General features: G+C 42.3%; 113 protein-coding genes and 27 pseudogenes (1 of these 140 running past the window's edge). 40 read left to right on the top strand and 100 right to left on the bottom strand.

Features of this window, described 5'->3' with window-relative positions; all coding sequences use genetic code 11:
* From JCM10519_RS18790 to JCM10519_RS18755, 9 genes are all read right to left on the bottom strand, one after another.
* A protein-coding gene (locus JCM10519_RS18790; RefSeq protein WP_054741081.1) for an ATP-binding cassette domain-containing protein crosses the window boundary here: on the bottom strand, positions 1 to 571 show its 5' end (the start). It extends 941 nt beyond the left edge of the window; the window shows 571 of its 1,512 coding nt (coding positions 1-571); the start codon lies at positions 569 to 571; its stop codon lies off the left edge, out of view.
* Between the two features lie 98 nt (positions 572 to 669).
* Entirely contained in the window at positions 670 to 1,851 is a 1,182-nt protein-coding gene (locus JCM10519_RS18785; protein ID WP_347844735.1) for a sugar ABC transporter substrate-binding protein, read from the bottom strand.
* A 481-nt stretch (positions 1,852 to 2,332) separates the two neighbouring features.
* Positions 2,333 to 3,079 carry an HAD-IIB family hydrolase gene (locus JCM10519_RS18775; protein ID WP_054741075.1) on the bottom strand — a complete coding sequence of 249 codons (747 nt, stop codon included), beginning with the start codon at positions 3,077 to 3,079 and terminating at the stop codon, positions 2,333 to 2,335.
* The gene (locus JCM10519_RS31795; RefSeq protein WP_347844753.1) at positions 3,060 to 3,821 is read right to left on the bottom strand and encodes an amidohydrolase family protein; all 762 of its coding nucleotides are present in this window, start codon (positions 3,819 to 3,821) and stop codon (positions 3,060 to 3,062) included. Before JCM10519_RS31795 ends, JCM10519_RS18775 begins: the two co-directional genes overlap by 20 nt.
* 4 nt (positions 3,822 to 3,825) lie before the next feature.
* A complete protein-coding gene (locus JCM10519_RS31790) occupies positions 3,826 to 4,263 on the bottom strand; it encodes an amidohydrolase family protein (protein ID WP_347844734.1) in 438 nt (145 codons plus the stop codon).
* A 7-nt stretch (positions 4,264 to 4,270) separates the two neighbouring features.
* Entirely contained in the window at positions 4,271 to 5,593 is a 1,323-nt protein-coding gene (locus JCM10519_RS18765) for a 6-phospho-alpha-glucosidase (RefSeq protein WP_054741073.1), read from the bottom strand.
* An 83-nt stretch (positions 5,594 to 5,676) separates the two neighbouring features.
* A complete protein-coding gene (locus JCM10519_RS31785; protein WP_347844733.1) occupies positions 5,677 to 5,970 on the bottom strand; it encodes a hypothetical protein in 294 nt (97 codons plus the stop codon).
* 87 nt (positions 5,971 to 6,057) lie between these two features.
* Complete coding sequence (locus JCM10519_RS18760; RefSeq protein WP_347844732.1) at positions 6,058 to 7,080, bottom strand: lyase family protein; 1,023 nt, start codon at positions 7,078 to 7,080, stop codon at positions 6,058 to 6,060.
* 10 nt (positions 7,081 to 7,090) lie between these two features.
* Positions 7,091 to 8,665 (bottom strand): PTS transporter subunit EIIC, encoded by a 1,575-nt coding sequence (locus tag JCM10519_RS18755; RefSeq protein WP_054741071.1) that lies wholly within the window; start codon positions 8,663 to 8,665, stop codon positions 7,091 to 7,093.
* 181 nt (positions 8,666 to 8,846) lie between these two features.
* On the opposite strand from JCM10519_RS18755, the gene JCM10519_RS18750 reads away from it, so the two are divergent.
* Positions 8,847 to 9,857: a helix-turn-helix domain-containing protein gene (locus JCM10519_RS18750; protein WP_054741069.1), complete on the top strand. Its 1,011-nt coding sequence runs from the start codon at positions 8,847 to 8,849 to the stop codon at positions 9,855 to 9,857.
* Entirely contained in the window at positions 9,842 to 10,396 is a 555-nt protein-coding gene (locus JCM10519_RS18745) for a hypothetical protein (protein ID WP_054741067.1), read from the top strand. Before JCM10519_RS18750 ends, JCM10519_RS18745 begins: the two co-directional genes overlap by 16 nt.
* A 111-nt stretch (positions 10,397 to 10,507) precedes the next feature.
* Here JCM10519_RS18745 and JCM10519_RS18740 read toward each other — a convergent pair whose 3' ends face one another.
* Positions 10,508 to 11,695, bottom strand: coding sequence for a phosphopentomutase (locus tag JCM10519_RS18740; protein ID WP_054741110.1), 1,188 nt, complete (start codon positions 11,693 to 11,695; stop codon positions 10,508 to 10,510).
* Positions 11,696 to 12,304: 609 nt separating this feature from the next.
* Here JCM10519_RS18740 and JCM10519_RS18730 point away from each other — a divergent pair.
* Positions 12,305 to 12,664 (top strand): winged helix-turn-helix transcriptional regulator, encoded by a 360-nt coding sequence (locus JCM10519_RS18730; protein WP_054741063.1) that lies wholly within the window; start codon positions 12,305 to 12,307, stop codon positions 12,662 to 12,664.
* A gap of 85 nt (positions 12,665 to 12,749) precedes the next feature.
* The gene (locus JCM10519_RS18725; protein ID WP_347844731.1) at positions 12,750 to 13,169 is read left to right on the top strand and encodes a pyridoxamine 5'-phosphate oxidase family protein; all 420 of its coding nucleotides are present in this window, start codon (positions 12,750 to 12,752) and stop codon (positions 13,167 to 13,169) included.
* Between the two features lie 9 nt (positions 13,170 to 13,178).
* Here JCM10519_RS18725 and JCM10519_RS18720 read toward each other — a convergent pair whose 3' ends face one another.
* The 16 genes and pseudogenes from JCM10519_RS18720 to nirJ2 all read right to left on the bottom strand — a co-directional run bounded on the left by JCM10519_RS18720 (position 13,179) and on the right by nirJ2 (position 26,401).
* Complete coding sequence (locus tag JCM10519_RS18720; RefSeq protein WP_347844752.1) at positions 13,179 to 13,712, bottom strand: hypothetical protein; 534 nt, start codon at positions 13,710 to 13,712, stop codon at positions 13,179 to 13,181.
* 69 nt (positions 13,713 to 13,781) lie between these two features.
* Positions 13,782 to 14,025, bottom strand: a pseudogene (locus tag JCM10519_RS31780) (RNA polymerase sigma-54 factor); the annotation flags it as partial.
* Positions 14,012 to 14,548 carry a hypothetical protein gene (locus JCM10519_RS18715; protein WP_054741059.1) on the bottom strand — a complete coding sequence of 179 codons (537 nt, stop codon included), beginning with the start codon at positions 14,546 to 14,548 and terminating at the stop codon, positions 14,012 to 14,014. The pseudogene JCM10519_RS31780 and the gene JCM10519_RS18715, both read right to left, overlap by 14 nt.
* Positions 14,549 to 14,770: 222 nt before the next feature.
* Entirely contained in the window at positions 14,771 to 15,433 is a 663-nt protein-coding gene (locus JCM10519_RS31775; RefSeq protein WP_347844730.1) for a pyridoxal-phosphate dependent enzyme, read from the bottom strand.
* Positions 15,415 to 15,801, bottom strand: a complete 387-nt coding sequence (locus JCM10519_RS31770; RefSeq protein WP_347844729.1) for a pyridoxal-phosphate dependent enzyme — start codon at positions 15,799 to 15,801, stop codon at positions 15,415 to 15,417. The genes JCM10519_RS31775 and JCM10519_RS31770 overlap by 19 nt, the downstream gene beginning before the upstream one ends.
* Positions 15,802 to 15,919: 118 nt before the next feature.
* Positions 15,920 to 17,237 (bottom strand): annotated as a pseudogene (locus JCM10519_RS18705) (L-serine ammonia-lyase, iron-sulfur-dependent, subunit alpha).
* Between the two features lie 150 nt (positions 17,238 to 17,387).
* Positions 17,388 to 17,645, bottom strand: coding sequence for a hypothetical protein (locus JCM10519_RS18700; protein WP_054741057.1), 258 nt, complete (start codon positions 17,643 to 17,645; stop codon positions 17,388 to 17,390).
* A 36-nt stretch (positions 17,646 to 17,681) separates the two neighbouring features.
* Positions 17,682 to 18,935: pseudogene (locus JCM10519_RS18695) on the bottom strand (dicarboxylate/amino acid:cation symporter).
* 98 nt (positions 18,936 to 19,033) lie between these two features.
* Entirely contained in the window at positions 19,034 to 19,522 is a 489-nt protein-coding gene (locus tag JCM10519_RS31765; protein WP_347844728.1) for an aminotransferase class I/II-fold pyridoxal phosphate-dependent enzyme, read from the bottom strand.
* Positions 19,461 to 20,177: an aminotransferase class I/II-fold pyridoxal phosphate-dependent enzyme gene (locus JCM10519_RS31760; protein WP_347844727.1), complete on the bottom strand. Its 717-nt coding sequence runs from the start codon at positions 20,175 to 20,177 to the stop codon at positions 19,461 to 19,463. Before JCM10519_RS31760 ends, JCM10519_RS31765 begins: the two co-directional genes overlap by 62 nt.
* Positions 20,178 to 20,436: 259 nt before the next feature.
* A pseudogene (locus JCM10519_RS31755) lies at positions 20,437 to 21,442 on the bottom strand (sigma 54-interacting transcriptional regulator).
* Between the two features lie 1,253 nt (positions 21,443 to 22,695).
* Positions 22,696 to 23,472 carry an ATP-binding cassette domain-containing protein gene (locus JCM10519_RS18680; RefSeq protein ID WP_054741055.1) on the bottom strand — a complete coding sequence of 259 codons (777 nt, stop codon included), beginning with the start codon at positions 23,470 to 23,472 and terminating at the stop codon, positions 22,696 to 22,698.
* Between the two features lie 139 nt (positions 23,473 to 23,611).
* Positions 23,612 to 24,282 (bottom strand): annotated as a pseudogene (locus JCM10519_RS18675) (iron ABC transporter permease).
* 162 nt (positions 24,283 to 24,444) lie between these two features.
* Entirely contained in the window at positions 24,445 to 25,044 is a 600-nt protein-coding gene (locus JCM10519_RS18665; RefSeq protein WP_347844726.1) for an ABC transporter substrate-binding protein, read from the bottom strand.
* Between the two features lie 23 nt (positions 25,045 to 25,067).
* Positions 25,068 to 25,391 carry a hypothetical protein gene (locus JCM10519_RS18660; RefSeq protein ID WP_054741047.1) on the bottom strand — a complete coding sequence of 108 codons (324 nt, stop codon included), beginning with the start codon at positions 25,389 to 25,391 and terminating at the stop codon, positions 25,068 to 25,070.
* Positions 25,388 to 26,401, bottom strand: a pseudogene (gene nirJ2 / locus JCM10519_RS18655) (putative heme d1 biosynthesis radical SAM protein NirJ2). The gene JCM10519_RS18660 and the pseudogene nirJ2 overlap by 4 nt, the downstream one beginning before the upstream one ends.
* A 380-nt stretch (positions 26,402 to 26,781) precedes the next feature.
* Between nirJ2 and JCM10519_RS18650 the strand changes: the two are divergent.
* The 5 genes and pseudogenes from JCM10519_RS18650 to JCM10519_RS31745 all read left to right on the top strand — a co-directional run bounded on the left by JCM10519_RS18650 (position 26,782) and on the right by JCM10519_RS31745 (position 29,742).
* Positions 26,782 to 27,675 (top strand): ABC transporter substrate-binding protein, encoded by an 894-nt coding sequence (locus JCM10519_RS18650; protein ID WP_347844725.1) that lies wholly within the window; start codon positions 26,782 to 26,784, stop codon positions 27,673 to 27,675.
* Positions 27,676 to 27,825: 150 nt separating this feature from the next.
* Complete coding sequence (locus tag JCM10519_RS31750; RefSeq protein WP_347844724.1) at positions 27,826 to 28,035, top strand: ABC transporter substrate-binding protein; 210 nt, start codon at positions 27,826 to 27,828, stop codon at positions 28,033 to 28,035.
* Positions 28,032 to 28,733, top strand: a pseudogene (locus tag JCM10519_RS18645) (GTP-binding protein). Before JCM10519_RS31750 ends, JCM10519_RS18645 begins: the two are co-directional and overlap by 4 nt.
* Positions 28,730 to 29,410, top strand: coding sequence for an ATP-binding cassette domain-containing protein (locus JCM10519_RS18640; protein WP_347844723.1), 681 nt, complete (start codon positions 28,730 to 28,732; stop codon positions 29,408 to 29,410). The pseudogene JCM10519_RS18645 and the gene JCM10519_RS18640 overlap by 4 nt, the downstream one beginning before the upstream one ends.
* A complete protein-coding gene (locus JCM10519_RS31745) occupies positions 29,410 to 29,742 on the top strand; it encodes a hypothetical protein (protein WP_347844722.1) in 333 nt (110 codons plus the stop codon). Before JCM10519_RS18640 ends, JCM10519_RS31745 begins: the two co-directional genes overlap by 1 nt.
* An 89-nt stretch (positions 29,743 to 29,831) precedes the next feature.
* Here the strand turns inward: JCM10519_RS31745 and JCM10519_RS18635 are convergent.
* The 10 genes and pseudogenes from JCM10519_RS18635 to JCM10519_RS18595 form a co-directional block, all read right to left on the bottom strand.
* Positions 29,832 to 30,790, bottom strand: a pseudogene (locus tag JCM10519_RS18635) (D-2-hydroxyacid dehydrogenase).
* Positions 30,791 to 31,479: 689 nt separating this feature from the next.
* Positions 31,480 to 32,196: a PTS transporter subunit EIIC gene (locus JCM10519_RS18630; protein WP_054741045.1), complete on the bottom strand. Its 717-nt coding sequence runs from the start codon at positions 32,194 to 32,196 to the stop codon at positions 31,480 to 31,482.
* A 457-nt stretch (positions 32,197 to 32,653) separates the two neighbouring features.
* A complete protein-coding gene (locus JCM10519_RS18625; protein WP_347844721.1) occupies positions 32,654 to 32,968 on the bottom strand; it encodes a substrate-binding domain-containing protein in 315 nt (104 codons plus the stop codon).
* Complete coding sequence (locus JCM10519_RS18620) at positions 32,965 to 33,570, bottom strand: LacI family DNA-binding transcriptional regulator (protein ID WP_054741041.1); 606 nt, start codon at positions 33,568 to 33,570, stop codon at positions 32,965 to 32,967. The genes JCM10519_RS18625 and JCM10519_RS18620 overlap by 4 nt, the downstream gene beginning before the upstream one ends.
* A 100-nt stretch (positions 33,571 to 33,670) precedes the next feature.
* Positions 33,671 to 34,958, bottom strand: a pseudogene (locus JCM10519_RS18615) (alpha-L-fucosidase).
* A complete protein-coding gene (locus JCM10519_RS18610; RefSeq protein ID WP_054741040.1) occupies positions 34,951 to 35,988 on the bottom strand; it encodes a glycosyl hydrolase family 18 protein in 1,038 nt (345 codons plus the stop codon). The pseudogene JCM10519_RS18615 and the gene JCM10519_RS18610 overlap by 8 nt, the downstream one beginning before the upstream one ends.
* 23 nt (positions 35,989 to 36,011) lie before the next feature.
* A complete protein-coding gene (locus JCM10519_RS31740) occupies positions 36,012 to 36,176 on the bottom strand; it encodes a hypothetical protein (protein ID WP_347844720.1) in 165 nt (54 codons plus the stop codon).
* Positions 36,177 to 36,246: 70 nt separating this feature from the next.
* Positions 36,247 to 37,563, bottom strand: coding sequence for an extracellular solute-binding protein (locus tag JCM10519_RS18605; protein ID WP_347844719.1), 1,317 nt, complete (start codon positions 37,561 to 37,563; stop codon positions 36,247 to 36,249).
* 40 nt (positions 37,564 to 37,603) lie between these two features.
* On the bottom strand, positions 37,604 to 38,518 hold the full coding sequence (locus JCM10519_RS18600) for an ABC transporter permease subunit (RefSeq protein ID WP_054741037.1): 915 nt from the start codon (positions 38,516 to 38,518) through the stop codon (positions 37,604 to 37,606).
* Positions 38,519 to 38,527: 9 nt separating this feature from the next.
* Positions 38,528 to 39,217, bottom strand: coding sequence for an ABC transporter permease subunit (locus tag JCM10519_RS18595; RefSeq protein ID WP_347844718.1), 690 nt, complete (start codon positions 39,215 to 39,217; stop codon positions 38,528 to 38,530).
* Positions 39,218 to 39,797: 580 nt separating this feature from the next.
* Here JCM10519_RS18595 and JCM10519_RS31735 point away from each other — a divergent pair.
* Together JCM10519_RS31735 and JCM10519_RS18590 are read left to right on the top strand one after the other, a co-directional pair.
* Positions 39,798 to 40,094: pseudogene (locus JCM10519_RS31735) on the top strand (amino acid permease); the annotation flags it as partial.
* Positions 40,042 to 40,974 carry an amino acid permease gene (locus tag JCM10519_RS18590; RefSeq protein ID WP_347844717.1) on the top strand — a complete coding sequence of 311 codons (933 nt, stop codon included), beginning with the start codon at positions 40,042 to 40,044 and terminating at the stop codon, positions 40,972 to 40,974. The pseudogene JCM10519_RS31735 and the gene JCM10519_RS18590, both read left to right, overlap by 53 nt.
* Before the next feature lie 358 nt (positions 40,975 to 41,332).
* Here JCM10519_RS18590 and JCM10519_RS18585 read toward each other — a convergent pair whose 3' ends face one another.
* The 19 genes and pseudogenes from JCM10519_RS18585 to JCM10519_RS31725 form a co-directional block, all read right to left on the bottom strand.
* Positions 41,333 to 42,244: a YARHG domain-containing protein gene (locus tag JCM10519_RS18585; protein ID WP_054741035.1), complete on the bottom strand. Its 912-nt coding sequence runs from the start codon at positions 42,242 to 42,244 to the stop codon at positions 41,333 to 41,335.
* A 43-nt stretch (positions 42,245 to 42,287) separates the two neighbouring features.
* On the bottom strand, positions 42,288 to 43,505 hold the full coding sequence (locus JCM10519_RS18580) for a hypothetical protein (protein ID WP_054741033.1): 1,218 nt from the start codon (positions 43,503 to 43,505) through the stop codon (positions 42,288 to 42,290).
* Between the two features lie 548 nt (positions 43,506 to 44,053).
* Positions 44,054 to 44,440, bottom strand: a complete 387-nt coding sequence (locus JCM10519_RS18575) for a VOC family protein (protein WP_054741031.1) — start codon at positions 44,438 to 44,440, stop codon at positions 44,054 to 44,056.
* 345 nt (positions 44,441 to 44,785) lie between these two features.
* On the bottom strand, positions 44,786 to 45,073 hold the full coding sequence (locus JCM10519_RS18570; protein ID WP_347844751.1) for an OmpA family protein: 288 nt from the start codon (positions 45,071 to 45,073) through the stop codon (positions 44,786 to 44,788).
* Positions 45,058 to 45,462: a flagellar motor protein MotB gene (locus JCM10519_RS18565; protein WP_054741027.1), complete on the bottom strand. Its 405-nt coding sequence runs from the start codon at positions 45,460 to 45,462 to the stop codon at positions 45,058 to 45,060. The genes JCM10519_RS18570 and JCM10519_RS18565 overlap by 16 nt, the downstream gene beginning before the upstream one ends.
* Positions 45,463 to 45,472: 10 nt before the next feature.
* The gene (locus JCM10519_RS18560) at positions 45,473 to 45,736 is read right to left on the bottom strand and encodes a hypothetical protein (RefSeq protein ID WP_054741025.1); all 264 of its coding nucleotides are present in this window, start codon (positions 45,734 to 45,736) and stop codon (positions 45,473 to 45,475) included.
* Complete coding sequence (locus tag JCM10519_RS18555) at positions 45,733 to 45,999, bottom strand: MotA/TolQ/ExbB proton channel family protein (protein WP_347844750.1); 267 nt, start codon at positions 45,997 to 45,999, stop codon at positions 45,733 to 45,735. The genes JCM10519_RS18560 and JCM10519_RS18555 overlap by 4 nt, the downstream gene beginning before the upstream one ends.
* A 22-nt stretch (positions 46,000 to 46,021) precedes the next feature.
* A complete protein-coding gene (locus JCM10519_RS18550) occupies positions 46,022 to 46,285 on the bottom strand; it encodes a motility-associated protein (RefSeq protein WP_054741021.1) in 264 nt (87 codons plus the stop codon).
* Between the two features lie 1,063 nt (positions 46,286 to 47,348).
* A complete protein-coding gene (locus JCM10519_RS18545; RefSeq protein ID WP_054741019.1) occupies positions 47,349 to 47,708 on the bottom strand; it encodes a NifB/NifX family molybdenum-iron cluster-binding protein in 360 nt (119 codons plus the stop codon).
* Positions 47,705 to 48,550 carry a P-loop NTPase gene (locus JCM10519_RS18540; protein WP_054741016.1) on the bottom strand — a complete coding sequence of 282 codons (846 nt, stop codon included), beginning with the start codon at positions 48,548 to 48,550 and terminating at the stop codon, positions 47,705 to 47,707. The genes JCM10519_RS18545 and JCM10519_RS18540 overlap by 4 nt, the downstream gene beginning before the upstream one ends.
* A gap of 83 nt (positions 48,551 to 48,633) precedes the next feature.
* Positions 48,634 to 49,216: pseudogene (locus tag JCM10519_RS18535) on the bottom strand (ATPase); the annotation flags it as partial.
* A 61-nt stretch (positions 49,217 to 49,277) separates the two neighbouring features.
* Positions 49,278 to 49,655, bottom strand: coding sequence for a DUF134 domain-containing protein (locus JCM10519_RS31730; RefSeq protein WP_347844716.1), 378 nt, complete (start codon positions 49,653 to 49,655; stop codon positions 49,278 to 49,280).
* Between the two features lie 1,386 nt (positions 49,656 to 51,041).
* Positions 51,042 to 51,425: a YdcF family protein gene (locus JCM10519_RS18530; protein WP_347844715.1), complete on the bottom strand. Its 384-nt coding sequence runs from the start codon at positions 51,423 to 51,425 to the stop codon at positions 51,042 to 51,044.
* 93 nt (positions 51,426 to 51,518) lie between these two features.
* Positions 51,519 to 52,040: a hypothetical protein gene (locus JCM10519_RS18525; RefSeq protein WP_347844714.1), complete on the bottom strand. Its 522-nt coding sequence runs from the start codon at positions 52,038 to 52,040 to the stop codon at positions 51,519 to 51,521.
* A 608-nt stretch (positions 52,041 to 52,648) separates the two neighbouring features.
* Entirely contained in the window at positions 52,649 to 52,885 is a 237-nt protein-coding gene (locus JCM10519_RS18520) for a hypothetical protein (RefSeq protein WP_054741012.1), read from the bottom strand.
* A 462-nt stretch (positions 52,886 to 53,347) separates the two neighbouring features.
* Positions 53,348 to 54,055 (bottom strand): nucleotidyltransferase domain-containing protein, encoded by a 708-nt coding sequence (locus tag JCM10519_RS18515; protein ID WP_347844713.1) that lies wholly within the window; start codon positions 54,053 to 54,055, stop codon positions 53,348 to 53,350.
* Positions 54,055 to 55,077 (bottom strand): nucleotidyltransferase domain-containing protein, encoded by a 1,023-nt coding sequence (locus tag JCM10519_RS18510; RefSeq protein ID WP_054741010.1) that lies wholly within the window; start codon positions 55,075 to 55,077, stop codon positions 54,055 to 54,057. The genes JCM10519_RS18515 and JCM10519_RS18510 overlap by 1 nt, the downstream gene beginning before the upstream one ends.
* 267 nt (positions 55,078 to 55,344) lie before the next feature.
* Positions 55,345 to 55,845 (bottom strand): hypothetical protein, encoded by a 501-nt coding sequence (locus JCM10519_RS18505; protein ID WP_054741008.1) that lies wholly within the window; start codon positions 55,843 to 55,845, stop codon positions 55,345 to 55,347.
* 346 nt (positions 55,846 to 56,191) lie between these two features.
* Positions 56,192 to 56,338 (bottom strand): hypothetical protein, encoded by a 147-nt coding sequence (locus JCM10519_RS31725; RefSeq protein ID WP_347844712.1) that lies wholly within the window; start codon positions 56,336 to 56,338, stop codon positions 56,192 to 56,194.
* Positions 56,339 to 56,950: 612 nt separating this feature from the next.
* Between JCM10519_RS31725 and JCM10519_RS31720 the strand changes: the two are divergent.
* Positions 56,951 to 57,102: pseudogene (locus JCM10519_RS31720) on the top strand (DNA-binding protein).
* Positions 57,103 to 57,205: 103 nt separating this feature from the next.
* Positions 57,206 to 58,168: pseudogene (locus tag JCM10519_RS18500) on the top strand (helix-turn-helix transcriptional regulator).
* A gap of 366 nt (positions 58,169 to 58,534) precedes the next feature.
* On the opposite strand, the gene JCM10519_RS18495 reads toward JCM10519_RS18500, so the two are convergent.
* From JCM10519_RS18495 to JCM10519_RS18480, 3 genes are all read right to left on the bottom strand, one after another.
* The gene (locus JCM10519_RS18495) at positions 58,535 to 59,044 is read right to left on the bottom strand and encodes a DUF4489 domain-containing protein (protein ID WP_054741006.1); all 510 of its coding nucleotides are present in this window, start codon (positions 59,042 to 59,044) and stop codon (positions 58,535 to 58,537) included.
* Positions 59,045 to 59,977: 933 nt separating this feature from the next.
* A complete protein-coding gene (locus tag JCM10519_RS18490) occupies positions 59,978 to 61,189 on the bottom strand; it encodes an MFS transporter (protein ID WP_054741005.1) in 1,212 nt (403 codons plus the stop codon).
* Positions 61,190 to 61,990: 801 nt separating this feature from the next.
* Positions 61,991 to 62,743 (bottom strand): hypothetical protein, encoded by a 753-nt coding sequence (locus tag JCM10519_RS18480; protein WP_054741001.1) that lies wholly within the window; start codon positions 62,741 to 62,743, stop codon positions 61,991 to 61,993.
* A 465-nt stretch (positions 62,744 to 63,208) separates the two neighbouring features.
* Here JCM10519_RS18480 and JCM10519_RS18475 point away from each other — a divergent pair, with 465 nt between their 5' ends.
* From JCM10519_RS18475 to JCM10519_RS31715, 8 genes and pseudogenes are all read left to right on the top strand, one after another.
* Positions 63,209 to 63,661, top strand: a complete 453-nt coding sequence (locus JCM10519_RS18475; RefSeq protein ID WP_054740999.1) for a hypothetical protein — start codon at positions 63,209 to 63,211, stop codon at positions 63,659 to 63,661.
* Positions 63,661 to 64,041, top strand: a complete 381-nt coding sequence (locus JCM10519_RS18470; protein ID WP_054740997.1) for a hypothetical protein — start codon at positions 63,661 to 63,663, stop codon at positions 64,039 to 64,041. Before JCM10519_RS18475 ends, JCM10519_RS18470 begins: the two co-directional genes overlap by 1 nt.
* Positions 64,042 to 64,232: 191 nt before the next feature.
* On the top strand, positions 64,233 to 64,880 hold the full coding sequence (locus JCM10519_RS18465; protein WP_347844711.1) for a restriction endonuclease: 648 nt from the start codon (positions 64,233 to 64,235) through the stop codon (positions 64,878 to 64,880).
* A 421-nt stretch (positions 64,881 to 65,301) separates the two neighbouring features.
* Positions 65,302 to 66,609 (top strand): annotated as a pseudogene (locus JCM10519_RS18460) (VirB4-like conjugal transfer ATPase, CD1110 family); the annotation flags it as partial.
* A pseudogene (locus tag JCM10519_RS18455) lies at positions 66,602 to 67,528 on the top strand (helicase); the annotation flags it as partial. The pseudogenes JCM10519_RS18460 and JCM10519_RS18455, both read left to right, overlap by 8 nt.
* Positions 67,529 to 67,557: 29 nt before the next feature.
* Complete coding sequence (locus JCM10519_RS18450; RefSeq protein WP_054740993.1) at positions 67,558 to 67,839, top strand: CD1845 family protein; 282 nt, start codon at positions 67,558 to 67,560, stop codon at positions 67,837 to 67,839.
* A gap of 221 nt (positions 67,840 to 68,060) precedes the next feature.
* Complete coding sequence (locus tag JCM10519_RS18445; RefSeq protein ID WP_347844710.1) at positions 68,061 to 68,864, top strand: DUF2971 domain-containing protein; 804 nt, start codon at positions 68,061 to 68,063, stop codon at positions 68,862 to 68,864.
* A 57-nt stretch (positions 68,865 to 68,921) separates the two neighbouring features.
* Positions 68,922 to 69,359: pseudogene (locus JCM10519_RS31715) on the top strand (relaxase/mobilization nuclease domain-containing protein); the annotation flags it as partial.
* A gap of 15 nt (positions 69,360 to 69,374) precedes the next feature.
* Here JCM10519_RS31715 and JCM10519_RS31710 read toward each other — a convergent pair.
* Positions 69,375 to 69,719, bottom strand: a pseudogene (locus tag JCM10519_RS31710) (helix-turn-helix domain-containing protein); the annotation flags it as partial.
* Positions 69,720 to 70,135: 416 nt separating this feature from the next.
* Here JCM10519_RS31710 and JCM10519_RS18435 point away from each other — a divergent pair.
* The 6 genes and pseudogenes from JCM10519_RS18435 to JCM10519_RS18415 all read left to right on the top strand — a co-directional run bounded on the left by JCM10519_RS18435 (position 70,136) and on the right by JCM10519_RS18415 (position 75,750).
* Complete coding sequence (locus tag JCM10519_RS18435) at positions 70,136 to 70,483, top strand: MerR family DNA-binding transcriptional regulator (protein WP_054740986.1); 348 nt, start codon at positions 70,136 to 70,138, stop codon at positions 70,481 to 70,483.
* A gap of 145 nt (positions 70,484 to 70,628) precedes the next feature.
* Positions 70,629 to 70,925 (top strand): GyrI-like domain-containing protein, encoded by a 297-nt coding sequence (locus tag JCM10519_RS18430; RefSeq protein ID WP_054740983.1) that lies wholly within the window; start codon positions 70,629 to 70,631, stop codon positions 70,923 to 70,925.
* A gap of 205 nt (positions 70,926 to 71,130) precedes the next feature.
* A pseudogene (locus JCM10519_RS18425) lies at positions 71,131 to 72,072 on the top strand (agmatine deiminase family protein).
* Positions 72,073 to 72,835: 763 nt separating this feature from the next.
* Positions 72,836 to 73,257: pseudogene (locus tag JCM10519_RS18420) on the top strand (sigma-70 family RNA polymerase sigma factor).
* A gap of 571 nt (positions 73,258 to 73,828) precedes the next feature.
* A complete protein-coding gene (locus JCM10519_RS31705; RefSeq protein ID WP_347844709.1) occupies positions 73,829 to 73,990 on the top strand; it encodes a hypothetical protein in 162 nt (53 codons plus the stop codon).
* A gap of 50 nt (positions 73,991 to 74,040) precedes the next feature.
* A complete protein-coding gene (locus JCM10519_RS18415) occupies positions 74,041 to 75,750 on the top strand; it encodes a recombinase family protein (protein WP_054740982.1) in 1,710 nt (569 codons plus the stop codon).
* Here the strand turns inward: JCM10519_RS18415 and JCM10519_RS31700 are convergent.
* From JCM10519_RS31700 to JCM10519_RS18285, 41 genes and pseudogenes are all read right to left on the bottom strand, one after another.
* On the bottom strand, positions 75,648 to 76,103 hold the full coding sequence (locus JCM10519_RS31700; protein WP_347844708.1) for a methyltransferase domain-containing protein: 456 nt from the start codon (positions 76,101 to 76,103) through the stop codon (positions 75,648 to 75,650). The genes JCM10519_RS18415 and JCM10519_RS31700 overlap by 103 nt on opposite strands.
* 43 nt (positions 76,104 to 76,146) lie before the next feature.
* Positions 76,147 to 76,833: a hypothetical protein gene (locus tag JCM10519_RS31695; protein WP_347844707.1), complete on the bottom strand. Its 687-nt coding sequence runs from the start codon at positions 76,831 to 76,833 to the stop codon at positions 76,147 to 76,149.
* A gap of 4 nt (positions 76,834 to 76,837) precedes the next feature.
* The gene (locus JCM10519_RS31690) at positions 76,838 to 77,011 is read right to left on the bottom strand and encodes a hypothetical protein (protein WP_347844706.1); all 174 of its coding nucleotides are present in this window, start codon (positions 77,009 to 77,011) and stop codon (positions 76,838 to 76,840) included.
* A 155-nt stretch (positions 77,012 to 77,166) separates the two neighbouring features.
* Positions 77,167 to 77,461: pseudogene (locus JCM10519_RS18405) on the bottom strand (DUF4366 domain-containing protein).
* A gap of 217 nt (positions 77,462 to 77,678) precedes the next feature.
* Positions 77,679 to 79,966 (bottom strand): annotated as a pseudogene (gene pcrA, locus JCM10519_RS18400) (DNA helicase PcrA).
* 285 nt (positions 79,967 to 80,251) lie between these two features.
* Positions 80,252 to 81,112, bottom strand: a complete 861-nt coding sequence (locus JCM10519_RS18395; RefSeq protein WP_054740980.1) for a DUF6363 domain-containing protein — start codon at positions 81,110 to 81,112, stop codon at positions 80,252 to 80,254.
* A 222-nt stretch (positions 81,113 to 81,334) separates the two neighbouring features.
* Positions 81,335 to 83,110 carry an ABC transporter transmembrane domain-containing protein gene (locus JCM10519_RS18390; protein ID WP_054740978.1) on the bottom strand — a complete coding sequence of 592 codons (1,776 nt, stop codon included), beginning with the start codon at positions 83,108 to 83,110 and terminating at the stop codon, positions 81,335 to 81,337.
* Positions 83,086 to 84,828, bottom strand: a complete 1,743-nt coding sequence (locus JCM10519_RS18385; RefSeq protein WP_054740976.1) for an ABC transporter transmembrane domain-containing protein — start codon at positions 84,826 to 84,828, stop codon at positions 83,086 to 83,088. Before JCM10519_RS18385 ends, JCM10519_RS18390 begins: the two co-directional genes overlap by 25 nt.
* A 487-nt stretch (positions 84,829 to 85,315) precedes the next feature.
* Positions 85,316 to 85,744, bottom strand: coding sequence for an aldehyde dehydrogenase family protein (locus JCM10519_RS31685; protein WP_347844705.1), 429 nt, complete (start codon positions 85,742 to 85,744; stop codon positions 85,316 to 85,318).
* Between the two features lie 34 nt (positions 85,745 to 85,778).
* A pseudogene (locus JCM10519_RS18380) lies at positions 85,779 to 86,803 on the bottom strand (aldehyde dehydrogenase family protein); the annotation flags it as partial.
* Positions 86,804 to 87,228: 425 nt separating this feature from the next.
* Positions 87,229 to 87,426, bottom strand: coding sequence for a hypothetical protein (locus JCM10519_RS18375; RefSeq protein WP_054740973.1), 198 nt, complete (start codon positions 87,424 to 87,426; stop codon positions 87,229 to 87,231).
* Positions 87,427 to 87,545: 119 nt separating this feature from the next.
* On the bottom strand, positions 87,546 to 87,908 hold the full coding sequence (locus JCM10519_RS18370; protein WP_054740971.1) for an MmcQ/YjbR family DNA-binding protein: 363 nt from the start codon (positions 87,906 to 87,908) through the stop codon (positions 87,546 to 87,548).
* A gap of 19 nt (positions 87,909 to 87,927) precedes the next feature.
* Positions 87,928 to 88,344, bottom strand: coding sequence for a DUF3788 family protein (locus JCM10519_RS18365; protein ID WP_054741105.1), 417 nt, complete (start codon positions 88,342 to 88,344; stop codon positions 87,928 to 87,930).
* A gap of 261 nt (positions 88,345 to 88,605) precedes the next feature.
* The gene (locus JCM10519_RS18360) at positions 88,606 to 88,935 is read right to left on the bottom strand and encodes a cupin domain-containing protein (protein ID WP_054741103.1); all 330 of its coding nucleotides are present in this window, start codon (positions 88,933 to 88,935) and stop codon (positions 88,606 to 88,608) included.
* Between the two features lie 23 nt (positions 88,936 to 88,958).
* Positions 88,959 to 89,426, bottom strand: coding sequence for an NUDIX domain-containing protein (locus JCM10519_RS18355; RefSeq protein WP_054740969.1), 468 nt, complete (start codon positions 89,424 to 89,426; stop codon positions 88,959 to 88,961).
* Between the two features lie 203 nt (positions 89,427 to 89,629).
* Positions 89,630 to 89,938 (bottom strand): heavy-metal-associated domain-containing protein, encoded by a 309-nt coding sequence (locus JCM10519_RS18350; RefSeq protein WP_347844704.1) that lies wholly within the window; start codon positions 89,936 to 89,938, stop codon positions 89,630 to 89,632.
* A gap of 225 nt (positions 89,939 to 90,163) precedes the next feature.
* Positions 90,164 to 90,526, bottom strand: a pseudogene (locus JCM10519_RS31680) (beta-galactosidase); the annotation flags it as partial.
* Between the two features lie 122 nt (positions 90,527 to 90,648).
* A pseudogene (locus JCM10519_RS31675) lies at positions 90,649 to 91,691 on the bottom strand (glycoside hydrolase family 2 TIM barrel-domain containing protein); the annotation flags it as partial.
* Between the two features lie 104 nt (positions 91,692 to 91,795).
* Positions 91,796 to 92,362: pseudogene (locus JCM10519_RS31670) on the bottom strand (glycoside hydrolase family 2 TIM barrel-domain containing protein); the annotation flags it as partial.
* The gene (locus JCM10519_RS31665) at positions 92,298 to 92,834 is read right to left on the bottom strand and encodes a sugar-binding domain-containing protein (protein WP_347844703.1); all 537 of its coding nucleotides are present in this window, start codon (positions 92,832 to 92,834) and stop codon (positions 92,298 to 92,300) included. The pseudogene JCM10519_RS31670 and the gene JCM10519_RS31665, both read right to left, overlap by 65 nt.
* Positions 92,792 to 93,193, bottom strand: coding sequence for a hypothetical protein (locus JCM10519_RS31660; protein ID WP_347844702.1), 402 nt, complete (start codon positions 93,191 to 93,193; stop codon positions 92,792 to 92,794). The genes JCM10519_RS31665 and JCM10519_RS31660 overlap by 43 nt, the downstream gene beginning before the upstream one ends.
* 93 nt (positions 93,194 to 93,286) lie before the next feature.
* A complete protein-coding gene (locus JCM10519_RS31655; protein ID WP_347844701.1) occupies positions 93,287 to 93,796 on the bottom strand; it encodes a carbohydrate ABC transporter permease in 510 nt (169 codons plus the stop codon).
* On the bottom strand, positions 93,735 to 94,121 hold the full coding sequence (locus tag JCM10519_RS31650; RefSeq protein ID WP_347844700.1) for a hypothetical protein: 387 nt from the start codon (positions 94,119 to 94,121) through the stop codon (positions 93,735 to 93,737). Before JCM10519_RS31650 ends, JCM10519_RS31655 begins: the two co-directional genes overlap by 62 nt.
* Before the next feature lies 1 nt (position 94,122).
* A complete protein-coding gene (locus tag JCM10519_RS31645) occupies positions 94,123 to 94,689 on the bottom strand; it encodes a sugar ABC transporter permease (RefSeq protein ID WP_347844699.1) in 567 nt (188 codons plus the stop codon).
* On the bottom strand, positions 94,602 to 95,015 hold the full coding sequence (locus tag JCM10519_RS31640; RefSeq protein WP_347844698.1) for a hypothetical protein: 414 nt from the start codon (positions 95,013 to 95,015) through the stop codon (positions 94,602 to 94,604). The genes JCM10519_RS31645 and JCM10519_RS31640 overlap by 88 nt, the downstream gene beginning before the upstream one ends.
* Positions 95,016 to 95,090: 75 nt before the next feature.
* Positions 95,091 to 95,501, bottom strand: a complete 411-nt coding sequence (locus JCM10519_RS31635) for a hypothetical protein (RefSeq protein WP_347844697.1) — start codon at positions 95,499 to 95,501, stop codon at positions 95,091 to 95,093.
* Between the two features lie 31 nt (positions 95,502 to 95,532).
* The gene (locus tag JCM10519_RS18330) at positions 95,533 to 96,465 is read right to left on the bottom strand and encodes an ABC transporter substrate-binding protein (protein ID WP_347844696.1); all 933 of its coding nucleotides are present in this window, start codon (positions 96,463 to 96,465) and stop codon (positions 95,533 to 95,535) included.
* A gap of 121 nt (positions 96,466 to 96,586) precedes the next feature.
* The gene (locus JCM10519_RS31630; protein WP_347844749.1) at positions 96,587 to 97,612 is read right to left on the bottom strand and encodes an AraC family transcriptional regulator; all 1,026 of its coding nucleotides are present in this window, start codon (positions 97,610 to 97,612) and stop codon (positions 96,587 to 96,589) included.
* Complete coding sequence (locus tag JCM10519_RS31625) at positions 97,602 to 98,120, bottom strand: response regulator (RefSeq protein WP_347844695.1); 519 nt, start codon at positions 98,118 to 98,120, stop codon at positions 97,602 to 97,604. The genes JCM10519_RS31630 and JCM10519_RS31625 overlap by 11 nt, the downstream gene beginning before the upstream one ends.
* Positions 98,117 to 99,229: a sensor histidine kinase gene (locus tag JCM10519_RS31620; protein ID WP_347844694.1), complete on the bottom strand. Its 1,113-nt coding sequence runs from the start codon at positions 99,227 to 99,229 to the stop codon at positions 98,117 to 98,119. The genes JCM10519_RS31625 and JCM10519_RS31620 overlap by 4 nt, the downstream gene beginning before the upstream one ends.
* A 133-nt stretch (positions 99,230 to 99,362) precedes the next feature.
* The gene (locus JCM10519_RS31615; RefSeq protein ID WP_347844693.1) at positions 99,363 to 99,896 is read right to left on the bottom strand and encodes a hypothetical protein; all 534 of its coding nucleotides are present in this window, start codon (positions 99,894 to 99,896) and stop codon (positions 99,363 to 99,365) included.
* A 77-nt stretch (positions 99,897 to 99,973) separates the two neighbouring features.
* Entirely contained in the window at positions 99,974 to 100,102 is a 129-nt protein-coding gene (locus JCM10519_RS31610) for a hypothetical protein (protein ID WP_347844692.1), read from the bottom strand.
* The gene (locus JCM10519_RS31605; protein WP_347844691.1) at positions 100,096 to 100,590 is read right to left on the bottom strand and encodes a hypothetical protein; all 495 of its coding nucleotides are present in this window, start codon (positions 100,588 to 100,590) and stop codon (positions 100,096 to 100,098) included. Before JCM10519_RS31605 ends, JCM10519_RS31610 begins: the two co-directional genes overlap by 7 nt.
* A 26-nt stretch (positions 100,591 to 100,616) precedes the next feature.
* Positions 100,617 to 101,672: a DUF2264 domain-containing protein gene (locus JCM10519_RS31600; protein WP_347844690.1), complete on the bottom strand. Its 1,056-nt coding sequence runs from the start codon at positions 101,670 to 101,672 to the stop codon at positions 100,617 to 100,619.
* Between the two features lie 33 nt (positions 101,673 to 101,705).
* Positions 101,706 to 102,110, bottom strand: a complete 405-nt coding sequence (locus JCM10519_RS18310; protein ID WP_347844689.1) for a hypothetical protein — start codon at positions 102,108 to 102,110, stop codon at positions 101,706 to 101,708.
* Positions 102,089 to 102,247 carry a hypothetical protein gene (locus tag JCM10519_RS31595; protein WP_347844688.1) on the bottom strand — a complete coding sequence of 53 codons (159 nt, stop codon included), beginning with the start codon at positions 102,245 to 102,247 and terminating at the stop codon, positions 102,089 to 102,091. Before JCM10519_RS31595 ends, JCM10519_RS18310 begins: the two co-directional genes overlap by 22 nt.
* A gap of 71 nt (positions 102,248 to 102,318) precedes the next feature.
* On the bottom strand, positions 102,319 to 102,681 hold the full coding sequence (locus JCM10519_RS18305) for a hypothetical protein (protein ID WP_347844748.1): 363 nt from the start codon (positions 102,679 to 102,681) through the stop codon (positions 102,319 to 102,321).
* Positions 102,682 to 102,742: 61 nt separating this feature from the next.
* Positions 102,743 to 102,886, bottom strand: a complete 144-nt coding sequence (locus JCM10519_RS31590; RefSeq protein ID WP_347844687.1) for a hypothetical protein — start codon at positions 102,884 to 102,886, stop codon at positions 102,743 to 102,745.
* Between the two features lie 165 nt (positions 102,887 to 103,051).
* A pseudogene (locus tag JCM10519_RS18295) lies at positions 103,052 to 103,888 on the bottom strand (carbohydrate ABC transporter permease).
* Positions 103,889 to 103,905: 17 nt separating this feature from the next.
* Positions 103,906 to 104,772: a sugar ABC transporter permease gene (locus JCM10519_RS18290; protein WP_347844747.1), complete on the bottom strand. Its 867-nt coding sequence runs from the start codon at positions 104,770 to 104,772 to the stop codon at positions 103,906 to 103,908.
* A gap of 435 nt (positions 104,773 to 105,207) precedes the next feature.
* Positions 105,208 to 106,518, bottom strand: coding sequence for an extracellular solute-binding protein (locus JCM10519_RS18285; protein ID WP_054740962.1), 1,311 nt, complete (start codon positions 106,516 to 106,518; stop codon positions 105,208 to 105,210).
* Between the two features lie 330 nt (positions 106,519 to 106,848).
* Between JCM10519_RS18285 and JCM10519_RS18280 the strand changes: the two genes are divergently transcribed.
* From JCM10519_RS18280 to JCM10519_RS31545, 13 genes and pseudogenes are all read left to right on the top strand, one after another.
* The gene (locus JCM10519_RS18280) at positions 106,849 to 108,315 is read left to right on the top strand and encodes a histidine kinase (protein WP_347844686.1); all 1,467 of its coding nucleotides are present in this window, start codon (positions 106,849 to 106,851) and stop codon (positions 108,313 to 108,315) included.
* Positions 108,251 to 108,733, top strand: a complete 483-nt coding sequence (locus tag JCM10519_RS31585; RefSeq protein ID WP_347844746.1) for an ATP-binding protein — start codon at positions 108,251 to 108,253, stop codon at positions 108,731 to 108,733. The genes JCM10519_RS18280 and JCM10519_RS31585 overlap by 65 nt, the downstream gene beginning before the upstream one ends.
* Positions 108,734 to 108,738: 5 nt before the next feature.
* Positions 108,739 to 109,050 carry a response regulator gene (locus JCM10519_RS31580; RefSeq protein WP_347844685.1) on the top strand — a complete coding sequence of 104 codons (312 nt, stop codon included), beginning with the start codon at positions 108,739 to 108,741 and terminating at the stop codon, positions 109,048 to 109,050.
* Positions 109,023 to 110,354, top strand: a complete 1,332-nt coding sequence (locus tag JCM10519_RS18275; protein ID WP_347844684.1) for a helix-turn-helix domain-containing protein — start codon at positions 109,023 to 109,025, stop codon at positions 110,352 to 110,354. The genes JCM10519_RS31580 and JCM10519_RS18275 overlap by 28 nt, the downstream gene beginning before the upstream one ends.
* A 14-nt stretch (positions 110,355 to 110,368) precedes the next feature.
* Entirely contained in the window at positions 110,369 to 111,076 is a 708-nt protein-coding gene (locus JCM10519_RS31575; protein WP_347844683.1) for a hypothetical protein, read from the top strand.
* Between the two features lie 101 nt (positions 111,077 to 111,177).
* On the top strand, positions 111,178 to 111,753 hold the full coding sequence (locus tag JCM10519_RS31570) for a heparinase II/III family protein (RefSeq protein WP_347844682.1): 576 nt from the start codon (positions 111,178 to 111,180) through the stop codon (positions 111,751 to 111,753).
* A 16-nt stretch (positions 111,754 to 111,769) separates the two neighbouring features.
* Complete coding sequence (locus tag JCM10519_RS31565; protein ID WP_347844681.1) at positions 111,770 to 112,177, top strand: hypothetical protein; 408 nt, start codon at positions 111,770 to 111,772, stop codon at positions 112,175 to 112,177.
* A gap of 144 nt (positions 112,178 to 112,321) precedes the next feature.
* Positions 112,322 to 112,552, top strand: a complete 231-nt coding sequence (locus tag JCM10519_RS31560) for a DUF4489 domain-containing protein (protein WP_347844680.1) — start codon at positions 112,322 to 112,324, stop codon at positions 112,550 to 112,552.
* On the top strand, positions 112,548 to 112,763 hold the full coding sequence (locus JCM10519_RS31555) for a DUF4489 domain-containing protein (protein ID WP_347844745.1): 216 nt from the start codon (positions 112,548 to 112,550) through the stop codon (positions 112,761 to 112,763). The genes JCM10519_RS31560 and JCM10519_RS31555 overlap by 5 nt, the downstream gene beginning before the upstream one ends.
* Complete coding sequence (locus JCM10519_RS31550) at positions 112,730 to 112,855, top strand: DUF4489 domain-containing protein (RefSeq protein WP_347844679.1); 126 nt, start codon at positions 112,730 to 112,732, stop codon at positions 112,853 to 112,855. The genes JCM10519_RS31555 and JCM10519_RS31550 overlap by 34 nt, the downstream gene beginning before the upstream one ends.
* 139 nt (positions 112,856 to 112,994) lie before the next feature.
* A complete protein-coding gene (locus tag JCM10519_RS18260) occupies positions 112,995 to 113,594 on the top strand; it encodes a DUF4489 domain-containing protein (RefSeq protein ID WP_054740960.1) in 600 nt (199 codons plus the stop codon).
* A 90-nt stretch (positions 113,595 to 113,684) separates the two neighbouring features.
* Positions 113,685 to 114,341 (top strand): hypothetical protein, encoded by a 657-nt coding sequence (locus JCM10519_RS18255; RefSeq protein WP_054740958.1) that lies wholly within the window; start codon positions 113,685 to 113,687, stop codon positions 114,339 to 114,341.
* 557 nt (positions 114,342 to 114,898) lie between these two features.
* Positions 114,899 to 115,343: pseudogene (locus JCM10519_RS31545) on the top strand (collagen-like protein); the annotation flags it as partial.

Genomic DNA, 115,343 nt, shown 5'->3' with positions numbered 1-115,343 from the left:
CACGCACCACCCGGAACAATTCCAGTGTCTCGGAATTGGAAAGAGGGGCCGTTGGCTCATCTAAAATAAGGAACCGGCACTTTTCCGCCACGCATCTGGCTATGAGAACCATCTGCTTTTGTGCCAGCGTAAGTCCTGATACCTGTTTGTTAATATCCACATCCACATTTAATTTCTTTAATACCGTTTCTGCTGCCTGCCTGATCTCTTTCCAGTGCACGATTTGTTTTCGCCCCATTTTATTGACCAGCGTGTTGAACATTACATTCTCAGCCACGGACAGATAGGGGATCAACGCGGTGTCAACTTCCTGAAATACGATTTCTATCCCAAGATTTTTTGCGTCTTTGGGGCACCGGATTTCCACCGGTTCCCCTCCAACGTAAATTTGTCCTGTGTAATGCGTATTGACACCGGCAAGCACTTTCATCAAGGTGGACTTACCTGCGCCATTAGCACCCACAAGCGCATGAATCGTACCACTTTTCAGACCAAAATCAACTCCATCCAAAGCCTTTACTCCAGGAAATTCGATGGATATATCTTTCATTTCAAGTTTTACTTCGGTCATGGCATCTCTTCCTTAATTATGTAATGAATACAGAGCGTTTCCTTGCTCTTTCCCATGTTTTCCGGGCATAATGGTGTGCCCGAAGAACGTTTCTTAATTTACATATTTGTTCTTGATTGCATCAGTATATAAAGCGCCCTTAGGATCTTCGGCATCGCCCCATCCATCAATGATGTTCCTAAATCATTCATGGTGGTCTGATCTGTGAGCTGGGTTGTTTCGATGTTGCATGCATTTAAGTTAAAGTAATCCGGTGTCTCTTCTCCCATAAATTTCAGGGCCAGAAGACGGGCATCTACAATCCCGATCAGTTTGGGATCAACGGCTGCAGTGGATTTCCAAACATCAGGATTCTTTACCATCAACTGAATGTCATCATTGGACACGTCAATGGTGTACATCGGGATATCGGTACGTCCTGCATCGTTTAATGCCTGTAATACACCCTTAGCCAGCTCATCGTAGCAGCCCCAGATGGCATCTACGGAACCTTCCGGATACTTTGGAAGAATAGCCGCTGTCTTGTTAGTCATATCGCCGCGGGCATTGGCTGAATCAGATGGTGCAATCACTTCCAGAGTCTGGATCTTGCCTTCTGCTTCCAGCTTGGTATAGATTTCGTTACGTCTGTCAAGCGGCGGGATTCCAGGGCCCATGAAGGTCTTTAAAACTTTCATCGGGTATTTTCCGCCTTTTGCTTCAAATTCTTTCATCATGTAGCCAAGAGAAAGTTCAGCAAGGGCCTGATCGTTCTGAGCGGTAGAAGTTACTCCTTCTAAAAGCTCGCCGCTTGCATCGCCGCCCTTAAATGGCATGGTATCAAAGGTGACAACCTCCATGCCTTTGTCTCTGGCAGGTTTTAACATATCGTAAGAATAAGAAAGCTGTCCATGAGATAGGATAATTCCCTGATAATCCTTTGCAATGACCTGAGCTACAGTCTCCTGAGCCTTTGCATCATCGCCGTCCGTTACAAAGGTGTCTACGGTCCAGCCAAACTTCTTCCCCTCGGATACACAGCCGTCTAAAAACTGCTGGGTATGATCTCCTGCTGCCAGGTTCCGCACAACGGCAATCTTCTTTCCTTCCAAAGAGCCTGTTGCCTGGGCGTTTTCTACCTTCTCCGCTGCAGTCGTCTGATCAGTCCCCGCAGCTTCCGTCTTTGCTTCTGTGGTTGCCGGAGCAGCTGTTGTTGCGGCTGTGCCGCTGCTGCCGCATGCGGTCATTGACATTACCATTGCCGCTGCCGCTGCAAGCACCATTGCTAACTTCTTTTTCATAAAGTAAACCTCCTTAAAAAAATATAAAATATAGTTTTCTATTCCGGACACACCCAACCTGTCCTTCCTGTAGAAATTGTAGCATATTGTATCCGGTTTTGCAATATTTTTATTTGTTTTTATTTATTTATTTTGTTTTATATTGTATTCGATTGTTATTTGTGTTGTTTTATGTCCTGTTTCAGTCGTTATTTTCACTATTATATATATCCTTCCATCTTTTTCCATCAAAAATAGCATTAACTTAATAAGAATCATTTGCAATCAAATAAATCCATGTTTTACTTATGTTTAAAGTGATGTATTCGTTGTTTTTTTTACCACACATGATTCTTTCACAGCTAATTGCAAGGAAAAGGGAAACGGCAGCCTGCAAGCCGGATCCAGTAAAAAACTGTTCCTAACCAGCAGGGTACCGTTTCCCCTTTCATCATTCTTTATGAAAACCTTCAGAAAAATACCAGCAGCCACACCGGCTGTCTTATTGCATTGATAAATATTCCGCCACATCTTCTACAATCATTGCGGCCGCCTCCCGGACTTTAAGATCCCCGCTCCGCATCGCTGCACCTCCATAGTCCTTTATCATTTCCAGGTCATTGAAGCTGTCGCCAATTACCCTGATTTCATCAAATCCGCCCCAATACTTGGAGATCCAATCCACAGCAGCCGACTTATTTACGCCCTTTGCCACAATATCCCCATTCCACACATTTGCATAAGCGGATATTAAGGGAAAGCGGTCATTCAGCCGGGCACACAATTTTCGGATCCACTGCACATCCTGCCTGCGCCTGTGAATCTGGACGATTTCCTTAAGGCAATGGATCTGATCTATGGAAAGCTGCCCGTCACATGGCTTTTGGGTAGTGGCGCCGGAACCTGAGAGCACATTCACCTTTCCGCTGCGCATGGATACGCCGCTTCCTTCATCGCCAAGACCATGAAGATACCAAAGTACCTCCATGGCCGTGTGATCGTCTATGGTCCTGCAATATAATTCCTTTCCTGCTCCGTCTAAGAGAAGGGCGCCGTTGTTAAGTATAAGGGCGTCAGGTTTTATCGAATACTTCTCCAAAAACACGCGGACAGAAGATTCATTGCGTCCTGTGGCAATGACAAACCGGTTTCCGGCCGCCTGCCAATTGCCAATTGCATTTAAGTTTTCAAGGCTGATGCAGCCGTCTATATACAGAGTCCTGTCAAAGTCACTTACAGCACATTTCATCCCTTTCCCGTATCTCCTTTCCGCGGCAAAATACGCTGACCAGATTTAAATCCGAATCCACTACCGTAAGGTCTGCATCCTTTCCGGGCGCTATGCTGCCTTTCCTGTGGTCTGCATGGATATAACGGGCAGGATTTAAGCTGGTCATCCTCATGATATCAAACCAATCCACAGAAGTATGTCTGGCCATGTTCTGAATGGAGCCTATGTAGCTTAGCTCGATTTCCCTGACCGCCTGGTAATTCTTAGGGTCCATCCATTCCTCCCTGCCGTCATAATGGGCGATCCGTACCCTGTCTCCCTCTTTTACAAATTTCATTTTCCTCACATAATGGTCAAATTCCGTCTGGGTCTGGGCAAGGCCGCTGCAATCCGTGGTCATGATGATGCGTTCACTGCCTTTGATCCGGTAAGCGATGTCAAAAGCCTCATGTGACACGGTCATACCTGTCTGCTTGGCAAATTCACACATCATATCGTCAAAATACAGGGCAGCTCCCGCCACTCCCGGCTCCCGGTGATGAAATCCCCTCATTCCGCTGAAGGTGTGGGTAAAACCGCCGACACCGGCATCCTTTATCTCTTTGATCTGGGAAAAGGTGGCCCCGCTGTGACCGACAGAGGTCTGTATTCCATGCTCTCTGCAGAATTCCAGCACCTCCCTTGCTCCCTCCTGTTCCACTGCAATGGTCATATACCGGCAAAGCTCTTTGTTCCGGAAGCTGTTATAAATATCCTCCATCACCTTAAGACTTGGCAGAATGCAGCACTCCTCGCTGCATGCCCCGGTAAAGAGGGTTGATAAAAGGTCCCTCTAAATGAACTCCCAGCATCTCGGACCCCGGGTAATCCGCCTCACAGGCATCGTCGGCAGCGTTGATGCAGCGCTTGATCTCCGGAATGGTATCCGCTCCCGAGGTGGCCAAATAGGAAGTAACTCCTGCGTAGGGAAGGGTGCGGCACATTTCTTTTAATGCGCCGGCACTTTTCTCAAACCAGAAAGAGCCGGTAGCCCAGCCGTGAATATGGATATCAATAAATCCAGGCAGGATGACAAAATCGGAAAAGTCCTCATATTGCCCTTTATAATCCTTATGCAGCGCCTTTATTTTCCCATGCTCCATTTCTAAAAATCCGTCAAATTCCTGGTTTTCAAGAATTATATGTTTTGAATAAAGTACCATAATCCACCTACCTTAACGTCCAATAATCTTTATTTGCAGCCATCAGGTCATCTAACACCGCTTTCGCCTTGGAAGGATCCACTACCGTCCGGTTCAGGGTCAGCGCCATTAATGCCTTTGTATAGTCTTTTTCTAAAAATGATTCCACAGTCAGCAGTTCATAGGCATACTGCCCTTCCATCAGTCCCTTGTAATAAGGCTTTATGGTACCAAATGGATAGCCTTTTGCCCCTTCCCTTCCAATGGTTCCCGCCACCTCTACAATTGCCTCCGGTTCAAAATTATCAATGATGCCCTGGTTTTTCACCATCACAATAAATTCATTGTTTAAGTCATAGGCAATGGATTCCGCAACCTCCACCATCAGGCTTCCAAACACGCTGTTGGTAAGCATCTCAAGCCCATCCATATGGTCTTTCCCAACAGCCCTGGCGCATAATTCAAATACTTCCTTTTCCCTGGAATCCCGGGATTCATCGGCACGGGTGTAATCCGGGTCGCTTTCCGCCACGATTTCATCCGGAAACATATAATACTGCATATAGGTGGTAGGGATGTATTCATCCATTAATCTCATGTATTTGTTCACCCTTACATAGGTATCCAGCCATGATTTTGAACGCTGCTCCGCATTAAAGGGCTTGAAGTCATGGTTTTTTAAATATAAACGCAAAGTATCAAAGTAGTCATTTCCCTGCGTGTCCTTAAGCTCCGTAAACCACCCAAAATGATTCAGTCCAAAGTAGCGTGCGCGAAGATTTTCCTGGGGAACTCCAAGAATTTTGGAGTAGCTCTTCATCAGGGAAAAAGGCTGGTCGCACAGGTTTAAAATACGCTTATCATCAGGGAACAGCTTATCAAGTCCCAATGCCACGATGGCGGCAGGATTGGTATAGTTTAAAATCCAGGTATCCTTAGAATAGGAACGGACCTTTTCCACCATCTGCTTCATAGCGCCCAGGGAACGCATCCCATAAGCAAATCCGCCAGGGCCGCAGGTCTCCTGTCCCACCAGTCCATAGCGCAGGGGAATCTTTTCATCCAAGGAACGCATCTCTGTCTTTCCCACCCGCATCTGGCAGAAGATAAAATCAACACCCCTGTATGCTTCATCTTCATCCGTAGTAAATACCACCTGGCATTCCGGGTAATAGGATTTTAATACCAGGCGGTCATAAGCCTCCATTAATCCCATACGCTCTTTATCTATATCAAAAAAGATAATTTTTGAAAGGGGAAAACGTTCCTTATAATTGACCAGGGTACCCACAAGCGCAGGAACGCGGGCGCTCCCGGCTCCGGAAATTGTAATCACATGTTGTTTTCTCATGTTACTCTCCTTGCATTCTTAATTATAAAAGGGAATGCCGCAAAACACCGCTGCATCCCCTTGTTTGAATAAATACTGCTCCTTTATTCGCCAGCCGCAGTTTCTGTAATGCCGTTTTTCTTTTCTGACTCCGGTCTTTCTTTCAGCCTTTTTGCTCCTTCCATCGCCTTCAGCGCCATTTCCTCTGCAAGTACGCTGCAAAGTCCTGTATAGTTTGCAGGGTCGATCATGGATTTTAATTCATCTGCCGTAAACATGGAAGCAAGTATTTCATCCTCTGTCAGCACCTGATAATAATCCTTTCCCTCCAGTTCTGCCTTCATGGCTTTCTCATACATCAGTGCATGAGCTGTCCTTGCCGATTTTTTCTGCCGCATTCATCATTACCAGCTCGCTGTTATCAAGTCCCTGATTTAAATTTACATTTTTAAGCATCTGCTCTTTATTGATCCTTAAGGTACGGCTCAGCTCTTCAGCCTGATAAGCACCTCGGTAGTCAGCTGGAGCCCTTCCTCCATAATGCCTTCAAACAGCATATAGGAGCTGCTGTCTCCTTCAAACATCCGCACAGCAGAATAAAGACCCACTGAGGGAAGGGAGTAAAGCTTCTGGGAATTGGCGATAATCCCCTTGGCCAGCTTGGGATTGATCTTCTGGGGCATGGTGGAGCTGCCGATGGTTCCGGGAGTAAAGGATTCGCTGACCTCTGAAAATTCTTCAACACCGGTATAATAAACCTCTTCCGCCATTTTGTGAAATGTATTACATAGAAGAGACAGGTTCATCAGATACTCCAGCTTCATCTGGCTCATGTTCCGGCTGGGCACCTCCATGGATCCCATGCCCAACTTACAGGCAACCCGTTTCTGGATCCTGCGGCCTGCAAGACCTGTGGTATGAAAGCCTCCTGCGGCTCCCCCCATCATTGCCACAAACACCCGCTTCTCGCTTTCCTCCAACCGTTCCAAAGTGTTCATCAGCTCGCTGATCCAGACAGATACCTTATAGCCATAGGTGATGGGTATGGCATGCCTGCCATGGGTTCTCCCGGCCATAACCGTATCTGCATGGTCATGGGCCAGCCTGCCTAAGTTTTCCAGGATATCTGCAAGAAAGCTTTTGAAAACAGAATTTACCTGCTTTGCGATATAAAGCTGGGAAGTCTGCTGGATATTCTGGGTCGTTACCCCGTAGTGGACATATTTTCCTCCCTCTTCACTGCAGGCCTTCACCAGCACCTTTACAAAGGGGACGAACCCATGGCCTACCTTTGCCTTGATTCGTTCCATTTCATCAAGATCCAGGTCCTCAAAGCGAACCGCACCAATATCTCTGGCAGCTTCCATTGGGATAAAGCCTTCCTCTGCCTGGGAAAGAGCCAGGGCAGCCTCCACCTTCAGCCACGTCTCATATTTGGATTTTTCACTTAACAGCCTTTTAATCCCTCTGTCATCCAGTCTACTTTTAGAATCATAGAAAGCTCTCATCGTACACCTCTTATTTTTTCATAGCATCGTCTACCGCATGACGGACAAATTCCACATGAGGTCCAAATACAACGTGAATGTGATCCGCTGATGGGAAGAAGATACCTGCACAGCCGGAATCCTTAATTTTAATCTGATCTACCTTTGCCGGGTCCTTTAAGTCCACACGCAGGCGGGAAATACAGTTTTCCACACTCAGGATATTGTCCTTACCGCCCAGTCCTTTAATAACAACTTCAGCGATTGCCGGCCAGTTCTTTTCTTTTAAAAGAATGCTTGCTGATTCTTCGATTTCAAACCCTTCCCGTCCCGGTGTTTCCAAATTGAATTTTACAATAAACCATTTGAATACAAAGTAGAACGCAATAAAGTTTCCAATACCTAACAGGATAAGGTTAAACCAATGAGTATTTTCATACAAAAGTCCAAAAATTCCAAAGTCAAAAATCGTACCGCGGATATAGCCAATAGAGATATGAAGCATCTGGTAAGGAATCGAACCAATACCGCTCATAATGCAGTACAGAATAAACAAAGGCGGTGAAATAAACAGGAATGAGAATTCCAGCGGCTCTGTGATATTACCTAAAAATGCGGTCAGACAGCAGGTAAGGATTACACCTTTTGCGATCTTTCTGTTTTTCAAATAAGAGGTGCGGTACATTGCCAGACCAACAGCCGGTACACGGAATAAGGTTGTCAGCATCTGGGCACCTCCCAGGTAACTGGTAAGGGTGGGCATGAGCTGGCCCCAGTATTCGCTGCTGGGCCCCAAGTTAAAAAGGACTTCATTGGTGGCATTCAGGATTCCCACATATTCAGTTCCGTTAATCATGTAGGTTCCTCCGGCCTCAGTAAAGCGGACCATTGAGGAGAGAACATGATGCAATCCAAAAGGAATCAGTGCACGGTTCAGCGCATAGTAAATGGCGTTTCCTATGTACGGTGTTGTAAAGATAAAGGAAATGCTGATAAGGAAATTGGTCAGCAGATTCCAGAACACCGGAATGATCAGTCCGATGGGGATGATCAATGCAAAGGTAATGATCGGAATGGATTTCTTCCCTCCAAAGAAGGCAAAGGCAAGAGGAAGCTCCAGCCGGTAAAACCGGTCCGCTACCTTGGCAGCCGCCAAACCTGCGATCAGGCCCCCCAGCGCCTCAATCTTTAAGGTCTGAATGCCAAGAACCGTCCCCTGCCCCACCTGAGCCGCGACCTCCGGGTCAGCCAGGGTTCCCGTCTGTTTCAGGTAAATGCTCATTACCACATTCAGCGTCAAATAGCCCACAACCGCTGAAAAGACCGCAATTCCTTTTTCATTCTTTGCCATGCCCTGAGCAACGCCCATGGCAAACAGCAATGGGATATTGTTAAAAATAATACTTGTAATGGTCTGTAAGCTGGATAAAAACAGCTTCAGTACCTGGTTTCCCAAAAACGGGAATTTCTCTATCATGTAGGACTGCCCTAACGCACTGCAGATACCCATAACCATACCAATAGGGGCCAGAAGCGCGATTGGCAGAAGGAGAGACCGCCCAAACGTTTGGATGCCGTCTTTCCAGCTTGACTTTTTATTGCTCATATTTTTTTCCCTTCCTTTGTTATGTCATTGTGGTTATAAAGGCGCCTTTGGAACTGTGTACATTATGGCAGATTCTATTAGTTGCTTCAAGGCAGAAAATTTACATTTTATTGTTGCGTTTAGTTGCCCTTAATTTTATAATGAAACCATTATTATCACAACAGTACAGGAGGAATGTATTATGGGATTAAGCTACAATGATTTAAGCCTGCTGCGGTTTATACAAAAAAGGCAGCGCATTTCCCTTTCAAAGGTTGCCCTGCAGTTTCAAAAAGATGAAATATCCATACGCCGGACGATTGAGCGGATCAACCTTTTCTCCCACAAGCCCCTGGTGGAAATACAAAAGGGCTTCTGCCTAAGCCCATTAAGCTATAAGGAGTTTGTGGATTTCATCCAGCAGATCACCATGACCGACTATACCAGTTCATACATCGAACGGATCCGGATTATGATCGTGACCATTTTTTTCCACGGTTATGTCAATGCCTCTTCCTTATACGAACACTGGGGGCTGTCCCTGACCACAAAAAAACAGGATACCGCCCATCTCAGGCAATTCCTGGCCGGTCACGGTCTGTTCCTTGTGACCTTAAAGAAAAAGGGGCTTACCATTGAAGGCGATGAATTACAGCTTCGGTTTCTCGTCATTGACATCCTTCATCCCCTGCTGGAGTTTACGTCGGAAAACCGGATCGAAGCCCGTTATGCCAACACTCCCCTGGAAAAACAAAGCTATGATCTGGCCAATGCCTACCTCCAGCCTGTCTCCAGTCAGGCAGTGGAACGGCTTAACTTCTTTTTGACAAAATTCAATCTGTCCATAAACTATCCTTCCAAAAAGTTTCTTTTGCTGTTTATCTGTATCATGGAGATCCGGCCTGTTGATGAATCCATGAATTTTTGTTACCGGCTGCCGCTGGCACCCTTAAATATCCGCTTTGTTGACGATATCCGGGAAAACAGGCTGTACAATGTGGCATTCAGCATGATGAACTTTTCCCGAAGCCTGTATTTCCCCTTTGACAAGCGTCTGTGGTATACCACTGAGCAGTTTACAGAGCAGGTGGTGAGTCATTTAAAAAAAACCCCTTTACCATCCAGGAAGAATTCATCAATGAGCTTTACAGCTATTTCTACCGGGAAATCACCCTGGACCACTTTCATTGCACCTTTGTGGACAAGACCGTAGAAAATACGAAAGAACAGTTTTCAGACCTATATGATACCATAGGGAAATACGAAGTGTATTTTAAAGCTTCCTATAATTTTTCTTTCATGGATGAACACCTTTCCACCCTGACCCTGCTGGTGCAAAAGCACATCCTCCGCAACCGCACCGTAAACCGCCAGTATAAGAAAATCGTTGTTATGACCAGCATCAACTTTGAACGGGTCAGCTTTTTTCTGGAACAGATAAAGGAATACGTGGAACTGCAGTGGATGGGCACCCTGAACATTAACGAAATCCATAAGCTGAAAGACCTGGATTATGACTATATCTTCTGTTTCTCATCCCGGATTTTTAATATCCTTCACGCTCATAGCCTTCCTGTCATCCGGATGAATTTCTTTGTGGACAGCAATGATATGAAAACTCTTCTGGCAAACGGCTTTTCCACACGGAAGCACCGCTTCCTGACCACCAGCTTTGTATCGGAAATCGGCGGGAAAAGCGAACCTGAGCTGGAAGCTTATTTGAAAGAAAATTACGGAGATTACTTTGTGTAGGAAAAATGGAACAAACATATTTCCTGATGAAGAGCATCTAAAAAAGCACCTGCTTTGTCTATGATAAATTATATGAAAATCATCATAGACAAAGCGGTGCTTTTAATAATCTTAAAGCAATTCCTCTATTGGCTCTCCAATCATATCCTGAGCTTTATTCAAACCGAAATTATCCAATACCGTTGCCCCGATCACTGCAAATGAATTCTGTTCCTTTAATTCTCCGCAGTGGCCATAAGAGGGCGAATAGGCCAGGAAAGGCACCTTTTCCTTTGTATGGTCGCTTCCCTTAAAGGTGGGATCATTGCCATGGTCCGCCGTAATGAGAAGCAGATCATCCTCTTTTAAAAGCGGTAAAAGCTCTCCCAGCTTTTCATCGAACCGTTCCAGCTCTGCTCCGTAGCCAATTGGATCCCGGCGGTGTCCCCACAGGGCGTCAAAATCTACCAGGTTCACAAAGCACAGCCCGTCAAATTCCCTTTTTGCAATCTCTATGGTCTGTTCCATGCCATGAACACTGCTTTGGGATTTATTGCCTTCGGTGAGCCCTTCGCCATCGAAAATATCAAAGATTTTGCCTACACTGATCACATCCAGGCCTGCATCCTTTAATATGTTGAGAGCAGTGGTTCCAAAAGGCTTTAAGGCATAATCATGGCGGTTTGGAGTTCTTTTAAACTCGCCTTTCTTCATGCCGACATAAGGTCTTGCAATGACCCTTCCCACCTTCCATTCATCCTTTAAGGTAAGCTCTCTTGCAATCTCACAGCAGCGGTAAAGTTCCTGCAAGCCAAAGGTATCTTCATTGGCACAGATTTGTAAAACCGAATCCGCAGAAGTGTAAACGATCATGTCCCCGGTAGCAATCTGATGCTCTCCCAGTTCATCCATGATTTCCGTACCGCTGGCGGATTTATTTCCTACAATCTTGTGTCCGGTGCGTTTTTCCAATTCATCTAACAATTCCTTTGGAAAACCTGTCTCCGTAAATGTCTGGAAAGGCTTTGTAATGTAAAGCCCCATCATTTCCCAATGGCCTGTCATGGTGTCTTTTCCAACACTGGCTTCATTAAGCTTTCCATAATACGCCATAGGCTCAGCCACAGGCTTTACATGGCTTAAGGAACGCAGATTCCCCAGACCAAGCTTTTCTAAATTAGGCAGATTAAGATGATCCACTGTGGCATCAATATGGCCCAGGGTATCACTGCCTTCATCGCCGTACTCGGCGGCATTATCCATAGCACCTATTCCTAAAGAATCAATTACAACTACAAAAACACGTTTAAATCGTTTCATATTCCCTCCCTGCACATTAATCGTTAATCGCAGCATAAGTTTTAATACAGTCCGCAAATAGTTACCTTCCAGGATCCCTTTATAAACAGGCTCCCGGAGCAATCTTAATGACATTATGGAAGCTCGTCTGTTGCTATTATTTTATTCAATCATTCCCTGTATGACTCATGATATTTAAAATTAGGATACAGATCATCTTCATACCATACAAAAACGCTTCTAAGGACGCTATTGCAGGCCCTGCTGCTAAAAATTCAGTCATATTTCCCATACCGCCGGCATTGCACCTGGCATAGGATCTTTTGAACATATCTTTCACCTTCATTATACAATTTTGTGGAATTTTTGCAATCTCTTTCTCTGTTTTCTATGAACTTTTCAAACAAATCTCCTTGATCGTTTTTCGCCTTCCTTTTGCAATATCTCTTGTGCTGACTTCTTCGTTGACAAAAAAACATAGGAAGAATTAAGATGTTTGTAATTGTGAGTGACCGGAATTCGTATGAACTGTGTAGCCGCTGCTCATCAAATCATTTGGCAGGAAGGTTTGGCACAGGAAAATAAGAAAACAGCGAGATACAAATAAATGAATATATAGCAGGTGAAGAGATGAAAATACGCGATGAGTACACTTGCCCTCTGGAATTGACACATGATATTACAAAAGGCAAATGGAAACCAATCATTTTATGGCAGCTGGGCAAGGGTGCTATGTCTTTGTCCCAGCTTGAAAAGGACATTAAAGGCATCAATCAAAAAATGCTTCTTGAACAGCTTAAAGAGCTGCTGGTTTATGGAATGATCGGCAAGCATTCTTTTGAAGGATATCCGCTGAAGGTTGAATATTATTTGACGGAACGCGGCAAAAGGTTATTGGATGCCGTTACAATTATGCAAAGCATAGGCATTGACATTATGAAGGAAAATAATATGACTGACTTTTTAAAGGAAAACGGTTTTATAGACTGAGCATACCCACAAAAATGTGAGTAATTTACTGCCCCCTTCTTTTGTGCTATAGTTTTTCCATAAACAGATTCAGGAGGAATTTAAAATGATGAGGGATGCAGAGAAAACCATCAGCAATTTAATTGACAAGCAGGGAGTCTCTTTTATAAGCTCATTGGATGATGAAGGGTTCCCCAATACGAAAGCAATGCTGCCGCCAAGAAAACGTGAGGGGATTAAGACCTTTTATTTTACTACAAATACATCCTCCATGCGTGTCAGGCAATTTCGCAGTAACCCAAAAGCATGTATCTACTTTTGCGACAAACGGTTTTTTCGGGGAGTTATGCTAAAAGGTACAATGGAGGTCTTAGAAGATCCGGAAAGCAAGGAAATGATCTGGCAGGATGGCGATACCTTGTATTATCCTCAAGGCGTTACGGATCCGGATTATTGTGTGCTGAAATTCACCGCTCAGACAGCTGTCAATGAAGCAGAGGAAATAACGCTAAAAAGAGTCAGCTAAAAACATTATTTAGTTGACTTTTTTGTTGATGTCATTTTTCATTTTCCTTTCAAAGCTGCCAGGGATCCCCATCTCTTCACGATATTTGGCGATCACTCTGCGAGAAAGGCCATACCCCTTCTTACTAAGTAATTCTGCAAGTTTTGAATCACTATACGGCTTTTCTTTATTCTCTTCATTCACCAGTTCACGTATTATTTGTTTGACGCCCTCCGAATTAATCAAGCAGCCGTCACCTGCAGGAACCGATGCAGAAAACAGGTTTTTCATCAGAATACAGCCTGAGGGATGCTGAAGATATTTGTCTTTTACAGCACGGCTTATGGTCGAGGTACTGACCGACAGCTTTTCTGACATTTGTGTCATGGTACATGGTTTTAGTTTGCCTGAATACCGAAAAAACTCATCCTGCTCTTCCAGTATTGCATTTGTTATTTGAATAATGGTCTTGCGCCTCTGTTCAACTGCATGAATGAGAAATCTTGCCCGCTCTAACTTTTTCTTAAAATATTCAAAAAGCTCTTGCTCTTTTACTTCTGCCATCATCTGGAGATAATAATCGTTTAACTGATAGTTTCCGCACCAATTGTCATTGATTTCTATATTCCATTTACCATCCGGGTCCATTGCAACGATAACATCCGGAATAATGTATTGCTTTTCGTTCTCTCCAAACTTGCAGGGGTCTTGGATTTAATGTACTGATAAGAGCAACATATCTCCTTGCCTGTGCCGATGAGATATCCAATGCACGGGTGATTGAACTTATCCTCCCCTGGGATATGTCCGTTAAATGATGGGAAATAATGTGTTTTAGATTTTCATCATCCAGTCCCAGTGTTTCAATCTGAAGCAATAAGCATTCTGCCAGATTTTTTGCAAAAATACCCTTTGGTTCCAGCTTTTTTTAAATCTAATAAACAGCTTTCAGTTACCCGCTCATCTACGCCGGTCAACTGGGCAATCTCTGGAATCTCCAAATCTATAAACCCATTACTGTCAAGGCTCTGAATTAAAAAATCAATAACCTTTAATTGTTTATCTGAGTAACGGTCTAACTCCAGCTGCTCATAAATATAGGTATAAATATTTTTCGTATTAGAAGTGCCAAGGGCCTGTTCGCTTCCCTCACTGCCTTCTTCATAAAACCCGGCGGTATTCTTTAAAGGTTTGCAGTAATTCGAATGATACCACGCTTGATAGTCTTCCTGAGTATAAGATTCAGCTCCGGTATTTGTCAGCTCCAGCAAAGGATTTTCCATATATTCATTTTCCATATACCGGTTCAGCTCACAATTACATAATGCAAGTAATTCCAGAGAAGATATCTGGTTTTGAGACAGTAACTGACGTTGTTCAACCGTTAATTTATGTTTCATAGCAACCTCCCTCCTTATTTACCCGATGTATCAAATTACATTCATTGCATTACAGATATGATACCGTCCGATTATATTATATAACAAAATCCATACCAGCATTAATATTTTTTTATTATTTTCTGCATTGTCCAGGCAAAAAGAGCGAAGCTGCATATGGCCCCGCTCATTTTTTTCACGGAGAACATTCTGCACAAAGGACTTTTTATAATGTCACTTTATTCATTCAAGAATTGTAACCCCATCAATTAATTCCTTTTCAAATTCCACCCTGTGATGCTTTGTGTATAATCCTGGCGCACCGCCTGTGTGAATCATGATGATCTTCTCACCTTTTTTGATTTTCCCTTCCTTAACCATATCAAGGATCGCGGCAAAGCATTTTCCAGTGTAACAGGGATCAAGCAGGATGGCTTCTTTTCCTGCCATAAGGCAAACAGCATCCCTTACCTCTTTTGAAGGAAGATTATATCCGCCCCGCACATAATCTTTTTCAATATCAAAATCTTTCAGCCCAGCGCTTATTTTCATTCCATATTTTTCTTTTACGCCGTCAAACAGTTCAACAATGCCATGCTCCTTGTGATCATCAAACGGAGAGATCGCAATACCTGTTAATTTTAAGCTGGAGTCTTCATTATGGAATCCGCAATACAGGCCCATATAGGTCCCTAAGCTGCCCACTGCAGAAATAACCCGTGCATCATCGATTCCCATGGCAGCCGCCTGCTTTGTAACCTCGACCGCGCATTCATAGTATCCCAGAATGCCAACATCATCGGAACCGCCAAGGGGTATGTAATAAACGGTTTCTCCCTGAGCCTCATATTTTTTTGATTGTATCCTTAACCAACTCCTTATACTGCTCAGGAGACGGACGGCCATCCTCCTTTTTTTATGATCACTTCAGCCCCCATTAACCGGTCAAGCAGTAAGTTGGCCGACAATTCTCCCGGATAATCTCCTATTGCAACAATCGCACATCTCATATTGTATTTAGCTGCCACGGCAGCTGTTAACCGGCCATGATTTGTTTGAACTCCGCCCTCAGTAACAAGCATGGTTGCCCCTTTGTCCTGCGCCTCCTTTAAAATATATTCCAGCTTTCTAAGCTTATTGCCTCCCATTCCCAGACCAGTCATATCATCACGTTTAAGATACAATTGGATTCCTAACTCTTCTGAGATATTTTTAAGATACTCCAAGGGAGTGGGTAAATTCAAAAATGAGACTTTCTCCTGACCTAAAACCATAATAATGCCTCCTTATAGATGCTGTTAATAATACACCAATACCAGCCAATATCGGGCTCATGTATATTACATGTGCCCCTGGCTGTATATATTCTAAAAAATTATCTATTCTTTATGATTACTCACCAATCATTATCTTTACAATTTCACGGTCCGTTTCACGCATTCCATCCTTACCAAGCCGTCCCACATTACGTATGGTTTCTTCAACATCACGGTTAATAATTCCTTCGCCACAGCGGAACTGCTGCTCACCATTTTTAAACATGTCATGGCCTAAAAGCCTGCCATAACACTGGTGGCTATTTTCCCTGCACAGGAAGGCTTAGCCCCGTCACAGATCATGCCGGAGGTAATTACAACAGAATTAACAAGAGTATGTGCTATCTCCTCATATCCGCCGCCTAATAAATAGGCGATACCGCACGCGGCAGCACATCCGGCACTGACAGCGCCGCAGTAAGCTGATAAACGGCCAATTCCAGTCTTTTCATGAATGGATACCAGGTTTGCCAGGGCAAGAGCACGATATAATTTATCCTTTGTTACACCCAGATCATTTGCATACTCAATGACAGGCACTGAAACCGTGATCCCCTGATTTCCGCTGCCGGAGTTAATAATTACCGGAAGTTCACATCCGCTCATTCTGGCATCACTGCCGGCCGCTGCCTTGGCAATTGCGCGGTTACGGACATCCTTTCCGTAAGAGGCCATCCAGGTGCTTCCAATGTTTGCACCATAATTATTCGTTAAACCCTCTTCAGCAATCGCCATGTTGTACTCAATTTGAGGATCTAAAATGTCTTTTACATCATCAACCTGCAAAGTATCTGCAAATTCGATGATATCTTTTAAGTTTAACAGGCTTTTATCTGTGAGGCCCACCTCTTCAGTCTTTTCCATGGCATTTCCGCTGCCCGGTTCACTGCTGGCTTCCAAATCAAATAATATTTCTCCATTTTTCTCGATCAATATGATGTTTGTATGATATTGGGCAATTCTCAGTTTTACATACTCATTCCCTTTAAATAAAATGAGTACAATGTCAAATGTCAGTTCTCCGTCAATGGCTTTTACAGTTATCGGCACATTTTTTTAATATAGTCTCTTATCTCTGACTTTTTCTCGCTGCTGACTACCGAAATGACCTCCAGAATCTTGGATGCGTCACCAGCAACGATTCCTGCTGCTACTGCTGCCTCAATTCCTTTCATGCCATCCGTATTGGGCACTACAACGCTCTTTACATTTTTAATAATATTATAGCTTACATTTACTTCTACTTTATCGGGCAGACTGCCAAGCACTTCTCTCGCTTTTGCCGCACCATATCCTAAGGCAATCGGTTCCGTACAGCCCATCGCCGGCACCAACTCTTCTGTTAAAATCTTCACATAAGTTGTATAACGTAAATCTTTCGTATCCATATCAATTCTCCCCATTACCTCAGACTTCCGGTTTGATATCTGTTATTTAAAAAGCGGGGATTTGTGGAGGATTATTGGCAGCATCAGATTATGAAATCTAATGTTCTTATATATCCCCGCTTTTTTAATTCAGAACCTGCGCACTCCTTATGGATATTACAGTTTTCCTAATACCTCATCCAGATCCAAGGTTTTGGTCCCGTCTTCAAGTATAAAGAATGGAATTCCAATCCCACCGTTTCTTTTAACCGCTTCATATGCCGGTTCTGTTTCACGGGCAGCAAGATATGCTTTTAAATCCTTTAAATCTGCTGATAAATTTTTAAAATCCACGCTGGCTTTCTTATCAATCAGCTTATGCAGTGCATACAGTGTGTCTGGACATAAGTGGCTTCCAATAATTGTTATTTTCATAGTTATTCTTCCTTTCTCTTATGCAGTGATATCTGTTTATTCAGCTAATTCTTTGTTGTTGCCTTTTAAGTGATTATTGATCCATTCTTTCCCTTCCACCATTCTGGCTACCATCATGGAAGCAATCGCATCACCAGAAGAATTTAAGCAGGTAGCTGCAGGGTCAAACAGAAAACCTAAGGTTGCGATTAAAGGAAATGCCTCTGGCGGAAATCCAAAAAGACCCACAATCAGCATTTCACCTACCAGGCCGCCGCCCGGTGCTCCGGATAATACAAATGCAGACAAAATAGCTACAACAATTGACATGGCATAAGTTCCAACGCCTGTAAAGCTGATGAAACACTCCAAACAAAAATGCAATTTTAACAATCGAAGATAATACCGAACCATCCATATGCATGGTTGCTCCCATTGGAAGTACAATTTCCCTAATATCTTTTGGAACTCCCATTTTGTCGCAGGCATCTAAGTTTACCGGCAGAGCAGCCATTGAGCTTTGGGTTGCAAAAGCCGTCAGTGCAGGAGTGGGTACAAATTTCATCATACGGCGGACCGCTTCTTTTCCACCTGCCATATAGGAATACAATGGAAAGAATATTACCACATAAATCAAACAGAGCGGATAATACAAGATCATGGAACGGCCGTAATCGCCAATCAGGCTTGGTCCGAACTCACCTATTAAGTTGGCAAAATATGCACCCAGACCAATGGGAGCAAACTTCATGATTAAATTAACCATTTTCATGATAACATCATTTAAGTTTATAAGCATTTTACCAACAGGGCTTTCGTCACCGCCGCATGCACTGACACAGAATCCGAACATGACAGAAAAAAAATAATCAATGGAAGCATGTTCTGGCGGCTTAAAAGATCGGGAAAGTCAGAAACAGTAAGAGCTCCCACAATCATGTCACCAACAGCAGTCGCTTCTCCAACTTCCGCCGAACCCATAGCAATTGAGGTACTTGCTGCAGGCGGGAAAATATTCACTGCAAACAGGACAAGTACAGCTGCGACAGCACCGGTTCCGATAAAAACAACAATAAGATTTACTAAAATACTTCCAAGACGTTTCATATTTACCATGCTTCCGACAGCACTGGAGATAGAAACCATGACCATTGGCACAACGATTGTGAACATTAAGTTAAGGAAAATATCGCCAAGCGGCTTAACAATTATAGCCTTCTCTCCTGCAATCAGGCCAAAACCTGATCCGATCAGGATACCCAATACCAACAGGATCGGGAACCGATAGCTTTTCCAGATATCTTTTTTTATTCATAAGTACACTTCTCCTTTTCACCCCAAAATTTTGAATTTAAGTGACTTTTATAAGTATTTATCTCACAGACTATTTACTGCATCCTCCAGCTGTTTCATGGCTTTTGCAAGCAGCTTCGCGGACATGCTGCATTGAGTCTCATATAACCGGAAAGACTGCGGCCAAAGGTATAGCCTTCATTTAATCCCAGCTTTGCTTCTTCAATCATAAATTTTCTTAATCTTTCATTATTCATTCCCAATTCCCGGCAATCCAGCCATACCAGATAAGTAGCATCCGGTACATTAGGTTTGATTTTTGGAATGTACTTCTCACAATAATCCTTGATAAAATCAAAGTTTTCAGAAATATATGGAAGCAACTGCTCTAACCACTCTTCCCCCTCATTAAATGCCGCTTCCATAGCAACTGAGCTAAATGCATTATTCCTGTGAATGTCTAAATTCATCCAGAACTTATCAAAAGCAGCCTTCATTTCCAAGCTGGGAAAAACAGTGGTTGATGCCTGTAATCCTGCAAGATTAAATGTCTTGGTACCTGAAATGCAGCTTATGACATGATCCTTTGCCTTTTCTGATATCATAGCTGTTGGAGTATGTTTTTTTGCCATGAAACACCAGATCAGAATGTATTTCATCAGAAACCATCAGCACATCATTGGCATAACAAATTTCAAACATCTTCTGAAGCTGTTCTTTTGTCCAGACAATCCCAAGAGGATTATGAGGATTGCATAAAAGAAAGATTTTTACCTTCGGATCTTTTGCTTTCTTCTCGAAATCTGCAAAATCAACTGTCCATTTTCCATCCTCTTCAACCAGCTGGTTTTCAACCACCTTTCTTTCCCATGCTTCTGTAACATCATAGAATTCAGAATACACAGGAGTCTGAATCATAATGGAGTCCCCTTCCTTGGTAAACACCTTGACAATGGAAGACAGTGCCGGTACAACTCCCAGGCTCCAGCTTACTTTTTCCTTGTCAATCTTCCAGCCATGCCTGCGGTACTGCCAGCCAAGTATAGCATCAAAATAGGAGTCAGGCCGGCAAGTATATCCCCATATCCCTTCCATTGCTTTTTCCACGCATGCATTAATGATTGGCTGTGCAGTCTGGAAATCCATATCTGCGATCCAAAGCGGAATAACATCCGTTGTGCCAAACTTTTTCTGCCTTTCATCGTATTTTCCTGCGCGGTTATTGTTCCGGTCAACTACGATGTCAAAATTATACTTCATATATAACTCCTTTCAGTTTTATACTTTTATATAGAGCAATACACGTGCCAACTTTTTATCAATAAGGAAAAATATAAATAAAAACGTAGAAAAAGCCTGCAAATGCTGCCTTTTCTACGTTTATCCTTTTGTTACATCTTGTAGAATTTTGACGGGAAATGAAAAACTTTTCTTTTTGGTCGTTAATTGGTTATAAATAGGTTGTTAATGGTTTGTTAATCCATTGCTATATGGTCGTGTACCGGATTTTCTTAGCCTATTAATTCGTTATCCAATCGACTCCTTTTTTGGTAATGCTGCTTCCGCCTCTGCCTCTTGAAACAATTACGTAGCCCATTTCCTCTAATCTGCCTAATATTTTACGCACCTGAGGCTGAGTTAACTTTATCCTGCGCATCTGTGCCTCCAACAGGATTTTATCCCGTCCAATGGATTGTCCTGTACGTTCTGCATCGTAAAGAATTTCCAGAATCACCCGCTCCTGTTCGGTTGGCATATGGGATGTGTTTTGGTACTGAGGCGGCTTATCTGCGGCATAGATATTCCGCTCAGCACCTTTTATTCCATTGGCCTCTTCTCTATATTTGCTTATTCGGAAAACCGGAGGCAAATCATCAATTGTTATTACGGTATGGCCAGTAAAACACAGATAATCTACGACATTACGCAGTTCCCGTATATTCCCCGGCCACTGGTATTTACGAAACAGCGCTTTGATATCATCACTTAACCGGAAATTTCCCCCAAGTTCCTTTCGAAAACTTTCCAGAATTAAGAATACATCTTCCTCTCTCTTCCGAAGCGGCGGAATCAGCACCGGCAAGGCATTCAGTCTGTAATAAAGATCCTGGCGGAATGTGCCTTCCGCTACTTTTTCCTCAAGCTCTTCATTGGTTGCGGCAACAATCCGCACATCAACATGAATGATTTGATTTCCGCCGACCCGCATGATCTCACGTTCCTGCAAAACGCGCAGCAGCTTTACCTGCAGCGCCGGACTCATGCCCTCCACTTCGTCTAAGAACAGAGTCCCCTGATGGGCGAATTCAAATAATCCCGGACGGCCTCCCTTTTTTGCGCCGGTAAAGGCACCTTCTTCATAACCAAACAGCTCACTCTCCAATAAATTTTCCGGCATGGCTGCACAGTTGATTGCCACAAAGCTGATCCCTGCGCTTTGACGCATTATGAACCGAATGTGCAAACAGCTCCTTACCGGTTCCAGTTTCCCCGATTAGCAAGACCGGAGATTCTGTGCACGCCATTTTATTTAAAATAAATTTCGTCTTTAATATGGGCTCTGACTCTCCAATTACATCATCAAAACAATATTTGGCCCTATGCCCCTGGCCCTTTTTCATCAATTGAACCCGCAGCTCATTTTGACGGCGCTCCATGTCATTAAATTTCTGTAAAATGGCAAATGCACCAACACAAGTCTCCCGCCTTAACACCGGACGCACGTAAAGGCTTACCAGATTACCTGCAACTCTCACAACTTGCGGATTTGTCTCCTTTTTCTCCTCCAGGCATTTCCGGAATGGTATATAGGGAAATACTTCTTCCCCCATGGTTAAAAGACTGTGATTTTCAGGAACACAGGTGATGTCCACAGCATTTTTGTTGATTGCATAGATTTCTCCATGTTCATTTACCGCGATTACGCCCTGATCAAGTACTTCCATAAGAATATCAAACTGACTTTCCAACCTTCTGGAACGGTTAAACATCTGATCAAAATAATAGGTATTGGTGCACACCGACTCCTGATACTGTTTAAACTCAGCTTCTTCCAGCAAATCGTCAAACCCCAGCCTGAACGCGGCTTCAATCATGGTATCGGCAGAGCAGGTTCTCTGTCCCAGATTTATAATTGTGGGAATTCCACCTGGCACATAACGCTCTTCATCGGGAGTAACAGCAATCTCTGCCATATCAGTCAGCTTGCTTCCCGGTGCATAGAGTATAAACTTTAAATGGGTAATCCCAAGCTGTTCCAGCTGTGTCACTGCTTCTCTTGCCATTACCTCGGTGATATTAACGAAAATAACCTTCGTTCCCTTTGGAATCTCTACCAAACGGCGCACTGCTTCCTTGAAATACGTAACCTGAATTTCCATCCGCTGTGCATCAGCCGGAATATACCGGTCCGGATCCCCCATGGCATCAAAAGCATCCGTTGAACCCATATACAAATCGCTGGGTTCCATATTAGCTGCCGTTCCATCCATCATGCTGTAGTTTCGTACAACAACTCGTTCCCCAAATACCGACCGAACCTGTCCGGCATATGCTTTTCCCGCAAATGGGTCTAATGCAATAACCGCAATTCTCTTTTTCATGCTTTACCTTCCTGTAACAATATAAACCTCCAACATCATTCCACGCTTCTCTTACTTCAGTTACCTCTAGTATAACATAGCAAAAAAGCAGGTAAAGATATACCTGCAGATCATTTCCGTCTGAAACAGATAGTCATTGAATCTGCGGCCGGCTTTTCAGACCCGCTTTTTATAGGTTATAATTTAAAGCAATAATAATAAGACTTCCCCTTTTCCGTCAGCCGCCGGATATCTACCTTAAAGATATCACTGATACAGCTATGAACCCTGTGATCGGAGGCCTCCTCATAAGCGGCCACCTTTCCCTTTTCCATCACAGCCAGCCGGTCTGAATAATTAAGAGCCAGATTGAGATCATGCAAAACCAGAACAATGGTCTTTCCAAGCTTCCTGTTTAAGCTGCTGATAAGCTCCATAATTTCATAGGAAACATTAATATCAAGATAGGTTGTCGGTTCATCCAGAAAAATGACCGGCGTATCCTGAGCCAGTACCATGGCAAGAAATACACGCTGACGCTCTCCCCCTGAAAGCTGGCGCACATTTTTGTTTCGAAGAGACTCACAGCATGTCATTTTCATGGCATATTCCGCCAGCCACTTATCCTCTGCAGAAGAGAAGCTGACCGGGGACTGATGGGGAAATCTTCCCGACATCACCGCATCTTCCACTGCCATATCCGGGATGTGGCTGCCTTGAAGCAGCACGGATACGTTCCTGGCAAATTCCTTCCGTTTCATGCCTCTGATCTCTTTATTCTCTAAAAATACCTTCCCCTTATCCGGCTGCAAAAGCCGGGAAGCCAGCTTTAGCACCGTGCTTTTTCCGCAGCCATTGGGTCCGACGATGGTGGTTATCTTTCCTTTTTCAAAATTCAAGTCCATCTCACGGATCAGCGGCTGCCTGTTATAAGAATAAGTCACATCCTCAAGTCTGATCATAATTTCCATCATTCCTTCCGCCTCTTTTTAAGAATCAGATAAAGAAAAAAACGGCCCTCCCATAAAGGACATCAAAATACCAACTGGCAGCTCATAAGGCAGAAATAAAGTCCTTGCCAGCAAATCACATAAAATAACGAACATCCCCCTGTCAGGCGCTGGCAGGGAGGACGAACCGGTTGTCCTGGCCGATCATTAATTTAACCCCATGGGGAACCAGAAGGCCTACAAAGCCGATCATACCGGCAAAGCTGACGGCCGCACCGGCAAGGATGGCTGCAATGGCCAGGCAGGCGCACCGGCAGGCATTTACATTCATGCCCAGGCTTTTGCGCTGTCCCCGCCAAGATTTAAAATATTAAGACCCCTGGAACAGAGCATCGCCAGAACAAAGCCTGCAATAATAAAAGCCGAAGGATAGACAAGAACATTTGAAGTAACAGAGGATAGCCCTCCCACCAGAAAATTTCCCGCACCTAGATAAGCATCCGGGTATAAAATCATAACCGTATTCATTCCCGCACTGAAAATACTGTTGACTGCAAAGCCTGTTAAAACCAGAAGGACTCTTGACAATCTGCCGGTCATGGTAATGGCAAGAACCAGCATACAGGCAAGGAGGGCACCGGAAAATGCCGATAAAGGCAGGAAAAGCGGGTCTGGCGGCAGAAATGCAGATGCCAGCAGAACAAAAAGCCCTGCTCCTGCATTTACTCCTATGATATTTGGACTTGCCAGAGGATTGTTTAACACGGACTGAATGATCGCACCGGATACCGAAAGGGCGCTTCCTGCAAGAAGGGCGGCTGTAACTCTCGGCAGACGGATCGTAAGGAGGATCCGGTATAAAAATCATCAGCCTCCCCAGCGGTCAGGGTTGCAATGAGATCAGACGGCCTGATATTACTGGTTCCAAGGCACAATCCCAACAAAATTGAAACCACAAGTCCTGCAGCCGACAAAAGGATAAACAGCCGCGCCTTTTTATTTCTTTCCATAAAGAATCTCCGAAAGGTATTGATAGCTTTCTCCCCATTTTTCATTGGGCTTATAAAGGAACTTTTCCTTTGGCAGAAGAATGTACCGGTTATTTTTAACGGCTGCAAGGCCATTCCATGCCGGATTTTTTTCAACGCTTTCTTCTAGATTTTTCTTTGCAAGTGCATCGTCATTTCCCATGGGGATCACAAAAATATAATCCGGGTCTTCTTTTACAATGCTTTCCATGCTGAACTCTTTTAACAGGCTCTGATTCTCATCGGCTATATTTTTACAGCCCAGGTCATTTAACATTTTTCCTGTCATGGTCCTGGAATTCTGTGCCACCGCTCCGCCGGAGTAGGTAATGAGAAGTAAAACAGAAGGCGGCTCCTGATTCTTTGTGCCGGAAAGGATTTCCTCAATCTCTGTTTTTATATCCAAACCTTTTTTCTGATACATCTCTTTTCTCCCGGTTATTTCCGTACAGGTTTTAAGCATGGACAAATAGTCTTCAAAATATGTCACTTTAAAATAAGCAGCCGTAATGCCCGCCTGTTTCAAAACCTCCTTGAGCGCTGTATGCTCCTTGGTTTCTGATGACAATAGAACCAGATCCGGATTTAAAGCTATGATTTTTTTTCTACATTGGGACTGTTATATTTCCCTACAGAAACAGTTTTTTCCGAAAGTTCCAGCCCTCTTTCATCAAATGCATCGTCCGTAACACCGGAAAGCCTGCCTCCGGCTGCCTGCCAGACCTCTGCAAAGCTCCCCATTAAAGCCACCACACGCTCCGGATTCCTCACCGACACCTCCTGGCCGAGGGCATCGGTAAAGCAGTACCCCTCCGGTATCACATCAACCGGTTTCCCAGTCCTGCCGCCGCATCCGGCAAGCATATTTACTATCACAAAAAGTATCACTGCATAAACCATGGTTATTTTCTTCAATTTATCAAGGCACCTTCTTTGCATAATTGTTTTCCGTAAGCGCAATAGCTGTCTTCCGCCATATAATCACCGTCATTATAGTATCCTGCCGGGCGCGGCAGCCTCCGCACTCTTTCCCGTATTTGCAGTCACGGCATGTCCCCTTGTAATCCCGGGTGCGCAGGGTTTTAAACAGGCTGCTGTTTTTCCATATCTCATCAAAGGGCTCTTTGCGGATATCTCCTGCTTCCTCAATCATATAGGCACAGGGACGGACCTTTCCAACGGGGCTTACCACGCAATAGGATAGCCCGGCCAGACATCCTCTGGTAAAGCGGGTATCCACCTCCAATTCCTTTGCCACTCTGGTAAATTGAGGGGCGCAGGTAGGCTTTATATCAATGGGAACCTCCTTCTGCTTCTTCATAATGGTCTTAAGAAGCCTTTCATACTCCATGACTTTCAGCGAAGTTTCTTCCAGATATCTCCCTCTGCCAACCGGAATCAGGAAAAACAGGTAATTGGCTGCAGCACCTGATTTCACGCTGAAATCAATGATATCTTCCACCTCTTCCTGGTTCCAGTCCATGACCGTCGTATGTATCTGAAAGGGCAGGCCGGCTTTTTTACAATTCCCGATCCCTTCTAAGGTCAGCCGGTATGCATTCTCATCTCCCCTGAACCTGTTATGCTTTTGTTCATCCAGACTGTCAAGGCTGATCCCCATAACTGCTGCTCCGCACTTCTTCAGCTTTTTAGCCGCCGCTTCCGTAATCAGCATTCCATTGGTGCCAAAAACAGGCCGAAGGCCCGCACCGGCCGCGTAGGATACCAGAGTATAAATATCCGGGCGCATCAGCGGTTCTCCTCCGCTGAATATCATAATGCGAAAACCAGCCCCGGCTATTTCATCGATCAGCTTTTTGGCTTCCTCCGTTGTTAATTCATCCGCTTTTTTTACTGCCGGCATCCTGGTAACAATGCCTGCATTTAAGATTACACTGGTTTGTTGTCATCCATGAAACAATCATATGCCTTCTCCTTGTACTATACTTAAACCATTTAATTCATCTTAATTGCATCAGCCCTTTTTCATTCCATAAATTTTTGATTTTTTTTATCGGCATTATAAAAAAACGATCTTTCCAGTACCTTCTATAATTAATTGATAAAACAGCTTCTGGGAATCTGTATCCATCATAAATTCCAACATTCCAGCTGTAAAACCTGCAGAAATACAGATGATTTTTTTAACCTTTCAAGGAAAACAGGCATAATTTTACACAATCTAATAAATATTATCAATTACAATCCCATATGCGTTGTAATTACAACAACCAAACAGGAAATCACATGCTATGATATATATATCGAATAACCCAGACTTTATCACATATAGAAAGGACAAAAAATGGAACATTATATAAAAGCTACGGACACCATTTACGATATCACTGAAAAATACCCTGAAACAATCGGACTGTTTGTTACAAATGGTTTTGAACAATTAAACAATCCAATCATGCGAAACACCCTTGGAAAGACGGTCACTCTGGAAATGGCTTTATCCATGCGAAAGCTCAATCAGGAGCTTTTCATGGAAAAGCTGGAAGAAACCATTAAGCAAAATCTCCCGGACCTCACTTCCGGGCTTGCACCTACGAGAAAGGAAGAAGGAGGCGATATCCGCATAGAAGGCGTACTCCCCTGCCCCATCCGTCTTCCCCTTCTGGAAAAATTTGAAGCCTGGATGGCTTCCCAAAAGGATTCCATGGACTATAAGGTAGACTACAATTTAAAATCCGCCAACCTGGGACTGGATGATGTAAAGGAACGGATCATCGCCGCAGACGGCAATGCAGATGCCTTATCAGATCTTTATCTTTCGGCCGGCTTTGACTTGTTCTTTGATAAAAGCCTTATGGGACGCTACCGGGATTCCGGTACATTTGAAGATATTTCAGATATTGAGCAGATAAATCCTGATTTTAACAATGAAGCCATTTCCTTAAAGGACCCAAAGAACCAATATGCCATCATCGGCATTGTTCCGGCGGTTATAATGGTAAATACCGCTGTTTTAGGAGACCGTCCTTTTCCTGAAAGCTGGGCGGATTTAATGAAACCGGAATTTGAAAACAGCGTCAGCATGCCTATGAAGGACTTGGACATGTTCAACGCATTTTTGCTGCACATCCACCGGTATTACGGAGATGAGGGCATTGAAAAAAATGGGAAAAGCTCTTTTGCGCAGCATGCATCCGGCCCAGATGGTAAAATCCCATATTTCAAAGGAAGGAAATAAGGTTCCTGCCGTTACGATTTCCCCTTACTTTTTTGCCAGCATGGCAGATGAGAAAAGTCCTCTCCGTCCCGTATGGCCAAAGGATGGCGCGATCATTAGCCGATTTTCCTTTTAGCAAGATCAAAGAACAGGGAAAAGGTCAAGCCATTTGTGGACTTCCTGTATTCCAAAGAAATAGGTGAAATCCTCTCCTCTAACGGAAAATTTCCTTCTACCAATCCGCTGGTAAACAACCACTTAAAACCGGATCAGAAATTCATGTGGCTTGGCTGGGATTATATTCACAGCCATGATATTGGAGAGCTGATCAAAACTACAGAACAGCTGTTTTATCAGGCAGCAGAAAAGGAGGCTTTATGAATCTGATTATTGTATCAGGCCCCCCTTCCTCCGGGAAGACGTCTGTGATCTTAAAAACCATTGCTTCTTTTCAGAACAGGAATATAAAGGTGGGCGTTGTCAAATTTGACTGTCTTTATACCGATGACGATGCTGCTTATGAAAAAGCCGGTATACCGGTAAAAAAAGGGACTTTCCGGTGCCTTATGTCCCGACCATTTCTTTGCTTCCAATATTGAAGAGGTGGTAAATTGGGGCAATGAGGAAAAACTGGACTTGCTCATCACCGAATCCGCCGGTCTTTGCAACCGCTGTTCTCCCTATTTAAAAGAAATCAAGGGAGTCTGTGTCATTGACAATCTTTCCGGCATCAATACCCCGAAAAAAATCGGTCCCATGTTAAAATCTGCTGATTTTGTGGTGATTACAAAAGGGGATATTGTCTCCCAGGCGGAGCGTGAGGTTTTCGCTTCCTGTGTAAGCTCCGTAAATCCCCGAGCCGTCACCATGCATGTAAATGGCCTGACCGGGCAGGTGCCTACGAGCTGGGAAGCCTTCTCTATGATGAAAACCAGAACATCGAGTCCGTCCAGGGCATGCAACTTCGCTTTCCCATGCCTTCCGCCCTTTGCTCCTATTGTCTTGGAGAAACAAGGATCGGAGAGGCATTTCAGATGGGAAACGTTAAAAAAATTAATTTGGGGGCAGATAAGACATGATGGAATTAAGCTTAGACCAGCTTCTTAAGGAGTATCCCTTTGTAAGCGCATATTTTGAACAGAATAAGCTGGATATTGCCGGGTACGGGGATAGGACCTTTCGGGAGTTTTTAGATCATTTTACAGAGGAGGAATTAGAGGATCAGGCCATTGACAGGGAAAAGCTCCTGTCCGATCTTCCGGTCTACTTAGAACAGATGAGTGCATTTCTGGGGCTTGAAAAGAGCAGCCGGGTCCTTTCCATGACAATCCTGGCAGGATATGACAAATCCGGCAATCCGGAAGGCTTTTCAGAGCTTACGGTGGAAACCTCTCAGATCATTTCTATCGTAGGACCTACGGGGTCCGGCAAAAGCCGCCTTTTGGCGGATATCGAATGGGCAGCACAAGGGGATACGCCTACAGGCCGCAGCATCTTGATCAATGGAAAGAAGCCGGATAATAAATGGCGTTTTTCCTCCAACAACCGGCTGGTAGCACAGCTGTCCCAGAACATGAATTTTGTCATGGACCTTACGGTAGAGGAATTTTTAAGGATGCACGCCGTAAGCCGTCTGGTGGAGAACCCCCAGACTGTAATTGAACAGATCATCCTGGCTGCCAATCATCTGGCAGGAGAAAAATTCGACTTAACCACTCCTGTCACCAGCTTAAGCGGAGGGCAGTCCAGAGCCTGATGATCGCAGATACCGCTATTTTAAGCTCTTCTCCCATTGTTCTCATCGATGAAATCGAAAATGCCGGGATCGACCGCAAAAAAGCGCTTGAGCTGTTGATCTCCTCGGATAAGATCGTGTTAATGGCAACTCACGACCCTCTTCTGGCGCTTATGGCAGACAAGCGGATCATCATTAAAAACGGCGGAATCAGCAAAGTTTTAGATACCAATGAGGAAGAAAAGCTTTTGTTAGTGGAGCTTGAAAAAATGGATTCCCTGATACAAACTGCACGTCAGGAGCTGCGTAAGGGAAGTACCCTGTCAGGAAAAACCCTGGATATGGAAATATAATCTTATTTAACAGATTAAAAGAATCCTGTTTTTATTCCAACGCTGCAATAAACCATCTGCATGGTACATCGCGTTCTTTTCAGATCCGATCATTGATTTACAACATTCCTTGGCTGTCCCTTCACATAAGACTTTAGATTATCCACAGCAATATCCATCAGTCTCTGTCTCGTTTCTTTCGGAGCCCAGGCAATATGAGGGGTAATGATACAGTTTTTTGCTTTCAGCAGCGGATTATCTGCCTTCATAGGTTCCGCAGATACAACGTCAACCGCTGCGCCACCGACTTTGCCGCTGTTTAATGCTTCCATTAAATCCTCTTCCACAATAAGGGGACCTCTGGAGCTGTTGAGAATCATAACATTGTCTTTCATTTTGGCTATGGTCTCTTTATTGATCATTCCCTGAGTCTCAGGAAGAAGGGGACAATGGAGGGAAATTACATCTGAATTTGCAAGCAGCTCATCCAGATCCCCATAATGGCAGGTTTCCGATTCCAGGCTTACATTCCTATTTCTGGAACAGGCTAAAATGTTCATACCAAAAGCCTGGGCAATTTTAGCCGTGGCCTGCCCGATTCTTCCAAATCCAATAATTCCCATGGTTTTTCCCGTCAGTTCTGTTAAGGGTAATTCCAAAAGCAAAAATCTTCACTTCTGGTCCATTCCCCCTCCATAACACATTGGGAATGTGCTCCAATGTGGTGACACAGCTCCAATAAAAGGGCAATGGTAAACTGGGCAACAGCTTCTGTCCCATATGCAGGGATACTTGACACCAAAATACCCTTTTCCTTTGCTGCCTCTACATCCACAACATTGTAGCCGGTTGCCAGCACACCAATGTATTTTATAGCAGGGCATGCCTCTAATGTGGATTTGCTGACAGGCGTCTTGTTGGTATAGACTATCTCCGCATCACCGATCCTCTCCACGATCAGCTCCGCCGGCGTCCTGTCATATACCGTAACCTCTCCCAATTCTTCCATTCCGCTCCAGGATAAATCTCCCGGATTTTCTGTATACCCGTCTAATATTACGATCTTCATTTTGCACCTTCTCCTGTCCTGCTGCTGGATTTTTTTGTTAATCTTTTGACAAAATCTGTGTCTGGTTCATGACACGTCTTATGCCGGCAAGAATGATTTTATCTATTGTATTTTATTCTACCACAATGTATCAGGAGCGGCAATGTCGTTAAGCTCAGGAGCCCTTCATGTTCCAGCTCAACCCTTGGCATAAATGTTGACGCTAACAGGAGATGTTTGCTCACTTATGTTTTCTTTCATATATTGGTGATTTCAAATCTCTTATAAATGAAGGAATCATATCACCCTCTATAGGCTGAGAGAATAAATATCCTTGAATCAAAAAGTCCCCCACTTGCATTAATTTATCCAGTTGTTCCTGATTCTCTACATATTCCACTTTTGTATTTATATGCAGCAATTGACACAAATCATAAATAGTTGATATGATATTCAGATTAATCGGATAGTTTACTATACTGCGAGATAAAGAACCATCAATTTTTACGGCATGAATGGGTATGAAATATAAATATAAAAGCTAAGAGCAATGCTAAGGTTGTTCCACATCCTCCCATATATACAAAAACATCAAAGAATGATTTTGATATGATTGAGGAACCTGTTTGTGGAAATACATTTATTACAACGGTTTCCAATACATTATTGCCATGAATGCCTAACAGCCACATAAAATGTGAGGAAATACTTTATATAAAAGCAGTACGAAACAAGCCTTTATTATATTGAAATGGTAATTGCAAGACATCATTAATGATGTCATTCAGACTATTGCCGATACCGCAAAAATACAATCCCATGCGGATTGCTGCAAAACCAAAAATCAAAACAATTGCAGGCATCAATGAGTCAAAAGCTTGAGACACCAGTGCATCGGGAATCTTATTTGATTGTTTTATTTTAGCATACCAGCAAATAAATAGTTCACTGGATAGAACACTGACTATTATAGCTCCCACTAAACCAGTAATTCCTGTTGCTGCAAAGGGAATAGAATCCGCATTTTGAACCGGAATTGACATTGCAAGATAGCAGGCCACTCCTACCATGCCGCAGATATTGGTATGTATTTGCTTTTTCTTAAAAATGTTATACCACTCAGCTAAATAATAACAAATAGAAAATACTAATATAATTGCCGAGAGCTGAACCGTTATATTATAAACAAGTACACCAAAATATGTCCAGGAATCACCAAATATCTGTATCATTAACTGCCGATATGCTGGAATTGGCAAATTGTTAATTGCAACTGCATATGCTCCTATAACCATCATTGGAATCATTGATACAAATGCCAGCCGTATGGAAGATAAATACCGTTGCTGATATAAACACTGAAAAAGCGAATATAATCTTTTTGGCATATCAGTTCTCTGAACCTTTCCTTTATTTTGCGCTTCCATATTCTATATTTTCTCCACATTCGATTAATTATAATATATTATTAACTCTGTAAGCTTTTGTTTTATATTGTTTAAAACTCATTAAATTTATAAAAATATAGGTTTCTTAAAATCCCTATTTTCAATTTTATTCTTTTTCTTCTTTGTCCTCAATCCATGGTATAACAAGCTATACACGACAAGCGTTCATACCGGGAACAAAGGTGTATATTGGGCAATGTATTTCTTTCATTCTATCAACTAAACATCTCACCACCCGCCCTCATTTTGAGGTATTTTTTTAGATTGTTTTTAAACTGCAGACAACAAAAACAAGGCACAGATTATGATTCCTGTCCCTTGTTTTCTATTATTGGATAATGAAATTCCTTTTTCTGCTCATTATGTTTCCATATTCCTTACGGAATCTCTATAAATAATCGCCGTATTTACAAAGGTAACCCCTCTTCTGCGGACATTATCCTGGTCTGTTTTTTTCACAAATTAACTCAACGGATTTACATGCCATCTGATTAATATCCACCTCCGCCGTGGTAAGCTTAGGAACACAAAGCTCCGCATAAATATCATTATCAAAGCTTACAATGGAAATATCCTCCGGCACCCGGTACCCCTTCTCCGTTAACATACGGACAAACCGGTAGGCTGTATCATCACAGTTGCAGACAAAAGCAGTAGGCATATGCTCTGGCAGCATAAACTCCACATTTTCGCCCTCCATATTCCGGTCTCCAATGATCCACTCATCGCGAATAGGAAGTCCCGCTTTCAAATGTGCACGGCAATAGCAAGATACCGGTCCATGATACTGTTCGTGGCAGTGATTGTCCCCACAAATCCAATACTTTTATGGCCGCACTTCATCAAATACGTTGTCAATTCACACATGCTGTACATACTTTCTGTAATCACGCAGTCCATATCAAAATCATTATCATACGTATCCGCTAAAACGCAGGGAAGCTGTGTCTGTTTCACCTCAGACAGAAATATCTTTTCAATATCACCAAGAAAAATAACTCCGGCTATGTCATGCTTTTCCAGCAGTGGCAGCAGCTTTCCCTTCCTGTCTTCTTTGGAATTAATGGGAAACAAGTGAGCCAGGTAACCCCGTTCGTTTAATTCCACGGATATCCTCTGATAAAACTTTAAATAAAACCCGGCTTCTCCATAAGCAAACTTTTCCTTCATAAAAATGGCAATATTTTTTGAATTTCCGGAACATGCCTTTGAACTTTCCGGAAGTTTATAATTCAACTCTTTGCTGACAGCTATGATTTTTTCTTTTAATTCCCTGCCAACTCCGTCCTTTCCATTTAAAGCCTTGGATACGGTTACTTTACTGATTGACAAATAATCTGCAATATCCTGCATTGTTACATTTTTTTTCGTTTCACCTTCTCTACCTCTGCGCTGTTATTACTTTTTTTATTTCACTCATTATAATATATATTGCTAGATTATTCTACGCTTTTCAGGAATAATTCACCAGTTCCCAAAAACTGCCATACATCTTAATTTCTCCTTCCAGCTCAACTTTTACTACAGTCACCAGATCGTGGCAGTCATCTGCTGTCATCTTAATCCATGTGGTTCCCGGAATCTGAAACCAGGGAACTCCTCCATGGATTTCATAATGCAGCTCTTTGCCTGAATGCAGAACAGTTATTTTCTTTATGGGGCTGCACAATCCCTTTAAACAGATGGATTCCTTTGGATTATCATACACAAACAAATATAAAGTTTCCCTGTCATAAGATATGGTACTTCCGCCCAGATAATAGCAGGTCATAATCCCTTCATTGGTATGGTAAACAGCCTCCTCATGCTCCCGTATCCAGGAGCCAAGCCCTGTTAAAATTGCCTCCTGGCGGGAATCAATGGTCCCGTCCTGGCGTGGTCCGATATCAAGCAGCATATTTCCACCCATGGAAATGCAATCACAAAACATACGAATGATCTGGTTTAAAGATTTGTATTCATTGTCCTTTGGCTGGTATCCCCAGGAACTGTTAATCGTAGTACAAAATTCCCAGTCTCCCTTTGGCCTTGTAATGGGGATTCCCTGTTCCGGCGTCTTATAATCCCATAGCCTTGCAGTCTGGAGTTGATGATCAGATCCGGATTCAATGATTTTAAATAATCCTTAAACCCCGGCAGTCCCCATTGGCTGGCGCTGCGTTCCCAGTCTCCGTCAAACCAGAGTAAATCCATCTTTCCGTAATTGGTAAGCAGCTCCTTTAACTGGTTGTTATTAAATTCTAAAAAGCGCTGCCATTTTTCCGGGTCTTCTTTTCCGTCAACAGGAGACGTAAAGGGGTTTATTTCCTTTGGATTATCAGGAATCTTCCCATCTGTATATACGCTGGCGTAATCCTTATGGGACCAGTCAATCAGCGAATAATATATCCCAGATGAATGCCCCGCTTTCTCATTTCCTCCGCATATTCTTTTACAATATCCCGCTTTGCAGGGGTCTTTTTTACCACGCTTAAATCACTGAACCTGGTATCAAACAATGCCACGCCATCATGATGCTTTGCAGTCAGGACAGCGTATTTCGCTCCTGAGCGCTCAATCAAATCTGCCCAGGCTGACGCATCGAATTTATCCGCATAAAATCCATCCAGCTGTTTCATATAGTTTTCATAGCTGATGGACCCATTGTAAAAGGACCAGGATTCCGCAATTCCGTTGACTGCATATATTCCGTAGTGTATAAATATTCCAAGCTTTGCATTATGAAACCAACAATTATTCATGTTCATCCGCCTTTAATTTTTCAGCTATTAGTGGAATCAATGTATGAGTGCCGTCCTGACTGTACTCCCAGAACATGATACCCGCCAGTTTCCGGTCCTTAATATAATTGATTTTACATTGGATCGACTCTTTATCATCGTAGCTGATAAAGTTACAGCCGTTAAATAAATAAGGTGCCTTTGCTTCCTCATCCCAATACCTTTTGTATCCGTTTTTATCAATATAGTCTGTAACCAGCACGCCATAATCCGGTCCATACCCTCCGGTGGTTTCTGCCATCTGCACAAGTCCCCTGTTCCTGTCAGGTACGCCTTTCCAAATCCTGGAATAAAAGGCGGCGCCGATAACAAGCTTCTCTTTCACAACCCCCGCCTGTTCAAATATGCTTACCGCATAATCCGTACTGGCTGCGGATAAGTCTGCATTGTTCGTATAAAGATTCGTATGATGTCCTGTCTGGACCGAAAAACCGCCTCTTAAATCATAGGTCATCAGCATCACATAATCCAGATACTCTGCAACCTGATCCATCTGGGTACAGCGGAGATAATAAGAATCTCCGCCTGCCGCAATGGATAACGTACAAACCTGTCTGTAATGGCATCCAGTTCCTCCCTCAGCTTTTTTTATAAGCAGGGTAAAATTTTCCTTATCATTTGCAGAACAGTCAATCCCTGCAATTCCCACACAAGGATACTCCCAGTCAATGTCAAGACCGTCTAAGCCATATTCTTTCATAAGTGCTACCGCTGATTCAGCAAACACCTCTCTGCCCTCTTTTGTGGAAGCTGCTTCGGAAAAACCACCACTTCCCCAGCCCCCTATGGACAATACAATTTTCAAATCCGGCTTTAAAGACTTTGCCCTTTTTAGTATGTCCAGCTGCCCCATGGGATTCCATGTTACCACATCATCTTTGACTGCGGCGAACGCCAGATTTATAACATCCAGACAATAAATGTCCCTGTCTCTTAACAGGAAAAGATTTTTAGTTTTTATATATCCGATCACCAGGTTTTTCTGTTTCATTTATTTTCTCCAACAACTGATTATTAATTGCTTAAGTACCGTCCTAAGGCTGCATTATAAATTTCCATGTACTTTTCCAGCCCTACATTATTTAAAGACTCCAGGTAGCCTTCCCAATCCTTGTCAATGTCAGACTGATTGGTGGTCCATCTTGCCTTATTTTCATCTACAATCTTTTGAATGTCCACAAATAGGGAGGAAATCTGCTTTGATTCTTCTATTGTTAAGTTAATTAACGGAACCGGAAGAGCCAGATACTTAGAATAAAGCTCTATTCTTTCTTTTTTTCTCTTTTATACTTTTTGTTTCAATAATATATGTATCCATAATTTCGGAACATAAATTTGTAGCCACATAGGATTCCGGTGCTTCGGAATTCTTTCCGGGAATGGATGGCATCAGCTCATACTGATCTCCAACCGGCTTTAAAGAGTTTCCAAATCTTAAGTACAGCGAGTTTTCTGTCTCAAAGAAGGAGTCCATATATCTCATGGTGGCTTCCGGATACTGGTTGGAAGTAGTGATCACACCTCTGTTCTTATCAATACTGAAATCAAGAGAGCCCCAGACCTGATCCCCATTGGGCCCTTTTAATGGTTCAATGGCAATATATTCTGTCCCCTCTGTTTCCAACGGCCCGTTGGTAAGGTAGGCCCCTACGCGGCTGGAACCGATTTTCGACATGTACTGGTTATGGTCCTGAGTAAATAGTTCCACATCAATTAATCCCTCTTCATAGAGCCTGGCCGTCCACTTGACATACTCCTTATAACCTTCCTGGACAGGGGTAAATAAAAATGCATCTCCCGATCTCATCAAATAGGAAGAACTGTCTGTAATACCAAATGCTCCGGAAAATCCCGCGTCGCCATTCCAGATGTTATAAGGCGTCTTTGGCTCATAGGTAAATGGAATCACGTTATTTTTCCCATCTCCGTCAAGGTCCATGGTTTTAAATGCACGAAGCACCTCTTCAAATTCATCCGTTGTCTTTGGAGTCTCCAGCCCTAGCTGATCCAGCCAGGTCTTGTTAATATTTAACGTGGTAGACTGCACTGGCTTCCGGTCTTCATTGATTGAGGGAATTGCATAAATATGGCCATCCGGGAAGGTAATTGCTTTCCGGATCTCCGGATTTTCATCCAGCACACCCTTAATATTGGGTGCATAATCTTCAATCAAGTCCTCCAGCGGACGAAGGATTCCTTTTTCCGCATAAGAAAGAATCTTTTGGGAAGACAAACCTGAGAAAACGGCATCCGGTAATTTTTTTGATGCAAGCGCCAGATTCAACTTTTCATCCGCTCCGTCGCCGCTTATGGTCTGGTAATCTACGAATACATTTGTCTGCCTGGAAATATCCTGGAAAATGGGATAATCATTCCACTCTCCGTTGCCTGGTTTTCCAAAACCAATTGCTTTGATGTAAACTGGTTCATCCACAACGGGATACCCTGTTTTCTTCACTTCTACCGTTGTTGCGCCGGTTTCCTCTGCCTGCTTCCCACACCCTGACACTGCAACAGATGCCATGACAACAAGTAAAGCGGAGGCAATGATTCTGCTTTTTTTCATTTTTTCCCATCCTTTCATCATCTTCATTCAAATTTATCCCTTATCCTTTTACAGCCCCTATCATCATTCCTTTGACAAAATGTTTCTGAACAAAGGGGTACATACACAGCGCCGGCAAAGAAGCCACTACAATCACACCATATTTTATCATCTCTGCCAGATGACGCTGCTGCTCCAATGCATCTAAAGTCATAGCGTTGTTCCCTGCCACCTGCTGCTGCTGAATCAATATTTCACGGAGAATCACCTGCAGAGGAAACTTGCTTCTGTCCACCAGGTAAATCAACGCACTGAAATAGGAATTCCAGTGTCCCACTGCATAAATCAGCATCATTACTGCAATAATGGGCTTGGAAATTGGAAGCACAATGCGGAAGAAGTATCTAAAATAATCACATCCATCCACAACGGAAGCTTCATACAGTTCTTCCGGAATGCTCTGTTCAAAGAAGGTTCTTGCCACAATCAGGTTATATACTCCGACAGCCCCCGGAAGCACCAGAGCCCATATGGTATTATCCATATGAAGGGACTGTACCAAAAGGTAAGTAGGAATCAGGCCTCCCCCAAAGAACATGGTAAAGACAAATAGCAGCATGAGGGGTTTGATTCCCGGCAAATCCCTTCTGGAGAAAGCAAATGCGGCAGGGATTGTAGAAATCAGGTTTATTGATGTACCTACAGCCGTGTAAATAATGGAATTGCCATACCCTGTCCAAATGTCTTTATATTTAAAAATCTCCTTATATCCGTCCATATTAAAACCTTTCGGAAACAGAATCACTTCGCCGCCGGCAACGGCAACCGGTGAACTAAACGAGGCGATTACGATAAAATACAGGGGATACAGCACAACCATCATCAGCGTAAATAATATGATATGGTTCACAACATCAAAGACCTTATTTGCCAGGCTTTGATTTACAAATTGTTTTCCAAATACTTTTTCTACCATCTCTGCCCCCTACCATAACGACGTTTTTGACATACGTTTTGCAACTTGATTTACCGTAAGCAGTACAATGCAATTTACCACAGAGTTAAAAAGACCAACCGCCGTAGAAAAACCATACTCACTGTTTACCAGACCGATCTTATAGATATAAGTAGATATAATTTCTGATACTCCCAGGTTCAAAGGATTCTGCATCAGATAAGCTTTTTCAAATCCAATCCCCATTATCGAACCGCAGCTTAAAATTAAGGTAATAACTATTGTAGGTAAAATCATAGGCAGGTCGATCCAAAAAACTCTCTGGAACTTGGTTGCACCGTCTATGGTCGCAGCTTCATGCATCTCAGCGCTTACCCCGGCAAGTGTTGCGATATAAATAACTGCGTTCCAGCCCATGCTCTGCCAGACGCCGGACCAGACATAAATATGACGCCAGAACCTTGACTGACCCATGAATAATATAGGATCCCGGCCAAAGAGCTTCACCAGCTGATTGATCAAACCGCCGTCCGTGGAAAGAAAGATATTTAAAATACCGACCAGAACTACGGTGGAAATAAAATACGGTGCATATGTAATGGATTGTACTGCCTTTTTAAATCTTAAATCCGCCACATAATTTAATCCCAATGCCAGGATAATGGGAATGGGAAACCCCACAATCAAAGAATAAAAGCTGATGGCCAGCGTATTGATCAAAAGATTCTGAAACTGTGGTGAATTAAAAAAAATCTGGTAAAATTTTCAAAGCCCACCCATGGGCTTCCTATAATTCCTCTTAAAGGATTATAATCCCGAAATGCAAGCTGGATTCCATACATGGGAACATAGGAAAATAAAATCAATCCAGCCAATGAAGGCAGCAAAAATATATATAGCTGCCAATTCTTTTTCAATCTCTTCCCCACACTCATGCTGGGCCTGTTTTCTTTTGTCTGCTTTTTTTTGTCCTTTTTTTCACATAATACCTCCTCTCAACGAATACCCTCCCTTTACTTGTTAGCTATTGTTACTTAATATATACTTAATTTATGTTCATTATATTACCTTATTTTTTTTGTCTAATAGCAAGCTTTATTTTGGTATTTTGTTAGTTTTCCGTTGACAAGTTCTTGTATAGCTTCTTACTTTTCTATAATTTTCAAGATATATTTCCACTTTATTTATACATTTTGCACATTTTTATTGTTTTATGGCAAAAAGGCGTTGTGTTTTCAATGTTTCGAATAACTTTTCTGTTATCTGAAATAATAATACAAAAAGCAAAGTGAGGAATCCTATGAAAAATAAAGCGAATGGTCTTACTGCAGGACGCTTAACGATGATGGCTCTTGGAACCGTGATCGGCGGTTCCTTTTTTTTAGGCTCATCGGTTGCCATTAAGGCTGCCGGCCCGGCAATCATTCTATCTTATCTGATTTGCGCTGTTATGGTTTATTTCATTCTATTTGCACTTTCGGAAATGACGGTATCCAATCCGGATTCCGCTTCTTTCCGAACATTTGCGTCTCAGTATATAAACAATGGCACAGGCTTTGTGGTGGGCTGGGTCTATTGGACCGGAATGGTCATCTCCATGTCCAGTGAGGCTACCGCAGTTTCTATATTGTTCCGGACATGGTTTCCGTCCGTTTCAATCCCGATCCTGGTACTGCCTGATCGTCGGGGTAACGTTATTAAACCTTTTGGGGGCAAAACAGCTAAGCCATCTGGAAAGCATTTTGTCAGCTATAAAGATTATAGCTATTATCGGATTTATTCTTTTGGGTTCTTTGATCGTTTTGGGTATCTTACCAGGCTCCCGTCCCTTAGGAATCAGCATATTGCGATCGGAGCCATTTCTCCCCGGCGGCCTAAAAAGCCTGGCAGGAAGCATGCTGATCGTTTTATTCACCTATGCAGGTTTTGAAATCATTGGACTGGCTGCCAGTGAAACAGAAAACAAGCAAAAAAATGTGCCCCGTGCCATCCACCTGACGGTTTTCTGGCTCGTGACACTTTATATTCTGTGTATTTCAATTCTTTTGCTGCTGGTCCCCAGTGAATCCTTAAGTGAAAACGTCAGCCCTATGGTTACGGCCTTAAACCTCTATCAAATGACCTGGGCCGGAACTGCCATGACAGTTATATTGATCAGCGCAATTTTGTCTACTATGGTAGCTGCGATGTTTGGGATCGGAAGAATGCTCCGTTCTCTTGTGGATGACCGGCTTGGTCCTGCATTTTTAAGGGACAAAACTGATGTACCCTACCGGGGAATCTTATTTTCCGGTTTGTCCATGATGATGTTTCTGTATGTCGGATTGTTTTTTTCCCGAAGTCTATCTGTTTTTGATCAGCTCCGGGGGATTCGCGTTGCTTTTCACTTATATCGTGCTCATGTATACCCATATCCGATTCCGGAAAAAGAACGGGAAACCGGAAGGAAACTGCCGTCTGTGCGGATTTCCGTATAGTTCCCTGTTTACCATGGCTGGACTGATCATAGCCATGTTCAGCATGCCATTTTTAAAAGGACAGACCTTAGGTTTCCTTGCAGGCATCGCACTTGTTGCTTTTTTTTACGGTCTGCTATGCAATTATAAAGGTAACAGGCAAACAAAAGATGCTCCAAAAGAAACAATATACAGTTGGAACACCGGAACATCGCCGTATTTTGACGGAATTTTCGGAAGAAATCCATAATCCGGACATGAAAAAGAAATAAAATAATTTCTTCGACTAGTGGTGGCTTTGAAAAATACTCAATTCAAAGCCACCACTTGCCTTTTTATCTCCCTTTATTCTTTTGGATGTGATATACGCTTCAAATTTTTACTCCACATTTTGCTGCTGTTTCTGAATCAAAGAGATATTGAACCGCTCTGTTTCATTCAGCATATTTTCTTCAAAATCTTCTGGAGCAATCCTTCCTTCATACCACCTGCATTGATTAAAATATCTCTGCAATTCCTGATCAGCAAATCGCCTGCCATGTCTTGCATAAATCTCGTTTTTGGCAATCCGCAGCTGGCCGGCTGAAAGATTCCATAAATCCTGCTCCTGCAACAGGCTATCGCTGCTGTTAGGAAATACAAATTCATACCCGTCATATTTTGCCGTATCAGACTGAATCCGGAAAGCATCCCGGATTTGACTGATTTCACTTTGCATCTTATGGTATTCCTCTCCTATTGCACTGTCTTCTATATAAAATGTTACATCAGTAGGCCGTGACATTACGTAAACATAGGGACCATCATATCCCCAAACTTCATAATCCGGCAGATTCACATAGCTGCAGTCCGAATACGCCTGAATATAGAATAAAACTCCATCGCCCATCAAATCATAGGATTTTTTCTGATGGTAGCTGCACCCTCCCTTAAACTCATTTCTAACTACAAGGCCATTCCAATCTTCCGGCAAATCCATTTCAAAGCCTGGCGCCTGAGAATCAGAAACCTGAAAAGCCGGCTCCTGCTCTGTTTCAGACACCTCTGTCTCCGTTAACTCATCTTCTGCCTTCTCTGTATCCATTGTTTGCGATAGGAGTTTTTCGGCTTCAGTCTCTTCATATACTCTCGTTTCACTTACTCCCGAATGATATGTCCCCATTAACATATCGCCTCCAAACACCACTGTGAAAATACCAAGCACTCCGGTTATAATAATCCGGCACACAAGCCCGGTCTTATCTTTGAGAAAATCCGGAGATTCCACATAAGTACAGGCTCCATATCTCATTGCCTCCCTGACTGCTACATTTTCAGGGCTGTACGAAAGCAGATTAGTGCAGATATTTTTTTGCCTTCTCAGTTTCACCTGCCTGTACATGAATTTTCATCTGAATGGGCATAAGCGGGATACGATGAAATGCATCTGGATAACGATCACAATACACGTTCACATAGGCTTCTACTTGTCCAAATTTCCGTTCCGTATAAGCCTTCCTGATTTCAGTTAACAGAAGCGCTGCCTCTCCCATCTTTTTTAATTTGGGATAATTTATTACAATCTGCTTCTGGTACGCAAATTCTGCTTCGGCCTCTTCTTTCCTTCCCAGACCCAGGAAGCATGCCTGACGAATATTACTGTGAAGCAGCTGCATCATCTTCTTTTCCTGAACGCCTTCCCATCCATCATCTGCCAGTTTCAATGCCTGATCATATCTTCCGGCCCTGGCAAGTCCAACGGCAGCATTATGTACTTGCTTCTTATAGTAAGACTGATACCGATAAGAACCATATGCTGCCTCCATCAAAAAAGCTGCAGCAGCCGTAAGGGGCCGGTTCTCTCTTGTAAGTACCTCCATATGCTTTATTACCCAATAAGCTTCTAAAACAACGCCTAAACTTACAATCACCAAAGTTAAAATTAAAACAGCTCCTATGTGGTCTGTTGAATTCAGAAAAACCCACTTATATAAATATTTCTGAAGAATGTAAAGACCTAATCCACAGATAAAAAATACTATCAGGCATCGGTTCCAGTATCGTCTCCTGTCATGAATCAGAAACCACAGTTTCCCGGCTTCAAATGCTGCCTGATTCTCTGGGTCTTCCATAAATTCCAACAGTATTTCTTTTGCATGGTTTCTCTCTTTTTTATTATTCTTAAAAAGCAGAAAAGCACCCAGTATCCCAAATATGGCAACAACATACGGGTAAAGGTACGCCCGAATATTTGCCATCTCACCGTCACTACAGTGAATCAAAGACAGCCCCTCAGAATTTAATACTTTCCATTGCCACTTTTCTGTATTGTCAAGGCCAAGCAGCAAAAGATGGATTGGCGTGCTATCTGATGTCTTTTTCCTGATATTTCCCTCTACTGTCAGCCTCGTCTGCTGCTCTTCCAATTTTCCTGTATTGCTGACCGAAACATGAACGCCTTTTACCGCAGTAAAAACATCGGCATCCTCGCCATTTGTCCCAACATTGATTATAAATCTCTGCTCTGACGGCATAATTTCCATATCTAAAAAAATGCATCTGCTTTCCTTCACTCAGAGAAATCCACAGTACAAAGCAACCCATCAAGATGCCCAACCCATAATATAAGAACCGCACTTTGCTTAACTTTACTCCAACTTTTTTATCCATTCTTCCACCCCTGCAAAAAATATATAGAATAAATTTAATGATAGCACAAAAATGAATCAAAGAAAAACTAAATCATAAATATTTTCTAACAAATCACCTTTTTGTTCTTCTGTTTTTAAATCTTATTCAAGCGGTTTCTTCTGGTTCCCCAGATAATCTGGCCGGCTTAATGCTGCAGTTGGCCTTAAAAACTGCTTCGATCTCCTCAAAAGTCAATCTTCTTTTCTGAAAAATAATCTTCGCTCCTGATTCTCCCTGGTTTGCTCCTGCAGCGGCCCAGGAAAAGACTTGATACCCGAATTAATTCCATTCTGCCCTTAAAGGCATAAAAATAAGCCGATAAAAGGGCCAGTTAATTCTTTATTTTATTTTGTTTTGTTTTGTTAAATATATAGCGAAAACAGTATCCTGAATTTACAGAATACTGCTTTTAGCTTGAGATCAGCTTTTATTATGAATGATTCCATACTACAAAGCAAAACGGGTGCCCGGCAGGATCGAGCATAGTAACCCACTCTTCACCACCATATTGTTCATTTGCAATTTTGGCACCTAATTTAATTGCTTTTCCAATTGCTTCCTTTAGTTCGTTCTTATCGGCTACTGCAAAGTCCAAATGCGCCATCATTTGCTGTTGCCCCGGTTGTGATGGCCATGTTGGAGGAATGTAATTTTCATCATATTGAAAAGCTATTCCCATTTCTTCTTCATCCGAGTGTATCCCCACAAACGTATCTAGTTCAAATACCACTGGCCAATGCAAAAGGCCTGTGTAAAAAGACAGCAGCTGCGGTATATCGTTGCATTCCAAAATTACTGTTTTTAACTTAATTGCCATATAAACCTCCTTTGCTTTTCTTTATTGTAACAAAGGAGATTATTACTTAAAACCTCAATAATAATTAATAAATAACTATGAGTACAACATTATTGTTATACGAAACAGCGATTTATGGGGAGACAGGAAAATGCTGGTCACAGAAAATATTCTTTGCCCAGTTGGCTGATCCTGACTTTACAGGAATGTATACCAAGGGCACAGGATTTTCCCAGGACGTTTTGATACAATGATTTAAGATGATTTAAGATCATTTATTTCGTATTATCTTGTATATTTGCTGCCTCTTGGTAATTGCTTTATTAATTTAATGACACTGCTTACAAATGTATCTTAAATCTGCGTTTATTCGTTTGTTCCCTCTATAAAAAAATCCACCCGCCTGTTCTTTCTTTTGCCTTCACTGGTAGAGTTATCTTCGACAGGATAATATTCGCTGTAGCCTATGGCAGAAAACTTTTTCGCTTCAATTCCAGACGTATCCAGAAGCCACCTGAGAACGTTAACGGCACGGCTTGTTGAAAGCTCCCAGTTGCTGTCATAGATACGAGTATTGATTGGACGGTTATCCGTATGGCCTTCTATCCTGACCATTTTAAAGGAGTCCTGGTATGTTACTAATATTTCAGTAATTTTCTGAAGTACAGGTTCCGCAGCCTCATCGATTTCGGCTCTTCCCGATTCAAAAATACGGAAGCCGCAACACGTAACAGAATCCGGTCGTTCCCCAGCTTTGTAACACTTAGTTCATCTGTCAGCTGCTCTTCCTCTATATATGTTTTAATGTATTCATAGAGCTTGTTAAACTCTTCTGCATCCGATACGAAGTTGTTTTGCTGCTGGACTGCTACAGCCTCTTTTTCTCTTTTATTTTCCTGAATCGTAAGTGCTTGATTCATCATGGCAAAGGCAAACAAAATTACGAAAATAGCAAGCAAATCAGTCATTAAATCACTGTAGCTGTCTTGCCAGCTTGCCTCTTCCTCCTCATATTCCTCTTCGTTCCTATGGAATCTGCCCATAACTAATCAGTCACCTCCCTAATTTAAAACGAGATTTCGGTTTTTCAGCCTTTTCCCCTTCCGTATCCAGAGTTATATTTGCAAACGCCTGCAATTCTTCTCTGATAAGCCTTGGATTTTTTCCCTGCTGTATGCCTGCCAATCCCTCAATCAGCAGTTCTCTCCTTGTTTCTTCTTCTTTATTCATAAATTTCAGCCTTTTAGCCAGGGGAGAAAAGATGACGTAAGCGACAAAAGCTCCGTAAAAAGAAGAAACCAGTTCAAGCGCCATCATTGGGCCAGCGTACTTGCATCATCCAGATTATTCAGCATGGGAATAAGGCCTACATAGGTTCCGAGAACCCCCAGCGCAGGAGCCGTAGCCGCTATCATATCCAGCATTGCGGCGCCCTTTTGATGCCGCTGTTTCATGAAATAGGTTGAACCTTCCAATAAATTTCTCAACTGATCTTCATCCGCACCATCAACAATATATTGAATTCCCATTTTCAGGAATGCATCATCCGTTAAATCATTAAGGTGGTTTTCAAGAGCCAGAAGCCCATCCCTCCGTGATATTTCAGCACATCTGACTAAAGAAACAATATCCTTTTTTTAAGTCAAAATCTGCTTTTGAAAATGCCTTTTTAGTTACGGTGCCTATGGTTTTAAGCCTTTGAGGAGGAAAAGCCATTATAGTGGCTCCTATGGTTCCACCGAAAATAATAAATGCCGAGGGCACATTCCAGAATAGTTCTGCATGACCAGATACAAATACAGATCCGACAATCAGAGATGCACCAAATACAAGTCCGATCAATGTTGAGTTTGTAAATTTAAACATTGAAAACCTCCTAACAGTAATTTTCAGAAGCGTAAACCTCTTATGTATTTTGCATGACAATTCTATATCGGTTGATTAAACATCGGATTTAATGACAGTTAAGAGGTCAAATGTTTTCTTTATGCTATCTTTATATTACTTCCAGAATTTTTGGATCAGATAAAACAATGGGGGTGAATAGGGTAATTCCCATGGTTTTGATTCCTGCATGTTAAGGGGCCAGTCATCTGGTGTAATCTTCCCTATTATGATTTTAAGCGGTATAGTAATCGGTAATGCCAATCACATATTTACCGTAAATTTATTATTCAGAGTAGTTAAATTGCTGTTTTAACTCGTAATTTAGAACAAAGCAGAACATATGTTTGCTTTTTAATTCTGTATATGTTATACTATTTATGAAAAGATACATAAGGAGCAATTATAATGGAAAAACAATTTAAAAAAAGATGAATGTTTCGTTTTTATTGAATATGGGTTAAATGCGTTGGAAGAAATAGGCTGGTATGGCGAAACAAAATTTGTATGTCCTCTGTGCGGATATAATAATGCCAACGCTAAAAGGATTAAAACACCTAATAAAGTTCGTAATAAGTCAACCTGGTTATATTGTGAAGAATGCGGAATGCTTGTTCATGGATAAAGTATTAGGAAAGGCATAAATGTCCTGCCTCTTTTTTTATAGAGTGATTATATTTATTATTTAGTTTCAAGATTTTCTGGTTATAGAGCTGGTCTTATAACTATCATATCACCATAGATTACGGCTTCTGATACTTGTCTTTGGTGAAAATTTGTGTGCGGCATGCACAGATTATTGAGATTAATTGAGTTGCTATTGAAATGGATTACATTTACTGCTTTTGGAGTATTATCATTATTATTCATGTAGCTGCCTGGATCGTTCCGTTTCTTAACAAGGCTGCAGGCTAAATATTTACAATGACTTGACTTCTACGCTTTTCTAAGAGCAAGGAGCTCCTTTTCCTTGCTCTTAGAAAGCAGACACCAGGGGCTGCTATTGTAATAGAATAAAGTACAGTCTTCCTATATAAATCCTCAACTATTCTCCGCATTCATTGTGATGTTGGTGCTCATGACAAACAGAACCTGTAGATTTCAGGGTACCTTGCAGATAAACTTCCGCTGCTGCTTTCGCATTCCCCCTTGCCCCGACGATCACCTCTATGCCTTTTTCATTAAAGATATCAACGGCACCGCCGCCCATTCCTCCTGAGATAACTACATTAACCCCTCTGTCATTTAGAAAGTTAGGAAGAAATCCAGGCTTATGCCCTGGATTTGGTATAGACTCACTCTTAACAATCTGATTGTTTGAAGCTTCAAAGATATTGAAGTTGATGCAATGCCCAAAATGCTCGGTTACTTTTTCGTTTTCACTTGCCACAGCAATTTTAATCATTTTCTTTCTCCTCCATTTTTTTCTAGTATTTTTGCAACTGAATCAAACCAGTTTCCGTCAAAAAGTTCTATCATACCCTTATCGCATGCAGCTGAAATTTTCGGATCAATGGGCAATTTTGCAAGAACCTTTAAGTTATGCTTCTCAGCAATTTCCTCAATATGGCTATCACCAAATATTTTATAATCTTTGCCGTTATCAGGACATTTAAAATATGACATATTTTCTACCAGACCAATGATGGGTATCTTCATCATCTCAGCCATTTTGACCGCTTTCGATACAATCATCGATACCAGCTCCTGCGGAGATGTGACTATTATAATCCCATCAACAGCAATGGATTGAAATACCGTAAGAGGAACATCACCGGTGCCCGGCGGCATATCGATGAACATGAAATCCACATCGCTCCAGATAACATCAGTCCAGAATTGCTTGACCGTACCGGCAATAATCGGTCCTCTCCAGACAACCGGATCGGTATCGTTTTCCAAAAGTAAATTGACAGACATAATGTCAATGCCAGTCTTGGTTTTGACGGGAAATAATCCAAATTCGCTGCCCGTAGCTTTTTCCTTAATACCAAAGGTTTTAGGAATAGACGGCCCAGTAATGTCCGCATCAAGAATGGCGGAATGAAAACCCATTCTGTTCATTGTAACCGCCAGCATGGAAGTAACGAGTGACTTTCCGACACCTCCTTTACCACTGACAACACCAATCACCCTTTTGATGCTGCTCATTGTGTGCGGCTTCTCGGAGAAATTGTTTTTTTGTTCTTGTCTTTCTGCACAGTCTTCCGAACAGCTGCTGCAGCTTTGGTTGCAATTATTGCTCATAATATCAGCTCCTTTATTTTTGATTAATATTTTGAGTTTCTTTTTTTAAACGTTCTTAGTTCACCACCATGATCATCATGCGCTTAGCCACCGCCTTCTTTAAACAGCAGTTGCATGGTCTTATTATAGGTATCTTTTACTGCCATCCCCGATGCACAATTACTATCCGCAATGGTCTGCCCTCGATTGATGGCTTTGACTGCTTCCGGATCAAAAGGTATCTTACCGACAAAGGGCAGGCCTTGTTTCTTGCAAAACGGCTGGATTTTATCTGTATTTTCATAATTGGTATTAAATTTATTAACACAAATTGCTGTTTTCGTTCCAAACTTTGCCGCAGTTTTTACAATTCGCTCCATATCACTCATGCCTGATATGGTAGGTTCAGCCACAATTAATACCATATCCACTCCGTTAAGGGAGGCAATGACAGGACAGCCTATACCAGGAGAACTATCAACAATAGCAAGTTGGATATTCGCTGATGCCGACTTCATCTGTTTTTTCACTTCAGTGACCAGCTTGCCAGAAGTACCGCTGCCCATTTTAAGTTCTGCTGTTGAAAAAAACTTTTTCTTCATTCGCATACAACATAAACGCTCCGGCTGCAGCCGGCTTTAAAGATACAGCGCCTGCAGGGCAAATGGCTTCACAAACCCCACAGCCTGCATACTATGAACATTTTGAGGACACACAAAGGGGTCAATTACTTTTTCCGCATATATAATCAATCATCTTGATCCTCATTATCTGGGCACCTCCGGCTTCGCTCATATCTACGGCAGCCACGGCCACAGCCATTTCCCATACCGTCACAAAGCCGATATTCGCCTCCTTCAATCAACAATACCTTTCCGTTTACTAATGATTCAGCCAGCTTTTTTCTCGCTTCGATATAAATACCTTGTACTGTTGTGCGAGCGACATTCATCTTCTTGGCACACTCTTCTTGTGTAAAGCCCTCTAGATCGATAAGTCTTATCGTTTCATACTCGTCAACTGTCATATTTACACAATTCGTCGCATCTGCAGGCAAACCAAGGGGTCCGAATCGATTGCTCTCGGGTAAGCAGCATACTTTTCTCCATTTCATTGGCCTTGGCATAATCCTATCACCTCACTCGCATTGTAAGTAGCAGTGTTTATAGTCCCGCTCCAAGGACCTTATTGCTGTATTGTTTTAAATACTATGGACTAGTTTCACCTCACTCCTGCTTGATGATTTCAGAAAGTCTCCGGCCGCAGTCTCTTTGTAAAAATGTTAGCGAAATGTCACTTAAATCATTCACTATATCTAACAGCAGAGACGGCTTTGACGAACTTTATCAGATGATCCAACCCGTTGCAAACCAATCTTTATCGAAAAATGCTTACTCTCAGAAAGATGAAAACCGATAAAGCGGATTTCCATATCATTGCCGCTATACTTATGTCCGACATGAAGTCCTGCTCAGGCACATCTTATCGTAAAGAGGTATTTAAATCATATAACCCGCTACCGTTTTGATAAAGTGCAGGAACGAGCATAATTAAAGATTTCTGTCTCCCGATTAATTAATTATCCTATTCCCCGGATTAGAAAAGCTGGTTCCTTTTAGCATCTTTCATCTGTCTACGCTCTTTGCAGTAAATTTCCAGGTGCCTCTCATATCTCTTCTGCCCAATTTATAAGGCTGTCAAATCTCTCAATGAAGCATCCAGATGCATACGATTTAAACCTCCCTTTATTTCTGACATATGTCAATTACGCTTTTTATTATACTCAGTTTATGACATATGTCAATTACTTATGGAATTTTTATTCTAATATACTTATAAAGACTATTTTTTTTAACAATTATTGTTAGCAAATTGCATTCATAAGAACCTGCACATGGCTGGTAAACATAAAAAAAGTAATCGTTAATTAACGACTACCCTTAATTATTGACTCTTTGGATTTATGAAAGTTTATATACCTTATTTTTAACTTCCGAAAGGCTGGCTCCTGGCCTTTTCCTTTGTTATTGCATGGGCATTTTGTACTGTGTTTCTGCAAATTTTAAAGTGCACAATATTCCGCCGGATTCTCATAGATAGGTGCTGTCAAGGATTTTTTCCAAATTCATTTTAGCCATTTGGTTACCGGAAAGTTAGTCGGCTGTGTGATCTGCTTCTTCAGCAGATTTCATTTGATTAAGATCTCAGTCCTGCAACAGTCTTTGTTCAAATAACTATGCGGCAATGGTGGTTCTTTGCGAGATCCAAATATCTAAGCAAATCAAGCTCTCCCATTCCGAGTGCAAGATGGTTCTTTTTGCCGAGTGCATCATGCAAGTGCATCTATTTGGAAACTCATATAACCATCACTGTTCTCTAATCGTTGCTATCCTGCATAAACACAGAACTGCCAGGCACATCTTCTAAGATAATTCTCAACTTTACATTGCTCATAGATTGTCTTTCCCAGTAAAGAAATGCTTGTTGAGGAATCGTTGCTATCTCTGCATTTTCATGAGATTACATATTCTGCAAATACCAACTCAGTAAAAAGCCTGCACCCAGTATGAAAAAAAGAAGCACCTAAAACAACGACATATTTTCTGCGCCAAAATACCAGGTAAGCGATCCATTCACGAACAAAGGCATTAATGGAAAAATATAGCTTGGTACGCGAGCCGCGTCCATCGCAGAAAATTCCCAGATGCTTGGATAAAAGCAGCGCACGGAACACATGGTAACGATTTGTAACCACCAGCAAATTTCCTATTTCCCCTTGTGCGTCCTGCTGAATCATCTGATAGGAAAATTTCAGATTTTCTTCAGTGTTCACAGACTGGGATTCTACCAGAATATCCTTTTTAAGAACACCATGCTCTATGGCATAATATTTCATTGCCTCACCCTCCGCGAGGGCCTCATCGCTTCCTTTTCCCCCGGAAAACACCAGACGCTGCCGGGATTCTGACGGTACGCTTCTATCCCTTTTTCAATCCGGCCCGCCAAAAGCGGTGTTACTTCTGTGCCGTTTCTTAATCCACTGCCCAGCACAATGATATACCGGTATTTTTTTCGATGATTTCTCAGCAAATTCAAAAAAATTACTTATCGTATACATTGCAAATATAGAAAGAGTAAAGAAGAACACAAACGAAAGATATGCATACAAAAAATTGAAGAAATCATTCTTCCATATATCACTCAACATTGGCCAGACCACCAAATATGCGATATAACATACGCCAAATCCAAGAGAAAGCATATGTGAAAGGGAAAATCCCTCTTTACGTATTAATTGGATTCCGGAAATCAACATCGTTATAATGAGTACAAACGGAAACATCAAAATTGCTACCATAAGTACAATCACACAAACCACTAGAATGATGCGAACAGGTAAAAATTGTTCAAATGTTAATAAAACAAGAGCGCACAGCCCCAATATCGGAAAAAGAGCCGCCAAAAATGAAATTCCTAACCAGAGGCTTCTTTTTCTTTGTGATACTGCCACTCAAACCACACTGTTCCTGCAATAGCAATCAATACAAATGGAATAATAAGAATTAGTTTGTAATTCATAATAATCTCCTTGTTTAGTTGTCAGAGTTAATGCCAATTACAAACAACATCCGGCACAAGTCTAACTACTTTTTAAATTATAAAGAAAAACCCATAAAAAACTATTACTACTTGGTGGAATGATAACAGATCTGTCATCATTTTACAACTTTTCAGATACTCTTTTGGATTCCTGTTGTTTGCATTAATGGTATACCTTCACTTTACCCCATTCTACGGAATCATATTTCCAGTCCGCAGGCAAAATTGATTTTAGAATTTGGAATTACTTCTACCTCCCAGAAACAGAAACGATATTGCCAACAGTAATCATTCCAACAGTAAAACTCTTGAGTAATGAACTCAAGAGCTTTATCCTAGCAGTATACCATACTAAGAAGCGATTAATTCAAAATCTTTCTAAGATAACGTCAATCAGAACTAATAATTAGTTGATATAAAATATTGCAGTTAATGCTACAAATTCCCATTATGCTCATTTTATTCAAACAAAGGCTGTAAGTGCCATCTAATATTAAACTACGCAATGGTCATTGTTTCTTAGTCCTCAATCCTTATCCGATACCAGTTTTCTTTTATCCTTATATCGGTCCTGTCTTCATAATCATATTCCATCAATAACTTTGTATCAATCCGGTCGTCCTCGGAATAAAGGATAAATTCAGAAGCCCCAAAACGGATTGCATATTGCAGAAAAGCCACATCCTCATGTCCAGCTTCGCCACCTATTGAATAAGCAATACCTTTCTTTATCTCTTCTCTGTGAATTTTATCCACAACGGCTTGATACCTGCTAATCTGCAAATCGGTTTTAAAATCTGACAACAGAGGGGATATGTATGGCTCAATCAACCATCCGCACGCAATTAACCCGATGGAAATCAAAACAGGATGATTCCCGGAATAGAGTATGCTTTTTCTTTTTGTGCTGGTTTTGTTAGGGAATGTTTGTTTTGCTCCATTGGTTATCTTTATTCCTTATCTAAATTTAAAGTTATAACTTTACTTATGCCCCGTCAGTCTTATTTTAACTCTTATGTCTGGCATTAAATTTATTATAATATAAGCTCCATGAATTAAAATTTGTCGGTTTCCTGTTAAGCTCATAATCTATAGTTGTGTATTTTCTTCCTGATTCCATCGCGCTCATATTTTTTTAAACTATATAAATATAATAATCAAAATTATCCCAATATCTTTAGAAAAATATCATTTAGACTTTTCCATTCACGCTTTCTGTCATCTGTAATACTTTCCACATAGCTTTTTTTGTCTTCCTATTTCATTGATAATAAACTCCCGGATAATAGGAATCTGTACACCTTTTTCTCTTTCGTCACTCCTTTTTTTGATTTCCAGCAACTCATCAATTCCATTACGCAATTCTGCCGGCATATCCATTTTCATAAGATCATCAAATAATACTGGTTGCGGACATTGGTATTCCTGTATGTATTTTCCTGCAAGCAGCGGCCTTAAAGCATAAAAATATTTTTTATATTTTACCGAATCTTCCTGTAAATACTGTCGATACGTACTATTTGCAGTTCCATAATAATGATATGCTGCCACTTTCATAGAAAAGTAGCTTTTTGCCTCATCATATATCTGTTTCCATAATTCTGTCGTCTTATATACAATCGGAGACTTACTCCATTCAAATAAAGTCGCATTTCCCCTGTAAAACTGTTTTAATACTTTCTTTAAATCCCAACCATTGATATCCAGCACTTCATCAAGCTGCCATTCTATAACATCCCTTGGTTCATTGAGTTTAAGATAATCTTCTTTTCTCCTGACATAAATAAATCGGACATCATAATCACTATCCGGTGAAGCAAATCCCCATGCACGGCTTCCTGATTCCACCGCATGCAGCACAATCACATTTTCATTCTTTTCAATTTCTAATAATTTTTGTTCAATTTCTTTTGTAATATCACACATTAATAATCACCCTCTATTACTCTTTTGTTAATATACTCGACAAATGCCTCTACTTTTTCCATATCCGGATTATCTGGTAAAACACTTACTTGAACCGCCTTTTTAAGCCGTCCCTCATAATCAGCAAGTATATCATAAAATTCTCTGTGGAATGTCCCATCCTCTCGTTGAAACCCACCATTTCTTATCTTCAAAAGCAAATCCAAGTCATTGCTCCGATTCGTATTTATTTCACCTTTTTCCAAGATATCTATCGCCATCATAAACAATCGGATTAAATGCATGGCGTGCTTATTCAAATGATTATCATCCTTTTTCTTATTACGTTTTCCTATCTTATCATAATCTCTCACAACATTATGCATGACAGACCACATATTTTCATAATCACGGAGCGGTAAATGTTTATAGACTGCATCCACAAAAATTTCCGTATCCAATTCCGGGGGTTCAGCCTTATCTATGTAAAGATGTATACTTCCTCTATCGAAACTGGCATAGCGTCTCTGAAAGTCCTCCAATGCACTTTTGACCGAATTTAATATATGTCTCTCCTTTTCTGTCTGCGGCATGGAATCCCTGGCTATCGCATTTTGGAGACGTCTCAGCTGCGCACTAGCATATCCCCCAAAGGATTTTGCTGCCCTTTTGGAAAGAAAAATCCCCTTATTATCAAGAAGTTCCTGACCTAATTTCGTCTTTATCAGATACTGCTCTTCGTCCAGCCCAAGAATCTCACAGGTATTTGGATTACACTCAAGCAGTAACTTCACCATTTTATTAAATGCATAAATCACTGTATCCGTTTTTCCATCCTCATACTGCTCAAATTCAGTTAAGCCAATAAGGTCAGATGGCCTATTCAAGGTAATACCCCGAAAATCAATATCACTATCCGCGTTATTTGTACCATAAGCATAACTTCCACCCAAACCAAGAAGGATAATTCTATTCCCTAACCTTTCATGTTCTCTAAGGAAATTATATTCACTTGTATTTATTAGCTTTTTGAAATCTTTCACTTTCTTTCCCCCAGCATTCTATTTAAGTCATTACTTCCTTAATTCTATCCATTCACCCAAAAATCTGAAAGTCCGTGATTTAACGATCTTTCCGGCTTAGCAGGCAAACAGTTTCTACATTCCTCGATGAGATGATTCTGATGCCGGGGTTACCTCAAGCTAAAATGGGCCTTCGTCAAACACCTGGAGCTTGGCTCAAAATCCTGCAAACGCTCATAAACATGATAAAAATCGAGTGTATGAAGATCCCTGTTATTTTTTTATATTTCACTTTTTCCTTTGTATTAAAAAGAATGGAATGACAAATCCCACACCGGTTAAAAATAATGAAAAAAGTAGAAGTTCCAAAGTATTCGCTTTGTAATCCTCGCGTACCAGTTCTACATAAGATGCGTTTAAACCAAAATATTCAACTGCTTCTTGATCTGGTTTAAGAACCTTTCCTATCACATTATATTGGTCAGTGCTTGCTTTTGTAATTTGGTGCATGTAGTTTTTATGTATAAATATGATAACCTTATTCCCATCAAGGAAGCCATGATAAAAATAATAAGATGGTGTTCCATCGGAATAATTAAGTGTAAAGCCTGTATCTTCTATATCCGTTATAAACTGTACAATGGTTCCAGTTTTCAGTTCTGTTACATCGTTCAAATACAAAGGTTCTGAAAAATTCATCCAAAACTTTGTTAACACCAAGTATATAAATATAACTATTCCTAATCCACTAATTACTATGAATTTTATAATTCCTTTAACAGTATGCATTGATTCACTTCCTAATCGTTTAATCCAGATGGATTATACCGTTCTGCTGCTCACTTTCCTAAGATTTCAGCATAAATATCCAATCTGGTAGAAGAAAGATACTTCGCTCACAATGATATAGGGGATAAAAATTAATAACCCCAGTTTTTCTTTCACTTTCTCCTGTTGTCTATTGATCATTTAATCCCCATAAATTTCTCAAACATGTCTGATAGATCCAGATTGTTTTTGGGCCTTGATTTTTTTCATTGGTGATTTCACCATTTGGGGGACGAAATCCAAAGAAACGCTCAAACTCTTCCTGCATCTGATTGAAATCCTGGGAAACTGCCTGGGGTTGCCGTGCTTACTCCGTTTTTTTCATTCTGCTGTCCTGCTGCAGTCCGACCTGCTGCATATCATATCCATAATCATAAATGTGCTTATCTTTCCTTCTGATTTTCTTTTCCTGGATCAGTGCATCAGCTATGATGACACTTGACTTTTCAAACATCTCTAAAACTTTCGAAGCGCTTTAACAGCCTTTGGGGCTTTTTGTTCATAATATATGCGTACATGCCCTGTTGTTGGATAAAGTCGCTGTGACGTAGTGGGCAGACACCGCCAAAATATACCCCCATCTGGTAATTAGTTTTCACATGTTTTATTTTCTCCTTTGTTTTTGTGCTTTTTCCAAAAGATTTACGTGTAGTATTTACGGTACAAGTATAGCATTTTTCGTCAATTTTTAAATTAAATTTTTAATTTTTCTTTTAAAATCAGTAAAAACTTGAATTTAATGTGAGTTTTATCGCACATTTTATCTTCTCATATGGTAAAATACAACTATATATTGAAACTAATTGTCATCCGATTTTATAAAATATAGGTGCTGTGAGGTATCCAGCGGCAATGCAATGAGCCGGGAAAACATTTTAAAACAGTACATCGACACTGTGAAAAAAATAGTATGACTATCTCATTTTACATTTCAGGTGTGATATGAGAACGAAAATAGATTTTATGTTATATAGTTTTTTTTCGAGTTTCTTGGATATGAATTTTCCATTATTCGCCATTCCGTATACTGGATATATATCGTTTTAGCGAAAGCATGATAATTGATATGGATTACATTTCTGTAAAAGCTGCGTCCGAAAAATGGAGCATATCGGAACAACGGATACAAAAATCCGGGAAGAAAACCGCATTGAGGGTATTGAAAAATCTAGTCGGGCATGGCTGATACCTAAAGGTGCAGAAAACCAAAAGAGGTAAATCTTAAAAGAGGGAAATGAAATAACAGCAAGTAAAATCAAGCAGCAATCTCCCTATTTCTTTATAATAAATGCAGGGTGATTGAAATGAGGTGAATAGACGAATGTACGAGTGGCAGAAACAGATTCAAATAATCGTTGATGAAATTGACGAATGTATTAAAAATTATAATGACGAAGCCTTGACACTACGCTTTCTTTCTCGCAAGCTGGGTTATTCCGAATTTTATACAACGAGAAAATTCAAAGAAATATCGGGTATGCAATTTAGGGATTATCTGCGGCATAGAAAATTAGCCTTTGCACTAAAAGAGGTTCGGGATAGTGAAAAAAAGTCTTTTAGATATTGCTTTTGATTATGGTTTTTCATCACATGAGGCTTTTACCAGAGCTTTTAAGGGAACATATGGTGTAACTCCAAGTGAATACCGAATAAAGCCTAAGCCTGTCGTTCTTCGTACAAAAATAAACCCTTTCGACCGCTACTTTTTAGGATTAGGAGAGATTGATGATGAAATCTACAGATGATGTTAAAATTTATTTTATAACCATTCCCGCACACAAATTTTTGCACATTAAAAACTATGAGAGTAATGGGTATTGGGACTTTTGGCAGAAGCAAAGTCTTATTCCGGGACAGGACTACGAAACAATTTGCGGTTTGCTTGATAGTATCAAGGGCAAATTGGATGACGATGGCGGAAGCGAGCCTAATTGCAGCAGCGGTCAGATTATGGCGTATATCAATGACCTGACGGGAGGCTCTGTGATTGGGGTATTCCTCGTACAGAGTGTTGGGGAGTACGACTTCCTGCTGATTATGAAGCGAAGTACCACCACAAATGCTGATGATTGATGTTCCTGAGGCCGAGTATATTGTCTTTGAACATGGCCCATTCGATTATGAGCAGGAAAATCGCAGTGTAGAGGAAAAGATTGAAAAGGCAATGGCAACTTTTGATTTTACAGGCACTGATTACTGCTTTGATACTTCCCCCGGTAGAATAATTTACTTTTATTTTAATCCGGAACGGTTTTTTAAGTATATCAGACCAGTGCGGAAGTAAATAATATTGACTTTCTATCCACTATACAGACGCTAATGAAGAAATTAAATAGAACATTAAGTAAGTACACACTTGCCGTCATAACAACGTTTTTTTATTACCGTTGTTATGGCGGCAGGATAGCTATGCGCCTGTACAAAATACAGCACCTAACGGCGGTTTTGAATAACAATCAAAGCCGTGGAGCAAGATGCTATCACATTGGAAAACATCTACATCTTATTGGCAAACTTTGATAAGGTGTATGATAAAATCATCGATGAAGAAAAAAAACTCTAATTTCTTCGCTAATCAAAAATATTTCTTTAATCTAAAAATTCAGAAAGAATTTATGGCTGTAATAGCTTGCATTTATCTGCGCTGAATTTACCAGTCGCAGCCATTATCGGTAACAATGGCACTGAGCGTTGCACCACCGATAAGGGGACTGACATCAAACGTAACTACGACCACATAGGTGCAGCAGTCATTCATACAGGAATCACATCCACAATCACATACATTAAAATTAAAGGAATCAGTTACCGTAGTAGCAACTGTTCTGGAATATTGATATACTCCGCCAACCGGAATGAGGGCCATCTGATCTGAACACTCTTTAAAGATTTGAAATCTATAGCTGCCTACTACACCTGTAACAATATTCGCAGTAAATGAAAGCAGGATACAGGGATGCTCAAATTCTGAAGTATCAATCTGTAATGAAGCAATAGTACGTGTTATACCTACTCCAGTTAAATTAGGAAATGCAACAAATCCTGGACTTCCGCATCTTAATACAGTTGCATTTGGTTTTTCTTGTTTCTCCTCACAACAACAGTCATCGCAGTAGTATTCATATTCATATTCATATTCACAGTCACAGTCACAATTCATATAAAAACCTCCGTTGTTTAGGAATTATATTTAATTAAAATTGATATTAATTTTAATAATTTTTACCCGCATCTTATACATTATTATATTACGATAATTTTAGGATTGTGAGCAGTAAAGGATAATTGTCCTTCTAAATGACCTCCTTATGAATATATCGGGACTAAAAGTCCTGCTTGTCCTCGACAGCTGATACTGCCCCAGTTGCTCAAAAAACGAACACCAGGGCGATTCTGCCCAGGCAAATAGCCTTGACATTCAGAACTGCTATATTAATAGTGAAATAAAAAAAGGCCATAGGCTATCCACATGTGGAAGCACCTATGGCACTTAGTTCTTAATTTCTCTGGATCAGAATAAATTTGAATCTATGGTAAAAACAGAAAGCAACTCTGCTACTTCTGGAACTAAATTATATGTGGAACGCATAAAAGAAAATGATAAACAGATCCATCGTCTATTAAATTTCTATTAAACCGGATTGCTTCTATGGAGTATCTTCCAGATAACACTTATCCATTAAAAGAGGAAAGGGAGAAGCTCGAAAAGTTAATTAAAAAGTATCCCTTTATTCCTCGGCCAATCAATCCGACTAAGGCATGGAATCTCTCATCCTCTTTTGATGATATAAATGATAACATTACTATGTTTTGGTCATTTTGTTAGTTCCAGTTCCGTTACGGTTTCCACATTCCCCTCGGACATAAGTTTTATACCATATAGCGATAGTCTTGCGGAAAGTTCGCAAGTGAGAGAAAAGTTCTCCCCCACCTGTTCTGTCAAAATAGAATCTACAGTTATTGCATAAAAAAAATTTCTCCGTGCAGTCAACTATTCATTTCTCCTGTATAACTTTTGGGGATAAGCAGTGCATTTTTAACGATTACCCGGCGAAAACCCATTGCTCTGGTATAGGCATTTGAAATATTTATACTACGGTTCACCTATCTCAATCAACGAGCGCGCCCGGAGCAATGCAAGACCGCTGACGAATATCACCATGCCAGATGCAATCAACAGCCACTCAATTCGCACCACATCACCCAAAGGTCCGAACACAAGCATTCCGAGCGGCATTGCCACCCCACTGAACATCATCATCACGCTGAATACGCGCCCCATTTTGTCCGGCTCGATTTTACTCTGGAGCAGCGTCATGCTCGGCGTATTGAATAACGGTATTGTAACGCCGCAGATGAGCATTACGCCTAGATATACCCAAAAATTCGGCACTACACCGAGCAGAAAGCCTGTCAAACCGAATAAAACACAAGCCGTAACAATAGTGTGCGCCTTATTTTTGAAACCACCCCATATAGAAATTAGTATGCCTCCTATGACCGCACCCATGGAAAATACAATTTCAATCGCAGTCAGCCGCCAGACATCATCGCCGAATGTGCGGGCTGTCTGAAGTGGAGTAAGCAAAGCGGAGGGTGACGCGAAAAAGCTGAAGAACGCACTGTAAATAATAATAAGTTTCAGCCACGCTTTGGAATTGATATACCGCAGACCCTGGCGCATTTCGTGAAAGTATGCCTTTACACCATACTTTATTTCCTCTGTGCGGGGAGCGCCGGATACCTTAACAAATATCAAAACTATGCATATGCCTATGGCCGCAGTTGCCACATCAATGAAGAAAATATACTCGAGCGACAGGAACGACAGCAATGCCCCAGCCGCCATGGGTGCGACAAACATATTCAGCGACTGGATTGAGCTTTGTATGCCGTTGAATCGCTGCAAACTTTCCGTCGGTACGATTTGTGGTATCATTGCAGATACAGCAGGATGCTGTATACCTTGTCCAAACGACCGCGCAACTACAACGATGAATACAAGCCAGATATTTTTATAGCCGGAGATATACACAACCGACAAGCCGAGCGTTATCAATGCGATACACGCATCGGATACTATGATAAGGTATTTACGATTATGCCTATCCGCCCATACGCCCGCGAAGGGTGAAATCAGTGTCATTGGCAATAGTGCAGCGCAGGTGAACAGCGTCATAATCACACCCGATTTAGTTTCAAGTGTGATTTGCCAAGTTATGGCGTGTTGCACAAGCATCGAGCCGAACATTGACACGAACTGCCCAATGATATATAATGTTGCATTAAGTTTCCAATTAGTCATTTTGACCCCCTACCCTGTTACAGTCAAATATTTCATATACGAGTCTTCAGCTTCTCAACCGCCTGTGAAATGTTTTTACATGCCCTTAGTACGTTCATTAAATCTTTAGGCTTATCTTTTTCCATCACTTTCCCTTATTTTTCTTAATCTTAAGCAATTATCCCACAAAGATCCATTTTCCATTCTTCCCCCACATTTAATCAGATATTTCCTAATATGCCCTTCTGCCATTTTTGCTTAAACCAATTAATACCAAATGATAAGATTTATCAAATTATCCTCCTGAAGTTCATCCGTTACCATTCCATCTGTTTTAATAGAATTCCAATGTAACAGTATCCAGGTATAATAAAATCTCCTTCCGTCGGCTCTGATTTTAATGTTATCAGAGCACCCTGTGGAACGCCATTCTATGTCAGAGGCCCGTGGATACAAGTTTCTGCAGGCTAATCATCACATATAAAAACACACGTCCATTACTCACTCCAAATCCAGGAACCCTTTGAATTACTGGACTTTCTGCTCTAGCAAGATGATGGTTGTCACATTATCCGTTTATCATATCCATGATTTATATTAACACGTATCGTTACTAATTGATATCCATAATTTCCGTAAATTAAAGCTAAAAAGGAAACATCGATACGAATTAATACTTATTAAATCAATGTGATATTCAGCAAAATCTATACACGGTTGTCAAATCGTTGTCATTGACAACATCAAGGCGGGTCCGGAGTACCGGATGCCCGCCTGAGACTTTTTATTTTGTAACGGTCATGTGAGTGTTTAACCAATTGATCAGCAGCGCATCAGCTTCCGTATTTTTTTTAGCTTATACTCAATTCCCCAGCTAGCTCCGCCTGATATTGCACGAAATAAACGGCAGGTGACATAGGTAGTTGCATTATTCCCACCAGAAGCATCTGCATAAGTGGAAATTATTTTATATCCCCGTAAGGGTTTTCCCCCTATTGTTTTTTCATAATAAACTACTGTTGAATTTTCTTCTCTATCTTCACTCTCTACCCAGGAATTAATATATGCATCCGCACTTTTATCTGCTGGGAAAGTATCAATATGGGCCTCCGTTCCATCCGGTAAAGTGATCCAGAATGCAGAATATGAGCTGGCGCAGGTGTAATTTCTCATATTCAATTTAATACCTTCCTGATAATCTGTCCCATTATAGTTTAAGGTAATCCCCAAATAGTCATTTTGAACAACATTTCCATCATATGAAAATGGGAAGAAAACAGATCCGTATTTCTCTATACGGCTCCCCTCTGCCTCAGTAATCACTGCTCCGGGGCAATGTGTGTACCAACGCCCCTCATAATTTACCAAATATTCATCAGGAGTGGTTGTATTAGATAGAATATTTCCGTCATTGTCATAATACTCAAAATAGGATACTCCTACTGCATTACGGTCATCACTTACCTGGATCCACTCATTCCTTGCTGTATTTCCATCTTCCTTATAATAGGTTCGATATAATTTATATGTGCCATCCTTCTGAAGCTCATAAGAGCTTGCTGTAGCCGTGTTCAATCTTGCCAAATATGGTCAATGGAGCCAATAAAGTAAGGAAAAGTGAAACTAATAATATTCTTCTCTTTTTCATAATCATACCCCTTATACTTTTTTTAGTATTATTGCATACTTAATTATCGGCTAAAAAACTAGATTTATTAAATTGCTTTTTGTTTTACCCGTCCCGGATACTGCAAAACCCCATCCTGGTCAGGTGTAAGTGCCACCGGCTCCATTAACATCTTATCACCATTCGCTTGCCGGCTCTTAACCAAAACCCTGTTAGCGTTTAATTAATATCAACTCTCATTATGCTTATACCAGATATTTGTTACCATGATCCCTATGGGGTTGCATCCCTTTCAGAATAAAATATTCTTTATAAGGAAATAAAATTATATTGATATATGCTAATAAATTTGACATTATAAAATTAAAATAATATAATTTGATAATAAGTACAATAATCAGGGGGAACAATGGATGAAATATTATTTTGAGCAAGAAGTTAGACATAGCGGACTTAATAAGTATAGGGTCGTGAAAGCTGCTTCAAGTTATGAATTGGATCAAAAGGTAAGAGCCCTTAAAGCACAATGGAACGAACAATGGGAGCGAAAATGCTCGGCAGAAAATAAGCGGATTGAAAGAGAAAATAGAATCAAAAATAATGAAGAATCTTTAGATTACGCAAATGAAATGACCGAACAGGCCGAAGAGTTGCAAGAAGCTCTAGACTCAATTTTATCAAATTCACTGGAGCCAATTCCTCTTGATGAAAAAAGTATGAAAGATTTTTCTTCATTTCCAATAAATGCACCAAACTCTCCAATTAAACTAGATTTTAGAAAAGAGCCAAAACGTACTGATGAAAAATATAATCCACAAGCCCCATTCTTAACAAAGTTATTCAAAAAAAAGATTCGAACAATTTAATGCCGAAAATGAAGATAACTTTCAAAAAGATTTGGCCAATTGGAATGAAGATAAAAAAACAATTTGATGAAAACTTTGCTAGAAGCATGGTAGAATATCATGAAAAATATGCAGAATGGAGTAAAGATAAGGAAAAGTTTTTAAAAGAGCAATCTCAGAAAAATAGTGAGGTAGATCATTTTATCCAATGCTACAACAATGGTGAAACGGATGCAGTAACTGAATATTACTCTTTACTTTTAGAGAGTATCAAACTTCCATTTGAATACGATAGACAGGTAGAACTTGAATTAAATAGTGAAAACAAAATGCTATTAATTGATTTGCTGCTACCTACAGTAAATGATATCCCCAAACTCAAAAAAAGTTGCTTATATTAAATCAAAAAATGAATTCAAAGAAACATATCATACGGAAACGTATATCAAAAAGAAATATGATAGCATAATTTACCAAATTGTTTTACAAACTTTAAATTATGTATTTTCATTAGATGAGTCACATAGTTTTATAGATTCTGTTGTTTTAAACGGAAAGATCAAAACAATCGATAAATCAACCGGAAAGGATATTGAACCGTATATATTATCGATTAATATTGCAAAAAAATGATTTCACTGAATTAAATTTGAGCGCCATAGATGCAAAAGCATGGTTTAAAAGTGCAAAAGGAATATCAGCTTCTACGTTTGCCGATGTAACCCCGGTTGCGCCTATAATACCAATGAGTCATGACGACAGCCGATTTATTGACGGATATAATGTTGCGGACACGCTAGATGATAGTATAAACTTAGCAGCGATAGACTGGCAAGACTTTGAAAATCTAATTAGAGAACTTTTCGAACAAGAATTTAACACTAATGGGGGCGAGGTAAAAATAACCCAAGCCAGCCGTGATGGCGGCGTGGACGCAATTGCTTTTGACCCCGATCCCATTAGAGGTGGAAAAATTGTTATTCAGGCCAAAAGATATACGAATGTAGTTAGCGTATCCGCCGTAAGAGACTTATATGGTACAGTAATGAATGAAGGTGCAACTAAAGGTATTTTAGTAACAACTTCAGATTATGGTACTGATTCATATAACTTTGCGAAAGGTAAGCCTTTAACTCTTTTGAATGGATCTAACCTTTTATCACTTCTTGAAAAACACGGACATCGAGCGAAAATAAATATAAAGGAAGCAAAGAAATTACTAAAATCAATAAATGAATGATCTTAATACCTAACTATAAAAAATAGAAGGGAGTATCCCAAAGATTGTGTAAACCTTCAAACTGATGTAAGATGGTGATGTGCCCCCAATAAGTTAGACTTTATTGCGCAATAATTTGTGGGCATGGTATAATAAGCTACTCTCTATTGATTTAACTTCATAGTCAGTTCGATTTTATAACTGTGGTTACGAAAATCATTCTCTTCCATCTTCTCTTTGCATCAGTAAAAACGGTTAAAAATCGGGCTGATATATGCACTTTTTCAGCCCGATTTTTGCTCATTTTCCGCTTACAAACCATAATATTCTGTGGCTCGCCCCTATTTTTCGTCCTCCAAACCACAACGTTGCATCAAAATCACCGTCTCAACGGTATTACCAAAAGCTCATGCACAACATTCTTCGTATGAGTGGCAATGACCCGTTCTCCTTTGAGTGGAAATGGCTTGCCCCCTCGGGGCTTAGTACAAAAGACTTTATTGCCCCGTCCTCTTTTGAGTTTAAGGAGAAAGACACATTCAGAACAGGCGATAAATACGGTGCGGTATCCTTTTTGCAGATACTCGCCCCCGAGCTGAACGACCGTGTGCTGTCCGACTTTTTGGAAATGGAGAGCAATCTCATTGTCACCATGCACATTCAGTCGGTAGACCAAATGAAAGCCATTAAGACCATTAAGCGAAAAATTACCGACCTCGATAAAATGAAGATTGAGGAACAGAAAAAGGCTGTCCGTGCAGGGTATGACATGGACATCATTCCGTCAGACCTTGCCACCTATGGCGGTGAAGCAAAAAAGCTCCTTGCCGACCTGCAAAGCCGCAACGAGCGAATGTTTTTAATTACATTCCTTGTGCTAAATACTGCCGACAGCAAAAGGGAACTGGACAATATCCTGCTTCAAGCAAGCGGTATTGCCAACAAGCACAACTGCACCCTCATAAGGCTTGATTATCAGCAGGAGCAGGGTTTTATGACTTCACTGCCCCTCGGCAAAAACCTTGTACCGATACAGCGGAGCTTGACTACCTCGAGCACCGCTATTTTTGTGCCTTTTACCACACAGGAGCTTTTTCAGTCGGGCGGTGAAGCCTTGTATTATGGCTTAAATGCCCTGTCAAGCAACCTCATCATGGTAGACCGCAAGCAGCTTAAAAACCCCAACGGGCTTATCCTCGGTACGCCCGGCAGCGGTAAATCATTTGCGGCTAAACGAGAAATCACCAATGTATTTCTGATTACCACCGATGACATCATCGTGTGCGACCCCGAGGGCGAATATTTTTCACTTGTGCAAAGGCTCAAAGGACAGGTTATCAAAATATCGCCTACAAGCAGCCAGTACATCAACCCGATGGACATCAACCTCAATTACTCTGAGGACGATAGCCCTCTTGCATTAAAGAGCGATTTTATCCTCTCTCTGTGTGAGCTGATTGTCGGCGGTAAAGAGGGATTGACCCCTGTTGAAAAGTCCATTATTGACCGCTGTGTTACCCTCGTTTATGCAGAATACCTTGCTCACCCCGACCCTGCCAAAATGCCGATTTTGGGCGACCTTTACGATGCGTTGGGCAGGCAGGAAGAAAAAGAAGCAAAGCATATCCGTTCAGCTCTTGAAATCTATGTCACAGGTAGCCTTAGCGTTTTTAACCACAGGACAAATGTGGATATTACAAATCGCACTGTCTGCTACGATATTAAGGAATTGGGTAAGAGAACGCAAAGACAGCGTAGTCACCTTTGAGCAGTTAGGTGTAGACAGACTCTATGTGGACGAAGCCCACAGCTATAAAAACCTCTTTACATTCACCAAAATGCGGAATGTAGCAGGGCTTTCTACCTCCGATGCTCAAAAATCAAGCGATATGTTTCTAAAGTGCCACTATATGGACGAGCTGACAGGCGGCAAAGGCACAGTATTTGCCACTGGCACACCCGTGAGCAATTCAATGGTGGAACTATATACCATGCAGAGATATTTGCAGTATGACACCCTCAGAGAAAAAGGACTTCTTCACTTTGATGCTTGGGCTTCTACCTTTGGCGAAACCGTCACACAAAATGAGCTTGCCCCCGAGGGCAAGGGCTACCGCCCCCGTACAAGATTTTCACGGTTTTTCAATCTGCCCGAGCTGATGTCAATGTTCAAAGAAGTGGCAGACATCAAGACCGCCGATGAGCTGAACTTGCCGACCCCCGAGGTTATCTATGAAACGGTAGTTGCAAAGCCCACAGAAATTCAGCAGGAATTGGTGCAGGAGCTTTCGGAACGAGCCGCAAAAATACACAATGACCGCATAGACCCCTCTATTGACAATATGCTGAAAGTGACCTCAGACGGGCGAAAATTAGGGCTTGACCAACGAGTAATTAACCCCATGCTGCCCGATGATGAGGGCAGTAAGGTAAATACCTGTGTAAACAATATCCTGCGTATATGGGAGGATGGTAAGGACGATAAGCTGACACAGCTCCTATTTTGTGACCTCTCCACTCTGAAAGGCAGGCCACAAGCCGACAAGGTGGCAAAGGCAGGCAGCAGTGCAATCAACGGTGTGGAACTCCATGCCCTTGAAGATGTCCTCCCCGATGATTTGACAGCTCCACAGGCACAGTTTAGCATTTATGAGGACATACGGGAGAAGGATACCGTTAGATATATGGAGGGTTGCTTATGAAAATATTACTTAAAATCGTGTTGCTGCCAATCACTTTGGCACTGAATATCCTGCTTGGAATATCAAAGTTTGTGCTTGTGTTCGGCGGTGGGATTTTAGGTGTTCTGTCCTTTGTCCTGTTTACCCTCGGTATCGGTACAATTATCGTTGCAGGCTTTTCACAGGCAATACCCGCCTTTATCGCAGGCTATCTCATCAGTCCGTGGGGCTTGCCCATGATGGGAGCATGGATTATAGCAAGGGTGGAATACTTCAATGATTGGCTGAAAGGTATTTAGCCTTATAAATGGTAAGGGGGCGGTAGCATTTGTGTGCTATCGCCCCTTAATTGCCACATAGTAGGAGTGCCACCGTAAAGCAAGGGCGGCGAAGTCCGTTTATCTCGACCCTTGCTTTATGGTGGCACTTCTGCTTCTTTCGTTAAAAAGCTGTTGATGAATTTTGCAGAGGTGCGTGGTATAATTTAAATGTTACAACTTTTATGAAAGCGAGGAATTACATGAAAAGCACTGAATATGAGCAGTATTTAAACCTTATTTCACAAAAGAAATTTGAGGAAGCCGTCAGATTTAAAGCTGATAAAATTCCTACTGTTTTACATAAATATTTTGGACTAAACCAAAACAAAACACTGAATTCACAAAAATTACAATGCCTTGCAGAAAACAAACTATATTTAAGTGATTTTAATTCATTCAATGACCCATTTGAGGGAAAGTATTTTATTTTTAACGAAGATAAACTTTCCGAAAAAGGGTGGGATAAATCTCAAATAGAGGAATATGTGAATGGTTTAACTTCCTTATGGAGAGTGACTTGTTTAAGCGACACTAACGAGCAAAATATGCCCATGTGGGCTTACTATGCAAATAACCACGAAGGATTTTGCGTTGAATACATTTTATGCGACTTGCAAAAAAAATACATATTACCCGTAACCTATAAGGAAGAACGGCAAGAAGCAAATTCCATAGTTACGCACATCATAAATACTGCAATAGCGGCTAAAATGAATGGAACACCTCCATCAGAGGAATTTTCGCTTTATAATCATCTTATGTTCCTATCAACGACCGCAAAACATATAAGTTGGGAACACGAAAGAGAATATAGAATTATGTCACCCGACAGATATTTCCCAGTAATTCCAAGCAAGATTTACATAGGATTAAACTGCACTGATGAAAACAAAGAGAAATTAATTGATATAGGGAAATCATCTGATGGAATTTGCAAAGTATATCAAATGTACCTTGATAGCAACAATTCTAAGTTTGAACTTCAAAAACAACAAATAGTGTGAGAGTTAAGAGTTGCCGTAAGGCGGCTCTTTTTTTCTTGCCGCAAAGGAGGTGTTATTATCGCTACCACAAGGCTAATTGCCATGCACCAAAATAAAGGAAAATCCATTGCAGATTGCCTTGCTGACCGCACCGATTATGCCAAAAATCCCGAGAAAACAAATGAGGGTGAATTTTTATCCTCCTACGAGTGCGACCCTAAAACAGTGCAGGGTGAGTTTATGCTATCTAAGCGGCAATATGATGATATAACAGGCAGACAACAGGCAAGTAATGTTATCGCCTATCAGATATGACAGTCCTTTAAGCCCGGGGAAATTACACCCGAGCTTGCCAACAAAATCGGTTATGAGTTGGGTATGAGCTTCACCAAAGGAAAACACGCATTTATCGTTGCTACTCACATAGATAAAGCCCACATTCACAATCACATTATTTTTAATTCCACCTCTCTTGACTGCACAAGAAAGTTTCGAGATTTTAAGAGAAGCGGCATTGATTATTCCATTTTTTTCCCGTGCCGTTTTCAATCCTTGAGCCGTAGCTTCCATTACAATAAGCTCCTTTTCTTCCATTGAGTTAAGCAGCACATCAACTTGTTTACGGTGATTGTTATCACTCTCTTGATTGCATGGAAAAAAAGAACTGGTCTACCGAGATATCGAGCAAAGCAACAAGCAGATAAAGTTTGTTAAGGCTCGGGTGCTGCCCTCTGTTCTCTATGTACATAATAGAGCGTGGTGTAAGGTCTACAAGTTGGGCAAGGTATTCCTATGTCCAACCGTTCCTTTCTCGTGCATTTTTTTATTGCCATACCCCAACGGCTTGAAATCAAGTTTTCTTTCGTCTTGGTACATTTTAATATCACCCTATATCATTTTACATTTCGGGGTACAATATTTGAACGAAGCACAATTTTATATTAGGTAGTGTTTAATTTCGCATTTGGTAAAAATATTACAAAATTTAATGTGTGTTTTATCGTTGAGTGTATGTTTTCAATACTTGAAAGGTGACAGATAATATAAATATTTAGTAAGCATAGCACTTTAGTTATTAATTTGAATTAAGAACAGATTAAGCAAGATAGTGTTTTACAATATATTGCATATTACCTATATGTACTTTATTTGTAGAGATGTAATGTTATATGTGATTTGTATTCTTGTGGTGCGGTGTATGTATAATATTCTCTCGTTGAAATTTGTATTTCATTATGATAAACTTATATTAAAAATTTTAAAAGGCTAAAATTATTTGCAGGAGGTGTGTCGTGACAGAAAAGCTTTATACTATTGGAGAATTTGCCTCTATTAACAAAATTTCTCCACGTATGCTACGTCACTACGATAAGATAGGCTTACTGAAGCCTGTTTCTATTGCAAACAATCGATACCGTCTCTATGGATCAATGCAAATTCCGACAGTGACACTTATCAAGAAATATCGATCCTGCTACTTCTCTCTTGAGGAGATTGCTATTCTTCTTGAAAATGAAAATGCCTTACAAGAGCTATCAACTACTAAGTTGCAGGAACTTCGGCAGCAAGAAGCTGCCAATGCAGATGCTCTGCGAAAGTTACACACGCTGCTTAGTGTAGAAAAAAACAACTTGTATTGAAAACCTATATGACATCTCACGCACAGTTAAAAGCAAACAAATTATTTGTGTTGGTAATTTTTGTACAGAATTACAGATAGAAGCTGAATTTGATCGTTTATATGCATCCTTGGAAAAAAGCCGCACAACACCCACTGGACAGAGCATGCTGATTGGCAACCTTTTTGATGATAATAGTTATCGTGTAGCCGTTCCTGTTGGGGAACAAGGTATCCCGAAAGCATATGCCTCGCACACCTTGGTTGAGGGACAATATCTATCTACATTTCACTACGGGAATTATGACGAAATTGCTTCTGCTTATGACAAACTATTACTATATATAGAGCAGCATAACTTAGAAGCAACCGGTGTTTTCTTAGAACGATATTTTTTAGATATATCTCACACAGAGATCGAAACAGAATACATCACAGAAATTTCAATGAAAATTACCCCTTGACATTAACACAGTGTCAAGGGGTATTCTTGATTTGTAAAGTTTAGATAATGCTAAGCAATTTACGAAAAATAATCCTCAATAATATCCAGATGGTACATTGTAAATTTGCTTGAAAGCAGAGTGGCTAATTGGTCGTCACAAAAGCTATATATAAAATTTTACACTTTAAAATCATATTTGGAGGTAAGTAATATGAAAAAAAACAATGATTTTACTTCTCACAATACTGATGCTTACGGGCTGTGCAGAACAGACTAATCTACCTAACAAGACTCAGCTACTACCCCCTCCTCCACAGTTGGCAGAAACATCACAAAAGGAGGCAGAAGAAATGCAAATCTACTATTTTCCCGCTGAAGAGGAAGAACACGAAGGTACGTGGCTCACTTGGCCGCATCATTACTCTTACGGTATGGAGTACAGATTAGAGATCGAGGATATTTGGATTCAAATGGCATTTGCACTGCACAAAGGCGAAAAAGTCCATATTATCGCTTATAATAAAGATGAGCAATCTCGCATTATGAAGCTACTTGAAGCAGAGGGATTAGATATGAGCCGTGTTGATTTCGTAATTGCAAAGTCTGATGACGTGTGGTCACGGGACACAGGCCGATGTTTGTCTTTGACGATGACGATAACCTGCTAATCGCCAATTTCACTTTTGATGGTTGGGGCAAAAAAAGCTCCCTATAAGCATGATGACGATATTCCTATAGTTGTCGCCAAGGCTAAAGGACATTCTATTATATCAATACCAGATTTTGTATTGGAGGGAGGCTCTGTTGAACTGGACGGTAACGGCACAGCAATACTCTGTAAAAGCTCAGTAGTCAGTAAAAACCGCAACCCGGAGATGAGTATTCAAGAAGCTAAGATGTTTTTACAAAAATACTTAGGGGTATCCAATATCATTTGGCTTGAAGGTGTCTTAGACGAGGATATCACTGATGCACACATAGATGGCATGGCTCGGTTTTATGACCATAAAACAATACTCACTGTGTCAGAAAAAGATTTTATGGAACTGTATGAAAATATCAGAGAAAATGACTATTATATTTTAACTAACTCCACAAATGCAGATGGTCAGCTTTACGAGATTATCGAATTGCCTATGACATCAAAAAAATGTGGAAGGGCTTGATTATAAAGGTTCTTATCTCAACTATTACATTGGAAACGATGTTGTTTTGTTGCCAGTTTATAATGATACCAATGATAAAGTAGCAATAAAAATTCTATCGGAATTGTATGATGGTCGAGAAATTATACCAATTAATGTTACTGCCTTATACCAATACGGTGGAATGATTCACTGTGTCACACAGCAGCAACCGAAAGTATAATCCATTGTTTTTAGTATTCAATAAAAAGGATTATTAGTAAATAAAAGTAAGCAATTTGTTTTTTTATAATATACTAAGCAAAAGTTATAAGACTAAGTGTAGCACCTTAATATCTACAGACCGCCATAACAACGGTAATAAAAAAAACCGTTGTTATGGCGGCAGGATAATTGTGTGCCAAAACAAAATACAGTAGTCTAACGGCGGTTTTGAAATAACAATCAAAGCCGCCCTTTTTCTTTTTCAAAAAGCAAAGCATGGTGGGTGTATCAAAGTCGCCCTTTTTAAAGGATACGGCGGTATCTAAGGAGGTATCGTCGTGTTTTCTTTTGCTCAAAAGCTTGGTAACTCATCAAAAAAAGCCTTGTCCCGTTGTGGGACGATTATAGCAACAACACGAAGTTATTACCTACATAATACGAAAAAGGTATCATTATGCCCGATTGAGATTTTATGAATTTCAGTCGGGCATTTTTGCGTATATAGACCCTCGTTGTCGTTCCCCACCCACCGTCCTTTCAAATTCAGCTCTTAACCCAAATTTGAAAGGATGGTACAACTATGAAAACAATAAACTTAAGAGATTACTATGCCCACATAAGCATAGATACCTATATTGATATTCCTGATGAAGTATTTAACATCTTTGAAGAACACCGCAAGGCGAGCAAGCCTATCAAAGCAAAATACGCTACCACAAGGCATACTACTCACTTGACCGTGATGACGGAATCGAACACAGTGCCTTGTTTGTTTCCTTCTCTCCCGATGAAATTTACGAGCGTAAGCTAACAAATGAACAGCTACACGCTGCTATTGCCACATTGCCCGATAAACAAGCAAAACGAATTTACGCCCACTACTTTTTGGGAATGAGCAAGGCGGATATAGCAAAGGCTGAGGGTACATCAGCAAGTAGCGTAAAAGATGCTATTCGTCGAGGGCTACGCAATTTAGAAAAGTATTTGAAAAATAATTTCTAAATTACTCACGTCGTTTGCCCCTCTTTTTCTAAAGGTATATGAGAGGAAGTTTTTTCTCTGATATGCCAAACGGCATAATTGTTCTTTGACAACCAAATATACGATATTTTGAGTACATTACTTATGTGAGCCAAAAGGCAAAGCGACTTAACAGACATCGCCACGATAACGGTATGGGGAGGTGAATGGAATACCGTTGGAGCGATAAAATGGACTGTTAGACCGAGTTTGGCACACTCGTCCGCAATGACCCACATGAGGGATAATGATACTTTGTAACGTTACGTCCCCGATACGATAGAAACAGGGGGAGTTCCTGCGGTATGCGTGGCTTAGGTACAAGCACACGGTACTCTGGGACTATGATGCCGAGCTAACGGCAGCTCAAAATATTCCCTTGCCGGGTGCGTGGCAAATACGGCAAACAAATTAAACTAACCACACCGCATTTTTGTTCCACACAATTTTGCGGTGTGATTAGTTTTGTAACTTTGGATATGGTGACAAACTTTTCATAAATGAAATAATTGCTTATAATTTATGTAAGCAAGACACTTGGAGGTGATTGCGAATGGAAAATATCAAAAGTGTATCTGAAAACACTACTAAAACCCCTTCACCAAATGAGGTATATGCAAAGACAAAAGCATATCAAGATTTCATCAATGTGCTTTCGCAAATTATTGAAAAATACGGTTCAGATGTTTTGAATGAGCTAAATGGTGCTAAGTAGAAAGGTGTATCTACTTTGATGTTTTCCGATAATTTATTGGAGGTATGACTATGAATAGGAGTGGAAAAAGATGTGTACTTTACCCTCGTGTAAGTACCGAAATGCAGGTTGACGGCTTCAGCTTAGACGGACAGAAAAACAGCTTAAAGCGGTTTGCAGATAGAGAAGAAATGGAAATCGTCAATATTTATGAGGATGCTGGAAAATCCGGCAAATCCATAGATGGCAGACCCGCATTTAAACAAATGCTATGTGACATTGAGAACGGCTTAAAAATTGACTATATCTTAGTTTATAAGCTCTCTCGCTTTGGCAGAAATGCCGCAGATATTTTAAACTCTTTGGAACACGTTCAGTCCTTTGGTGTAAACCTAATTTGCATTGAAGAAGGTATTGACTCATCGCAGACAAGCGGAAAACTTTTAATCTCTGTGCTGTCTGCTGTGGCTGAAATTGAGCGTGAAAATATTATTGAACAAACAATGAATGGACGAAAAGAAAAAGCTCGTCAAGGCGGGTGGAATGGTGGATTTGCTCCTTATGGGTATTACTTAAAAGATAAACAGCTTTTCATTCAAGAGGAAGAAGCTGAAGCGATACGCATTATCTTTGATAAGTTCGTTAATGGCAATATGGGTTTTTACAAAATCGCCAACTATCTTAACTTGCAAGGTATTCAAAAGATTAAACGTGCTAATGGCACACTCTCGGGGTGGAGTACACATTTTGTTAGAATGATAATTGACAACCCTGTGTACTCAGGAAAAATCGCTTTTGGCAGAAGAACAAGAGAAAAGGTCAAAGGTACTAAAAATGAATACCGTCAAGTACACCAAGATGAATACATTATTGCAGACGGTCAGCACGAGGCTATCATCAGTGAAGAATTATGGACCCAAGCACATGAAAAACGAGAAATCACAGGTGTAAAGTCCCCCTCTAAAATAGGTCGGGACAGGGTACATTTACTAAGTGGCATTTTGAAATGTCCTAAATGCGGCGGTTCGATGTATACCAACAAACACGCTTGGACAAACAAAGACGGTACATATAAAGAGATTTATTATTATGTGTGTAGTAAAGCTCGGGTAGCAAGAGGAAAAAGCTGTGACTATAAAGCAATGCTCAAAAAAACCGATATTGAGCCGCTTGTCATTGAAGCAATCCGAGAGCTGATTAAAAATCAAGATTTTGCAACAGAGATTAAATCCAAAATAGGTAAACAAATTGATACTTCTACTCTTGATAGAGAGCTAAAAAATTACGAATGTAAGCTTAGAGAAGTGGATTTGAATAAAACGCGACTTGAAAATGAAATTGACAGCTTGCCGGGGGACACTCGCTTTCGGGAACGCAAGCTCCAAGATATGACACTTCGACTTGACGGACTATATGACATCATTGTAGAGCTTGAAGAAAAAATCGGAGATGTGAAGTTGCGCCGCAAGGCTGTGGAGCAGGATGCCATTACCTTGGAGAACATCTACACTCTGTTGGCAAACTTTGATAAGGTATATGATAAAATCAGCGATGAAGAGAAAAAATCCCTAATTTCTTCGCTAATCAAAGAAATAGAGATTTTCCCATGTGATGAATCAGAGCTACCTCTGAAGTCCATTTTATTCAATTTTCCAGTGTATAAGGACGGTGGAGATGTTTACGAATTTTTGTGGGACAAAAGTACGCACGTCTCCACATTCGCCGTCGAAGGAAACATATCCACGCAACAAACCTTCTTCACCCGATACCCTCTCTCCTGAAGAACGACCAAATCCCTTACCAAACTGGTAGGCTTACAGGAAACATACACCAACCTGTCCACGCCAAACTCAATGATCTTCCCCAACGCCTTCGGATGAATCCCATCTCTCGGCGGATCCAAAATAATCAAATCCGGCTTATCCACCAGCTCGTCAATAATCTTAAGTACATCTCCGTCAATAAATTCACAATTCTCAAGACCATTCAGCCTTGCATTCTCCCTTGCCGCTTCCACCGCTTCTTTAACAATTTCCACACCCACAACCTTTTTGGCAACCGGAGCAATAATCTGAGCAATAGTACCTGTTCCGCTGTATAAATCAAACACTACCTTATCCTTTGTCTCTCCCACATATCCCCTGACCGTCTCATACAGGACTTCCGCTCCAAGGGAATTAGTCTGGAAAAAAAGAAAACGGGGAAATTTTAAATTTCAGCCCTAAAAGCTCCTCATAAAAATAATCCTGGCCGTATAAAATCTCAGTCCTGTCACTCTTAACCACATCCGCAAGACTGTCATTTAAAATATGCAGAATTCCCACGATCTTTCCATTTAAAGAAAGCCCCAGCAGCAAATCCGTAAGCGGCTTCAAGTCCACCTCTTCCTGTGTTGTAGTAACCAGAGCCACCAAAATTTCACCAGTCTTCACAGCCCGGCGCACCAAAAGATGACGCAGATATCCTGTATGCTGCATCTTCTTATAAAAACCAGTTCCCAGTTGTTCGAAATACTCCTTTACTGCCTTTAGGATATTACAGAAGTCCGGATTAACAATCCTGCATTCCGTAGTAGTCACCACGTCATAAAAACTTCCCCTCTTATGCATACCCAAAGCCAGGGGGCCATCCTTATATTCATCCCCAAAGGAGAACTCCATTTTATTCCGGTATTCCGCTTCCACAGGACTTGGCCGTATCCCTTCAAATTCATAATCCTCACAGACTCCGTCTATAAGGTCCTTTACCTGCTGCTCTTTGATCTTAAGCTGCTCCTCATAGGGAATTGTCTGATAAACACAGCCTCCGCAGCTGCCAAAATGAGGGCACGGATTCTCTGCCGTTTCCAGGCTTGAATGCTCCAATATTTCAAGAATCCGCCCCTCGCAGCGCCCCCCTTTTTTTCTTATTTATCATAACCCGGACCTTCTGGCCGGGAAGTGCATGCTTTACCGTGATTTTCCCTTCCGGGAGTTCAATAATTCCTTTATCAGGAAAATCAAATCTTCCAATCCTACCTTCGTATATCTCACCCTTTTTCACTATACGTGCTCCTCTTCTATCTTTCTTTCTGCAAGCAATAAGCCAGGCGCAGGAATGTTTCCATTCCATTCCTGCATCTGGCGGACTCTTTTCCATTCGAGCAAAAAAAGCGTGTCTCACTGTCTGAGGCACGCTCTCTCTTTATAATGCCGATCTTACTCTTCAGAACCTTCGCCCGGTTTGTCATCTTCAAAGAAATCGTCATCGAAATCATCATCAAAATCGTCTTCGAAATCTTCTAAATAGTCCGGTGTGAAGAAACGGTATACGGTATAAGCAATTCCTGCCACCGCCGCCACTGCACCTATGATAGCCAGTATCCAGAGGATACAGTTTTTTCTTCTTTTCTTCCTGTTCCCTTCTATGAAGCAATTCATTCACTCTGCTTGAACTCATAAGATCTTCCAGCTTACTCATGGCTTCTTTACTCATTGCATCAAATCTGTTCATATCTCCACGTCCTTTCTGAGAGCCCTGCTTTTTTTATGCCCATTCTTTCAGGGCAGAGCCCACCCCGCTTTATTGGGTGTAAAGGTATGCCTGTAAGGCATTACCTTTAAATCTTTCGGCTAGGTTTTAGTCTCTCTGCCTGTCGCAGTTATTATACCATTATATTGATTCTTTTACTATCATTTTTGCTTTTTTTTAATAAATTATGTATTTTAAATCAAACTCGTACAAGTTTCAGCTTTGCAAAGGAAGCAAACATTTTTTTTGACGCCTGCCTGGTCAAACCGGACTGTGACTTCAAAATCCCTGCCGCCGTCCTTGATCTCCAATACCTCGCCTTCCCCAAACTTCACATGGCTGACCCGGTCCCCTTTTTTATAGTTTAAAGAAGCTGCCTTTTCTACGGTAAATGCTTTGCCAAAACCAGGTGTTGACGCAGGGGCTGCGGTTTTTGATGCATATACATTGTTCCCAGGACCAAAGCTGCTGACACCTGCCTGCCGTCCGGCTGTTTTTGCTTTTCCCCATGGCAGACCGCTGTCATCATAATCAAGCGTACGGCCAGAAGACATTCTTGACTCCAGCTTACTTGAATCCAAAAGCCTGTCAGGAATTTCATCTATGAAACGGCTTACCTTGGAATATCTTGTTTCTCCATTGACCATACGCTGTCTTGCCGCCGTCATCATCAGGAAATTCTGAGCTCTTGTAATTCCCACATAGCAAAGCCGGCGCTCTTCTTCCACATCCTCTTTATCGTCTGAAGAAATGGACATCATGCTTGGGAACAGCCCGTCTTCCATGCCGCTTAAATACACTCTTGGAAACTCAAGTCCCTTGGCGCTGTGCAGGGTCATAAGGGTCACTCTGTTTTCTGAATCATCCATCCGGTCTACATCAGCCACCAAAGCGACCTCTTCCAGAAATTCATTTAAGTTAGGGTGCTCATGCTCCCCTTCAAAGCTGACCGCCTTATTGATCAGCTCTTCTATATTTTCCAGTCGTGTCTGGTACTCAATTTCACCCTCTGACTCTAATTCCTTTAAGTAGCCGGTTTCATCCAGAAGGTCTTCAATCAGTTCATGTATGGAATACGTCTCTTCTTCAAGCCTTTTCCTGAAATCCTCGATCAGCTCCGTAAACTTAAGGACTTTCTCCGCCGTTTTTCCAAGTCCAGGCACAGCCTTTGCCCGGCAAAAGGCATTATAAATGGAAAATCCATGTTCAGAAGCAAAGGCCTGGACTCTTCCAAGGCTGGTGGCTCCAATTCCCCGCTTTGGCACATTGATAATCCTTAAAGAGGATAAATCATCCTGTCCGTTGGAAATGGTCTTTAAATAGGACAGAACGTCCTTAATTTCTTTTCTCTGATAGAAATTCACCCCTCCCACCATGCGGTATGGAACATTGTGTTGAAGGCATTTTTCTTCAATCAAACGGGACTGGGCATTGGTTCTGTAAAGGACAGCACAGTCCTGGTAATCAGAAGAGCTGTTTAAAATGTCCCGGACAATTGCATCTGCCTCTTCCGGAGCGTTCTCAAATTGCTTAAACTGTACCAGAGGGCCTTCCTCATTGGCAGTCCACAGGGTTTTGTCCTTTCGTCCCCGGTTATGGCGGATCACCTCATTGGCTGCATTTAAAATGCTCTGGCTGGAGCGGTAGTTCTGTTCCAGCTTAATCACCCTGGCCCCTGGATAAGCTTTTTCAAAGTTTAAGATATTTTCAATGTTAGCGCCGCGGAATTTATAGATGGACTGGTCGTCATCTCCCACAACACAAAGATTCCTGTATTTACCTGCCAGGAGGCTTATAAGCTTAAACTGGGCCGTATTGGTATCCTGATATTCATCCACCATGATGTATTTAAAACGTTCCTGATAATAATCCAGGATTTCCGGATTATTCTGGAACAGCTGCACGGTTTTCATGATCAAATCATCAAAGTCCAGGGCATTGTTCTTTTTTAACTGGTTCTGATATTCTTTATAAATCAGCGCCACCTTTTTCTGCCTGAAATCGCCGCCGGCATTCAGTTCAAACTCCTGGGCCGTCACAAGCTCATTTTTTGCCGTGGAGATAAATCCCAGCATGGCCCGGTCCTTATAAATCTTCGGATCCATATCAAGGCTCTTTAACACATGGCGCATCAGAGTTTTTTGGTCATCGGAATCATATATTGTAAAATTCGTCGAATAGCAAGGCTTTCTATGTGCCTCCTGAGAATGCGCACACAGATGAATGAAAGGTGGAAACCCAGATACTGTCCGCACCAAAGCCCACCAGACGGTCTACACGCTCCCGCATTTCACCCGCCGCTTTATTGGTAAAAGTGATGGCCAGGATATTCCATGGATTGATATTCTTCTCCTCTATTAAATAAGCAATGCGGTGCGTTAAAACTCTGGTCTTACCAGATCCCGCTCCTGCCAGCACAAGAAGCGGTCCCTCCGTATGAAGTACCGCTTCTTTTTGCATTGGATTTAATGTATCATAAATACTCATAAATTATACCGTACTTTCCTTTCCACTTTACTGCCCATCTTTTCAGGGCATAAAGGTATGCCTGTAAGGTGTTTCTACTTTATCGTCCATCTTCCCAAGGGCATAGGGGTAAACCTATAGGGTGTTACCGCCTTATCGCCCATCTTCCCAGGACATAAAGATATGCCTGTAAGGTGTTTCCGCCTTATCGCCATCTTTTCAAGGGCATAAAGATATACCTATAAGGTGTTTCTGCTTTATCACCCATCTTTTCAAAGCCAAAAAGGTATGCCTGCAGGCATTTCCTTACTCTTTAATCTCCAAATACTCTTTCAACTTCCCCATATGCTCTTCCGCCAGACGCCGCCCTTCCTCATAAAGGGCCTCCAGCTTCCGCCTATCTTTTTCGGTTCTCTGGACCGTAACATGCTTATCCGGACGGATGACATAAATCTTCCCTTCTTTTTCCAGCCGGTCAATCTCCTCCTGCATCCAGTTATACCGGTCCGGGACCTCTAACAAAGCTTTCAAAAGCTCAGGCAGCGGAGCAAAATAGCGTTCATATCCTCTTTTCGTCCACTTATCAAGCTGAGGTTTCCGATACCCGTGCTCCCTGGTAAGTACCACAACGATCTTTTCATATCCCAGATCAATGGCTCTCTGATATGCAATAGGCAAGGCACAGCCCCCATCCAGATACTTTTTCCCTTTTATAGGAATCATGCTGGACATAATGGGAATGCTGCTGGAAGCCTTTACAGCGTCAATAAAATCATCACAGGAACTCTTTTCAAAATATTCCGGTTTTCCTGTCTTGCAGCGGGTGGCAACCACCTCAAAGGTCTGCTGGGAATTCCAAAAGGTATCATAATCAAAGGGAACCAGTGTATCGCACAATTCCCCGAACAGGAAATCAAAATTAAAAATGGAGCGGCTTTTCACCATATTCCGAAAGCTTAAAAACCGTTTATCATTGACATAATCCAAATTCACTTTAATGGTACGGCCGATCTGTTTGCTTACATAGCTCATGCCGCACATAGAACCGGCTGATACTCCGTTTACATAGGACATCTCAATCCCCTGTTCCATGAATACATCCAAAACCCCGGCCGTAAATACGCCCCTTAAAGAACCCCCTTCTAAAACCAATGCTCCTTCTGTCATCTTATCTCACCTCGCCTTCTATTCTATTGCATTTCCACAATCCGGTCAATCCTTTTTCCAAACTATGGCATATCTGAAAGCTCATCACTCAAACTGCATGCCCCACTTTGTGGTATATTTGCCCCAATTTCAGTTGGCATAGTCCACTACACCCCCTTCATTTGAAACAAATCTCCCACAAAGTATACACCCGTCCTGGGATAAGCATTTTTCAGGCACACCCTAGGAAAACTGGCTCTGGTATAGTTTATAGTAAGCACCTTTTAATTCCATCAATTCCTCATGGCTTCCTGACTCCATGATATTCCCCTGGTCAATGACAAAAATGCGGTCAGCCTTGCGGATCGTAGAAAGGCGGTGGGCAATGACAAAGGAAGTTCTGCCCCTTAAAAGGGCATCGATTCCCTTCTGTACCAGAAGCTCGGTATGGGTATCAATGCTGGAGGTGGCCTCATCAAGGATCAAAATCCCGGGCATTGACACCATGGTTCTTGCAAAAGCCAGAAGCTGCCTCTGTCCGATGGAGAGGCCCGACCCTCTCTCGCTGATCACCGTATCGTATCCGTTTTCCAGCTTCATAATAAATTCATGGGCATTGACTGCTTTGGCTGCCTCCATTACTTCCTCGTCAGACGCTTCCAGACGCCCGTATTTGATGTTATCCCGTATGGTTCCGGAAAACAGGAAATTATCCTGGGTCATGATCCCCATCTGGCTTCTTAAGCTTTTTAATGTCACTTCTTTGATTTCGTGACCGTCAATAAAAATCCTTCCATCGGTTGTTTCATAAAAACGGCTGATCAGGTTTACAATGGTGGTCTTTCCAGCGCCTGTTGGTCCTACCAGGGCAATGGTTTCCCCTGGCTTAACAGAAAAATTTACATCATCAAGAATCAGCCGGTCCGGCTCATCCCCATAAGCAAAGGATACGTGATCAAAGACCACCTCTCCCTTAATCTCTGGTAAGGGCACAGCACCCTCCTGATCCGTTATTTCTGCCTCTGTGTCAATAATATCAAAAATACGTTCTGCAGCGGAAATGTTGGTGGTCAGTTTATTGTAAAAGTTAGCCAGATTCCGGATAGGGCTCCAGAACATGGCGATATAGGTTGAGAACGCGAGAAAGGTACCGATTCCGATTTTCTCCACTCCAACAATCCGGATTCCTATGAAATACAGCAGGAAACCGCCCAGGCCCCAGGTTATTTCTACCAGCGGGCCAAAGCCGTCCGCCACTATGACTGCATCCATGAAGGATTTGTAATGCTGGTTTACCAGATCATGAAATACCTCTTTTGTCTCCGGTTCCGCTGCAAAACTCTGTATGATCCGGATTCCGGATAAATCTTCATGTACATAGGCATTTAAATTGGAGGTTTTTTTACGGTATATCTGCCATCTTTTATGAACCGTGGTTTCAATCAGAAACATGCCCACTGCCAAAATGGGAAGTGTCAGCAGTGCCGCCATTGCCAGGCGGTAATTCTTTACCAGCATGATGATTGCCACACAGACCACTGTGAGAAGGTCCGGTATCAGCTGGGTCACACTGTCTGACAGTACATCCTTTAAGGAATTCACATCTCCAATAATCCTTGCAAGCACCTTTCCCGTAGGCCGGCTGTCGAAAAAGCCAAAGCCAAGAGTCTGAATGTGTCTATAAAGCTCTTCCCTGATATTTAAAAGCACCTGGTTGGATACATCTGCCATGATGCGCATACGCATCTTGGTTCCGGCAAGGAATAAAAGGAACAGCACTATTGCACCAAACCCCAGCCATAAAAGACCTGCCATATCCTTCTTAGCCACGCATGAATTGATGGCATATTCCATCATAAGGGGCGCCGACATACTGATGGCTATGGTTCCGGCCATGATAAAAAGAACAATGATAATCTGCTTTTTATATTCCAGGAGATACCGGTACAGGCGAAGCAGGGTATCCTTTTTGAATACTTCTTTCTGATCTTCATCTATTCTGCTTGAATTGACTGCCATTTCATCTCCTCCTCTCCATACTGCACCTGATAGGTTTTATAATATTGTCCCCGCATTTCCATAAGCTCCTCATGGGTTCCCCGTTCCACGATCCGTCCTTCATCCAGGATCAGGATCTCATCGGCACGGCGCACCGCTGAAATGCGGTGGGCGATAATGATTTTTGAACTGTCCTTTAATTCTGTAAGATGGGCCTCAATCTCCTTTTCCGTCTCCATATCAAGAGCCGAGGTGGAGTCATCAAGAATTAAAAGAGGCGTTTCTTTTGCAATAGCTCTGGCTATGCTGATCCTCTGCTTCTGCCCTCCGGAAAGCCCGACTCCCCGCTCCCCGATCACCGTATCATACTGCTCTGAAAGCTTCTGGATAAAGCCGTGGGCTCCTGCCGAGATGGAGGCCTGCTGCACGCTTTCCCATTCTGTCGCATCCTTATTTCCTGTCTTAATGTTTTCCGTAATGCTGTCTGAAAACAGGAATACGTCCTGCATGACCACCGACACCTGACCCCTTAAGAATGCCAAAGGAAGATTCTTTACATTGATCCCGTCTAAAAGGATCTCTCCTCTTGTTACGTCATAGAAACGCTCGATCAAATTGACAATGGAGCTTTTACCTGAACCGGTCACACCCATGATGCCAAGGGTCTTTCCTTTTGCCAAGGTAAAATCAATGTCGCTTAAAATACTCTTCCCGTCCAGTTCAAAGTCCACATGGTGAAAGGCCAGTTCTCCCTGGATAGTTTCCGGCAGTACCGGGTTTTCGGGATTGCAGATGACCGGCTGCTCTTCCATGATCTTTTTGATCTTCTTGTTGGATGCCACAGCTGCTGCAATATCATTGCTGAGCCAGCCCACCATTTCCATTGGCCAGATAATGTTATTGGCATACTCGGAAAATGCGCCCAGATCTCCAATGGTCATCTTATCATTAATGACCAGAATGCCCCCTATGACAATGACTGCCATTAACAGCACCTTTGACAAAAAGGATATGTTTGGCTGATAGCGGACGATCAGTTTGGCCTGCTGCATATTTAGATGATAATACTGCTTGTTGTGCTTCTTGAATTTCTCAATTTCATAATCTTCTCTTGCAAAGGCCTTCACGGTACGGACCCCGGCCAGGTTCTCCTGCGCCACCGTGTTTAATTCAGCAGTCTGCTCGCTGATCTTATCGTAAACATCTCCCAGGCCGTTTTCCATTTTGACCGCATACCAGGCGATCAGGGGGAGAATCACCAACGGAATCAGGGTAAGGCTGGGGCTTAGACGGTACATGCAGACGATAACGATGACCGTGTGAATAGAACATTCCAAAACCAGCATTCCCACAAATCCAAAGGCGTTCCAGATACGTTCCGCGTCATCCTTGATCCTTGCCATCAATTCCCCTGTGTTGTGGTTGTCAAAATACCCCATGGACAGGGTCTGGATGTGGTTAAATAAATCCTTCCTTAAACTGCAGCCGATCCCAGAGGCAGCATAATCAAAAATAAATTCCTTTGTGTACTGAAGTACCGCTCTTCCAAGTCCAATTCCCAGAAGCCCTAAAAGCAGCCTCATGAGAATCTGCATCTGTCCCCCCACAATGACATCATCAATAATATGTTTTGTGATCTGGGGAGCCATTGCATCCAAAAGGATGCTGACGACCATGGCCACAATCGCCAAAACATACAAAAAACTGTACTTCTTTCCATACTGCCATAGATTTTTCATACTTTTCCTCCTTTACTTACTGCAAGCATGAATGGGTTATCAGCCCTTTTATGTAAAAAAAACCGAAAAAAACTGCATAGTGCGGTCTTTTCCGGGTAAATTGCAAAAAAATAACCGCAGTCCATCCAGACTGCGGAAAAAAACTCATTGAAGCAGCTCCTGATTAGAGCTGTCACTCATCCCATGACACCTATGATCACGAGATTCTATCTTCACTGAGGCAGACTGAATTAATATAAAATAATTTTCCTATTTTATTCATTCCAATTGCGTAATAGTTACGTTTCATAGTTTCTGCCTCCTTTTCTTAGAATTATTGGTATTTATTGTACAATTACTAGAATACTGCCAATTTTTTTATTTTGTCAAGCAATATATCACTTTTCTTTATCTATTACATTTTTTTCGATCCGGTTAGCCCTTTTCCCATGCAAAAAAGCAGCTTTGGCACTATGTACTCCAAAACCGCTTTCTGCCTGCATTTTATCTATTTAACCGGATAAAAACCTGAAGGAGATTCACTTAAATTAATCATGATATTCTTTGTCTGGGTGTAGTGTTCCAGAATGACCTTATGTGTCTCACGGCCGATTCCCGAGGTCTTGTATCCGCCAAAAGGAGCTCCCTCAGGAATGGAATTATAGGTATTAACCCACATACGACCGGTCTCCACCGCTCTGGCAACCCGTATTGCCCTATTGATGTCCCTGGTCCACACTGCTCCGCCCAGTCCGTACTGGCTGTCATTGGCCATGGCCACAACCTCATCCTCTGTCTTAAACTTAATAATACATGCCACTGGTCCGAAGATCTCTTCCTGTGCCACCCTCATGTCGTTTGTCACATTGCCAAGGAGTGTAGGCCTTAAAAAAAGCTCCGTTTTCCAGTCCGTCCTCCAGAATCTGCTTTCCGCCACAAAGTACAGCAGCTCCTTCCGATTTTCCTATCTCTATGCGGCTTAAAATGTCCTTCATATGCCCTTTACTGATCTGACTTCCCATCTGGGTATTTTCATCCCACGGAAGGCCGACCTTTACTTGGTTAAACCGTTTAACCGCTTCTTCCACAAACTTGTCGTAAATGCTTTCCTGCACAAAGACCCTGGAACCCGCACAGCACACCTGGCCCTGATTAAAGAGAATACCAGCTGTAAACCATCCATGGCCATCTCCCAATCACAGTCCTCAAAGAAAATATTGGCTGATTTGCCGCCCAGCTCTAAAGTAGCCGGAATCAGCTTTTCCGCTGCTGCAAGGGCCACGTTCTTTCCTACTTCCGTTGAGCCGGTAAATGCCAGCTTCCGGAAACCTTCGTGTTCCAGAATATACTGCCCGGACTTGGAACCTGCTCCGGTAATAACATTGAACACCCCTGCCGGGATCACATCCTGGATCAGCCTTGCCAATTCCAGAACGCTGAGAGAAGTGGTGCTGGAAGTCTTAAAGACGGAACAGCAGCCGCTTGCCAGTACCGGTGCCAGCTTCCAGGCCGCCATCAGGAAGGGGAAATTCCAGGGAACGATTTGCCCAACCACGCCGATAGGCTCTTTGAGGATCAGACTCAGGGTATTTTCTCCCAGCATATTGGCACTGCCCTCTTCCCCAAGAATGCAGCCTGCAAAATAGCGGAAATGCTGAGCTGCAAGAGGTATATCGACCGCCATTGTTTCCCTTATGGGTTTCCCGTTGTCCAGGGTCTCCACCATGGCAAGATGTTCCTTATTTGCATCTATGATATCCGCAATCTTATTCAGGATGACAGCTCTCTGGTTTACCGATACATGCTTCCAGGTCTCAAAAGCCTTCCATGCTTCCCTGACCGCCTCATCCACGTCTTCCTTTGTTGCCTCGGCGCACTCAGCCAACACCCTCCCATCGGCCGGACAGATACTTGGAAATGTTTTTCCATCGGAAGCCTCCTTCCACTGTCCACCTATGAATAACTGATATTTCTTTTGAAGCTCTACGTTCTGCATAATTTTATCTCCTCTCCTTTTATTTTCTTTGGTTCCGATATCTTTATTTATGTAACCATTATAACCTCACATTTTAATCTGTCAATTTAAATATTTTTTTTAACATTATTGATAATTAATTATCTTTTAATGTTATTTTTTTAACATAATTGGGTATTTTTGCTTATTAAGTAAATTCATTTAGGAACCTATATTTTCAAATATGATTCAATTTATCAATGTTGTTGGATTTTTTTCTACCCCAATCCGCGTTAATCTTATTTGATAATTTGATATCTTTTTTACATTTTAGTTTTTTTTAGCATAGGATTTTTTTTAAGGTATTTTCAGTAAATAAAAAAACCGCAGTTCATCCAGACTGCGGTCTAAAACTTATAGAAGCGGCTCCTGATTAGAGCCGTCACTCATCCCACCAGGCCCCCTGGTCAGATCTTCGATCCTGGCAATATGCCATAAAACCCATGCCATGGTTTATCCTTTCCAGTTGGCATGATGGCGTACTCATCTGCCTTTCGTTTTCCGGGAAGGCTGTCCACTTCAATTTCTTCCCCTTCCAGCACTTCTGAAAGGTGAAGTTCTCTGTGCAGGCCTAAAAAAATGAGTTTTGGCCTGCTCGATTTCATCTTTCTTACGTATTATTTTATTTAAAGCTTAATGCACATCGCTTAAGCCTTCTCAAAAATATTTCATTTGTTCTACCTGTATTCCACACTTTGTTTACAGGGGAATCCTATAGAAATATCTACTCTCCCAGCAATTCTTTTTGTTTCTTCTTCGGAAGCCCGGCTAAAACCAGCCGGTATGATTTTTCCAGTAAATCCTTCAGCAGATCATCAGGAACGTTTCCATCTGCTTTTATGGAATTCCAGTGAACCTTATTCATATAATAGCCGGGGATGATATCCTCATACTGCTGCCTTAAAAACTGGCCTTCTACCGGTTCCAGCTTTAATGTAATCAAAGAGTCCATGCCCTGGTCATCCTTGCACACCGCTGCAAACATCTTATCACCAAGAAGATATCTGGCCCAATTCCATTCCTCCTTGAAATCATTGGATACACCTTTCATTGATTTCAAGTATTCATCAATCCACGGATACCTCATATATTTCCTCCAAATCATTTTATTGCTTTTTATTGGGCCTTCTTTTTATCTTTAACAGCTGCATCATATCATCAAAAAGCGATTGGTCCTTTATGATAAACATCAGCCATTTTCCATCATGGTAGGTTGTTGATTCATCGTACACCTTCTGGACTTCCGGAGAATAGTTCTGCCTTTCGCGTTCAAAGCTTTCCCGTTCCGCTTGTCCCAGAATTACCATAAATCCAAAGCAGTCCTCTTTGGCATACAATGCGCAAAGGGTTTTCCCGCCTCTGCGGTATTTGTACTCGTACTTCCACCTTTTGCCGCCGCTGTTCCACTGGCGTTCCATATCATACTTCTCTTCGATTCTTTCACAAAGGATTTTCCATGATTCAAATAAAGTCTCCCCTATCAGGGAAGTCATTTCTTCTTGTGATGGTATCTTTTCCAGCATAAAATCCCCCACCTTCAACATATTTTTCTGTACATTGGTTACCGGTAGGTCCGGAATGTAAAACCTTACCCCCCTCTGTCCCCAACTGTGCTCTTTCAAAGGAGTAACATCAGCTCCTAAGTCCATGGTTATCTTTAATTCCAGAACCTCTTTATAGAATACTTTTGATTTTCCATATCTGTTATTACCAGCAAAGGACATCGAAACTTCATAGCTCATCCTTTTTTTGAATTATACCATCCCAAATGTGACAACAGTATGTCACTGTTGAGGAACAACTGCAAAGAAAATTAAATCAGCCCCGCTGTCATTGATCAGGCTGTGGGCATATCCTTTGGGACAATAATGACACAATCCTGCCTGTATCGCTTCCTCTCCGCCGTCAAACAGCATTTTCCCAGTTCCCTGTAGGAAATATATAATTTCACTGCTTGTGTCGTGGGTATGCATTCCTATGGATGCGCCCGGCTCCAGTTTTCCGAAGAGAATCTTATTGCTCTTATCTGCAAACATTCTTGCCTTAAATTCTTTTTCTCCGCCATTAAAATGGGGGAGCATGGTTTCCTCTATTCCGTCAAAATCAATAATCATTTTTTTCCTCCTTTTTTTTAGCTTCATTCTCCCTGTCTCTGCGCCTTTTCCTCCCGGCCATTAAGAAGGAGGATAACTCGATCCATTAATGCCGGCATGATCTCAGGATACGTCAGGGAATCAGGCATCTCATCCAATAGCTGTATCATTTCCATCTCATAACCAGGCGGCATTTCTCCCAGTTCTTTGACTTCACTATAAAACAGCATTCCAAAGGATTCTTTTGAAGTCTCCTCATTCTCGTCAAGATTCCGAACCGAATACCCACTGACCGGCTTCAGGATATATTCTGCTGCTCCCGTTTCCTCATAAAGTTCCCTGTTTGCGGCGGCGGCAATATCCTCCTCTTTTTCCCGGTGCCCTCCCGGAAATTCAAAGGTGTCCCGGTCCTTGTGCTTACAAAATATCCATTTATTCCGGTACCGGGAAACAATAACTGCAAAATCCAGTAAATGATCCTCTACGGAATCATAAAATGTAACTTTTATCATCAGACCCCCTCCTATCTGTTATCAACTTACCATGTATGAAAAGGAAAAACAATCCATTCTTTCAAATATTATTTGAAAAGTAAAAAAGCAGCGGACAATAATGGATTCGCAATAAAACCATCTTTGTCCGCCGCTTTCTTTAATTAACTATTTACTTGATCTCCCCTGGAGTGTATCCTGCTTTTCTTACGATCTCTTTCAGCTCATCCTCCGGCATTTGCTCTTTCATATGTATCACAGCCAGTTTTTTTCTTCAAATCCACGGAAGCATATAAGCCTTCCCGGCTATTAAACTCATTTTCCACTCTCAGTCTGCAGTTGCCGCAGGTCATTCCCTCTACCTTCATGGTCCGCGCATAAGGATAATGGGAAATATTTTTATCAGCCGCCTTAATTTTCTTCACTTCACTGCCGCCGCTTCCGCAGCAGCCATATTTTGTTCTCTTTATGGTGCTTTTTAATCCAAAGTAACAAATAATAATTAAAATTACGCAAATAATTGCAGTAGACATCCTGTATCCTCTCCTATTCTTTTCTTTCATTTTGAATACAAATGAATCCAGAAGTATTCTGTGTTCAGCCGCCTTCTGCCGATTCAACTTAATTATAATACAATATCAGGAAAAAGGGTCAGGATTTCCTGATTATTTTTATCAACAACTTGTATTTCCCCTTCATAAATAATAAAAGCGGCAGACAATAAGAGTTTTCAAACTCCTGCCGTCTGCCGCCTGCATTTATGATCTTCTTTCAATTATAAATTCTGTTACAAGCTCTTCTTCACCGCTTATACAATACTCCTGGTGAACCGGTGCTCCCCAGCTGTCATCGCCGCCGACTCCTCTCATGGCGCCAAAAATGTTCACTACCGTGTATCTTGGTATCGGAAGCTCCTCTCTGTGGGCAGCAGCTTCCAGTTCCTCCGCCGTATAGGGAAGTACGGAAGCATCAAGCTCCTGACCGGCTGCGCAAAAACTGATGGAATGACCCTCCATGTCTGATACCTTAATCCAGCGGACTCCGGTCCTGTTGCCGCACTCCTGAGGTACCAGATAACGGGAAAGGTTATTATCCGGCGTATCTTCATATATACCCAGCCTTGCTCCCTCATTCCTGTCGCAGTAATTTTCCTCAGGTCCTCTTCCATACCAGGTGAATTTTTTTTAGCTGCTTCCGGTGTGATGAGCCTCATTCCAAAAGCAGGAAGCTGGGGCAGTCCCTTTTGTCCCCGGAATACGGCCTTTACATGAACAGTTCCCCTTCCATTCACTTCGTAGGAAACCTCTGTTGATGCCTTGGGAACAGTAGAAAGCTCATAGGTATAGGTTACCTTTATGCTTCCCTCCCTTTCTTCCACCGTACAACTCTCATTGCTGTAATAAGGGAATCTGCCTGCTCCATACCACACAGAACTGGCTGCGGAGAATCTATTTCCCTTATCATTATCCGTAGTCGCCCTCCAGTACACCGGCATGATCGGTCTTCCGGCCCATTCTTTCCCATCATAAACCAAAGAAACGATGCCGCCTTCCTGCTTTGAGAACAGGACCCGGAAGCCATCTCCCATAACGCCGATATTGACGTCGCCATGAACCACTGTCAAAGGCTGTTCACAGCATTTTTCCTGCTGTCCCTCTATTACTGTGACTGCTTCGCCAAAAGCTGTTTCATAGCCGGAATCCGCCCACAAGGTATCATTTTTAAGAAGAGCCGAAACCTGGCGGACATATTCTCCCGGCTCTGTGAAATCCGGCACCGGGACGGCTTCATATCCTGTATCCAGAGGCTTTATCGATGCATAAAAGCTCTTCTGGTAAACCGGTTCCCCGTCCTTTAAAACGGAATAAACAAACTCAAGGTCAAAGGTATCCGTAAATAATCTTCTGTTTTCTATGGATATGCCTTTGGAGTCAGGAATCAGACGGATATCCTGATACAGGTATTTGACCTCCTGAGCCTTGGGAGAAATGGTCCTGTCCGCATAAACGATCCCGTTTCCGCAAAAGCTGTAATCCGTGGGCCTGTCGCCAAAGTCCCCGCCATAGGTCATATGCTCCTTGCCGTAAGCGTCCTTTTTCATCAGAGACTGGTCAATATAATCCCAGATAAAGCCGCCCTGATACATCTCGTATCTGTCTTCCAGATCAGTATATTTTTTCATCCCGCCAAGGAATTGCCCATGGCGTGCATGTATTCGCAAAGGATAAAGGGCTTCTTTGGATCTTTCTCCAAATATTCCTCCACCTGGGCAGGCTTGGCATACATCTGGCTTTCCATATCGCTGGCGGGGTCAAATTCCCGGTTCCAGAATACGCCTCATAGTGAACCAGCCTGGAAGGATCCCGTTCCTTAAAAAACTCTGACATTGCAAGAATGTTTTCTCCTGCATAGGATTCATTGCCGCAGGACCAGATCAGCACGCTGGGATGGTTCTTGTCACGTTCCAGCACAGACCTTGCCCGGTCCACCACACAGTCCTTCCACTGGAGCAGGCTGCCAGGCACATTCCAGGAGGGCTCGCAGGCTCCCATCTTCTGCCAGGAACCATGGCTTTCTAAATTCGCCTCATCAATAAGGTAAATCCCATATTCATCACAAAGCTCATACCACAGGCTCTGATCCGGGTAATGAGAAGTCCTGACTGCATTGATGTTGTGGCGCTTCATAAACCGGATATCCCACATCATATCCTCTTTTGTAATGGAACGGCCTCTTCTTACATTGAATTCATGACGGTTGATCCCCCGGAACACGATCCGCTTTCCATTGAGGCACATCAGACGGTCTTTCATTTCAAAACGGCGGAATCCTACCTTCTGAGGAACAATCTCTTTCACATTTCCCTGCTCATCATATAAAATGACGGTGAGCTCATACAGGTATGGATCCTCGCCGCTCCATAAACGGGCATTGGATATGCGCCCGGTAAATTCCAACTCTTTTTTTTGCCGGAATGGTTTCCCAGGATGCAACCGTCTCCCCGGCTCTGTCCTTTAATATGGCACGGATGCTTCCCTTTATTTCTCCGGTAAGGGTCAGTTCCCCGCGGAACAGGCCATCCCGGTAATCATCTGATACGTCTCCATGAATGAACAAATCCTCTACATGGCATTGGGGAACCGCATATAAATACACTTCCCGGAAAATCCCGGAAAACCGGAAGAAATCCTGATCCTCGATCCAGCTGGCACTGCTCCTTTTATAAACCTCTACTGCAAGGCGGTTGGATCCTGATTGAACAGCATCCGTAATCTCAAACTCAGAAGGCGTAAAGGAGTCCTCCGAATATCCGATAAAGGTTCCGTTCAGCCAGACATAAAAAGCCGTTTCCACTCCCTGAAAAGACAGGAACAGCTGTTTCCCTTTTAGCGGCTCCTCCAGTTCAAACTCCCGGCAATAGCTTCCCACGGGATTATTCTGCCAGTCAATATGGGGAGGCCTGATATCAGCCAGACCATCCCATGGGTACATGGTATTAATATACTGGCATCTGCATATCCCTGAAGCTCCATATGCCCCGGAACCTCTATGGTGCCAAAGCTGTCCAGATTAAAATCATTTTCGTAGAAATGCTCTTTCCGTACTGCGGGATTTTCTGCATAGGAAAATTTCCATATCCCGTTTAGGGCTTGGCGCAGTCCCATAATCCCCTTTAGGGCTTCTGCTTCCGTCTCATAATAGCAGTGATCGGAATGGGCAGCCAGGCGGTTTACCGCGAAGACCTGCGGATCCTCCAGCCATTCCAGTTTTGCGGTCTTCTGATCCATTGGAAGAAACCTCCTTCTATAAATACTATTAGGTCCATTATAATCTGTCACTATAAAAGAATCCATGGCATATCTTACGATTTCCTATATCTTTTATTCCTTCACCGCTCCGGCAGCAATCCCAGCCAGAATGTGTTTCTGGAAGAAAATATAGATAAGGACCGTTGGCAACATGATGATGATGATACCGGCCGCCAGATTCTGCCATGACCCCTGCTGGGCATTGGCATAATTCATCAAAAAGGTGGTTAAGGTACGCAGCTTATTCTTTGGCATATACAGATAAGGAATATACATATCATTAATGATGGTAATTGCCTTGATGATCACCACGGTAGCTGTGGCAGGCGCCAGCAGAGGAAAAATAATCCTCGTAAACAGGCCGAAATAGGAACAGCCGTCCAAGAGCGCGCTTTCATCGAGTGACACCGGGAGGGCCCGGATGAACTGCCGGTAAATATAAAGCTGCATCAGATCCGACGCCACATATATCACGATGGGCGCTCCAAGAGTATTGTAAAGACCGATGCCGTTAATGATTTTAAATCTGGCAATTTCCGTTACAAAGCTGGGAATCAGCATGCCTAAGAAAAAAAATCCCATGATCACTTTTTTTAAGCTTAAACTCAAAACGTTCCAGAATAAACGCGGTTATGGTCCCAAACAGTACATTAAACAGAATACTGACTGCAAGTACGATGCCGGTATTTTTAAAACCAATCATGAGATATTTATCTCCTGCCACCTTTTTAAAGTTTGAAAGAGTGATCCTTTCCAGGGGAGGTAAAAGCAGGGGGGATGTATTTACCATATCTGCCTTTGTCTTGAAAGCTGCAAACAGGATCAGAAAGATAGGTGCCAGAACGACCAGGACCATTCCCATGCAAATAATCTGTTTCAGGCTCTGTTCCATTGTACACTTTTTCATCTTATTTTCTTCCCCCTTTCAAAATGATTCCATGAATGATCTTGTTCTGAATCAGATAAATGACAACGATCATGACCATAATCGCCACTGCCATGGTGGAAGCAAGGCCAAAATTGCTGTATTTGAAGGCCGTATCAATGGTGTACAGCGTAAAGGTAGAGGAAGCGTACCCCGGTCCTCCGCTGGTCATGACATACGGGATATCAAATACCTGAAGGGCACCTCGGATGTTGTCAAAAAGGACAAAATCCACCATGAGCATAATGGATGGTATCTGAATGTACCGGAACATCTGCCACGCATTAGCCCCATCCACTCTGGCTGCTTCCTGTACATCCTGAGGAAGAGACTGAAGGGCTGCCATAAAGAGGATGACATGGTACCCGGAAAACCTCCACAGGGAGACAAAGGTCAGTACGAAATTGACGATTTTAGGGTCGGACAGCCAGTTCCTTATCAGGCTTTCCAGATGAAATACAGTCAATATTTCATCAAATGCTCCGTTAATAGGTGAAAAGAAATAGGAAAAGGCATAGGAAATAGCAACTCCGTTGATGATATATGGCATAAAACCATGGTTTTATAAAATTTTGCCGCTCTAAGCCTTGAGGTCAAAAGAACCGCAAACATCAGCTCAATTGGAATAAACATCAGATGCCCGAAAAAATACACCCCATTGTTGCGGAGAGACAGCCATAAGTCCCTGTTCCGGAACATGGCCGTGTAATTACCGAAACCGATGACATCATAGGTTTTGGAATATCCATCCCAGTTTGTAAAGCTCATGCGGATTAAGTCAAAAGCCGGAAACACCACAAACCCGATGAGCAGTACCATAGGAGCAACAAGGGCACATACAATAAATCTTTTTTTCTGTTTTTCCAGAGAATTCATAGATACCTCCTGATTCAAGTCTTTAGAAGAAAAGGGGGCCGGGCTTCCATCACCCTGTCCCCTTTCCCATTCTGTTTATTCAATTCCAAGCTTGGTTCTGGCCTCCGCCCATTTTGTATTGAGTCCATCCAGTTCCGCTTTAAGATCAAAGCCATTGGTAAACATCTGGGCGCCCAGCTTCTTGTAATCAAATGCGATTTCGTTCTGGATCGCCTGGAAATCATCTCCGCCGCCGTCATACATAACCAGTTCTTTATCCGGATGCTGCTCATCCGCCTGGGCAAGGATCGGATCCTTTTCCTTGGGGAAGTTTATCATGGAAGATGCACTGGTTACATAATTGATATAACCTGGGTACCAGTCCTCACTGTAAAACCATTCTACGAAAGCCTTTGCCAGCTCCGGATTCTTGCTGTGAGTAGTTACTCCCATAAAGGAGTCGCCCTGTACGATGACACGGAAGGGATCGTCCTTGGAATCTCTCACCGGAAGGTAGAAGGTGCCAAGTTCTGAAACATCATCGGTACCGCTCTGAATGTTCTGCAGGCCCCAGTCTCCCAGAGCAATGATAGCCGCTTTTTTTCTGGGTAAACAGGGATGTCACCTGATCGTTGCCCATACCAAGAGGATCTTTGCCGAACACATCTTTGCTGAATAAGCTGTAAACTTTATTGTATGCCTTGTTAATGTCGGTTTCATCTGCGAACGGAGCATCTGACTTTGCCATATCGTTCCAGTTCTGTCCGTTGCCACCCTGAAGTGCAGGCATAAATTCCATGTACGGATAATCCGGCCATTCATCCTTTGCACCAAGAGCAATTGCCATGAAATCAGAGTCGTTTTTCCCATAAAAATCCTGCAGGGTCTGAGCTGCTTTTTCAAAATCTTCCCAAGTGGTGGGAACCTCTACACCAGCTTCCTTAAACATGTCCTTCCAATAATAAACATATTCATATCCCGCTGTCATTGGAATTCCCAGAACCTTGCCATCCATTGCATATCCGGAAGCCAACTCGTTGTTTTTCGCTGCTTCCAAATCGGATAAATCCACCAGATAGTCCTTGAACCTGGATAAGGTAAAGGGCTTGTTAAACATAACATCCGGAAGCTGGTTTGCTGATGTTCTCATCTTCATGGCATTCCAGTATTCGGAATCATCCTTAATCTTCTCTACTTCAACTTCTACATTGGGATATTTCTCCTGGAATTTCCCAACCATATCATTTTCATCAATATAATCCATCAGGTTGTTGTCCCAGATGGCAAATACCAGACTGCCTTCCAGGTCTTCCTTTGCCTCCGGCTTTCCCGCTTCTGTCTGGGCCCCATTCTGACCTTTTGCAGTGGTTTCTTTTGTGGTTTCCCCGGTTCCAGTTGAAGAGGAGCAGCCGGTTATGGTTCCTATTGCCATTGCTGCACAAAGCCCCAAAGCCAACACTTGTTTTCTCATTTCTGTAATACCTCCCTTGTTTTGATGATATTATATTACCATTTCAAAACAGCCTTCTCCATGAGATATGTTTGAAAACTTGATATATCGTCAGGTCTTTATTTCCGGTACCCGCCCGGACTTACTTTGCACAGTTTTTTTTAAATACTCTGGTAAAATGCTCCACACTGTTATAGCCAACGCTCTGGCTGATTTCATAAATCTTTAAATCCGTTGTCTCCATCAGCTCCCTTGCCTTTCGAATGCGGACCTCGGTCAAATAATTGCTGAAGGTCATTCCCTCTTCTTTCGTAAATCTGGTACTGAAATATTTTTCATTCAGACCGATAAAACTTGCCACGCTTCCCAATGTCAGCTCCGGATTGGCATAATTGTCCATAATGAACCGTTTTGCCCGGATCATCATATCCGCCTGCTTCCGGTCCGCATGGTGGGCATTATAATCCATGATCCAGCGGAAATAATTATTCAGCCATAATTCCACGCTCCGCATTTCATCCAAACGGCCGATCTTCTCATAATAATTGACCTCTTCTGCAAACAGGGCGCTGATATCATCGTGGTTATCCGAAAACTGCCAGGCAATGCTGCAGATGAGATGGAGACAGACTTCCTTGGCAGCTTTTAATTCCATTTTGTAAAGTTCTGAAAAAAATCCTTTCTTTTCCGACCATACGGCCAGCTCATCGCCTACCATCAGTCCCTTTAAAAGCTTTTTATAATCCTGCCTTGTCTGCCGGACCTGCTGGAAGGAGACCGCATCTTTTTCCCATGGATCGCAGATCTTCCCTTTTCCTTTTAAATACTTAAGCATTAACTGCTCTCCTGCCTCTTCAAACCGGTTTAAGAAATCCGCTGCGCTATTTCCCGGCCTGCTGATCCCTGCGGAAACGGAGAGATTCATAAAGTGCTTCCACACATTGCATAACTGTTTACAGGCGGAAACCGCATTTTCCCTGTACTGCTCTGGATCGGTGATCTGGTACAGCAAACAATAGCGGGATGGCGCCACTGCCCCTAGAATACAGCGGGAAGCCACCCGGGGGATCTGCCCGGCCAGTTCCAATATGGGCTTTATCAGTTCTTCTTCAAAATCCTCTCCAAAACGGGCCGATGCCTTATGGAAATCTTCTATTTCAAATTGCATCACCAGATATTCCTGCTGAAAAAAAAGTTTCCTCAAGGGACCGTTTTCCCATAGCCATATCTACAAGAAGGACAGAATCCGGGATTTTTATTACCGGATTCTTCTCTCCTCCTGTTTCATTGCTGTGATCGTGAAAGACCTCTTTATCCATACGCTTCAGCATGGCTTCAAGGGTTCCCTCTGTTAGTCCGGTCTTTAACAGGTAATCGCAGGCCCCCAGACGGAAGGCCTCCCGGACCAGCTTGAAATCGTCATAACCACTTAAAACCAGTACTGCCGGCATGGTTTTCAAACGGTTTAACTCCTCCAGGAGGCCGATCCCATCCATAACCGGCATTTTCATATCGGTGATCACCAGATCCACCGGGTGATCCTTGATATATTCCAATGCCTGCTGGCCATGAATGGCATCCGCGGCAATCTGATACCCCATCTCTTCCCAGTTGATAAGGGAGCGCAGGGTAATCCGTACTATGGTATCGTCATCCACAATCAGGACATTTCTCATAAGTATTCAGGTTCCTTTCTTTTTATGGGAATGCGGATGGAGGTTCTTGTGAACCGGCCCTTTCCGCTTTTCATCTCAAACTCACAGCTTTCGCCATAATTAAGCCTCAGCCTGGTTTTTACATTGGTGACTCCGATGCTTACATGGTCCTTTTGCCCTTCCTTTTCCTCTTCCCCATTCAGGATCCGGCTTATCTCTTCTTCAGACATCCCCTTTCCGTTATCCCGGATCTCAATGAACAGAAAACTATCTGCTTCACGAGCCGTCAGCCAGATGACTCCCATTTCATCCATCAGGCCGCTAAACCCATGGACAATGGAATTTTCCACCACCGGCTGCAGAATAAGCCGTGGGACCAGGCAGGAAAGGCAGGATTCCTCTATTTCATATTTTATATCAAAACCATCGGAATAACGGATTTTCATCAGATAGATAAAACTGTCTAAAACCTCCAGTTCCTCTTTTAAGGGATAAAATCCTACATTGCTCCGGAAGGAGCAGGATAATATTTTAATGAGTGCCTCCGCCATGCGGGCAATGGACTCATACTTTGACATCTGAGCGATAAACCGAATAGAATTTAAGGAATTTACCAGAAAATGAGGATTGATCTGAGATTGCAGCGCCCTGATTTCCGCCTCATGCTTTTTCTGCTGCTGTTCCTCATTTTCCTGTATCAGCTGCTTTAACCGTCTTGTCATACGATTAAAGGAATGGATCATCAGGCGCAGCTCTTCCTGCCCTTTTGGTTCCACATGAACCAGAAGGTTTCCCTCCTCCACCTTTTTCATACCCTCAACCGTATAATGGATGGGGTCAATGATGCTTTTTAAGAAATAGCTGGAAAAACGATAAAATAGTACAAACAGGAGGAGCATAACCGCTACTATGACGGCTGCGGTCCTGTTAAAGCTTCTTGTAAGGGCTTCATATGCCACTATGCTGATGATCTTAAGGCCTGTCATCGGTTCCTCGGTCACCACTCCCATATACTGTCTGCCATTTACCTGATACCGGAATTTTGGCTGTTCCAGGGAAACATTCCGGGGCAAAAGGGCCATCGTACCTTCTGCGTCAAAAATGACATTCCCTGACTTGTCTGCAATCATGGTAGACCCCAGCATCCGGTCCTTATTATAATCTTTTATCAGTCTCCGACCCGGGATGAGACAAACAGTGCCGTCATCTCTATGACCTCGTCCCGGTCCACATCTATTCCGGGGGACAGACCTGCGGCAATGGTCAGGTATAGGCGTTTTTTCTGGAATTGGTCACACTGCGGTCATAAAAACCTACCTTTACCACGTTGGGTTCTGCCAAAGCCTCCTCATACCAGGAGGAGGCCCTAAGTTCTTCCCTGCCAAGGGTAATATCATCCTTCATGTACGTATGATCCCCGTCTTTCATATAAAATACGGCAGACAGAATGTCCTGCACCGGAACCATGGCATAATGAAAGGATTCGGTCAGGATCTTCGTATAAAGGTATTTTTCAGCCACATCCTTTGTATTGGTTTTGGCTGCATTTTTTATGACTTCATTGTCGTTGACATATACGAAATGGGATAAACGGAGCGATACATCCTTTACTTCGCCGCCCAGAGTGGAGGCAATGTTATCCTGGGCACGACGGATGTTGGAAACTGCGGAATCCACCATCATGGTATGAATAATGAGGATGGACAGTAAGATAATAAAAAGAATGGGAATCACAATGAGGGCGAAGAAGCTGTTATAATAAGAAGTCTTTAATTTCTTCTTTTTATTCATCCACATCTTCTTACGCCCTCCTCGCTGTTACCTGCTTATGGCTTTATTATACAGCGGAAAAACATTAAAATCAATGTATCATTCTATCGGATAAAACTCTCCACCCTAGTTTCCAACCGGAGGGTTTCCCCTTTTTTAATGCGATAAGAAACCGCCGGGATGGAAGCGTTGGGATACAGCACATTGGTATTGGGATCAGCCTCTATTACCACGCCTGCTGCCTCCGGGCCTTCCCCGGATACCAAACACTCCTGTTTTCCAGAGGACACCAATGCTTTCTTTCCCTCTGCCTTCTGCTCGTAGTTTTCCGTAAATTTTTCCACGGAAATCCGCAGTCATAGGCAGTGCAGTCGTACTGGCTCTCAATCTCATGAATCCTTAAATGGCCGTACTCTTTTGGAATGATGACAGATGTGACCGTGATTCCCGGAAATGGATGCCATCTGCTTATAACCCGGTCTTCCAAAACCTCATAGGAGTCACTGTATTTCCGTACGAATACGTAATCATCTCCGTCAATGACAAAGGCCAGGGAAGAATCCGGAGCATTCTCATGAAGCACGATCTGGCTTTTGGCAACGGAGAAGCCAAACCGGGTGGAATAGGCAAACTTGGAGTATTTCTCCGGCACATGACCGTGTCCGTATCTCTCGCACACTCCTGCCGGATAAGCCACTACATCTTTTCTACGGCGGTGCATCACCATATCCGCCTGTTTTAATACCTTTACCGGCTCCAGCTTTGGCAGTTCTTCCGTTTTTGCGGTCCAGAAGGATGATCATCAGGAAGCCCCAGACACAAAAGGGTCTTCATTCCCCAGTAAGGAGAGCCAGGCGCATTGTAGCGTTCTGCCATGATCAGGTTGGGATATCCGTAACCTATTGTGAGCACGCCGTCACGGTCAAAGATCTTCTGTTTCGTCCACCAGTTTAAATGGCGTGATATAATTCCCTTTACAACTCCTGCGGGAATATCCTCAAGCCCTGCAAACACATAAGCAGACCAGAAAGCTGCTTCTCCAAAACGGTAGGATAAGCTTCTTCCGTAAGGGAGAGCTGATCCGTTTTCATCAAACCAGTACATAAAGTCTCTGGCAAACCGCTTTGCCCGCTCCTTAAACATCTGACATCGTTCCGGCTCTTCCTCTTCCATTGCCACTGCATACAAAAGCCCGTAATAATGAAGGGCAAAGGAAATGTAATAATCCTTCTGACTGGAACCGCCATCCCGGTACCAGCCATCTCCAATGTAATAGCTTTCGATCTTTTCAAGACCGGAAGCCAGCCGTTCTTCGCTGTACCGGCAGCCCAGCTTTTGCAAAGCAACGTTCACCAGGATCATGAAAAACTGCCAGTTGCAGTCAGGAATGATGAATTCATTGATCCCGTAAAGCCATTTTGCCAGGTTCTGCTTTTCTTCTCCGCTTAATGGCTCCCATAATTTTTCCGGAGTAAAAATCAGGCCGCTTGCAATTGCCGCCATTTCCACAAAACGCTGGTCATAATCCTTAAAACCGCCCCAGTATTCCGGATGAGAAGGATCTGTGCCGCTTGCAAGGCCTTTCTGATAAATATCCTCAAATCCCTTGCCGCCTCCCAGCCACAAAGGTACCAGCGCCCACAAGGGCCTGGAAAATGCCTCCATCTCGATGCTCACCTTTGGATATGTGACACCGCTTTCTCCAAGGGAAAGCCTGGCACATCCATTGCTGTACAATGGCTTTAAAGGATCTAACACCTGGAACATCCATTGCCGGAAATCCTGTTTTGTTTCAAGTTTCATCTATATTCGCCTCTTTTCGAATTATTTCGATTGTTACCAATATGGATTCCAATTCTTAGACAGCCTGGTAAGGGCCTCCATGTAGAAATAATCTCCCCAGATATTGCACTCATCCACCCCTTCCGGCGTGCAGGTATTGTAAGGAGATTTCTTGGAATAGGTGCTGTGAAGTACCAGTCCATTGGATTCTTGTAAATCCTTGACCGCATAATGCTCTATAACAGACTCCATAATCTTTTTTGCTATGGATATATAACAGGCAGCGTCAGCCTCATCCAGATATTTTGCCATTTCCAGCATTCCGCAGGCCGCAATGGAAGCAGAGGAAGAATCCCTGGGCTCCCCAGAGCCTTCCCCAAATTCCAGATCCCAGTAAGGCACCAGATCTGCTGGAAGGTGGTCTAAGAAATATCCGGTCACATGCTTGAAATCTTCCATGTATTCTGATCTCCCTGTATACCGGTAAGCAAGGCACAGCCATAGATTCCCCAGGCCTGCCCTCTTGCCCAGGCAGAACCATCCCTGTAGCCCTGGCAGGTAGCCCCATGATCTGGCTCTCCTGTCTCCATGTTCATGAAAAACGTATGCCAGGTGGAATAGTCCCCTCTTATGACATTTGCAATGGCTGTATGAATATGTTTTTCTGCTATTTCACGGTACTTCTGGTCTCCGGTCTCTTCTGTTGCCCAGTATAATAAGGGAGATTTAACAGGCAGTCAATGATGAAGCGGTAATTCGACTGCTGGTTCATTGGCCCCCAGGCCTGAATAAATTCGCCCACCGGCTGAAAACGGCTGATCAGCTGGTCCGCTGCTTTGATTGCCGCCTCCTTTGCCTTTTCATCACCTGTCAGCTTATAGGCAGCCACACAGGAAGGGGAATACAAAAACCCCATATCGTGATGATCCACTTCCACCTTGCGGTCGATCCGGTCCAAAAAGCTTTTTGCCTGGATCTGCCCAGCCTTTTTAAATTCCTCTGCCTTGCTCCACTCATAAGCCAGCCATATCTGTCCGGTCCAGAAACCGGTGGTCCAGTTTACATTGGCAGTGGGGTTATAAAATCCTTCCTCACTGTAGGCTTTTTTTAAAGGACTCCGTAAATTCTGTTAAATTATTCCTCACCTGCTTCACAGCAAAATCCATGGCTTCCCGGCACTTTGCGTCTGTAAGCTCCGGTTTTTCCCTAAGAAGAGCTTCCGTCTGTTTGTTCACGCTTTCTTACCTCCTCGTAATATTCCTTCATGATTAAAAAGGCTGGCTTCTCCCGCATCCGGTCCGCCGTCACCAGACCTTTCATGTTGTATCCCTTCTGGGATTTTCCGGATAAGCCTCATTATGGATGTTATCTACGAAATTTTTTTTACTGTTTCCATTTTATTATCCTTTCACTCCGGTCGCTGCAATACCTTCTACGAAATATTTCTGCAGGGACAGGAACACGATAAGAACCGGGATCAGGGAAAGAACCGATGCAGCATGATCAGGCCATATTCCGAGCTGTACTGGCTGATGAACATCTTAAGTCCTAACTGCAGAGTCTTTTTCCCTTCTGTCTTCAGATAGATCAAAGGCCCTAAAAAAATCGTTCCAGGTGCTGACAAAGGTAAAGATGGTCAAGGTCGAAAGCGCCGGCTTTGACAATGGGAGCATGATCTTTCCATAAATCTGATACTCGCTCATGCCGTCGATTCTGGCTGCCTCGCAAAGTTCATCCGGAATACCCTGATAGAACTGGCGCATCATGAAAACGCCGAAGGCAGAGAACGCCTGAAGGAAGATGATCGAAAGATGGGAATCATTTAATCCGAATTTTCTCATCATCATGAACTGGGGAACCATATACACCTGCCATGGAACTGCGATGGTGGCGATGTAAGCCATAAATAAGATGTTTCTGTATTTGAATTTCAGCTTTGCAAAGGCATAGGCAGCAAAGCTGCTGGTCAAAAGCTGTAAAAAGGTTACGATCAGCGTGATCTTCACCGTGTTTAATACAAAGGTCATAAGAGGGATCTTTGTCCAGATATCCAGATAATTCTGCCACCTTGGATTTTCCGGTATCCACTTGATCGGGAAAATAAACACGTCCTTATCCAGCTTTAAGGAAGCCGATAACATCCATACAAAGGGAATCAGCATGACGGCTGTCAGAATGAGCAAGACCACATAGAGGAGGCATCTGCTGATTTTATAATTTGTGCTTTTTACTTTCATTTCTTATCCTCCTTATTTTAGTTTGCGTATTTCTTCTCACCACGGAACTGAACCATCGTAATAGCAAGAACCATTAAGAACAGTACCATTGCTACCGCACTGGCATAGCCCAAATTCCAGTTGCGGAACGCCTCTTCGTAAATGTGGTAAACGAGAACCATGGCCTGAGAGCTTACAATGCCATTGGAGCCGCCTGCCAGCATGTATACGATATCATAAACCTTAAAGCAGTTAATGGTCAGAATGATGGTAACAAAGAAGGTGGTGGGCTGAAGCTGGGGCCACGTGATATAACGGAACCTCTGCCAGGAATTACAGCCGTCAAGGCCTGCCGCTTCATATAGTTCTGCATTGATTCCCTGAAGACCGGCCAGGTAGATGACCATATAATAGCCCATGTTTTTCCAGACGCTGAACAATACAATGGTAAACATCACCCAGTGGGGATCTGCGGACCACTTTGGAAGGTTCTTTGCATTGACGCCCAGATGATAAAGGAGCATGTTGACAGGACCGCTTTTCTGGGGGCTGAACAGCATGTTCCATACGGCTGCCACAGCCACTAAAGACGCCACATAAGGGAAAAATCCCACCGTACGGAAGAAGTTTCTTCCCTTTATTTTCTGGTTCAAGACCACGGCCAGACCCAGGGCACAGGCCAGTGTCAATGGAACCGTTGCAATACAGTATACAATGGTATTGGTAAAGGACGCCTGGAATCTGGCGCTTCCAAGCATAGCAATAAAGTTCTTAATCCCTGCAAACTCCATGGGGCTGTTGCCATCCCATTTCATAAATGCCAGGACAAAGGCAAAAATAATGGGGCCAAGTGTAAAAACTGCAAATCCAATGAAGTTAGGGGCAATAAAGGAGTATGCAACCATATCCCTTTTTTTCCTGACGTGTGAGCCGTTCCCCTGTCCGCACCTTTTTTTATTTTTTTCATCTATTGTCTCGATTTTCGCAACCAGGACATCCCGCTTCTGGGTCCCTTTGGTCTCTTTCAATAAAAGACTTAAAGCTTCCCGTTTCTTATTTAACTCCGCGATTTTTTCCTGTTTTTGCGCTTCTGTTATTGTCTTCGCCATGTTGCTTATCCTCCTTTTCCCATTTTTGTGTCCTGATGAATCAAGCAGATATGTTTACATATCCGGTTCATTCTCTAACTCAAGGTTAAAAGACTTTGTTTCTTTCAACCGTTAAATCCATTAAATCAAATCAGAAGTTTCCTTTAAATGAGGCGGGCTTTTTGCTGCCCGCCTCTGTGATATATCTCTGTTTTGCCTGTTACTGAGCCAGAATTGCACTTACCTTTTCATTCATCTGGCAATACCTTCCTCTACGGACATGCTGCCTGTCATGATCGCATCATGGGCTTCGTTCAGTACAATCTCAATCTCGGAGCTCTTTGCATTTACAGGCATCTCTAAGTATAAATTAGAGGTGTTAAGAGCATCTACGCTGGTTCCGTCATCCTTGGGGAATCCTTCTGCACTGGATACCAGATCAGCAACCGTGCTGTTCATAACGGCCGGGATGGTACCGGTAGATGCAAGGATTTCTGCGCCGTCTTTTCCGCTTACAAAGTTTACAAACTCCCATGCAAGATCCTTATGGGGAGCCTTGGCCGGAATTGCTAAAGAGGTAATGGTCGCAAGGGTGGAGCCTGGTTCTACACCTTCTGCATGAGGATATTTTGCAATGCCCCAATTAGTACAGTCTGTGTACTCGCCGGTGCGTACCTTATCCATTAAAGTAGAGATAAACCATGTACCCATGTTCATCATTGCAACATTACCCTGGGCAAATGCACCGGAATAATGTAAGCCGCTGGTCTTTAAGGTAGCATAGTCCTGGCAAACCCCATCTTCCTGCTCTCCAAGAATCATTTCATAGTATGGTTTTAAGAATTCATATTTTCCGTCAAGAATGGTGTTCTTTCCATCAAGCACGCCGAAAAGCTGTACGGCAGATCTCCATGTATGGTAATGGGCACCATAAACCTCCTGCCCCGGAGTGGTGGCGGTCAGGCTTTTTGCCAGAGCGTCATACTGTTCAAATGTCATATCATTGGTTGGGTAAGCAACACCTGCTTTATCAAAAATGTCTTTGTTATAGAATAAAACCCAGAAGTCATTGCGGAACGGAATCTGGTATAATTTTCCGTCAACCGTGATCTGATCGGTAAGGCCTTTGTACTGTGTCAGATCAATACCGGAAGACTGGATATAGCTGTCTAAAGGTTCTAATACGCCCTTGTTCACAAGCGTCATATATCCGGGAACATCCTTTACGGTAACCACGTCAAAGTCGGAACCGCTTCCAGTAAGCTCTGTTGCCAGGACGGTCTGATAATCAGTAGAGCCTAAATCAACCATTTCAATCTTTACATCCGGATGCTCCTTTTCAAAGGCATCAATAAGCGGCTGATAATAGGTTGTGGAGCCGATATCCCAAACAGACCATTTTAATGTAGTCTGTCCTCCTGCCGCTTCTGAGGCTTTTGCAGTCTCCCCTGTTGTTCCTTCTGCTGAAGCTGCCGTAGTTTCCTTGGAACCGCCGCCGCATCCGGCCAGACTGGCTGCTGCCATGCACATGCCAGAACAATGCTCAGTGTTCTTTTTTTTCATTGTAATCCCTCCTGATTTGATTATGTTTTCCGTAAACCCCATAATATTCCTGTGATTTACACGATTAAATTATAACGCCTGACCGGGGTTTTAAAAATGGAATTTATCTTTCATAATATTCACTTTTTATTCACACTTCTTTTACTTTTTGTTAAAACATGCACTTTTTTTATGATAAACAGCAATATTTCTCTTTTGTATACAAATTGACTGTTTGTATTTAAAAACCAGCCGGTTTTTCATTGACATTTTACATGAAATGGGATACCTTTGTAGATATTAAAACCATTATCACAGGCTATCCATTGAAAGAAGGGACCTTATTTTATCATGTGGAAAAAGCTCATCCCCAAAACCATACGGGGTAAAATCATGGTTCTCACGGCAGCCATTACCCTGCTCATCACCATTCTTACCACAACGGTCTGTTTCTCAGTTTTCCAGTCCTTTTTAAGGAAAAACCAGATTCAGTCTGTGGAATTCAGCCTTCAGGTCGTAAGCAACAACATTGGTGCTGATATGAAGGATATCATCTATTTCAGCAAATGGTGCTGCTCCAACGGCGCCATACTGGATTATCTGGAAGCAGTTAAAGACAAGCCAAAGCTTCCCACCGCCTCCAGGGATTTTGATAATCTGCGCCCTATGGCCCTTTCCACCCACAGCCGCTTAAAGGAAGAATATTATAAATTTTATAACACCCGGTCCAATGAATATATGTCCAGGGTCATTGTTTCTTCTTCCAATGAAAAAAATTTCCTTCAAATGGCTGCTGCTGCCAATAATACTTCCTCTTATGCAGCCAGGATCATCAGAAATGAAGGTTTCTTTGAAAAGCTTTACAAGGCCCCAGACTTTCTTTGGATTGGCCTGGTTAAGGACCCATTTTCCAATTCAGGAAGAGAACAATTCATTCCCATTGTCCGTCCGGTTTCCAATGAATTCAATTCCGAAATCATTGGCTGGACTTACGTGGAAATCTCATCCCGTCTCTTTACCGATTACCTGGCCTCCTATCCTCTCCCTGAGGACAGTATGCTTTTTATTACCATTGGAGATAAAACCTATGGTTTTAATTCCAGCGGCTTAAAAGAAACCGAAATGCCCTACACCGATCCGGTGAAGCTGAGAGAGAATGAATCTCTGTCCAAAGGGACCAGGGTTCTCTCCGTTTCCATGGACGATGGAAAAAAACGGATCCTGGTGGAACGTCCCATAGAGGGGATGGCCGGCTGGAGCTTATCCCAGGTGCTTTCTGAACAACAGTTCGGCCAGCAGAAAAATTTATATACTCTTTTCATACTGGGAACCTGCCTTACTATTGTCTCATTGGGCGTACTGCTGGCTTTCCTATTAAATAAGATCATCATGGAGCCCATTCATAAGCTCAGCAGCAAGATCCATGACATCTCAACCGGGGATTTTTCCAGGGATACGGCTATTGAATGGAATCATGAGCTTGGAGAAGTGGGCAGCGGAATCAATAATATGTCGGAAAATATCATCACCCTGATGGAAAAGCGGGTATCTGATGAAAAACAAAAAAAGGATTTGGAATACCAGATCCTGCAAAGCCAGATCAATCCCCATTTTCTATATAATACCTTAAATTCCATCAAATGGATGGCAACGATTCAGAATGCAGACGGAATTGCTGATATGACCACCGCCCTTGCAAGGCTTCTTAAAAATGTTTCAAAAGGAACCAAATCAATGATCCCCTTAAGAAGAGCTGGACCTGGTAAAGGATTATTTCCTGATCCAGAAATACCGTTACGGCGGCAGTGTCACCATTGAATATTCCATTGAATCGGAGGATTTATACAATTGTGAAATTCACCGTTTTACCCTCCAGCCCATCATTGAAAATGCCCTGTTTCATGGAATAGAACCTGCTAAGACAGCCGGTAAAATCACTGTTTCTGCCCAAAGCACAAACCTGGGCCTCAAAAAGGCCCTTAAAATAGATATCACGGATAACGGCGTCGGAATGTCCCAGGATACCATAGACAAGGTTCTCCATAAGGAGACTGACAGCCAGAGCAAAACAGAATTCTTCCGCCACGTCGGCATCAGCAACGTGAACAAACGCATCCAATATGATTTTGGTCCGGAATATGGAATCACCATTCATAGCTGTCCGGGCAGATTCACCACCATGACCATTTTAATACCTTATGCCCCTTACTCAGAAAATCAAACAGCCGAAAGGTAATATGTATGACGAAATTATTGATTGCAGATGATGAGCCATTGGTTCAGATCGGAATAAAGTCCATGTTAAACTGGGCGGATTACGGTATTGAGATCTGTGGTACTGCCATGAATGGGCAGGATGCCTTTGAAATGATCGCGGAATATTCCCCGGAAATTGTCATTACCGACATCCGCATGCCAACCATGAACGGGCTTACCCTGCAAAGACCTGCCGGGAAACCTATGGAAAGATCCCCCTGTTTATCTTTCTTACAAGCTACGAAGAATTCCAGCTCATCAAGGAAGCAATGGCCTATGAGGCCGTGGATTATTTAATCAAGCTGGAATTAAATGCAAAGGCCCTGGAGGAGGCAGTTAAAAAGGCCCTTTCCCGCTTAGAGAGCCTTCAGGTCTCCATGGAATACAAGGATTCAGGGCGTCCTTTACTGCAGAGCTATTACGAAAAATTCTTTATGCGGCTCTTGCATAACCTTTTTGACAGCGAGGAACAGTTTGAACTGCAGACCAGAGATTTGAGGCTGGATTTTACGGAAGCCTGTTATTTTACCGCTCTTTGCCAGATCCGGGAGGAAGCCGGAAGGGATATGGATTATGGCAAACTCATGAACCTTTATAACAGCGCTCTGCAGATGGCAAAGGAAATTATCGGCAGGCACCTTCCCGCCTATGTGGTAAGTCTGGATATGAAACACTTTGCAGTGGTATTTCATCTGCCTGAATCAGAGGACTATCGGGAAGAAGCTGTTTTCGATGCATTTCGAAACGCTGCAGACATGGTCCGGAACTATTTTAATGTAACGATTCTTACAGGAGTTGGAACTCCGGTCAGCCAGCCCCTAAAAATAAGCGAATCCTACCAGGAAGCCCGCCAGGCCTTTGGACGGGCCAGTTCCACGCAGCCCATAGTGATGTTTACCGGCAATGATACTGCTGCGATCCGCAACGCGTTCAATATCTCCGTATTTAAAAGTGAGATAACCAAGGCTTTCAATGAGTTTGATACGGATGTTTTATCCCGTACCATGACTGAAATTATTGAACTGTTTGAAGCCCATCCCCTGCGTTTTTCCCAGGCAGCAGACGGAGCCTGCAACATTCTATACCTGGCTCTTTCCCTTCTTCCAGACGGGCAGGAAAATATGACAGAGATTTTTTCTTCCTACAATGACGGTTACCGCTCCATTTACCGTTTTACCAATGTAGAGCAGATCGCCGAATGGATGACAATTTTCCGTGACGGCCTTTGTGAAGTGCTGAAGTCAAAACGGAAAACCTACAAAGCCCATGTCATAACCAATGTACAAAAATACATCAACAACCACATATCGGAAAAGCTGACCTTAAACGAGGTGGCCGGTGTATTCGGCTTAAGCCCCAATTATTTAAGCATCCTCTTTAAGAAAAACTGCCGGATCGGTTTTTCAGAATACATTGCCCAGGCAAAGATCAACCGTGCCAAAGCCCTCCTATTGGAACAAGACATGAAAATCTATGAGGCAGCCGACCGGCTGGGCTTTGAAAGCGCCTTTTATTTCAGTAAAGTTTTTAAAAAAGTCACCGGGCTTTCTCCCCGTGAATTTATACAACAAAATACCGCCAATCCTGACGAAGACAAATAAGGAGCATACATCCCATGATTACAAAACTTACAAATGAACGAAAAAAACCTTTATCCTGTTTTTCACCCTTTCCCCAGGCCTCTGACCGGAATTCCTGGGATTCTCTGCCAAAGGATCTGACAGGCCGCCTCATAAAAAACGGAGAAGTTTATTTAAATTATGATTACCCTGCTTTAACTGCCGCAGATTACATGGAGTTTACCAGAAACGGAAACAGAAGCCATTTTCAGGATAAGCTGTTTTTAAGAAGGACCGCCCTTAATGCCCTGGTCCTGGCTGAATGCGCGGAATATAAGGGACGCTTTCTTGATGATATCATCAACGGGCTTTATCTGATATGTGAGGAAAACGCATGGCAGCTTCCTGCCCATAACTCCTACGTCCGCGACACGCCTCCTTTTATCCTTCCTGATGTCACCCGCCCTGTCATTGATCTGTTTGCAGCGGAAACGGCCTCTGTACTGGCCGTGGCAGAGTATCTTTTAAGGCAGGAGCTTGATTCTGTCACCCCCTTCCTCTCAAAGATGATCAATAAAAACCTTGAGGAACGGATTTTTACCCCTTATCTCAACGAACACTTCTGGTGGATGGGCGACGGGGTCAGCCATATGAACAACTGGACGGTCTGGTGCACCCAGAATGTGCTTCTCTCCGCCTTTACAAGAGAACTTCCACAGATTAAAAAGGAGGAAATATTTAAAAAAGGCGTGCAAAAGCATTGACTATTTTCTGGCGGAATATGGGGAAGACGGCTGCTGCGATGAAGGTGCCCAGTACTACCGTCACGCAGGATTATGCCTGTTCAACTGCCTTGAGGTATTAAATGGGATTTCAGACAACGCCTTTCTTCCTGCCTACGAAATCGAAAAAAATCAAAAACATAGCCTCCTACATCCTGACCGCACATATTCATGATGTCTATTACGTGAATTTCGCCGACTGCTCTCCCATTGCCGGACGGTGCGGAGCCAGGGAATTCCTCTTTGGCAAGCGGACGAAAAATGAGGAGCTTATGTCCTTTGCCGCAGAAGATTACCAAAGCAGTGAGGATCCCTTGACCGTAGAGGAACATAACCTGTTTTACCGTTTACAGACCGTCTTTACCCACAGGGAAATGACTTCCTTTGCCAAATCTCCCATTGTCCACCGGGATTTCTGGTATGAAAGCGTGGGACTTTTCATAGCAAGAGATGAGCATCTTTATCTGGCCGTAAAAGCCGGGGATAATGACGACAGCCATAATCATAACGACACAGGAAGCTTTACCATTTACAAGGATGGAAAACCCATGTTTATAGACATTGGGGTCGAAACCTATACAAAAAAGACCTTTTCAAAAGACCGCTATGACATTTGGACCATGCAGTCCCGGTATCATAACCTGCCAACCTTTTTTTGACGGAGAGACCCAAATCATGCAAAAGGATGGGGCCGATTACCGGGCAGAAAACGTGGTCCATCAATTAGGAGACCCTGTCTGCCGGATTTCCATGGACTTAGGGGCAGCTTACCCGGATGAACGGATCAGATCCTATATCCGGAACGCTGTACTGGAAAAGGGAAAAGAAATCACTATATCCGATTATTACGATGGAGATCTACCTTCCCCTGTATTGTCCCTTATGTTTTACGAGGAGCCCATTGTAATTGAAGATACCGTGCAGATCGGAGATTTGGGCAGTCTTTTTATTGAAGGTGCATCAGGGATACAAAAAGAAGTAATTCCAATTATTGATGAACGTTTGAAAAATTCATGGAAGCATGAGGTGTACCGGTTACTGATCACCATGGAAAACAAAAATCTGACCTTAAGAATCCGATAATTGCAGGAAATGGGGCAAAGAATGACAGTAAGACAAATATTGTCTAGTGAGTTGTAGCATATTTTCTTCTTGATAATATAATGTAGTATACCATGATGGTATAACGAAACATTCCTAATTATTAAGCAAAATGGAGGTCACATCATGAATGATCTTGATATGAGAATATGTGAATGCGAATGTGATGAATGTGAGGACTGTACGTGTAACTGCACATGCGAACGGCCCAGAAAGCACTTAAAACCCAACAGAACAATATTAAAATGCGGCAGCCAGGGCGGAGTAACTCTTCCGGTTGCAACAGTTGCAGGCGCTGCGTTTACTCTGGCTACTGTAAACGTAGATTCCAAAAATTTAAAAAAACCCGTGCATTAAATTTGAATTTGCAAGTAATATCGTAACAACCGCTGCTGTTATCTCCCTGAATTTCCAGGTATTCAAACAGTGCAAAGGCATGTTGACTCCTATTCCAGTAGGACCAATCTGGACTTTCTCACGGCTTGTAGCTGTACTGATAGTAACACCTTCTCCTTCTTCGTTTGCGATTGCGATATGTGTAACGATGACTGCTGCACTTACAGTGTAGTTGCTACGGTTGCTGGCGTTGCTACGGTTGGTGTTACTGCCATTAATAATGCAACCCTTGCCGCAATCATCGTAGATAACGACTGCTTCTAAATTCCAGGTTTGAATGGTGGGTACAAGGGATGTATGCCCAATAGCTGCATAAAATAACTTTCTATCATAGATAGGGTGTTTGGCCGAACCCGGCCGAATGCTCTATCTATGAGCATTCAAATAAGGAGCTGTGGTCATTATGTATAACCGCTTATTCAGTATGTCATGCCGTCCTAATTGTCCATATCGCTATACAGCCAATAGGAATCCACAGCCTATCCAGTCTACCCAGCCCAAAAACCTTAACCAAAGCCAGTATTTACAAAGTAATCAGAAGAGTTCCTGTGATTCACCTCCTGTAAACCAGGTTTTAATAAAGAGTACTGCTGCGGGAGGAATCATTTTACCTGATCAAACAGACAAAAACGCTACATATAACGTAGCTTCGCTTAATATAGATACTTTCAGCTACAGGAACTTTTTAATTCATTTTAATTTTTCCTGTAATATCCTTACCATCAACGCCCGTATGCATCTCAAATTTCAGCTATATAAGCAAGGAAACGATCAGGCGGCCCGGACTCCTGTCAGCTCCAGCCTGGTTTACAGCCGAAATCAGAATAGCAGGGAAACAAATACCTTTTCTTTCATGGCCTATGATCATGACTCCATAGGGTGCAAATACTGCAATTACAGTGTATATGTAGAAATTATGGGCTTTGATACCATGGGCACCATTATGATTACAAATCCAGTTCTCATTGCATCTATCATTGAAAATAATAGTGGAATTGTTTAGAGGAGAGATTCATGACAAATCAAACGAATATAAGATTTATAGACTCTACCATAACTATTGAAAAAAAATACGATTAGATGGGATAATCATATGATCAAAACCGAAAATATTTCTCATGTATGGATGGGAAGCTGCCCTGATAAACCATTTCCTGTCCGTTTTGTTCTCATTTTATTACTCATAGCTTTATCGGGTTCCAGCCCTGCAAGCATCATTGGCATCCTGCTGGCTCTGATCCTGTACCCCATCGCCTGGTTTTATTGGAATCGGAAACAAGAACGTTTTATAGGTATCAATTTTGAAATCAGCTCCGGTAAAATTTATTCTTTTGTTTGCACTAACAAAGAATTTACCCTTCAGCCTACGACTGATCAGCGATCTTATTTCAAAAAACAGTATGGTTCAAGCCTTCAAATCAGCTTTCTTGGGGATGGAAAGATCATTGATAACTCTGAAGCAGAAAAGGAACCTTCTTCCGGCGACCAAATGATGAACGTCATGACAAGCGCAATAAATGAACCAATCATCAGGGAACTGCAAAAATTAGCTATGCACTATACGAAAAATAGTGAAATTAATAATGAGATTTTGAGTTTGATCGAAAAAACAATCCAATCATTAAACATGAATGATAAAAATGAGGCAAAAAAATTCTTCAGCAGTTTTGTTACTATGGGACTTATTAACGATTGCAATGAATTAGGGCTAAATGCTCTGATTGATGAAATAAAAGCTAATATCTATTGACCGGTATCTATTATGAAAGTTTTTTTGGGCCTTATACCTGAGAAATAAAATAACTTATACATTTACGATAGACAACTCCTTTTTGATAAGTTTTTAATTATTAAAATTCTTATCAAAAGGGAGTATTTCTTTTTATTATGGTCCTTACTTTCCGAGGTAAAGGCCACTGCTCTGCCCGCAGAAGGCTTTTCATAATTCCTGGCATATCAAATGCCAGCGAAATACATACTCCTTGGAATCCCCAGTTTTATTCGTTAAATTATCTGGAATTATACAGAAAACTCCCATACCTATAGGGCAGGTTTTGGCTATGCTGACGCCCTTAATCATCTATAAATTCAGTAATCTTCCTACAATTATCCCAGAATATTTCCTTCCAGTCCGCAGTGATCTTAGCAGCATTATTAAGTTCCGTTATTTTCTAACAAACTTGTCATTCAATACATATCATAAGGTATAAAGGAGTACGAAGTTCCTTTATATTCTGATTTTAATCTTGTATAGAACGCTTATAAGCAGAAGATCAAAATATCATACCTTAACAGGAGGGAATCATAATGAATAATTGTAGAAATTGGGACGATAATCGCTGCTGTGATGGATGCGGTTGTTGCCCTGGTCCGCAAGGACCCAGAGGCTGCCCTGGACCCAGAGGACCCCAGGGACCGACTGGACCTAGAGGGCCACAGGGACCAACTGGACCTAGAGGCTTCAGGGACCGACTGGGCCAACTGGACCTAGAGGACCGCAAGGACCTCAAGGACCCCAGGGACCTGCCGGACCTCAGGGACCAGTAGGACCTCAAGGACCTCAGGGAGTACAAGGACCGATCGGGCCAACCGGACCAACTGGTGCTACTGGCGCTACTGGTGCTCAGGGACCACAGGGACCAACCGGGGCTACTGGCGCTACTGGTGCTCAGGGACCGCAGGGACCGACTGGACCACTGGCGCTACCGGCGCTACTGGTGCTCAGGGACCACAGGGACCGCAGGGGCCAACC

This window comes from Clostridium sp. NkU-1 (genome assembly GCA_001312405.1).
This window is presented reverse-complemented; position numbering and strand designations above follow the sequence as displayed.

Excerpts from the sequence above, each read along its gene's own strand:
- JCM10519_RS18785 (WP_347844735.1), bottom strand. The coding sequence starts at position 1,851 with ATGAAAAAGAAGTTAGCAATGGTGCTTGCAGCGGCAGCGGCAATGGTA.
- JCM10519_RS18775 (WP_054741075.1), bottom strand. The coding sequence starts at position 3,079 with ATGAAATGTGCTGTAAGTGACTTTGACAGGACTCTGTATATAGACGGC.
- JCM10519_RS31795 (WP_347844753.1), bottom strand. The coding sequence starts at position 3,821 with ATGGAGGATATTTATAACAGCTTCCGGAACAAAGAGCTTTGCCGGTAT.
- JCM10519_RS31790 (WP_347844734.1), bottom strand. The coding sequence starts at position 4,263 with ATGGTACTTTATTCAAAACATATAATTCTTGAAAACCAGGAATTTGAC.
- JCM10519_RS18765 (WP_054741073.1), bottom strand. The coding sequence starts at position 5,593 with ATGAGAAAACAACATGTGATTACAATTTCCGGAGCCGGGAGCGCCCGC.
- JCM10519_RS31785 (WP_347844733.1), bottom strand. The coding sequence starts at position 5,970 with ATGCGGCAGAAAAAATCGGCAAGGACAGCTCATGCACTGATGTATGAG.
- JCM10519_RS18760 (WP_347844732.1), bottom strand. The coding sequence starts at position 7,080 with ATGAGAGCTTTCTATGATTCTAAAAGTAGACTGGATGACAGAGGGATT.
- JCM10519_RS18755 (WP_054741071.1), bottom strand. The coding sequence starts at position 8,665 with ATGAGCAATAAAAAGTCAAGCTGGAAAGACGGCATCCAAACGTTTGGG.
- JCM10519_RS18750 (WP_054741069.1), top strand. The coding sequence starts at position 8,847 with ATGGGATTAAGCTACAATGATTTAAGCCTGCTGCGGTTTATACAAAAA.
- JCM10519_RS18740 (WP_054741110.1), bottom strand. The coding sequence starts at position 11,695 with ATGAAACGATTTAAACGTGTTTTTGTAGTTGTAATTGATTCTTTAGGA.
- JCM10519_RS18730 (WP_054741063.1), top strand. The coding sequence starts at position 12,305 with ATGAAAATACGCGATGAGTACACTTGCCCTCTGGAATTGACACATGAT.
- JCM10519_RS18725 (WP_347844731.1), top strand. The coding sequence starts at position 12,750 with ATGATGAGGGATGCAGAGAAAACCATCAGCAATTTAATTGACAAGCAG.
- JCM10519_RS18720 (WP_347844752.1), bottom strand. The coding sequence starts at position 13,712 with ATGGCAGAAGTAAAAGAGCAAGAGCTTTTTGAATATTTTAAGAAAAAG.
- JCM10519_RS18715 (WP_054741059.1), bottom strand. The coding sequence starts at position 14,548 with ATGAAACATAAATTAACGGTTGAACAACGTCAGTTACTGTCTCAAAAC.
- JCM10519_RS31775 (WP_347844730.1), bottom strand. The coding sequence starts at position 15,433 with ATGGCCGTCCGTCTCCTGAGCAGTATAAGGAGTTGGTTAAGGATACAA.
- JCM10519_RS31770 (WP_347844729.1), bottom strand. The coding sequence starts at position 15,801 with ATGGTTTTAGGTCAGGAGAAAGTCTCATTTTTGAATTTACCCACTCCC.
- JCM10519_RS18700 (WP_054741057.1), bottom strand. The coding sequence starts at position 17,645 with ATGAAAATAACAATTATTGGAAGCCACTTATGTCCAGACACACTGTAT.
- JCM10519_RS31765 (WP_347844728.1), bottom strand. The coding sequence starts at position 19,522 with ATGATATCAGAAAAGGCAAAGGATCATGTCATAAGCTGCATTTCAGGT.
- JCM10519_RS31760 (WP_347844727.1), bottom strand. The coding sequence starts at position 20,177 with ATGAAGTATAATTTTGACATCGTAGTTGACCGGAACAATAACCGCGCA.
- JCM10519_RS18680 (WP_054741055.1), bottom strand. The coding sequence starts at position 23,472 with ATGATGGAAATTATGATCAGACTTGAGGATGTGACTTATTCTTATAAC.
- JCM10519_RS18650 (WP_347844725.1), top strand. The coding sequence starts at position 26,782 with ATGGAACATTATATAAAAGCTACGGACACCATTTACGATATCACTGAA.
- JCM10519_RS18640 (WP_347844723.1), top strand. The coding sequence starts at position 28,730 with ATGATGGAATTAAGCTTAGACCAGCTTCTTAAGGAGTATCCCTTTGTA.
- JCM10519_RS31745 (WP_347844722.1), top strand. The coding sequence starts at position 29,410 with ATGATCGCAGATACCGCTATTTTAAGCTCTTCTCCCATTGTTCTCATC.
- JCM10519_RS18630 (WP_054741045.1), bottom strand. The coding sequence starts at position 32,196 with ATGGAAGCGCAAAATAAAGGAAAGGTTCAGAGAACTGATATGCCAAAA.
- JCM10519_RS18620 (WP_054741041.1), bottom strand. The coding sequence starts at position 33,570 with ATGCAGGATATTGCAGATTATTTGTCAATCAGTAAAGTAACCGTATCC.
- JCM10519_RS18610 (WP_054741040.1), bottom strand. The coding sequence starts at position 35,988 with ATGAAACAGAAAAACCTGGTGATCGGATATATAAAAACTAAAAATCTT.
- JCM10519_RS18605 (WP_347844719.1), bottom strand. The coding sequence starts at position 37,563 with ATGAAAAAAAGCAGAATCATTGCCTCCGCTTTACTTGTTGTCATGGCA.
- JCM10519_RS18600 (WP_054741037.1), bottom strand. The coding sequence starts at position 38,518 with ATGGTAGAAAAAGTATTTGGAAAACAATTTGTAAATCAAAGCCTGGCA.
- JCM10519_RS18590 (WP_347844717.1), top strand. The coding sequence starts at position 40,042 with ATGGCACAGGCTTTGTGGTGGGCTGGGTCTATTGGACCGGAATGGTCA.
- JCM10519_RS18585 (WP_054741035.1), bottom strand. The coding sequence starts at position 42,244 with ATGAGATATGGAGCCTGTACTTATGTGGAATCTCCGGATTTTCTCAAA.
- JCM10519_RS18575 (WP_054741031.1), bottom strand. The coding sequence starts at position 44,440 with ATGGCAATTAAGTTAAAAACAGTAATTTTGGAATGCAACGATATACCG.
- JCM10519_RS18565 (WP_054741027.1), bottom strand. The coding sequence starts at position 45,462 with ATGGGCAGATTCCATAGGAACGAAGAGGAATATGAGGAGGAAGAGGCA.
- JCM10519_RS18560 (WP_054741025.1), bottom strand. The coding sequence starts at position 45,736 with ATGATGGCGCTTGAACTGGTTTCTTCTTTTTACGGAGCTTTTGTCGCT.
- JCM10519_RS18550 (WP_054741021.1), bottom strand. The coding sequence starts at position 46,285 with ATGTTTAAATTTACAAACTCAACATTGATCGGACTTGTATTTGGTGCA.
- JCM10519_RS18545 (WP_054741019.1), bottom strand. The coding sequence starts at position 47,708 with ATGATTAAAATTGCTGTGGCAAGTGAAAACGAAAAAGTAACCGAGCAT.
- JCM10519_RS18540 (WP_054741016.1), bottom strand. The coding sequence starts at position 48,550 with ATGAGCAATAATTGCAACCAAAGCTGCAGCAGCTGTTCGGAAGACTGT.
- JCM10519_RS31730 (WP_347844716.1), bottom strand. The coding sequence starts at position 49,655 with ATGCCAAGGCCAATGAAATGGAGAAAAGTATGCTGCTTACCCGAGAGC.
- JCM10519_RS18530 (WP_347844715.1), bottom strand. The coding sequence starts at position 51,425 with ATGAAATATTATGCCATAGAGCATGGTGTTCTTAAAAAGGATATTCTG.
- JCM10519_RS18515 (WP_347844713.1), bottom strand. The coding sequence starts at position 54,055 with ATGTGTGATATTACAAAAGAAATTGAACAAAAATTATTAGAAATTGAA.
- JCM10519_RS18505 (WP_054741008.1), bottom strand. The coding sequence starts at position 55,845 with ATGCATACTGTTAAAGGAATTATAAAATTCATAGTAATTAGTGGATTA.
- JCM10519_RS31725 (WP_347844712.1), bottom strand. The coding sequence starts at position 56,338 with ATGTTTGAAAAGTCAAGTGTCATCATAGCTGATGCACTGATCCAGGAA.
- JCM10519_RS18495 (WP_054741006.1), bottom strand. The coding sequence starts at position 59,044 with ATGAATTGTGACTGTGACTGTGAATATGAATATGAATATGAATACTAC.
- JCM10519_RS18490 (WP_054741005.1), bottom strand. The coding sequence starts at position 61,189 with ATGACTAATTGGAAACTTAATGCAACATTATATATCATTGGGCAGTTC.
- JCM10519_RS18475 (WP_054740999.1), top strand. The coding sequence starts at position 63,209 with ATGAAATATTATTTTGAGCAAGAAGTTAGACATAGCGGACTTAATAAG.
- JCM10519_RS18470 (WP_054740997.1), top strand. The coding sequence starts at position 63,661 with ATGCCGAAAATGAAGATAACTTTCAAAAAGATTTGGCCAATTGGAATG.
- JCM10519_RS18450 (WP_054740993.1), top strand. The coding sequence starts at position 67,558 with ATGAAAATATTACTTAAAATCGTGTTGCTGCCAATCACTTTGGCACTG.
- JCM10519_RS18445 (WP_347844710.1), top strand. The coding sequence starts at position 68,061 with ATGAAAAGCACTGAATATGAGCAGTATTTAAACCTTATTTCACAAAAG.
- JCM10519_RS18430 (WP_054740983.1), top strand. The coding sequence starts at position 70,629 with ATGCTGATTGGCAACCTTTTTGATGATAATAGTTATCGTGTAGCCGTT.
- JCM10519_RS31705 (WP_347844709.1), top strand. The coding sequence starts at position 73,829 with ATGGAAAATATCAAAAGTGTATCTGAAAACACTACTAAAACCCCTTCA.
- JCM10519_RS18415 (WP_054740982.1), top strand. The coding sequence starts at position 74,041 with ATGAATAGGAGTGGAAAAAGATGTGTACTTTACCCTCGTGTAAGTACC.
- JCM10519_RS18395 (WP_054740980.1), bottom strand. The coding sequence starts at position 81,112 with ATGACAGAAGGAGCATTGGTTTTAGAAGGGGGTTCTTTAAGGGGCGTA.
- JCM10519_RS18390 (WP_054740978.1), bottom strand. The coding sequence starts at position 83,110 with ATGGCAGTCAATTCAAGCAGAATAGATGAAGATCAGAAAGAAGTATTC.
- JCM10519_RS18385 (WP_054740976.1), bottom strand. The coding sequence starts at position 84,828 with ATGAAAAATCTATGGCAGTATGGAAAGAAGTACAGTTTTTTGTATGTT.
- JCM10519_RS18375 (WP_054740973.1), bottom strand. The coding sequence starts at position 87,426 with ATGAAATCGAGCAGGCCAAAACTCATTTTTTTAGGCCTGCACAGAGAA.
- JCM10519_RS18370 (WP_054740971.1), bottom strand. The coding sequence starts at position 87,908 with ATGAGGTATCCGTGGATTGATGAATACTTGAAATCAATGAAAGGTGTA.
- JCM10519_RS18365 (WP_054741105.1), bottom strand. The coding sequence starts at position 88,344 with ATGCTGGAAAAGATACCATCACAAGAAGAAATGACTTCCCTGATAGGG.
- JCM10519_RS18360 (WP_054741103.1), bottom strand. The coding sequence starts at position 88,935 with ATGATTATTGATTTTGACGGAATAGAGGAAACCATGCTCCCCCATTTT.
- JCM10519_RS18355 (WP_054740969.1), bottom strand. The coding sequence starts at position 89,426 with ATGATAAAAGTTACATTTTATGATTCCGTAGAGGATCATTTACTGGAT.
- JCM10519_RS18350 (WP_347844704.1), bottom strand. The coding sequence starts at position 89,938 with ATGTCTACTGCAATTATTTGCGTAATTTTAATTATTATTTGTTACTTT.
- JCM10519_RS31660 (WP_347844702.1), bottom strand. The coding sequence starts at position 93,193 with ATGGATCAGAAGACCGCAAAACTGGAATGGCTGGAGGATCCGCAGGTC.
- JCM10519_RS31655 (WP_347844701.1), bottom strand. The coding sequence starts at position 93,796 with ATGGGATTTTTTTTCTTAGGCATGCTGATTCCCAGCTTTGTAACGGAA.
- JCM10519_RS31650 (WP_347844700.1), bottom strand. The coding sequence starts at position 94,121 with ATGAAAAAGTGTACAATGGAACAGAGCCTGAAACAGATTATTTGCATG.
- JCM10519_RS31645 (WP_347844699.1), bottom strand. The coding sequence starts at position 94,689 with ATGCCATATATCATCAACGGAGTTGCTATTTCCTATGCCTTTTCCTAT.
- JCM10519_RS31640 (WP_347844698.1), bottom strand. The coding sequence starts at position 95,015 with ATGAATTCTCTGGAAAAACAGAAAAAAAGATTTATTGTATGTGCCCTT.
- JCM10519_RS18330 (WP_347844696.1), bottom strand. The coding sequence starts at position 96,465 with ATGAGAAAACAAGTGTTGGCTTTGGGGCTTTGTGCAGCAATGGCAATA.
- JCM10519_RS31630 (WP_347844749.1), bottom strand. The coding sequence starts at position 97,612 with ATGCAATTTGAAATAGAAGATTTCCATAAGGCATCGGCCCGTTTTGGA.
- JCM10519_RS31625 (WP_347844695.1), bottom strand. The coding sequence starts at position 98,120 with ATGAGAAATGTCCTGATTGTGGATGACGATACCATAGTACGGATTACC.
- JCM10519_RS31620 (WP_347844694.1), bottom strand. The coding sequence starts at position 99,229 with ATGATTGCAGACAAGTCAGGGAATGTCATTTTTGACGCAGAAGGTACG.
- JCM10519_RS31615 (WP_347844693.1), bottom strand. The coding sequence starts at position 99,896 with ATGTGGATGAATAAAAAGAAGAAATTAAAGACTTCTTATTATAACAGC.
- JCM10519_RS31605 (WP_347844691.1), bottom strand. The coding sequence starts at position 100,590 with ATGCACCGCCGTAGAAAAGATGTAGTGGCTTATCCGGCAGGAGTGTGC.
- JCM10519_RS31600 (WP_347844690.1), bottom strand. The coding sequence starts at position 101,672 with ATGAAACTTGAAACAAAACAGGATTTCCGGCAATGGATGTTCCAGGTG.
- JCM10519_RS18310 (WP_347844689.1), bottom strand. The coding sequence starts at position 102,110 with ATGGAAGATTTCAAGCATGTGACCGGATATTTCTTAGACCACCTTCCA.
- JCM10519_RS31595 (WP_347844688.1), bottom strand. The coding sequence starts at position 102,247 with ATGAACATGGAGACAGGAGAGCCAGATCATGGGGCTACCTGCCAGGGC.
- JCM10519_RS18290 (WP_347844747.1), bottom strand. The coding sequence starts at position 104,772 with ATGGTTGCATACTCCTTTATTGCCCCTAACTTCATTGGATTTGCAGTT.
- JCM10519_RS18285 (WP_054740962.1), bottom strand. The coding sequence starts at position 106,518 with ATGAAAAAAAAGAACACTGAGCATTGTTCTGGCATGTGCATGGCAGCA.
- JCM10519_RS18280 (WP_347844686.1), top strand. The coding sequence starts at position 106,849 with ATGTGGAAAAAGCTCATCCCCAAAACCATACGGGGTAAAATCATGGTT.
- JCM10519_RS31580 (WP_347844685.1), top strand. The coding sequence starts at position 108,739 with ATGACGAAATTATTGATTGCAGATGATGAGCCATTGGTTCAGATCGGA.
- JCM10519_RS18275 (WP_347844684.1), top strand. The coding sequence starts at position 109,023 with ATGGCCTATGAGGCCGTGGATTATTTAATCAAGCTGGAATTAAATGCA.
- JCM10519_RS31575 (WP_347844683.1), top strand. The coding sequence starts at position 110,369 with ATGATTACAAAACTTACAAATGAACGAAAAAAACCTTTATCCTGTTTT.
- JCM10519_RS31570 (WP_347844682.1), top strand. The coding sequence starts at position 111,178 with ATGGGATTTCAGACAACGCCTTTCTTCCTGCCTACGAAATCGAAAAAA.
- JCM10519_RS31565 (WP_347844681.1), top strand. The coding sequence starts at position 111,770 with ATGCAAAAGGATGGGGCCGATTACCGGGCAGAAAACGTGGTCCATCAA.
- JCM10519_RS31560 (WP_347844680.1), top strand. The coding sequence starts at position 112,322 with ATGAATGATCTTGATATGAGAATATGTGAATGCGAATGTGATGAATGT.
- JCM10519_RS31550 (WP_347844679.1), top strand. The coding sequence starts at position 112,730 with ATGTGTAACGATGACTGCTGCACTTACAGTGTAGTTGCTACGGTTGCT.
- JCM10519_RS18260 (WP_054740960.1), top strand. The coding sequence starts at position 112,995 with ATGTATAACCGCTTATTCAGTATGTCATGCCGTCCTAATTGTCCATAT.
- JCM10519_RS18255 (WP_054740958.1), top strand. The coding sequence starts at position 113,685 with ATGATCAAAACCGAAAATATTTCTCATGTATGGATGGGAAGCTGCCCT.